Raw genomic sequence first — 115,343 nt, forward strand, 5'->3', positions numbered from 1 at the left:
ACTTTACAAGGAAACGGAGATATTATGCGAAGTAAACTTATGCTTTTAGCGGCCATCGTTCTTCTTGTCCTGACTGCATGTGGTCAGGATAAAGCCGAAGACCCTATTACCTTAAAAGATCAGAATAGCAATGAAGTAACTTTTCCGCAGGACAAGCCAGCCCTCTTCTTCTTTATCACCACATACACCTGAGGACTCTGTCAACAGCAACTGGTCGAGTTGCATCAGAACATGGATAAATTAGAAGGCATGGACGTAAACATGTATATCGTCAGCAATGACCAGCCCGAGCAGCAGCTTGAGCTGTATAATGCACTTGAAGAAAAAATGGGGCATAGCCTCCCGTTCGTATCAGACCCTAATATGGAATTGATTGAACGAACTGACATGAAAAACGGTGATACAGCTTATAGAGGATACGCCTTAATGGATACAAAGGGCAATGTCGCGTTTAATACCGTCAATGACCACTGGGGTGAAGAAATCGATAAAACGGCCAAAGAAATAAAAGAAGAATATGATAAGTTATCCAATTAAATTTTGGGTACAAAAAAAACACGCTTAGCAGCGTGCTCAGGAATCCCTGTCTCTATCTTTAAATTGGAGCATGGCGATTACAAACATACCGAAACTGATCATCAGAGATAACACTTCAAAGGTACCCATTCATACATCGCCTCCTTACCTTCAGCTTTCCCGGAATCAAACTTGTCCTATACTCGGGAAAAGTTCCTAATTGGATATCCGTACAAAAGGCCTAAAGGAAAGGTAATGATCCGAATCAAAACATTAGTCTTTGAAAATGGCATAGAAAAAGGGTTTGGAATTGCTCCAAACCCTTTTTTATTTTTGCTGTTTTCGTAAAGTTTGTTGCTTTTCACCGGCAAACTTAGTTAATCTAACTGAGTTGATTGCAGCGGAGGGCACTTGATCCTCGAAAATGCATCCGCATTTTCTTCGTGCGGTGTTTATTCGTGGATGATTATTCAATGTCCTGCGGGAAGTGAGGGAAGTTTGAGACCCCACAGGCGAAGCCGAGGAGGCTCGCATCGCTCCCCGCGGAAAGCAAGTGCCCCGTGCTGAAATCAACGGGCGAATTTATAAGCCAAAACAACAATCTACGAGAAAGAGCGTTTATTCTTCACGGCAATAGTCTATGGCAGCACAATTTGATAATCAGGAATATGAAGGTAAAAATTAAAGTTAAATCGCTTCGTTTTTAATCCCAGCCTGCTGTTCCGCCGGCAAAACAATTTCAATTTTTGTCCCCTCGTCCACTTTGCTGTCTATTGACAGCCGTCCATTATGGTTTTCGATAATTTTGTAGCAAATCATAAGGCCCAGCCCGGTGCCCTTCTCTTTTGTTGTATAAAAAGGCTCGCCAAGGCTTGGAATTCGATCTACAGGAATGCCAACTCCCTGGTCAATAAATTGAATGGAAACAGTCTTTTCTGTTTCATTCTTTACTTTTATTTCAATTTCGCCACCATCGGGCATTGCTTCAATTGCATTTTTAATAATGTTTAAAAACACTTGTTTTAACTGGTTTTTCTCGCAAATGATCAATGGCAATTCCGGATCATATTCTGCAAAGATTTGGACATTGTTCAAGATTGATTGGGTATTGCTCAGTGTAATTACTTCGTTAATTAATATTTTAATGTTTTGTGATGAATAGATATCTGCAGTCGGTTTGGCCAGCACAAGGAATTCACCGACAATTCCATTTATGCGGTCAAGTTCCGATAGCACAATATCGAAATATTCTTCTTTTTGGGTGCTGGACTTGAACAGCTGTACAAAGCCTTTTATGGAAGTAAGCGGGTTGCGGATTTCATGTGCAATGCCGGCAGCCATTTGCCCCAACAGTGCAAGTTTCTCTGATTTTTGAAGCAGCTGTTCTGTTTCCGCTTTTTTGTCTGAAATATCTGCCCCTATGGAAAGAATAGCCTGGCTTCCTTCAAAATCCACATATAATGAAGACACTTCAACATATCTCATTTTTCCATCTAACCGCTTGATCTTATATTCCGTATTATTCAGGAGAGTTTTTTCTATTTTTATATGCTGGGATCTTTCCTGGTAGCGGCCTAAATATTCAAGGTCAATAAAGTCCAAAATCGGCCTTCCGATTAATTCGTGCTTATCTTTAGCCCCTAGCATAGATACTGAAGATGAATTTGCATATAAGATTTTATTATCCTTATGTATAAGAACGGAAACTGGCATTGATTCCAATAATAATTTATAGCTGTTTTCACTTTCCCTGGCTTTTTTCCCATAGTATCTGCTTTTATCAAATTGCCATCCCACAAACCAGGCAATGACGGTAAAGATAAAAAAGTCGATTGTTATAAATGCTTCATTAGAAAAAATGGATTGATATGCAGTGAACATTATAGAAATAAGCACCAATAAAATTTGACCCAGTCGATTCTTCATAAAGTCCTCTATTATCTAAATTTATTTGTATATTATATTAGCATCAAATTAATCAGAAGAATATAATTTCTGAAAAAATTCTAATCCCTCCCTAAATCAAAAAGCCTGCCTACTATACAACTTGGGGGCAGGCTGTTTTTTTACATGGATGAATTGTTTTCTTTCTGGATTTGAAAAGGGGCTTGATCATGGCTTTTCTTAAAGAAGTGCAAACTCAGGAACAGCTCTATTAGGAAAAGAGCAAGGATAATCCATATCCCCAGATATAATACAGCTTCCTGAATACTTAATAATGTATTACTCTCTATAAGGCAAGAGTCTTGACCAGATAGCTATCCCCAAATTGCTTAAAAACAATGATTCCGCAAATCGAGGTCCCTGCCACCCAAGTTCCTATGCCAAATCGATTAATGGGATTTGCATAGTGGATATTTTTAAATTCTCCTTTAAAAATCGTCATAATAAAAGAAAACAAAAAGGATAGCCACAAGGCCAAATCCAGCATGCTAAGCAGTTTGCCAAAAAGACTTTATATCATTATATCACTTAAGTATACAAATACACGAACCGCCAATATGTACATTAAAACCCATCCGATAGGGATGGGTTTTTAAAATAGGCTAATTAATTCTTAGGAGCAAGTTCCACTGCCTGGCGCATTGCTTCCATTAAACTTTTTTCGTCTGCAATTCCTTTTCCAGCAATATCAAAGGCTGTACCGTGGTCTACACTTGTACGGATAATCGGTAAACCGACTGTAATATTAACACCTGCATCCAATCCTAACACTTTAACAGGTCCATGGCCTTGATCGTGGTACATGGCTACGACTATGTCAAAGTCTCCTCGGACAGCTCTGAAAAACAATGTATCCGCAGGAAGCGGTCCAATTGCATTAATGCCTTCTGCCTGTGCTTTTTCGACACCAGGAACGACTTTTTCTTCCTCTTCTCCATATCCGAAAAGGCCATTTTCACCTGCATGAGGATTGATTCCGCACACAGCAATTTTGGGTGATTCAATCCCCGCTTTTTGAAGTGTATTATGCGCAAGCTTCAGCACGTGATAAACTCTCTCAGGGTTAATCATTTTTACGGCATCAATGATCCCAACATGTGTAGTGACATGAATAACCCTTAAGTTTGGCGCAGAAAGCATCATGGAATAATCTTTTGTATTGGTCAAATCAGCTAAAATTTCTGTATGGCCAGGATACATGTGGCCTCCTTTTTGCAGGGCCTCCTTATTTAATGGTGCCGTACAGATGGCATCAATGCGTTTTTCCTTTGCCATATTAATCGCTGCAGCCAAATATTCAAAAGCAGCATGTCCTGCTTCAGGAGATACCTGCCCGATAGGAAGATCTGCAGGCAAAAGGTTCAAGTCAAGACAATGAACGACTCCATGCTTATAAGAAATCTCGTTCAGCTGTTCTGCTTTTACAGGCTTAATAGAAAGCTTGCTGTTAACAAATGACTTAGCCCGCTCAAGAATTTTACTATCACCAATGACAAGCGGGTTGCTGATTTCATACATTTCAGCGTTTGCAAGGCTTTTTAAAATAATTTCTGGCCCAACACCTGCTGCATCCCCCATTGTTATGCCTACTACTGGTTTAGTTTGACTCATAGTACTCAACCTTTCTTGTCATATAATGTATAGCATTCACCAGGGATTGTTCGTTTCCAAATCCGCCGGCTTTTGTTACTGCCCAATAATTTTTTTCTTTACTGCTCAACCGTCCAAAAGGCAGTCCCGCCTCTACTTCTGAATGAAGCTCCATTTCTTGTATACCCAATGCTAAACAAGCTGCCTTAGCTATGTCTCCGCCTGTTAAAATCAGGCCGTTCATCTCCGGGAAGTCAGTTACAAGTTCGTTTGCAATTTGCCCGAGTCCCTTTGCAATTCTTTCGCCAACCTGCTTTATAGACAAACCAAGTGCTTCACCAGCTTGCCTGGCTGCCTGGCGGTTCTGATCGGACGAATCCACATAGACAACGATATGCTTTTTATCATCATTTTTACGAATCCCCGAAATGATTGTTTCTATATCAATTGTATTATTCACCAATTGAACAGAATCGATTTCTGCAAAATAGGATTGTTCAAGTGACCTTATTTGTAAAAGCTGTTTTTTTGTCACCTGAGATAAACTTCCGGAGATTGTCAGTGTTTTTTCCACGTTAAATCCATCATGTCGTCCCTCGCTCTGGGAAGTCAGTTTCAGCGCATCAGGCAAATATTCAACCAATGCACCAGACCCTGTCCAGATAATCCTCTTCTGCAAGCTTGTGAAAATCTCAGCTATTAACTGCAGATCCTCTTCCCTTTCACCATCGCAAACAATCCAGCTCTTACCCGCAGAAAGGGCATTTTCGATAAAATCAAGAATTGGCGCTTTTTCACCGCGGAGCAATTCCAGGTCAAGCAATGCCGGATCTTGTCCAGCGTGCTTTTTTAACATATCAGGCAAATAACTTTCCGTTACCGGTGTCTTCGGATCCTTTCCGAATTCTGTTTCGGTAATCAGTTCGCCATTTACATAATGATGGCCTGAAACTGTCGTGCGTTTCATCTTTGGAAATGCAGGCGCAATCACGATTATGTCCGGATTATACACCTTTTCAAGCGCCGCAAGCTCAGCCGGGATATTTCCTCTTAATGTTGAATCCACCTTTTTATATACATGGCCATAGCCCTGTTCAAAAAGAAGAGAAGCAGCTTCTTCCACTGCTTCATATGCTTCTTCTTGTGTCTTAGCGCGGCTATCGGTATCAACAATTAAGACGTCAGGATTAGATTGAATATTTCTCTTTGTAAAATCTAACATAACGGTTGCAGTCAGCCCTTTTTTCGCCAGCTGTACTCCTGAATCATTTGCACCTGTAAAATCATCTGCAATGATTCCAATTTTTTTCAACACAAGAACCACATCCTTAGCCATTAACTTTCATGATGTTTCCCTCTTTGAATTCGTAGCCTTTTCTCTCTAGACGTTTAACTAGGAACGCTATATAGAGAGGAAGCAGGATTGCTGTTGTAACAGTGGATGCCGCTACTTGGACCGTCGCCAATTCCGCATACTGGGCAAAGCCAGCACTTGCAGCTGCGATGGCAGCAGGAGTTGCTACAGCATTTCCGGCAGTTGACCCTTCAGCTGCACCTACGATTGGATTCCACTTAAGCGCTTTAAACACTAGATACCCGGCTGTACCAGTTACGAATACTGTTAATAGCCCAAGAATGATACCTGATAATCCGCCTTCAACAATCGCACCAAAGTCGATTCCCATACCAAGGGCGAAAGCAAAGAATGGAATTAACATAGAGCTTCCTTTATCCAGAAACACTCGCATTTCTTCATCTAAGTTACCTAAAACCATCCCAACTAAAATTGGAAGCAGCACAGCGATAAATGATTGCAACGAGAACATGCCGTCAACGAAGCCCATTGCCCCAAAGATTGATAGAGCTACCATTGTTAAGAAAGGTCCGTCATTCAAAGCAAGCAATGAATAGGCTGCACGGTCTTCTTTGCTGCCGTACTGGCCGACAAGCGCTACGAATAAACCGCCATTACTGTTTGTCATGGCTGCAATGATCGCAATTGGAGCCAAGCCAAGCCATAATCCATTTTCGCCTGCAAACATGTAAGCGATTAACCCAAAGGCCGCTCCAACTACCCATTTAGTTGCTAATAGAGTTGCCCCTTTTCCTACAGAAACCCCAAAAGATTTCACGTTAATTTGAGCACCCGTGCATAATAGGAATAAAGCAATTAATGTAGAGGCACCGTTTACAAACAATGCTTCTGTAAAATTCCCTATGCGAAGCAAATTAGGCGCAAACGTATTTAGTATTGCTGCAATTAGCAACGGCACAACCATCATACCGCCAGGAATTCGCTCAAGAGTTGCTTTAATCTTCATAATTTTAACATCCCCTTTATTTATGTTTCAATATTAAACAGTTACTGAAAACGATTACAGTTTTATATTAAACGCTTTCAATGCAAAATACAACACTTTTTTAAGAATATTAGATTGGTATTTTTTATAACTCGTTCAACTGCTGCATTTTAAAACAGATCATTTTACTTTAACTTCCGTCAAAAAAAGATTTATAAATCCACAAAAAAAGAAGCTGAATTTTATTGTTTCAGCTTCCTCCATAATGTGGAACGGTTGATGCCCAGCCGTTTGGACACCTTTGTTTGATTTTGGTTTTCCTCTTCCATAACTGCTTCAATTATACGTTTTTCGATTTGGTCCAGGGTTCCTGTTAACAGGCCTTCATCAATTTGAACTGGACGCTGCTTCTTTCGTTCAAGCTGTTTGGCAACTGTTTCTTTTCTAATGGTATATCCCTTTTCTGCAGTCACTACGTCATACAGAAAGGTTTTTAATTCTGCAGCGTTCCCAGGCCAGTGATATTGCTCCAAAAGTTCAATGGCTTCTTCCTTAATCTTTACCGCAGAAGTTCCCAATTGCTGATGGAAACTTGCGATAAAATAAGCAGTCATTGGCCTGATATCCTCCTTGCGTTCAGTTAATAAAGGTATATAGACACGATTGGCTTGGTCATCAAAAATGGCGGAATAAAAATCTTCTGTTTCAGCGTACAGAGAAAGGATGACATCTTTGCCAGCCTGATTCCATTGTTTACAATGCTTTACCAATTCGGCTCTTTCCTTAGAAGAGGTTTCTTCGGCCCCATAAATAAAAATGGTACGGGTGTCTTTATCAAATCCATCAGACATCTTCCTATGTTCCTTCGCATGGAAAGACGCAAATAGCCCGTTTCCCTGGTATCTTAAGTAATGGATATACCGTGCTATTAAACCCTTTCCTGTACCAGCTGCTCCGATCAAAACCCAAAAATTGCGGTTATTGTTTCCAGAAACAGACGCCAGACAATCCTTCATAGCCTCGCTCTCTTGTATAATCATGGGCAGCTGAGGAACTGCCTCGATCTTCACATAAGAAGAGGCATGTTTCTCACTTTCAAGCTCTGAAATAACAAACTGGGTAAAGCTCTCATCCCCAATTTGCAGATTGGAAATCCGAATTTTAAGCACTTCTTCTTTTATACCCTTCATTGTCACCACAGAGTTAGGGCTTTCAATCCGATGAACCAGAGTTAACAATTGGCTTGTTTGGATCGGGGGGGAAGAGAACGTATTCCATTGCTCAAATACTATATCTCCCTTGCTGTCAGCAACAAGAATGTTTTCCGTGTTCACCTTAAGAATTGCCTTAAGCAGCTCGTTTTCCATTTGTTTTTTCCTAAAAGAATGATATACCGATTTCACTTTGTAAAATGAATCGAAAATCGCTTCTCTGCCCGACTGAATGAGAATTCCCTCAAGCCCAAATTTAGCTGCGGCTTCTACTGTAACCACATCACCCATTATTAGTTCAAAGCCATTGGATTTCAGATCAAAGACCAGCGCTTCAACTTCCTCTTCCTTTGCTACCGTGAAAACCTCAATCCCTATATCCAGAATATCTGTTATCGTCTTCGCACCGAGAGTAATGTTCGAAAACCCAACAATAGCCTTTTTGCCTGGAAAGTCATTGGCCAAGGTTAAAACCCGCAGCATATCATACCCCGATACCTGAACATCAATAACAGGAATGCTCGTCTCCTGTTCAATTAGTTTTGCAGTACCCCCGCGGCTGATAATCATTTCAGTTCCATCAGCTTCCGCGTTTTTCACATAAGGAAGAGCATGTCCTAAGTTTCCACTTTCAATCTTAATATCCAAATCCTCTTCTATTCCCCTGCACTCCTCTATTAGAGGAATCATTGCAGGATAAGGAGCAATAAATAACGTTTTTATTTTCATCACATTCACCTGAATTTATCTTACCATTCATTAATAGGACACACCAATAAAATAGGAAAGACTTCTTAAAGCTTTTATTGCAAAATGAAAAGCCCAGAAGAGAAATCAATCTGGGCATAATGTTAATGTATATAAAAAATCCTTTTAAATGAAAATAAATATAATCATTTTTAATAGCGATTTTTCTATACTTGATAAAAATTTTAAGATACGGATAAATAAATTTTTAACGCAGACATATAGACTCAAGTTCTTCTATTTGCCAGAATTAGTACCTTTTTATGAATAGCAGCCCGGGATTTTATTTTACTTGCCCATTCCCCTTGATGATGTACTTGGTCGAAGTTAAGGCCTGCAGCCCCATTGGTCCGCGGGCGTGAAGCTTTTGGGTGCTGATGCCGATTTCCGCGCCGAATCCGAACTCGAATCCGTCGGTAAAGCGGGTTGATGCATTGTGATAAACCGCGGCTGCATCTACTTCATTGAGAAATTTTTCAACATTCTCCAGGTTAGCAGAAACGATTGCTTCAGAGTGTTTGGTACCGTACAGGTTAATATGCGAAATTGCCTCATCTAGACTGTTTACCACTTTCAAAGCGACTTCCAAGCCAAGATATTCCGTCGCCCAGTCTTCTTCGGTGGCCGGAATGATCCGCTCTCCCTGAACTCTCTCATCCCCATGAATGGATACTCCTTTTTCCTGCAGTGCAGCCACAAGCTCAGACAATGCTCCCCACTCTTTTTGAACCAGAATCGTCTCGCATGCATTGCACACAGACGGACGCTGAGTTTTGGCATTTAGCGCAATGTTAATCGCCATCTCCTTATCAGCACTTTCATCAATAAAAACATGGCAATTGCCTGCTCCTGTTTCCAAAACAGGCACGATCGAATTTTCTACAACCGTTTTAATCAGCTTTGCACCGCCGCGTGGGATCAGCACATCAAGATATTTATTCAGCTTGAACATTTGAGAAGCCGTTTCCCGGCTGGTATCCTCAATCAGCTGGACTGCATCAACAGGGAGGACGCTTTTTTCTAATGCATGATGAATGACCTCGACAATCGCCTTATTGGAATGAATCGCCGTCGAACTTCCGCGCAGCAATACAGCATTGCCTGTTTTCAAACACAGACTTGATGCATCGACCGTCACATTAGGACGCGCTTCATAAATCATGCCGATTACGCCAAGCGGAACACGGACTTGCGAAATCGAAAGTCCATTCGGGCGCTCCCATTCGGCCAAACTCTCTCCCACTGGATCATTCAGCACTGTCAACTGAATCAATGCATCAGCCATATCCTGCAGACGTGCTTCATTCAACCTTAGCCGATCCAGCAAGGAATCATTCATGCCGCTTGCTCTTCCAGCAGCAAGATCCTTTTCATTTTCCAATAAAATAAAATCCTTCTCCTGCATCAGCTGGCTGGATATCAACTCAAGTGCATGATTCTTCTCCGCGGTTGTCATTTTCGCCAATAAAGCTGCTGCTTTCCGTGCTTTTTCCCCTTTTTGAATTAATTCCATTATCTCGTCCCCCTCCTTTGTTGGCTTACCCATTGGTCGCGGTGGATGACCACACTGCGGTCACTATTGGCAATCAGCATGGCTTCAGCACTCGGCAACCCTTTAATTTCACTTAATTCATCAGATGAAAAATTAACTTGGCCTCTCCCGATGATATCTCCTTTCGGACCAACAACCTCCACCACATCATTAACCAAAAAGTGGCCAGTAATGTTGGTGACACCTGCAGGCAGAAGGCTTTTTCCCTGTCTTAAAATCGCTTGAGCAGCACCCTGGTCGACTTCAATTTTTCCGTTTGGAACTGAATGCAGCGCCAGCCACTGCTTCGATGTCTTCACACTCGCCTGAGCGGCATTGCCGATATAGGTTCCATCCCCTTTGCCATCGAGAATTTCAATTAGCTTAGCCGGTCCGCTTCCCACACCGATAAACACCTGCACACCCAAAGCCAATGCTGTGCGGGCTGCCTCCAGCTTCGTCACCATCCCGCCGGTTCCCACCTTAGAGCCGGATCCTGAAGCAGCCTTCATCATATCCTCCGAAATTTCACCAATAAAGTTGTATTTTTTAGCCTGAGAATTTGTTCTCGGATTTGAATCATAGATGCCGTTGATATCGGTCAGGATAATTAAATGCCGTGCCTGAACCAGTCCGCTGACCAATGCCGACAGCATATCATTGTCCCCGAACGCCAACTCTTCGACAGAAACAGAATCATTTTCATTGATAATCGGCAGGATATTACGCTTTAAAAGCTCCGACAAGGTAGCGTTGGCATTTTGATATTGTTCTTTATGAAGGAAATTCTGTCTTGTCAGCAATAACTGAGCGGCAACAATGTCATGTTTTTTTAATTCCTCCGTATAGCCCTGCAGCAAAAGCCCCTGACCAACTGCGGCAGCTGCCTGTTTTCCGGCAATGGTTACCGGACGCGAAGGATAGCCAAGATCCGCAAAGCCTGCCGCTACCGCACCTGATGAGATTAATATCACTTCATGCCCAAGTTTCTTCAGCCGCGCAAGTGCTGCCACATGCTCCTGAAGCTTCTCAATGCAAAGACCGCCATTCGTATTTGTCAGCGAACTGCTGCCTATTTTTACTACGATTCTCTTCTTCTTCATTTCTTGCCACCCCCTAATCTCCAGCCCTTTTTTAAAATAGGCTATGTTAAACCTTTGATGTTGATTTCCGCTGCAGGCGCTCAGCGAACACCGGCTGTCCGGGTGCCTCTTAAGCCTGCGGGCTGCACTGCGCAGGACATTGAATAAGCTCCGCACACGAAGGAAATTTCAAATGCATTTTCGAGATTACGCCCGTTCCGCTCCAAACAAAGCTTAAAATAAAAAAAGCCCTCCTGTCCCTGTAAAAAAGGACGGAAGAGCTTTGTCTTTCGCGGTACCACCTTCATTGGCACTTAACATACAAGTGCCCGCTTTGGAACTCCCCTAACGCAGGAGTACGGCCAGGTTTGCCTGGCAGTTCAAGGGATAGGTTCAATAGCTTTGCAGGCTGCGGAATCTTTCAGCCGGTGAATCCCGCTCTCTTCTTGCCTGAGTTCCATTTACTGGTTCCCTGTCATGACTTTTATACAATAGAGTTCATTTAATTAGAATTATTATGCACGCTGATGAATTTTATGTCAATGAATAAAATGCGAACTATGATAGTTTTTTTCAAAAGGAAACTAAAATATGCCATTTAAATACTCGAAGATAACTTTTTGCATGGGTATTTTATTTTCATGCTAACATTCTAATGAAGGGTTTAAATGGTCATGGTTTCCTGTCTAATGTCGTGCAATGCATTGCGCACCTTTCCAAATTCTGATGCATGCGGCCGGTCATCGCCATCTCCGTATCCATAGTCAACCATACGGTTCCGGTTCAGACATAACTTAGTCAGTTCCGCCTTGAAGAAGTCGAACAGTTTGAATCGCTCTTCAAGATGCGGAAACTTTTCCTGGTATGCCTGAATTGCTTCCGCAAGGTGTGACCAGAAGTCTTTTTCCTCCATCAAGTCGTTAGTAACCAGAACGTTTGCCATGTATCGCAGGTGGCAGATGAACAATCCTGTAAAAATAAATTGAGTCAGACCCTCTGGCGGTTCACTGCGCAATACGGACTTCATGTTTTCGTCGAGACCGGCGAGCTCCGGGAACGGCTGGTCTGATATGTTGACATCATCCACATAATCCTTCACTGCCAGTCTAGCAGGCTTATAATCTTTTAATATTAGAATCGTGTTTTGCCCATGCGGGGAGAACACAGTCCCGTATTGATAAAGAAAATGCAATAGCGGCGGCATGATGGTGCCAAAGAATTGTTTGATCCACTCATCAGCATTTAACCCTGATTTTTCAATTAAACTCTGCACAAATGGTTTGCCGTCTGGATCAACATGATGCAGGGCTGCTAAAGTAATAGGCTTTTCCCCTTCTTTTAGATAACCGTAAATACTTTCCCGCCAGATCGTTCCAAGCATTTCAAGGTATTGATAAGGAGCTCCTTTTAATTCACTGTAGTGAGGATGACTTACATTGATGCTTGCCACTTCACCAGGCAGTACTACTTCGCACTCCTCCTTTAAAAAGCTGTCATTTTCAAAAATGTCTTTCACAAATGCGGTAACCTGAGGGGCTATAACCGTTCTCTCTGAAGGCAGCCCGCGATAGACAAGTGTATTGAGTATGCTCATCGGCAGCTTCACATGGTGTTTGTACCTGTTTGTAAGGTTTACAAACGTTCTGATCGATTGCTGAGGCAAATAATGATCTGTCCCTTCGTCAAGCGGGATTATCTTTTGATTGGCCAAATCTTCCGGAAAATTTTGTACAAGTACATTCAGCCATTGCCATTCATGAACCGGCATGAAATAGTACTCCTGAGGGGATTTTCCATACTTTTGGATGACCTCCCGAAAATTTTGGACCATCTCTTCACCCAGTTCATTCGCAATCAGTTTATCATAATGCAGTTCACTGACCGATTGGAATTGAGCAAGGCCACGATGAACGGCAATCCAGAAAAGCTTTGTTTCTCGCTGCATTTCAGGTGCATACTTCAAATAATCATCAAATCCGAATCCTATCCGGCCTTTATTATATGTAATCCATGGATGCCCGGACATTTCTCCTTCAAGTTCGGCATAATCCAGTTCTGTTAATTGATCAGATGTTTTTACGTGATGTGCCAGCAGATACGCATCGGCAATAAGCGTGTGATTTAGTTCTTTAATTAAATGCCCCGCTGTTTCAGATGACATTCCAATGTTCTCCTGAATGTCAGTTAAAAAGCGGATCGCATTTACCTCAGGCCTCCAAACATTCTTTTCCATTACTTCGATTGTTTCCTCCTTGACATCATAGCTGTCAAAGTAGCGTTTTTCCGCTTTAAAACGGTATTTTCGTTCATTCTGGGTCGTGAGAACATAGTACTCATTAACTTTTTCCGGATGGATCATATCCTCATACATATATTCCGCAAGCATTTTAGCCAGCAAGCTTCTATTAACTTTCTCCCACGCTTCTTTTTGTAAAATAGCTTCTGTTTCATTCAGATATAACATGCTATTCCTCCTAATCTATAATATGAATATCAGTTTTTTTCTCTTATTTGGATTAGCCCCGTCTGATTTCACTGAACAGCAGCTTTCTTCAAAGCTGGCTGTACTTCAAATGCTTGGAAAACATTCTTTTGACTTAGATGATAAATCTCGCGCCCATACAATTTATTCACGATCATTGCATTGCGGTATGCGCCAAGGCCAAGGTCCGGGGCACCCACTCCATGGGTATGAAGCTCGCCATTTTGAATGAAGATATCATTCTCCTGGAGCCCTTTGGTCTGCAGCCGATAATCGCGTGTCACTTTATACCTGTTTTTTTCATCCCACTCAATATGATTCTGCATGTTTAGCAAAAAGTGCGGAATAGACGGAGAATAGCCTGTTCCTAGGATGACGATGTCAGACAAAAGCTCGAAAACTTCTCCCGTAACATCCTGTTTCAGTGTCAGAAGATTTGTTCCATCTTTCTCTTTTAGATCCAGCAATTCTGTCATCGCCTGCAGGTGAATTTCGGGGTTCTCCCTGCCTACTGTTTTTTCATAGAGTAAGTCATAGATGTCTGCTATCGTGTCCATGCTGATGCCTTTATAAAGCAGATCCTGCTTTGGCAGAAGCTCATCCTTTGCCGTTTGCGGCAGCTTATAAAAGAAATTCACATAGTCCGGTGAAAAATACTCCAGTCCCAGCTTTGAATATTCCATGGGGAAAAATCCTTTCGATCTCGTAAACCAGTTTAAAGAATACTTACCTGTAGCCTGATCTTGCAGAAGGTTATGAAAAACCTCTGCAGCGCTTTGACCGGAGCCAATGACCGTGACTGATTTTGACTTTTGGAATTCTTCCTTCCGTTCCATGTATTGAGAGGAGTGAATGACGTTCTGTCCAAGACTTTTCTCCAGATGAGCCGGCACAGCTGGACTTGTTCCAATGCCAACCGCCAAATGTTTACTGTAAAAACTCCGGATCTCTCCGGTCTCCACTTTTTTTACAATCACCTCATAAAGCTGGCCCTTCTCACTTTTTACAGGATTGATTTCCTCCACCTGGTTCCCAAACCTGCAATGGGGAAGCTGACTGGCCACCCAGCGGCAATAATCGTTATACTCTTTCCTTGGAATATGGAATTTTTCAAGAAAATAAAAGTGATACAGCCTGTTATGCTCCTGAAGGTAATTTAAAAAGGTAAATTTACTTTTAACATTTGCCATACTGACCAAATCTGCGAAAAATGGTACCTGTAGCGTCGTCCCATCAATCAGCATTCCCTTATGCCAATTGAATTCTGTTTTTTGTTCAAAGAACAGGGCATGTTTTCCTCCGGTTTCTTGAATCATGGCGGCAAGTCCAAGGTTGAAGGGCCCAATGCCGACTCCGATTATGTCATACACTTTCTCAGGATGTGGCTTTTGCAAAAACATTTCCCCATCTCCTCTCAAACGTTTCTCTCCTGCAGTACATCAGCAAGCCCGTTTTGTCCGGGAGCGTAATTGGCTTTACCCTTTCAAAGCCGCATTTCTCAAAAACATGAATCATCTTTTCATTCCTGATATCCGGCTCGGCAATTACTTTTTCAGTATCCTTCGATAAAAATTGGAAGTGTACCATGGCTCGCAATAGTGGCAGGGCATAACCTTTACCAAGATAGTTTTTATTGCCGATCAGGAGATGGATTCCTTGATCGGATTGGTGTGCTTCATAGCAATTTTCTACCACATCCCCTTTAACCCAATATGCTTCCCAATAGCTCACCGGGATTCCATCCATTAAGCCCAGATACAAAGTCTGATGCGAATCTTCCAAAAATTTTTGCAGATGTGCTCTGTATTCTTCAAACGGCATATCCAGGTTCCAATACGGAATGACATATGGCTGCTTCTGCCATGTATGCAAAAGTTTCACATCCCGGTCAAAGTCAACTTTTACAAAAGAAATGGTCTTCTTAGTTGAAGCATCATAATAACTAAAGTCTGGCTGCATCGGGAATCATCACCTTTTTTAACGGATTTGGGATATTTGTGTAAACAGACTGACTCTCCAGTGAGCCGACAAGCTCATCCATATCATGGAATCGGGTTAGGAGATTGGCTTTGCATGGCAGGTATTCCATTTCAAGCAAGCTTCTTAGCAAGTCGGAATTTCTGCACGCTTTTTCGTTATGGTGAGTCAGACGCTTTTTCAGGATCATCAGCAATTCCGATTCATCAATAAGGCCTGAGGCTCCAAATCCATTAATTAATCCAAACAAATGATTCATGAAAAAATAGTACCGGAATCGTTCAATTGCCACTTCATCACTGCAAATCGTGACACTTTTACGGTTTAGTCCAGGAACCTGCTCAGCAAGAAGAGCTGCTTTTGATTCGCTATAATAATAGCCTTGATTATCCCGATAATAGAATTGGTTCGGGTACCCTTTTTCCAGCTGAATAATGGCGTTCTGCTGATGGGCTTCCAATGCGATGCCATAAGTCTCATAGAGCCAAATTAAAGGATCTAATGTCATGGATAAGTATTTCTCAAACCAATCCCTGCTTACTTCCTGATTAGTCCGGCCCTCCCTTTCTGCAATTTCTTTGATAACAGCTTCAATACGTGTCTTGCCGCCGAAAGGATGGTCCTGAACAAAGCCTGCTATTAAACTGGCATTCTGTCCGTTTTGATAAAAAGGATTCTCCCGGATCACCACTTCAAAGCCAGAGGTTTCTTTTTCCGACGGAATGTTCAGGTAAGCCGGATCGCGTATAATGCGGAAAGACGGATAAAGCTCCCCAAGCTGTTCTCCAATTTCCGATTGCATTAGCCGTGTCACTTCCACACCCCTGTGAAGTTCTTTTTCCAAATTCACGCGCAGTGAATTCGTGATTTTAACCGGAACCGAGAACTTAAACATATACCTGTAATTATGGCTATACACGGAGCGCATCGAAGACGTTGCTGAGAAAGGCTCAGCATATGGCCCGATATAGCTCAGCTTTCCTGACAGAATTAAGTCCTGTACGTATTCGTCCTTTAACAGGATGGGCACTTGGAGAGGATGAACAGGAATATATACGGATTGCTCATCCTGACCGTATTTCTCTAAAAATCGCTCATCTTTTTTTAGAAGTGTGAAAGTCATTTCCTCAGCAGTTAGCTTATCAGCAGAGTCCTGATCGACTAGGGACCGGTCCGCTTTAAAAAAGTGCAGCTGGAATGATCCTTTTAATTCAGGTGAATAAAGGGACTCTTCTTCAAAAGTCATGCCCTGCTTGCTTTTCGGTGTCGGATGAAGCAGGTGGCCCAGTAAAAGCGATTGTTCTGCCTCGATAAACGTGAAATCACTGTTCTCCAGATTCCCGGCATCCTCTTCCCGTTCCCGCAGATACCGCTGAATATTCCGGCAGCTTAAGATGGTCCGCAGCATTAGCTCGTCTTCCGCATCTTCACGGTTTTGTGATAGCAATAATTCCTTGCTGATAACTGACACCATGGTGACATAGTCAAGCGGGGCTGCCTTTCCATTACTTTCAATTGATATAGGAAAGTGAAATAAATGTCTCCCGGTCAGTGACCAATGCTTAACTGCCGCATGAATCACCGAACCCTGATTGGTCAGGTTGATTTTCAGCCACATAGCTGGAGCCTCACCAATCCACTCCATATGGGTATTCTCATTTTCATCTAGTATAAAATTCTGCGTTTCCCGCAAGTAGCAGTTCAGGAAACCTTGCATGCTTGCCTTCTCTGCTTGAAGTTTATAGTATTTCATTTGGCAACCCCCTCGAAATTGTACTCTTCAGCAAACTGTATAAGAGAATGAAAAAGAACCTCCATGTCCTTAATGGTGGTGCGCGGGTTAAGCAGTGTAAATTTTAGAAACACCTGCCCGTTTACTTTTGTCTTCGCCATTAAGGCTAACCCGCTATGTAAAACCTTTTTATAGATGTACATATTCAGTTCATCTGGATCGCGTCCTTCTTTAAACCGGAACACCACAGCGTTCAGTTCAGGATTGGAATTGCTTAATTCAATACCCGGTATTTGTTTCATAAATTCAGCCGTTTGTTCTGCCAGCCTAATCGTATGATCGATCATATCGGAAAAATTCTTTTCCCCTACAAGCCTCAGAGACATGTAAAGCTTGAGAGCGTCAAAGCGCCTCGTTGTCTGGACAGATTTGTTCACAAGATGGGGAAGGTCTTCCTTCTCTGGATTTAAGTAATCAGCATGATGTGTCAGATGCCTGAAGCATCGTTTGTCTTTTACAAAAAAAGCTCCGCAGCTGATAGGCTGGTAAAATAGCTTGTGAAAATCCACAGTAATAGAATCTGCTTTTTCAATTCCCTGCAGCTTTCCCCGATGCTTCTCACTTAGCATCACGGCCCCTCCATATGCTGCATCCATATGAAGCCAAAGCCCATGCTCTGCAGCTGTTTCAGAAATCTTATCCACCGGATCAATACTTCCGAAGTCAGTCGTTCCACAAGTAACTACTACACAAATTGGTATGAATCCGCTTGATTTCAGCCTCTTGATCTCTTCTTTTAGAGAAGAAATATCCATTCGCTTCCTTTTATCAGTTTTCACCTTTACAACTGCCTGTTCTCCAAGCCCTAACTGAGAAGCTGATTTTTCCACAGTGAAATGGGCGTTTTCTGAACAAAGAATCCGCAGCTTATGACTCTCTGGAGGAAGTCCCTGTATTTTCGTGTTCCAATTCCAGTGTTTTTCACAAAAGTGATCTCTCGCCAGCAGCAATCCCATATAATTTGATTGCGTTCCACCGCTTGTAAAGGTGCCATCCGCCTGATCGGATAGCGATAGCTTTTGGCACAGCCAGCGGATCATCTTTTCCTCCAAGTAGGTAGCCGCAGAACTTTGGTCCCAGGAATCCATTGATTGGTTCAAAACAGCAATCATCAACTCAGCTGCGATTGCCGGAACTAGCGGCGGACAGTGCAAGTGTGCCATACTGGCTGGATGTGAAACATGTATGCTGTTGTTTACAACCTTCTGCATGATCTCATTCAGAACAACTGAGGGATCTTCACCTCTTAGAGAACTGTCCGGTAAAGCGGCTATGTCGTTTTCAATTTCTTCCGGTGTTTTGCCATTGAATACCTGTGTTTGCTGTTTATAATAATCGCTCAATAAATGCCCTGATTCAGAGATAAGCCGCTGAAAGCTTTGAAGGCCTTCAGCGGTGTTATTTAAAAAGAATTGGTCAAAATTTGTTTTCGTCATGTTCCACCTCTAGAGCGGCAAGAACCGCTTCCTTGAAAATCGCGATTACTTCTTCAAGCTGTACATCCGTAATGATCAGCGGCGGCAAGAACCGGATTACACTGCCATGTCTCCCGCCGACTTCAAGAATTAAGCCCCTGTTGAAGCATTCCCTCTGTATACGGCTTGCAAGCTGAGGATTTGCCTTAAAACAGTTTGTTCCACCAGCAGGCTCTGAAGGGTTCACCATCTCTACTCCCACCATCAGTCCGCGCCCTCGTACATCACCCATCTCAGGTACAAGATTCTGCAGTTCAGAAAGCTCCTGAATTAACTTATTTCCTAAAGCTGCTGCATGTTCAGCCAAATGATTTTCTTTCACAAAACGCAATGTTGCCGTTCCGGCCGCCATTGCCATCTGGTTACCCCGGAACGTTCCGATGTGGGCGCCGGGTGACCATTTATCAAGTTTTTTATCATATATGACAACCGATAGAGGCAGGCTCCCGCCAATTGCTTTCGACAGAACCACAACATCTGGAACAATGTCTGCATGCTCAAACGCAAAAAGCTTTCCCGTACGTCCTATGCCTGTTTGCACTTCATCAATGATTAACGGAATGTCACGCTCTTTCGTGATTCTCCGTATTTCCCGCAGCCATTCCACAGGCGCCGGAATGGAACCCCCTTCACCCTGTACGACTTCCAGAATCATAGCTGCCGGCGGCAATATCCCGCTTTCCGGATCATCCAGAAGATTTTCTATGTAGCGGCTGCTGATTTTATGTGACTCCTCTCCGCCTACTCCGAAAGGACAGCGGTAAGCATACGGGTATGGCATGAAATGGACATCCGGCATGAGACCTTGAACCTTTGCCTTTGGCCCGAGATTCCCGGAAAGGGCCATCGTCCCATGGGTGGCTCCGTGATACCCGCCCTGGAAGGAAAGAATACTCCTTCTCCCTGTTGCGGTTTTGACCAGTTTGATCGCCGCTTCAATGGCATCGCCGCCTGTCGGTCCACAAAACTGGATCTTTGCGTTGTTTGCAAGCTCTTCGGGCAGGCTCCTGAACACTTCACTCACAAACTCTTCCTTCACAGGTGTCGTTATATCCAATGTATGTAAAGGCCGCTTGTCATGAAGAACTTTCTCAATGGCTTTGATTACGGCTGGATGGTTATGTCCCAGTGCAAGGGTTCCCGCTCCCGCTAAACAGTCAATATACTTTCTGCCATCTGCATCTTTAACATAAATGCCTTCTGCTTCTTCAATGGCAATGGGAATGCGTCTTGGATATGATCTTGCATTTGATTCACGTTTTTCCTGCTGTTTTAAATAAAGCTCATTTGTTTTGTCTATTTGAAAGATACTCATCATAACCCTCCTGTTTTGTGTTGAAAATGATTCTCATTATTGATTACTCCATTACTTTAATTGATAATGATTATCATCGTCAATAGGAATTTTTCCCTAATACCTCTTCTTTTTTTTAAAACCACTAAATTCGCACAGGTCTTAAGAAGTGATTCTACTTGCCTTCCTATTAAGCTGGGATTTACTGCCATGGAAGGGTTTATCAGGAGGTTCAAGATAAATAAGCCACTATTGGATCTTCCCTCTTTCCTCTTCAAAATGGCTCAGGAATAGAGCATATAAATTTAAGTCTTTAGTCACCTTTATTTCTAAAAATTTTCCCGAGAATTATATTTCTCTTCTGATTTCATTTTTCAATAGCTTTTTCCATGGCTAAAAAAATCCATTCTTTTATAATCCTTCCCTATTCGGGAATGCTAAGAAAAATCACTTTAGTGGGAGGATATACATATGGAGTCAAACGGAAAACAATTATCCATATTTTCTCTGGGCGGCATAAATGAGATTGGGAAGAACATGTATGTAATTCAATATGGCGACGATATCATTGTGATTGATGCCGGGGGAAAATTTCCGGATGAGAGCTTGCTTGGAATCGATTTAATCATCCCTGACATTACCTATCTGGAGGAAAACAGGGACAAAATCCGTGCATTGATTGTGACGCATGGACATGAAGACCATATCGGCGGAGTTCCATATTTACTAAAAAAAATTAACATGCCGATTTATGCGACCCGTTTTACGCTTGGATTGATTGAATTAAAGCTTACAGAGCACCGGCTGATTGGGGATTCAGAACTTGTCAGCATCGACTCTGAATCCAGTCTTACTTTTGGTGAAATCGGTGTGAGCTTTTTTAAAGTAAATCATAGTATACCCGACTGCCTTGGAATTGTTTTTCAAACACCTGAAGGCAATGTCGTTCACACCGGTGACTTTAAATTTGATTTAACACCGGTGAATCAGGAGCATTCGGATATTCATAAAATGGCGGAAATTGGACGAAACGGTGTCTTGGCTCTTTTATCAGAAAGTACAAATGCGGAGCGGAAAGGCTCCACGCCAACTGAACAGATTGTCGGAGAAAATATTGAAGAGGCCTTTATAAAGGCTCCCCGTAAAATCATTATCTCCACTTTCGCTTCCAACGTAAGCCGTGTCCAGCAGGTAGTTGAAGCGGCGATTAAAACAAAGCGCAAACTGGTGCTGCTTGGCCGCAGTATGGTGAATGTGGTGGATGTGGCAATTAAGCGCGGGTACCTCAATGTTCCCGAAGGAATGCTTGCTGATCCGAAAGAAGCGATGAACTTGCCTCCGGAAAAAGTATGTATTCTTTGTACAGGAAGCCAGGGAGAGCCGATGGCGGCTCTATCGCGTCTATCAACCGGAAATTATCGCGATGCAGAGATTCATCCTGAAGATACTGTGATTTTGGCCGCATCTCCTATTCCAGGAAATGAGCGGGATGTTTCTAAAATCATCGATAACCTCTTCCAGCTTGGCGCAAGAGTGATTTACGGAACCGGAAGCTCTACAGGCATGCATGTTTCCGGTCATGGGTACCAGGAGGATTTAAAGCTCATGCTTACATTGATGATGCCAAAATATTTTATCCCAATTCACGGTGAATACAGAATGCTTCATCACCACCGTTTGCTGGCGGAATCTGTAGGCGTGGAAAAAGGCCATACTTTTATCATAAAAAATGGCGATGTAGTTGATATTGAGAACGGCGCTGCCCGGCAAACCCGGAGGATTGCTGCAGGAGATACGTATGTAGACGGTGTGGGTGTTGGGGATATTGGAAGCATTGTACTTCGCGACCGCAAGCAGCTTTCCGAGGACGGCATGATTGTCATTGTCCTAACGATGAGTAAAAGTGATCGGAAAATGATTTCGCGGCCTGATACGATTTCACGCGGATTTATATATGCCAGGGAATCTGAGGACCTTTTAAGGGAAATCAACCGGCTTGTCGAAAAAACGGTGAACGACCTGCCGGAACAGGATAAAAGCCAGTGGAATGTCATCAAACAAAGCATTAAAAAATCATTGGGGCAGTATTTGTTTACGCAAACAAAACGCAAGCCAATGATCCTGCCTATCATCATTGAAATCTAAACGACAAAGAAGGCAAGCCTGTAACCGGGCTTGCCTTTATCTAAAGGGAGCTGATTAGCCGCGTCTTCCGCCTCGGCCGCCCCGCTTTGATTCAGTGTTGCGCTTCAATGAAGAAATATTTTCTTCACTCGACTTTAAAAATTTAGCCATCTTATCTTCAAAGCTTTCTTTCGGTTTAAAGTTTCCTTTCGAACGGAAATCTCTAGAACCGCCACGGCGATCATCTCTTCCCTGGCGCGGTGGGCGCTGTGAATAAGATGAAGTTTGTCCTTCAGGTCTGTCCACTGCTTTTTTGATGGAAAGAGCAATTTTGCCTTCCTTCTCACTAAGCACCTTTACAGTAACCTCGTCGCCTACTTTCAAATGGTCATTCACATCTTTGACATAGCTGTCCGCTACTTCACTGATGTGAACGAGACCTGTTGTTCCTCCAGGCAATTCAACAAAAGCTCCAAAATTTGTAATGCCTGTTACTTTTCCTTGTACTTTACTACCTATTTCGATTGACAAAAAACTTCCCCCTCAGTAATGTTAACAACGACTTATTATAACTTTTTTTAAAAATAATTTCAAATTCGGAAAATCAGCATATATGCTTCATTATAGTCCATATCTCCTCGATATTCTACCCGCTTAAATTAAAGATAAATCATGTTTTTGCCTCAATTTTATTCAAAATAACGAAAAAAAGCATATTTATTTCTATTTATGCATACAAAATAGCAGCTTAGAGTGAATTTTTTACGGGAAATTGTGATTTATGTGCGGATAAAATTTTTTCTGTGCGGATAGCACGGATATATGTGCGCATAAAAAAATTTATGTGCTTATAGCATTTTTAAGTGGAGAATATCAAATTCTCTATCCTGAACGTTATTTTTCACATATGAAAAAAGCCAGGTTGCCTGGCTCCTCCCAATAGATCCTATGATTTTACATTTTAAAAGAATGAATTGGATTTTTTAAATATTTACCGGCCAATTTCGTATATTTACCGGCCTTATATTATGATTTACCGGCCGAATCAATAGTAATACCGGCCAACCCAAAATGGATCGGCTTCATTTATTTATCGTAAAAATCCATTATATCCTGCTAACTCTATGATAGACTTTTCCCTCCTCGCCAGCAGTGCAACAATAAACATAACTAAAAAGGCAAACCCGGTTGGAAATAAACGACCAGAATGTCGATTTGATGCTTTTCGTTTCCTTAAAATATTTAAATATTAATTTGCCAATCTTCCTAAAAAAAGCCCCAGTAATAGGAGCTGATAGCAGGTTGCTAATTAAACTGAATGGCCTTCCTGAAGCACTTCCCTGCTGAAATGCCTCTTAATAATGACGCCAAAAAGGGAGGCCAATACTTGTTGAAAAAGCATTCCGAGGACAACCGGAACGGCAACTGCTGGCGGAAAATACGTGACAGCCACTACAGCACCTATACTGATATTCCTCATTCCTCCATTAAAGGTGATTGCCACTGTGGTTTCCCGGTCATACTTCAACATATTGGCAATAATAAAGGATAGCAAGTAACCCATGAAAGCGATAAAAAAGACAGTAACTGCAATTCCAATTAATTTCAAGTTCACCTCTTTTAGATAGGGGGAAACGACAGCTCCGTTCAGTATGACTACAATGGCCATCCCGAGCTTCGAAAAAGGGGCTAGGCGGCTGCTTAAAATCACAGCACTCTTTCCTTTCGTAACCTGGTTTAAAATCATACCCAGGAAAGAAGGCAGCACCACCATCCAGAAGAGTCCTGTCACCATCGGTAAAACATCAATGTCTACTGTGGTCTGAAAAAATACGGATAGTGCCAAGGGCACAATAAACGGAGATAGAAAGGTGTCAACCAATATAATCGACAAAGTAAGAGGGATGTTCCCTCGATAAATCGATACCCAGATAAAGCTTGATATGCCTGTTGGTATAGCCATCGCCAATACTAACCCCGTAATCGTGTAAGCATCATCCCCAAAGACCAAGTGGCCGGAACTCCATGCAAAAAGCGGCATCACTATATGTAACATGAGCAAAATGAAAAATAACGGTTTTGGATGATGCAAAATTTGTTTTAGAGAACTAAAATTTGAATTAAGACTGCCGGAAAACGTCATAAAAGCAAAAACCCATGGAATGATAGAGGAATAGTCTATAAGGTAACCGGCCAGCAAAACACCAAGAACCAGACTTGCTGGAGTTATCAATGGCATGATTGTTTCCAGTTGTTTATTTAATTTATATAGCACAATGATGACTCCCTTCTTCTTGCCGATATCTTTAATTACCTAACTAATTATTTTACCATAAAAATACTATATTCAAATACCTGATTGGTAAAAAAAAGAGCCAGGATCACTGGCGCTTTCATACTTTCATAGCTTTACCTCCGCTTTTCCGGCATATACTTGAGCCATTTTTCCAGCTTGAAGCTTGTTAAACAGTAGCCGGCAAGCGCAATCCCTGACAAACCAGCGGATAGCTGCCAAATCAGCCTTTCGGCTAAACAGTAACCTGTACCCACTCCGATTATACCAATTAATAACAGCTGAAAAAGCTGCTTCTTTCTATTCTCAAAAATCGCAAATTGAAATTCCCTTCTTTGCTCCGATTCCTTTAATTGCTCCAATTTACTCGGTGTCTCCAGGAACTCAACGGCAGAATGGAAGATTTTAAATAAAGGCTGGGACTGAATAACTCTCCAAATGAATGACCATTTATTGCCGTGAGAATTCAGCCATTCGGTGAAAACTGGTTTCCCTAAGTCGAGCAGTTCTTCATCTGGTGTCAGGTTTCGAATGATCCCTTCAATCGTCATAAAAGAACGTCCCAGAAAAACGAATCGGGTTGGCACCTGGATGGGGAGCGCAGCAATCAGGTCATTTAATTCCAGTTTTAGGGCAATAAAATCCATTTCTTTTAACTGGGCAGGATCAAATGTTACCCACTCCGCAATCAGTCTTTCAATCGTTCCTGGATCTGCTTCAGGAAGCAAAAACCCTAACCGGGACAAGCACTCGACTGCTTTAGAATAATTTTTGGCCAGAAAGCTTTCAATTAAACTTTGAAAAGCAGCAGCATCCTTTTTCGAGATTTCCCCTGCCATCCCGAAGTCAAGCAGGATGATATGTCCCTCCCGAGATACCAGGACATTGCCGGGGTGAGGATCTGCATGAAACATGCCGGGTTCAAGCCATTGCGGGATAAAAATCTTCATTAGCCGACGGGCCAAATCCGGGCGGGAAATATTCAATTGTTCCACCGCACCAATATCCGTGAGCCTCCTTCCTTCCACCCATTCCATCACAAGAACTTTAGATGTGCATAGGTCAGGATAAACGGCAGGAATCCGTACATCATCACTTTCTTTATAGCGGTTCTTAAAATAAAGAAGCGTTTCTTTTTCTTTTGTAAAATCAAGCTCCCGCTCAATCACCTGCTTCAATTCCTGAAACAGCACCTTCAGATTAATAAAGCCTTTTGGAATTGGAACAAAATGATCCGCAAACCAAATCAGAATGCTTAACGTCCTGAAGTCAGTCTGTACAATGGATTGAATTTCAGGACGCTGCACCTTGATGGCAACGGATGATCCATCCTGCAAAACCCCTTTATAAACCTCGCCAATCGAAGCGGATGCAATGGCATCCCTTTCGATCGCCAGCACCTTCTTGGACAGCTCAAATCCCCATTCTTCGATCAATATCTCGTGAATCTTGCTCCATTCTGATGGCGGAACATTGTCGGTAAGATCCTGAATTTCCCTAATAAAAGCATCCGGCAGCAGGTCAGAGCGTATACTGATGAATTGTCCAACCTTAATCAGCAGACCTTCCAATTCAAAAAGCGTTTTCCGAAGCCTTTTTCCGATGCTTGACCACAACTTTTCCCATTCCGCCTCTGGTTTGCGGGTCCACTTATACCAATAAATTTGTACAAAAATGCTAAACGCCAAAGAAAGCACTTTATACATCCGAAACAATTTATTTTTCGTTTTCATCCGATCAGCTCATCTCTAGTTAAATATTGATTGTTTTATTCTGTAAAAACGCAATTTACTCCTTTTTACGATGATCACTCCCTATAAGTTTCAATATCTTCTAAACTATACACATTTTTCTAAATAAAAGATTATCTATCTTATAAATCAATTTAACCCTCTTATAAAATTAATATCTGCCTTATAAATCTATTTATCCCTTAATGAAAATTTTATCTTCTCAAAAAAAGCCTGCCCTTCTCAATAAGGGCAAGCTGTAATCTTAAAACCCGGAAACTACATAATCTACGGTAAATATAAAAAGGATGATCCCAAATAAACCGCCTATCACAATGCCTATAAGATTCGATTTCAAGGTAAATCCCTTAAGATCGGATTTGGTCTTAGCACCGTCCACTTTACGGCTATGCAAAATGAAGCTAATGTTCATGACCACTAATATGCCAATGGCAAGAAAAAATATAAAAGAAAGATCAAAATTTACAAACTCACCTGAAGAACATCAATTGCCTGATTCTCAATTTCCTTATTTCTGCAGCCACCACTTTCAGCTCTCCCCCTTTCTGATGTAAAAGATAACCGGGCTAGCAACACTCAAACCAGCAATCGCAAGAAATATCAAGGTCGAGGCTCCGTCACCGCCTAACCCAAGCTCATCGGCAATGATCGAATCAAAAAACAGTACCTGGCCAGATATAATAATAGATATGATGGAAATGCTGATAATAGTAAAACCATTCATAAATCTCTGGAAGGCTTTAGGAAGCAGAACAATAATGAAAATGGCCACAGCGATCAATAGGAAACTATAGACTACTGGCCTTAATAAGGTAAAAACTCCATCTGTTACAAATGATTCGTATGTACATAATTCCCCCTAAAAAATCCTGGAATAGTATTATTTTACAATTAATAGAGGAATGAATGCCAGTCTTAAAAAACGGCTGCACTTTTATCGTGCAGCCGCAGAAGCAAATTTAAATATCTTTCCAGTAATTCAATAATCACTTTAAATGTGGAGGTTGTGTCCATATAGGCATATCTGCCTTTACCATTGAAGCAGTTGCCAGTTTGTATGACTGGAAAACCCATTTCCTTAAGCAGCCTGATTTTTCCATCAAAATTTTCTACAACAAACGAAATATGGTGTACACCTTCCCCATATGATTGCCGGCCAAAGGGTTTTATCGGTTGGGCTTTTTGTCATTAAAACCCTAAACTATTATCTCCCCTTCAAGAAAGTCCCCGTACAGCCAATCCTCCATCACTAGATATCACTTCGCCTGTGATGGCACGGGATTGATCAGAAGCCAGCAAAAGATAAGCCGCGACATGATCTTCACTTGCCATGGCAATTCGAAGAGGATTCCGAGATTTAATACTTTTTGCTTTTGTATCCTGATCCACTGAATTTACAAATGACTTGAGAGGCTCAATGACATGAAGCGCTGTCAGTGTGCCGCCAGGGGCAACCGCATTTACCCGGATATCCGGAGCTAATTCAAAGGCAAGCTGGCGCATTAAGCCGATCTGCGCGTGCTTGCTTGCTGTATACCAGACACCGCCACCATCTGGATAAAAGCCTGCTCCGGAAACAGTGAAAATCATATTTCCCTTTGTTTTTTTCAATTCTTCCGCAGAAGCTTTGGCACAATTAAAATACCCTTTTACATTAATATTGAATAAAAAGTCATAGGCATCTGACATTGCCTCTGGTGTAACTTGATTAAATTTAGCAAATCCGTCGAATACACCTGCATTCGCCACAAGTACATCAAGTTTTCCTGCAAATTCTACAGCTGCTCCTACAGCATGTACATGATCCTGGTATTCAGTGACGTCTCCTTCAATACATTGAACATGATCCCCGAATTCCTGTTTCAATTCTTCAAGGCCGGCTGCTGATTTATCGAGTACAGTAACCAAGGCCCCTTCATTGATAAAAGTTTCTGTAACTGCCTTTCCGATGCCAGAGGCACCTCCGGTCAGATAGACTGATTTCCCACTAAGCTGAGCCATACTAGATGTTCCTCCTTGTGTTTGCATTATACAAAGATAGCCAGGTTTCTTGTATTGATGGTTGTTTGATCGACAATAAATACCCGCTTGGATAATTTCCAGACACCATCATCATAGATAAACTCATCCCGGCGCTCTCCGGAGATTAAATCATGATGGATGTCTGTGCTGCGGCTGCGATAGATAAGCAGATAACTATTAACCGATGCTTTTGCGTTCGGAACATAATCGGTCAGTTTCACATTGCTTACATAGCGGCGAGTGCGGGAAGGCGGAATTTCCGCCCATGCATAATCTGTCTTTAACCGTTCTACTCTTAGGCTCAGCAATTCGATATCATCATTAAACGAAAACATATCTTCCGCATAATCGGGACGTTCGGTTCCTTCCTTATTGACGCGTACAGGCATTTGATAACTTAGTGATGAATGCATAAGGCTAAACCAGCCATCAAAATCAATATCATCAAGCAGCTGGGCTTCCCGGTAGAGCCATTGTTCAAATTCATAGGTTGCTAACATTTTTTCTAAACTCATAAAGTACTCCCCCATTCCGGCATCGTTCTATCGTTAATAAACAAAAGCAAATTGTTACGCATTCATAAGATCAAGCCAGTAACGATAGAAGTTTCTTTGGTTTGCTTCAGAGAATTTGTCATCATAGACCACACCTGGACCGGAAAAATTCTGCACCGGCTCACGGTGGATGCCCATCGTATAATTGTAGACAAGTTCTTTCATGACAGGCATTGGTCCTGAAGCTGCCGCTGTAATGTCGGTAAATACTTCTGTATCGTCCTGCTCAAAAATACCTGAAGGGCTGAACGTTAAAATAAAGGAGTCTCTTGAACGTTTTTTCCAATCCTCGGTAGCATTTTTCTCAACCAAAAACCAGGCGATTACCTCCATTTTGCCAGGACCAATTGGTCTCCACATCCGAACGGTTGTATTTGAAATCAGCTGTCCTTTTACCTTTGTATGGGAAATGAGGAAGCTAAGATTTGGAAAGATGTTTCCAATCATATTTTTAAGATTGGCCAATACATCATACTGTTCTTCTGAAAGATTGGATTTGTACTCAGATTTGAGCTCTTCTGGGAAAGCGAAGTCAGGATTAGGTGTACCAAGATTTAAGCCATGTCCGTTAATGGTATGGATTTGGTATCCCTTTTTGGAATAAGTAGCACTAGGCACCATCCCTAATTTTGCTATGGATCCATGAGTGACCATCGTGTGGTAGGAATCTCCCACAAAATTATCGGCACCCACTTTCCAGTTTGAGTGGATAATAAATCTTTGCGGAGGACCGACGACTTCCATTTCTGCACGGCCGGCTAAAATATCCAAATACCATTTGAAATCGCCGAGGAAATTGGAAAGGGATTCAGCTTCATCGTTCCACGTTCCAAAAATAAGGCCATTATACGTTTCAATCCTTACTTTTTGCAGTCCCAATTTAGATTTATCCAGTTCGTTCCCATAAATGTCTTTCTGCAGAGGCACTCCTATGAGATCACCATTGTTCTTAAAATTAAAACCATGATAAGGACATACAAAGGACGATTTATTTCCTTTGTCAGCTCGGCACAATTTCATCCCCCGGTGTGTGCACATATTGTAAAAACCGCGGATTTCATTCTCTGAATCTCTTGTAATAATAATCGAATACCCTGCTAAATCCCTTAATATATAATCATTTTTATTTGGAATTTCTGATTCATGGCCAATAAAAAGCCAGGTTTTCATAAACAACTTTTTATGCTCAATATCGTAAATCTTAGGATCTGCGAGGATAAAGGCAGGAATGGATCCAGCCTCAGGCCGGACTTTTTCGTTTAAGTAGTCGATTGTTTCTTTTTGGGTCATTTCTTCTAAATTCTTAGTTGTCGTTTTAATCATATGTAAATTCCCCCTTTGTCTTAAAATAGGCTTCTCCAAGTAGCAAGGAAAAGAATAAAATATTCTCTTCCTGATTTAGCACCAAGCTCTCTTCTCATCCAACCTGGATCATTGCATCCCTATTCTTCAATGAAGCCAGGACACTTAGAGCTGCCAGGTAGCTTGTCTTTGGATTATTAGGCATCGGGTCATTTTCAACTTGAAGCAATAGTTTCCCAAAAGAACCTGCTGCCTCGATCGTATGGCTATTTTTATTTACAGCTGGATCAGAAATGATTTTGACTCCGGTTTTTTCGGCACCTAATCCTGCCAAAGACAAGATGATAGAAACATTGATATTCTTAGGGAATAATTCAATAGCCTCAGCCGCTGATCCCTCAAATAACACATGCATTTTATCAAGCGGGGCACCAGGCAAAGCCTGCGGAGGTTTCCTTGTAATCAGGGAGACAGAATCAAGCTCACCAATCGATTTTGCCGCTTTCAAAACATCCAGTCCGCCGATTGCCCCTGATGGCAAGTGGATTTTAGTATCATTTAAAGAGCATATTTCTTCGAGACACTTATAAAATCCCTGGTCTGCCAATGCTCCAACACTGCTTACTACCAGATCTTTGCCGGCCAGCAAAATGGAAGCAGCATACTCTTCTACAGCCTCAACGGTTGCTGCTTCAATGACCATGTCGGCATCGGATTTCAGAAGAGATTCCACGTCAGCATAGATTTCTGCCTCGAATTCCCGGGACAACTCCTGTGCGTTTTCCTGGCAGCGTGTATGAATGCCAATAATTTTCGCATTTGGAATGAGCCCGTCTTTATTAATGCTTTGAAGCAGGAACCTGCCAATGTTCCCGCCTCCTATTAATGCTAATTTCATATCGGTATCCCCCTAGTTGGCAAAACCGTAGGAATCTGCAAAAAACTCCAGGCCGCAATGCCGCGTTTCACGTGAAAGACCACTTTCCTTGAGGCCCGGGAAGTCCAGATGGAGATCCTGGAATACGGTATGGTTATTATGGAAAACGGCGCCCGCCTCTAACCGGTCTGCAAATTCAATCGCCTTGGATTCATCTTCTGTCCAAACAGAAGCTCTTAGCCCAAATTCACTGTCATTTGCAACCCTGATAACCTCTTCATTGTCTTTAAATGAGAGGATGGGAATGACTGGGCCAAATTGCTCAGCACGAACAATTTCACTTTTTTGATCAACACCTGTGATGATTGTCGGCATAATGTAATAGCCATTATCCCAGGATTCAGGATCAAGCTGAATCCCCCCTGTAATGACTGAAGCACCTGAATTCTTGGCACGTTCAATCAAGCTTTTCACATATTCATACTGTGTTCTATTATTTAAAGGCCCCATGTCTGCATCAGGCTGAATGCCATTTCCAACCTTAATATGCTGAAATTCTTTCTTAAGCTTATCCATGAGTTCCTCATATCTTGATTCATGTACATAAATCCTTTTAATGGCCGAGCACACCTGGCCTGCTGCACGAAGCACACCGGAACGCAGGCGCTTGATGGCATCCCCGTCGAGATTTGCATCTTCCAGGACCATAGCTGCATCATTTCCGCCAAGCTCCATATATACATTTTTCACTGTGCCCGAAGCAGCCCTCATGATTTCTTTACCTGTTTCGGTACTTCCGACAAATGCAATCGTACGGATACGAGGGTCTGAGCAAAGCTTATTGCCGATAACGTTTCCTGAACCGGTAACGACATTAATAACACCTTCCGGGAAATATGATGCAACTACCTTCAGGAAAGTCATGATCGTTAGCGGACAGCTCGTCGCCGGCTTTACAACGACTGTGTTTCCAGCAAGTACAGCTGGTATAACCCGTTTAAAAGTAAGGATCATCGGTGAATTCCATGGAGAAATTACAGCCGCAACCCCGCGCGGACGCTTGCGAATTTGAACCTTCTGGGAACCCGAAAGGGATTCAGGCTTCCACCATTTCAGCAATTCTTCCGCCGCTTCCACCATAATATCGACACACCGCAGAAGATCTTTTTTAGCCTCAACTAAAACCTTCCCATTCTCGCGGATCAGCAAGGTTACGTTCTCCTCGACGCTTGCTTTGATCTCGTCAGCAGCCAGTTTCATCCGGTTTGCTCTATCCTCAATATCACTTCTTGACCAAGCCTCGAAAGCTTTTGCTGCAACAGAGATAGCCTGCTCTACCTGCTCTTCTGTACATAATGCGACTCCTCCAACTACATCCTGATGGTCAGCCGGATTTCGGACATCTGCCGTTTTTTCCGCCTGAATCCACTCACCGCCAATTAAGTACTTACCTGATACAAATGGATATGTTGATATCACCCTAATCCCTCCTTATAACTTTTTCGGTTTGAAAGCTTCTGCTGCACCAGGAGGTCCTGCAAATGGTTTCGCCATAGGTCCAACTGCTTCCATATCCACCACGATCATGGTTGGTTTTTGCCTATCTATTGCCTTTTCCAGCTCGAATATGAATTCATCCGGGGAACCGATTCGTGCAGAAACAAATCCCATAGACTGTGCCAGCAGTACAAAATCAGGGCTTACTAAATCGACCGCTACCTGGCGTCCATAAGCGGCATCCTGAATATTTCGGAGGACACCATATCCTGCATCATCAAACAAGATAACGATTAAAGGAAGATTTTCCTGAACAGCCGTTGCCATTTCCCCAACATTGACCATGAAGCCGCCATCACCAGCTAACAAGACAACTTGTCGACCCCTGGATCCCATTTGGGCACCGATCGCTGTTGGCAAACCTTGCCCAATTCCTCCTCCAGATGCATGAATGGAAGTACGCGGTTCATAAATTTCAAACAAACGGCTGCCCCAGACATTTGCCTGAACAGTGACATCACGAACCAGTACAGTATCACGTGGAAGCAAATTCCGCATGCCATCAGCTATTTTTTCATATGGTCCAAGAGTTGCTCTCAACTGGAGACGCAGTTCCTTCCTTACTGAAAGCACTTCTTCCAAATAGACCTCAGAAGGCACAATTGGCTGCTTAGACAAATCTTCATTTAATTTTCTTAAAATCTGCTTGGCATCCCCTACCAGTCCAAGGGTGGCAGCATAATTTCGGTTCATCGCCTCCCAGTCGGCATCAATGCTGATATGCTCTTCAGGGACTTCTACTTTCCAGTTAGAGGTCTCATTCCCTCTAAACCTGACCCCAATGCTGATCAGGAGATCCGATTTCTTTACTAATTCTTTTGTTAATTCAAAAGAAGCGAAGTGGCCAATACATTGAGGGTGGTCCTCCGGAATGCTGCCCTTTCCAGATTGGCTTGTTATAACGGCTGCACCGATCATTTCCGCAAGCTCTTGCACTTCCCTGGATGCACCGGAGGAAATCACTCCCCCTCCAGCCCAGATGACCGGGCGGCGAGCTTTGCTGATTTTTGTTAACGCCTCTTCAGGAAGATACTTGAATACGCTGCTTTCCTGAGCTTCTATGTTTATTTCTTCTAATGAATAATCAGGAATAATGGCAGATTGGAAGTCAATCGGAATCTCTAATGAAACCGGTCCTGATGGTGCTGCAAAAGATTCTTTTATCGCTTGTCTAATAACAGCTGCTGCCTGTTCAGGCCTTCTTAGGCGCATTGCTTTTTTGCATGCACCTTTCATAATGGATAGCTGGTCTTTACATTCGTGAATATAACCCCTGCCAGTTCCAAGGTATGGAGATGCAACCTCACCTGTTAAATGCAGGACCGGTACACCTGCTGCCCATGACTCAATGAGAGAACCTGCTGCATTTCCTGCGCCAGTTCCTGTGCTGGTTAGGACCACTCCCAATTTTCCTGTTGCCCGGGCATACCCATCTGCCATATTTGCCGCACCGCTCTCACCGCGGGAACAAACTAAACGAATGCTTCCTTCGCGAAGAATGGCATCATAGATTGGCATGTTATGTATGCTGACGATCCCAAATGCCACTTCTACACCAGCACGGACAAGTTCCTTCACAACTGCATCTGCTGCTGTAAATTCCATTTGCGCACTTTTCTTTGACTGTGCATGTTCCAATTGTTCTTGTTGGCTCATCTCTACATTCCTGCCTTTGCTTAATATTAAAGCGCTTTCCCCAGCGCTCCAGCTGTTTCAATAGTTGATCCTGAAACATAACTAGCCTGCTTTGAGGCTAAAAATAGAATGACACTGGCTACTTCTTCTGCTTCTCCAACCCTTCCCAACGGAATCATCCTCTTGGCAGCGAGATCTTTGTAATATTCCTCCGGATCCATATCTGGTGCGTTTTGCATTCTTCTGCGTTCCCACTGGTCGGTGCGAATTAATCCAAGACTTACAGAGTTGACCAGGATATTGTCTGATGCAAGCTCTTGGGAAAGCGTTTTACTTAAATTTAAAAGTCCTGCTCTTGTTGCGGCCGTGGCAACCATATGTCTTTCAGGTTCCTTTGCAAGAGTGGCATTGATATTGATAATTCTACCGCCTCCACGCTTCACTAAATAAGGATGAACGGCACGTACCGCATGGATAATGGCAAAATATTTTAATTGAATCTGCTCCTGCCATTGCTCATCTGTAATATCGAAGAAATAGCCCATTACACTTTGTCCGGCTGCATTAACTAAAATATCAATTCCTTCGAATCGGGATGCTGCTGTATCGATAAAATGATTAACTTCCTCTTTATTTGTTACATCACAAGTGGCAGCAAAGATCGAATCTTGAGATCCGAATTGCAATAAATGGTCAAATGCTTTATTTTTCCTCTCTCCATTTCTGCCGCATAAAGCAATTTTTGCACCTTCCTGAAGGAACATTTCTGCCGTTTTGAGGCCTACTCCTGAAGTCCCGCCCATAATGACCGCTGTTTTTCCTTTTAAACCAAAGTCCATTACGATACCCCTTTCATATATTCCTTAGGTTAATGCATTCACGCTGACCCAGCCCGGATCCGGCTTTCCGCCCATCGCAGCACGTGCTTCAGGTTTGGGAGGTCCGGCTATTCCCCATTGATCCATCAGATGTGGAACCCTCTTCCATACTCGAGTCACCCACTCTTCCTCATCTTCAATGGTTTCAAGATAACAGGTGTATTCCATGACAAATTTGGCAGGATCCTGGAAGTAACAGAAGATGTTATTTCCTGGTCCATGACGTCCCGGTCCCCAAAGCTCCTGATAGCCTGCTTTTCTGACGTTTGAAATCCCGCGCATGACTTCATCCACAGTGTCTACCTCATAGGCGATATGATTGACAGATGCATGCTGGTCCTGATTGAAGGCCAGCGAATGATGCTTTCTGTTGCAGCGAAGGAAAGACATTTGGTGTTCGCTCCAATCAGTAACCTTGAATCCTAATATATTTGTATAAAAATCTGTAATCATATCAAGGTCTGCCGTATTCATGACAACATGATTCAGCTTCACCGGATCAACATTTTTCTTATTCCAGATTGTCGTGTGCATTTCCACCCATGCTGAAAGCTCAATGCATCGATTTTCCGGATCAACAAATCGAAGTCCGTACCCTTTGCCTTCTTCATCTAAATAGCCGGGAGGCGAAATGACCGGTACACCTTTGGATGCAAGAATTTCAGCAGCACGATCAACTGCGTTCTTGTCAACCATTCCAAATGCTATGTGGTGCAGCCCCGCTTGTTCTCCCCGCTTAAGGTTTAAAATATGGTTTTCTGAACCGGCACCCCTAAAATAAACGGAGTTCTCATCTTCGGATACCTTATCCAACCCCCAAATCTTTTCATAAAACGCAGCCTGTTCCTCAAGTACTGGCGTAATCAGACTAATGTGCCGCAAGTGTGTAATTCCTAACATCCCTGCACCTCCAATTGATAGTTTTTTCCAAATCTACTAAGAATCTTTTAATAATTCACTGATAATGTGCTACATGATACCTGTCAGTTAAATCAGCCGGGATGACCCTGCGAATTTACTTGGCGAACCATCCCGATGAGGAAATCATTTTCTAGGACATTCTTTTAATCTATTACTTCCCGTTAATAATAGCTTCTCTTTCTTTAGCACGCTGAATGCGAAGCTCTTCAAGAGCGCTGCCCTTCGGATATGTCGGAAGATTTGGTTTTACTGCTCCAAGCATAACCAGCATTAACGCTTCTTCATCGCCATCGTTGTGAATGCCGCGATACACTCCTGGAGGAGAACTGATGCAGTCGCGCTCATTTAAACGAATTTCGTGCACTTCTTCTTTGCCTTCTTCCTGTATAAGAGCCTTTACACTCCCCTTGAGAATAAAGAATACTTCTTCTACATCATCATGCAGGTGAAGAGGACCTACACATCCAGCTGGCAATACCATTGTACTTAACGTAAAATGTTCAGCCGCAATAACATTTGAATCGTTATTTGCCGTTGCGCCGCGGCCAATATATCTCATTTGTGCTCTTTTATACTTTGGATCAATATCTTCCTGAAACTTTAGAACATTCCAGTCAAGTGTACGATCCTGAAGTCTTGCCACGTATTTTTTTTCAAAAGCTTGCACGTCAAATTTTTCTGCTGACATGAAAAACACTTCCTTTTTTTTTATTTTTGTTTTATATACAAAACAGTGTTTTACTTACACGATAATAATAAATCCCAATATTTTAGATGTCAATTAAAAATATTGAGAAAATTAAATTTATTAAACTATGTTTTAAATATAAAACCATCAAACAATTACTTTTCTGTTTGGCGTAAGCTGCTCAATTCGAAGCTCCGCAGCCTCTCTCTTAAGGGTAAATAAATAAGCAAGAAATCCAAGGCTTGCCGCAATGATCAGCATGACGATGGACGGTCCAAAATCCCCTCCGGAAAGGTCTCGCATCCAGCCCATAATGTAACTGGAAAAACCGCCAAGAATATTGGTGAATCCCATAAGGCCTGCAGCCCGGCCAGCTGTTTCAGGAGTAGAGAATTTAACGATGAATAAATTACTTAAGTGGAAAACCCCGCCTTGCGTTCCCATTGCAAGACCCATGCAGATGCCAGCAATGACTGGATGCGGCGCAAAAATAGCTGCTGTTAAGAAAATGGCAGTCAAGCTGAACAAAATAGTCGCCAGAATGCTCGGACGTCTTGTTTTGTCCGCCAAAAATCCGCAAGACAATACAAATCCAAGAGCAAACAGCCAAGATAAAGAGGTAATCCCAGTCATGGCTTCTCTAGAGAAATTTTTAGCTTCAACAAGATAGGTAGGCAGCCAAATGCTGATGCCAAAAAACAAGAAGGACGCCATTAGCATGCCAAACCAAACAATCCAATAACGGTAGTCCAGAGCAAAGCTTTTCTTGGATTGTTCAATACCATCAGACTGTCGAATATAGGCAAGCTCTTCTTTATCAATCGCAAAATGTTCTTCAGGGGTATCACGTGTAAGGAAAATAAACATTGGAATAACAATAAACAGATTAAAACCAGCCAAAAAGAAAAATGCTGCTTCCCAATGGAAAGTGGCAAGAACCAAAGTTAAAATGACTGCACCGCAAGCAGGTCCGAAATAGTTTCCTGCAAGCCAGGTAGATTGCGCTCGCCCAAGTTCCCGCTGATTAAACCAATTCGAAATGAACTTTCCGCATACCGGAATCATCATCCCTTCACCAAAGCCAAGAACAACCCTGCTCACGAGGAACATTTCATACGAAGTGGCCAGGCCGCCAGCAATCATTGTGGCCGTCCAAACTAATAATCCAAAAATAGCCGTTTTACGGGGACCTGCTTTATCAATAACAAAACCCCAGAAAAGGTTAGAAACCGCGTAGGAAATCGTAAATATGAAAGTAATTAATCCTATTTTTGCATTCCTATCAGGTCCTGTTAACCCAAGATCCTCCAAAAAACCTGGATCTGTTTGAATAACCGAAATGCCTAATTTATCGACTTGTCCAAAAAACCAGAAAAAGAAAATAGGCACAGCAATGTACAGCCATCTTTTATTTCCTTTCAGCATGTTAAAGCCCCTTTCACATAATTCATTTTTGTAACCGCTTCCAATAATTCCGAGTTTAAACCTATTATACTTTAACCTTAATAGTTGTTTAGGTGGTATTTTCTGCCCTCCTTATACCAGAATATGTTTTATATACAAAACAATGTTTACCACTTATTAATAGTGTAAATTTTTTTGAAAATTGAGTCAACAGTATTTTATAAATTCGTTTTAATTATTAAATAATGTTTTATATATAAAACGAATATAAAAAGCCTGCAGCATTTGCAGGCTTTTTAAGTTCTAATTTTTAGGCTGATAGCCCATAAAACCGGATAATTTTTTGGAAATCTCGAGGACTTTGGGCAAAGCCACTTTCTCAATAAACTCATCATGGAAAGTGGTTTCTGTAGCAACGACGTTGATCGCAGCCATAATGCTCCCGCTTTTATCAAATATAGGCGCAGCTACTGACTGGATGCCATATTGAAGCTCTCCCCTTGTAATCGAGAATCCATTTTTTCTAATGGTTTCAATTTCATTTTGAAAGTCGGCCATGGATGTTTTCGTTCGATCCGTATATGGTTTTAATTGAGATCCATAAAACAATTGATTCAATTTATCCAGCGGCTGATAGGCAAGAAGCAGCTTCCCGTTCGCTGTGGCATGGGCAGGAAGCCGCAGTCCGATATTGACATTTATAGCAGACACGCCTCTTACCGGTGCACTTCCTACATAGACCACTTCATTCCCATCCAGGATGGATAAATGGCAGGAAGCACCCGTTTCATCTCTTAACGTTTCCAAATAAGGCTGGGCAATTTCCGGAAGTTTTAGGGTACTTAAGTATGAAAAGCCCAGTTCTAAAACCTTCGGAGTTAAACTATATCTCTTAGAATTTTCATCTTGATCAAGATATCCGAGAGATTGCAGTGTATACAATAATCGATATGGAACTGTTCGGCTAACATTCAGTTCTTTTGAGATTTCAACCAATGATAGAGTAGGACGATCTTCATTAAAAAGCTTTAATATTTCCAAGCCCCGGACCAAAGCATTGGCATTATACCGTTCTTTCACCTCTTTAGCCATCTAAATCACCCCCCTGCTTTCTTTTTTACTAACATATTAACAAAACGGAGATCCAATATGAAATATTCAAAAACATTACTTTTCTACTAGCTTTTCTTTTTGGTAGGCCCCCTGTAAAAAATTCAAGACAAGGGCATTAAAATACTTTGGATCCTCCTGATAGCATAGGTGTCCTGTTTTTGGTATGGTTTTCAAAATAGAATTAGGGATATACTGATGAAAAATTTCCGATTCGCTGACAGGTGTCACTTTATCCATAACTCCGCAAATAATGAGAACTGGAGCAGAAATGGAAGGTAAAATGTCCATTTGATTTAAATTGGACAGCGAATAGGCTACAGAACGATAGCCCATCGGCCTTACCTGAGACATAATATTTTCTGCTTCCTTCTTTACCTCCGGATCCGGATTTGGGGCCAGCAGTTCTTTTACCCTTAATTCTGCCAACTCCTTTGGATCCAGTGTATTTATATTATGTAGCCGGTTCTGCAGCTTTTTTTCGTTTACTTCTTTACTTTGCCCTGCGGCACCGCGAGTGGCATCTGCAATGATCAGCCGGTCCACCATTTCCGGAAAGCGGCTGCAGAAATCAAGAGCAATTGCTGAACCCATTGAATGACCTAAAAGATTAACAGATTTATATTGCAAACCGTCAATAAACCCCTTCAGAACATCAGCAAATTGGCTAAACTGTGTAAATTCTACTTTAGGATCAGAGCTCTCTCCATATCCGGGCGCATCCCATGCAATAACAGTAAAATCATTACTCAAGTCTTCCAGCTGCCTTTTCCATGATTGCGAATTATTCCCCAACCCATGCAGAATAACAAGAGGCTCTCCATTCCCCTTAACATCATAATGAATATTCAAACCTTTTACATCTACAAATGGCATCTTATAACCTCCACACATGTTTGTTTTGTAAGTAAAACACCGTTTCGGTTATCCTTATCATAAATCATATTGAGAAATAGTCAACTGAATGTTCAAAAAATAACACTTGGATGCGAAATACGATTTTTTACATTCTACCCTATCTTGAAAAGTAAATAATATCATATATTTCAGATCTCATACCCTCTGCAATTTCCGAATAATCTAGCTTAAAAAAATTTTATCTGCATTATGATTTCATTTATAACCATTATAAAAACTTTTTATTTATGTTATAAATCGTTTTATCCCTATTATAAAAAAATTTATCTGCATTATAAATTTTCACCCGCAAAAAAGCTTGCCCTAAAGAGGACAAGCCAGGTATTTTAAGAAAAAACTTCTATTCGCATTTTCTGAATATATTTGTGCGTTTTTTCAATAATTATCTCTTTATCATAATCCATTGAAGCAACATGGTAGGAGTTGTATAGCGGTACAACTTCCTTCTGATCAGACCCAATATGCTCTGCAATGTAATCAGTGCATTCGGCAGGAACTACATGATCCTCTATGGACTTAAAGCAAAGAACCGGATTTTTAATAGCTGGCAAAATGGCAGGGGTTTTCTCCATTACCTCCTGCAGTTCATGGATCGAGCGAATGGAAACTTTCCCATATGTTACTTCCTCAACCCCTGCACATTTAATATCAGGTGTCCCCTCAGTTAAATACCGTGGACTTGTTTTCCCAATGAGGTAATCATAGGAAGGTACCCTTAAGGCAGCATTTATTAAAACCAGCCCTTTAATTTCAGGATATTTATTTGCCAGCCAAAGTGCCAGCGCACCGCCCATAGATTGTCCCACTACATAAACAGCTGAGCACTGTTCTTTTAAGAATAGATAACCCTTTTCCATTTCGGCAAACCAGTCCTGATGGGTCGTCTTTTCCATATCTTTATAATGTGTGCCATGGCCTTTAAGCCTTGGGGCAAAAACCGAATACCCAAGCTTTGCAAATGCTTCTCCTAAAAAACGGACACTCTGGGGAGTCCCAAGAAAGCCATGTGTGAGTAAGAGACCGACCTCATTGCCTTCCAAATAAAATGATTCCGCACCGTCCATAACAGGGTAAAATTCTCTCATCACACTGTTCCTCCCTCAAAAGTTGTTATTCACATTATATTACCTACTATTCCGACCTGTCAACTCGTATTTATATCTAAAATTGTACCGCCAATCACTATTTTGGCGGTACAAAAAGTCCAATACTGTTTTTGCAAATTCACCAACTAAAAGGTTACTGACCTTGTGCTCCATTAGAGGTAACTCTTCGTACATGATCCTCTTCAAAGTTGTGTTTTCTGGCAGCATCAACTTTGTCGTTTAATAATTTCTTCTGATCCACTTGACCTGATGGCGTATTATTTTTCTTTGACACGTAAAAACCCCTTTATCGTTATTTTATTACCCACTTATTTTGATTTATTTTGTTTAAAATAAACATAAATTTATTAAAAAACCTGCCCCAAACAGGACAGGTTTTCAAGTCGCCTTCACTCCCTTAATAAAAGATCCCTTATAATCCCTCGGCAAAACCAGCAAACTAACCAGCGGCCCAAGAGCCAGGACAGCAAATCCCACTCCCCATCCGATCGTCTCATTCGGCATGATGCTCAGAATGAAACCAAACACACCTGGAGAGAGAATGGTAATGCTATAGCCAATGACCTGCTGCATTCCTAAGGCGAGACCAATTGTATTGGCAGTACTTAGTTCACTGATTGCTACAGAATAAATCGGGGAATCCCCGACCACTGTGATTCCATATAAAACGCCGATCAAAATAACAACAGTAAATGGAATAGACGAGATCCATCCAAACAGGAGAGAACAAAACAGGCCAATCAGCAGCAACGGCTTCAAAGCTCTTACTCTGCCAATCCTGTCGGACAGTTCTCCCCCCATCCAAGTTCCGAGAGCCCCAATCACAATAAAGAGACCCGCCCATAGATTGCCGATTTGCTGAGCGTTACCTGGAGAATAGCCATGGATCATGGCAGTGTAAACCATGAACGGCCCTACCCAGCCCCAGAAGGCGTACAGCTCCCACATATGACCTGCATAGGCAAGGTTCATGGCAACCAGTTTTTTGTTTGAGAACAGTGATTTAAAAAGAGCAAACGACATCATAGGCGGGTACTCGGGCATTTTTGGATTTACTCTATAAATAAGCATCATGAATCCAGCAATAAATGCTCCAATGGAAGTAATGACCACTACGCCTCTCCAGCCGAAAAAGGAAATCAAAGGAGCAGAAAACAGCAATGCACTGCCCGAACCAACAACTAGTGCACCCACGTAAATCCCGAACGTCTTCCCTCTTGTTTCCGGCGGATAAATTCCCGAAAGATATTTAAGCCCGGGGACATATATGCCGCCCAAACCAATCCCGGCAATGATTCTTAAGGCTAACCCGCTCCAAAATCCTTCAGCAGCAACCCCAAAAAGCAGTCCGCTGACTCCAGCTATTAATGATGCAGAAATAAAAATATATCTCGGATTGACACGGTCAGACAGGTAACCAAACAAGAAAACAGAAATCACATAACCAAACTGAAAGGAAGAGAGAATAATTCCGGCTTCACCGGATGTGAGTCCCCATTCTTTCTTGACGATTGGCAGGATTGCTGAATAATTAAACCAGATTAACATCGTTAAAAACTGTGCAAATGAAACGAGTAACAATGGGAATAAAGAGATTTTTTTCATTTTGCCCCCTCATAATTTTAAACAGTTAATCTCATTCTATCTGTCCTTATTAACTGAACTGGCTGCCTTAACGACTAGAGCTGGATTGACTCAACTCGATAGAAAGGTATTATTCGTAAACCCTCCATTCAATCTTTCGATAATAAAATCGTCGTAAATTTCTTTAAGCTCTTTTTCTATTATTTTTCAATAAACATACCCCACCCAATTACATCTATTCATAAAATACAGATTCACTGATTTCCAAAAAGCCTTCGATTGTTTCTAAAACCTCTATAAGCTCTATCCAGGTTAGCCCAGTCCCAAGTTCATTTGCATGAGCAAGTTCATCTCGCAAGCGGCGGATTTCTTTCGCGATACTTCTTCCGGCAGTCTTGGAAGGGACCCTAAAAATCGTTCTTAACTTCTCATCCTCCACGAACACCAAATCAAGCTTATCGCTTATTTGCAGGCATTCTACCAGATTTAAATCCTCATTTCGATCAACTTTGTCCTTATAAAGCTCCACGGCTTTCTCCAATCTGCCCGGGCTTATATGCTTTTTCCAGCTTTGGTCAGGAAAGTGAATATTAATGATTTCACCAAGCTTCATTTCCAGAAGAGTAATATAGCCAAAAATGATCATTCTAACGGGTGCTTTCTGCAAATCGGAATAGGTAACGAGCTTCGTTACCATTGCTTTTTCCAGAATAAAAACCCGCCTGCTATCCTTTAAAATGTGAAGCAGATGAATGAGAGGGGTAGAGTCAGAAATCAAATCCTTTGCTGTAAAACTCTTCATATAATCCTTTACACGGCCAGCTGACAAGTGATCACGTTCAATATAGCCGGCAATCTCATCATCTTTTTTTACACCGAGTACATCAAAATGATTCCTTGCCATCTCCTCTTTAATCAAACGCGCATCATCTTCCTCATGGCAAAACTGGATTGATTCGGCAATGCTGGTTACCGTAATGTTCGTCTCAAATAAATCCTTAAGACTTTTGTATGAACTGAATTGAGAAGCTTGGAATAGGTTCTTCATCTTACCCCTGCCTTTTTAAAAGTTTGTCTGTTATGGGCTATATAACTTTAATTAACTGCTTCTTCAATAATTGAACTTCCTTCAGTAGAGTTTGCATCCTGCCATTGCCATTTCTCGTACAATCTTATCCTTCCATCTGGTAAAATTTCAGGTGCGGAAATGCATTTTCCGCCTCTTATTTCATTTTTGTTGTTCACGTGGTTGTATCTAAACTCAAGACACCCATCTTCTTTGACTATACCAATCAATATTCCTTGTATTATTTCGCCCCCGCTATAAGTTGCTGAAATAATATGTCCTTCTTGTTTATATGTAAAGAAAGTTTTTGAAGACACTTCTCCGTTAGCTGTATTTTCTATAGAGACAAATTTTCGGCCATTATAATTTATCATTTGGTTTCCTCTTCTCCTATAAATTTGTCTAAATTATATCATTTTCTTGTTAATATATTCTGCCCATTTTGTATATTCAAAAAATATATCCAGAACCTTTGATAGAAGACAAAATAAACCCATCTCTATTGTAAACTCTTTTTTTATTAAGTTGACATTTAATTATGTTAACCCTAAAATAAAAACAGTTAACCTACTATTATGAATGGGAGAGGTAATATGAAAGTTAAAGAGATTACATATGTAGCTTTATTTGCAGCTGTGATGGGAGCCCTTGGTTTGGTTCCGCCGATTATGCTATCATTTACACCTGTACCGATTACATTGCAAACACTGGGAGTACTTTTAGCCGGAGGCATTTTAGGCGCCAGACTCGGCGGGATCAGCATGGCCGTTTTCCTTTTGCTTGTGGCTGTTGGGGCTCCGTTATTATCAGGTGGCCGCGGCGGAATTGGTGTTTTCTTCGGTCCGAGTGCCGGCTATTTGATCGCCTATCCGCTAACTGCATACTGTGTAGGCTATTTGCTAATGCGCTTCCGTACGTTAAAATTGAAGAATGTATTGCTTGTTAACCTGACTGTTGGAATTTTCCTTATCTACGTTATCGGAATTCCTGTCCAAGCCTTCATGATGAATATTCCAGTGCTTGATGCTATAAAATTAAGCCTGGTCTATATTCCTGGTGATGTTTTAAAAGCGGCACTAGCGTCTTTCTTAGTGTATAGACTGCAAAAGCATCCGGTTATTAACAAGCAAATTTCAAAATCTCTGGAGACACTTTAAGGTGTCTCTTTTTCATAAGGAGAGGAAAAACCTTTGACAAACATCACATCTTCTATTAAAGAATTTGCCCAGCAATTCCCTGAAAAAACGGCAATCAACACGAAAGACCAAACACTCACCTATAAGAATTGGGATATACTAGTATCCAAAACTGCTAACTGGCTTCGCTCCTTTTCCTTTGCAAATAAAACAATCAGCTTTCTTATGCCAAATGGCATCCCGTTCTTGCAGTTATTCACTGGTGCTTCCATGGCTGGCTGGACAGCGGTACCTTTCGATACAAAATGGAAGGCTGCAGAACTGGACAAACGATTGGCGATTTCCTGCCCTTCCATAGTGGTAACAACAAAAGATCTTTACCACCATGTCGCACACCTGCACCCATTAGTTCTTATTTGGGAGGATTGCAGGGAGGAACTCAGCAAAAAAGATCCGGTTTTTCATATGGAGATGGATAATAACATTCCTTTTTATATGGGCTTTACTTCAGGAACCACGGGAAAACCAAAAGCGTTTATCCGCTCCCATAAATCCTGGGCTGCCAGCTTCCTTGTGAATCAGCATGATTTTGATATGGATGAAAACGAACACGTCCTGATTCCTGGATCCCTCATACACTCTCATTTTTTATATGGGGCAATCAGCACGCTTTGTACAGGCGGAACCGTTCACCTGCTGGAAAAATTCAGTGCACCACAGACACTATCACTGACTGAAGAGCGGGACATCACAACTCTTTATGTGGTTCCAACGATGATTGCTGCCATTTTAAAAGAAGATAGAGTAATAGAAAGGCCAATTAAAATTATTTCCTCCGGTGCAAAGTGGGATAAACATTCAAAGCAAGCCATCCGCAATATATTTTCTCATTTGACGATGATTGAATTTTACGGTGCAAGTGAACTCAGTTATGTAACGTATTTAACAGACGACCATAAAACGGATTCAGTCGGCAAGCCTTGCCACGGAGTCGAAATCGAAATAAGAGGTTCCCGCAGCGAAAAGCTGGAAGCCAATGCTATTGGCAAAATATTTGTAAGGAGTGACCTGATTTTCGATGGGTACCTCCATCCGGAAACAAAGAAGATCCAAACCATAAAGGATGAAGATGGCTGGGCAACGGTTCATGATATGGGTTATGTGGATGATGAAGGCTATTTAAATATAAGCGGCCGGGAAAAAAATATGATCTTATACGGAGCCATTAATATTTTCCCAGAGGAAATAGAAAAAGTGCTTTCACTAAACCCGGCAGTAGAAGAAGTCGCAGTCATTGGATTGCACGACCCCTATTGGGGACAAATTGCAGCAGCTGTCGTTAAAGGAAAAGCATCCATACTCGATTTAAAACGCCTTTGTAAAAAGCATTTGGCAGCCTATAAAGTGCCGCGAAAATGGTTCTTTCTTGATGAAATGCCCTATACCACGAGCGGAAAGATTGCGCGTGCCCAGCTTAAGGATTCCATTGAAAGCAAGGTGACCAGCCATTAAGAGAGCTGTAATTGTGAACGCAAAAAGAACCCCGATTGGAAAAGTCAACGGAATGCTCAAGACAAATGAACCGCATGACCTGGCTGCCCCTCTTCTAAAACATTTGGCACAAGGAGTAGAAGAAAAGATTAATGACGTCATTTTAGGAAATGTGGTTGGCCCGGGGGGAAATATAGCCCGATTATCCGCATTGGAAGCAGAACTGCCGCTCTCCGTTCCGGGCCTAACGCTGGATCGCCAATGCAGTGCTGGGCTGGAAGCCATTCGAATGGCCTGCTATTACATACAGGGAGGCGCCGGCACGTGCTACATCGCTGGCGGAACAGAAAGCACAAGCACCTCCCCATATCCTTCAAGAGCCCGCTTCTCACCGGACAAAATCGGAGATCCCGAAATGGGGCTGGCTGCAGAATACGTGGCAGAAAAATATGGAGTATCCAGAGAATCGCAGGATGAGTATGCCAGCTTGAGCTATGAACGGAGCTGGAATGCTTACGAACAGGGGCTGCTGGAGAGAGAGATTATCACGATTGAGAATAACAGAGTGGATGAGGAGTTTTTTAAAAGAAGAAAAATGGAAGCCCTTTTAAAGCGTGCAAAGCCCATTTTCAAGCAAGCCGGTACCGTTACGGCCGCCAATAGCTGCGGAATCCATGATGGTGCATCTGCCGTACTCGTCATGGAGGAAGAAGCTGCACGAAACCATGGATTAAAACCTATTTTACGGTTTGCAGATAGTGAAGTTGCAGGTGTACATCCCCATTACCCGGGATTTGCCCCTGTTCCCGCTATACAGGCTATCTTAGAAAGAAATTACTTAACCATCGAAGATATTGATTTAATAGAAATCAACGAAGCCTTCTCATCAAAAATCGTTGCATGTGCTAATGAGCTTTCCATTCCATATGAAAAACTAAATATAAATGGCGGTGCTTTAACAATTGGCCACCCTTATGGCGCATCAGGTGCCATTATGGTTACTAGATTATTCTATGAGGTTCAAAGAAGAAAGTCAGCCAAATATGTACTTGCTGCAATCGGCAGCGGGGGCGGAGTTGGTGTTGCTGTGCTGTTTGAAGTGGCAGCTTAAAAATAAGTGTCCCTGCATTTATCAAGAAACCGCATTAGCCTAAAACCTGGAATAAGAGCTTAAATTTTTAATAGTTTAAGGTTCTTATTCCAGATTTTTTATTGTAAAAGCTCTGTTTCTTTTTAAAGATACGCTGTTTAAATCCTCCTTTTCAGTGGATAATCAACGCGTGATATGACAAAATAGCACAATATTATCACCTGCTAGCACTTAGATATTTGACAGATATCACCTAACATCAACAAGATATCACTTCTTCTTGCTTTATCCCACAAACTTAATAATGCGTCATTCGCTAGATTTAAACATATACTATTTTTCAAACCCCGCTTCATCAGGTGCGGCAAAACTCCACTTATGGTTCCCTTTAACATTCCGCTACCAGTTAAATGATTCATTCTTCCACTCAGTCCCGTTACTGGACCAAAAAAAAGCGGCTCTTCTTTTGGAAGAACCGCACCTTTCTCCTGTTTTGCAGCAAAGTAAACTGCTCTTAATTAGCTATAAAGGAATTTATGCACCTCTTTATTCTGTGCTCTGTACTTTGAAAATTAATCAGGCTCCAGGAATTAATGTTCCGGATAAGGGATGCCTGAGAAAATCATGAGGGAAAATGTTAGAATGTCTTTTTCTTTTACTTATTTAATTTTCTCGCCATAAAAGATGTCTTTTGTTCATTTTACTCTTAATGTATATTTGATATTAAAATTCAATTCCCTTAACAGCTGGAATGCCCTCATCATAATAGTGTTTAATTGGCTTCATTTCGGTTACAAGATCAGCTAATTCAATGATTTCCTTCTTTGCGGAGCGTCCAGTTATCACAATATACGTATCTTTCCGATATTTTTGTATAAAATCAATAACCTCTTGCAAAGGGAGAACATCCTCCGTTGGAAACCTGTCAATAGCAAGCGCATTGTTTAATTCATCAAGAATTAAAACATCATAGACTTCCTGCTCCAGCTTCTCCTTAACGAATCCCCATGCGCTTCTTAAAGCTTTCCGATGCTCCTCTGGTGTTTTAGTCCATGTGAAACCAATACCTGTCTGGTACATTTCAATCCCTAACTTATCAAATATCATTTTTTCTCCATAAGTTCTTTGGGGAGATTTAATGAATTGAACGACTAGCGCTTTCATCCCTCTTCCTGTTGCACGGATTGCTACTCCCAGTGCCGCTGTAGTCTTCCCTTTTCCATCACCCGTATAAACCAGCACTAGTCCCTTTGAATGACTCATCCAACATTCCTCCCTCTTAAGATAGCCAACTTGTTTTTTCTGAGTAGGAGGTACGCTTTTTTTCCTTAATTTTTCCGGCGTCCTCTTCAGCTGGATATCCTATAAACACGCTGCCTATAACCTTTTTACTATCAGGCAAGGATAAAAACTGCCTTAATCGATTATCACGGACTAATCCAACTCCCCGGGTTCTCCATACAAACCCCAATCCTAACTCCTCCGCTGCCAGCCACATTGAATGAATGGCACAGCAAGTAGCATACTCGTTATCGGCAGAAGCTTCTTCATCTCCGATTACCATATCTGCTGTTACGGCAATAATGACAGGCGTGTTTTTAACAACCCTTACCGAGCTTTCTATTAAGTTAGGCTTAGTCGGAAACCTTTCTTTCAAATAATCCAGTGCAAGCTCCTCAAATTGGAGCTTTTTTTCACCTTGAATTACATAAAAGCCCCATGGCTCTCTCATACGGTCGTTTGGAGCAAGAGTTGCAGCATGCAGTAAATACTCAATTTTTTCTCGTTCAATATTTGAAGATTGATAATTTCTGATAGCTCTTCTGCTTTGTAGAATATCTATTACAGACATCAGGAACACTCCTTTCCGGCAATTAATAAATCAGCTCTTTATTTACATTTATGTAAGAATTTCTTTAGCTTCTCCCTTGTACCACTTGATCTTTTCCCGTAATTTAACAACCTCTCCTACTAAAATAATGGCAGGATGTTCAATACCGGATTCCCTTACAGCATCTTCTATGGTGGCAAGATTGCCTGTCACTGTTTTTTGGCGTTCAGTCGTGCCCCACTGAATCACCGCAACTGGAGTAGTGGAACGCTTGCCATGACGCATCAGCTCTTTCGTAATATGCGGCAAATTGCCAACTCCCATGTAAAAAGCAATGGTATCACTGCCTTGGGCTAAAGCCGGCCAGTTAATCCCATCCATCTCTTTTTCCTTTCTCCCATGGCCCGTTACAATCGTAAAGGAAGTAGCATGGTCCCTATGTGTGACAGGAATTCCAGCATACGCTGGTGCTGCAATGCCTGATGTGACACCAGGAACAATTTCAAAAGGAATATTATTCTCAGCCAGCACTTCAGCTTCTTCCCCAGCACGGCCAAAAACGCATGGGTCTCCCCCTTTTAAACGAGTGACCGTTTTGCCTTGAAGTGCTTTCTCTACTAATATTTGATGAATTTCCTCCTGGATTAACGCATGCCTTCCTGGTGATTTTCCAACATATATTAGCTCTGCCCCGTCTTTCGCGTAATGCAGCAGATCCTGATTAATTAAACGGTCGTAAGCAATGACATCCGCCTTTTTGATGCACTCCATGCCGTATAAAGTGATGAGCTTAATATCCCCAGGTCCTGCTCCAACAAGATATACTATTCCTGCCTTCATTGTTATCCCCTTCCTGAAATGACAATCTCTTTTTCAAATCACTGCTTTTTCGTTTGATAAAGAGGTCATTTAGTAATCTCACTCTTTTGGAACTCTTTCATCTTTTCATTAATATATTCCAGGTTAACATGCTGTCTAACGTGATCTGCCACCTGATCAAAGGCTTTCTCTCGAACCTCGTTAAACGATATTCTTCCTGTAATGTCCTTCAGTCCTTTATGCCGGCGCACAGTATTAATGAAGTGCTCACGGAATAAATCATTATGGAAAATTCCATGAAAATACGTTCCTATTACTCTCCCATCCTCACTTACACAGCCATCAAAGCTGTCTTTCGTTCTGATGAAAGGTGTATAGGTCCCTTCATATTTGGATCGGCCCATATGAATTTCATATCCTGTAACCATCACAGGACTATCAGGCGAGCATAGGAGCCCTTCAGAAAGGGTGGTCTTTTTATCTTCTGTAATAGTCGTATGGATAGGCAGCAGCTGGAATCCGGCTTGAGTTGAAGTGGAGGACTCTATATGGAACGGATCATTGACTGAATGGCCCAGCATTTGAAGTCCTCCGCAGATGCCAAATACACGTGTATGACCCCGGTCGTGTAAAGAAATGATTCTATCCATTAAACCGGTCTTTTTTAAAAACTGAAGATCATCAATTGTATTTTTACTCCCTGGCAATATAACAACGTCAGGCTCTTTCAGCTGATCCGCATTCGAAACAAAGCGAATATGGCAATCAGGTTCGACCAGAAAAGGGTCAATATCTGTAAAGTTAGAGATTTTAGGATAGCGAATAACAGCTATATCCACCTCCTTTGTTTCATCCTGTTTATGGGTATACTGATCTAAAATGACAGAGTCCTCAGCATCTATATTTAAATTAGAAAGGTGAGGAATAACTCCTAATACAGGGATACCTGTATATTCTTCAAACCACGTTAACCCTGGTGTTAACAGTGAAATATCTCCATGAAACTTGTTTATGATCACTCCAATGATTCGTTTCTTTTCCTCCTCGGTCAAAAGCTGTAAAGTACCGACAAGACTTGCGAACACGCCTCCCTTTTCGATGTCGCCAACTAAAATAACAGGCGCATTGGCTATATTGGCCACACGCATGTTTACGAGCTCACGGTCATTTAAGTTCACTTCAGCAGGACTGCCCGCACCTTCAATCACAATTCTTTCAAATGAATTAGAAAGTGAAGATAGCGCGTCTTGTATTAAGCCCAATCCTTTTTCAAAAAAATCCCGCCGATATTCGCCCGCCTTCATGTTTTTATAGGGCTTCCCATGGACAACAATTTGTGATTCATTTTCCCTTGTAGGTTTAATCAAGATGGGATTCATATCGGTTGTTGCTAGCACACCCGCTGCCTCTGCCTGTACACCCTGGGCCCTCCCAATTTCCTTCCCATCAATTGTAATATAGGAATTCAGAGCCATATTTTGGGACTTAAAAGGGGCTGTAGAGTGCCCATCCTGCTTAAAGATCCTGCAAAAAGCAGTCACAAGAACACTTTTTCCTACATCGGAATTTGTGCCTTGTATCATAAGGGGAAGCGCCTTATACATAAACATTCTCCTTACATTTTGCGATCCAATTTTGAACAAGCTCTGGACAAGAAGCAAAATGAATATGTGTATAACCCGCAACCAGATTGTATTTCATAAATCCCTCTTTTTTCTGACCGCGCATACCTTTGCTGGAGTATGCATGGTTCTCCGTCTCGTTCGTTTCGAAAGTGGAATAATGGAACTCATGTCCTCTAGCCTGTATATTCTCAGCCAATAAGAAGTTACCGGGCTCACCGGTTACTTCTCGATAACCAAGAGCTGCCAGTTTGGGCTGCATCTTGACTTTTCCTGGTATGATCCCGACCATGCTGTACTCGTGCTGTTCAGTTGTTGTGATTGCTTCTGTTAAGTACATATATCCGCCGCATTCTGCAAGAGTTGGCAAACCGCTTTCAACAGCTTCCTTGATAGAGATTTTGACTTCCATGTTTACACTTAGCCGATGAGCATATTCTTCAGGGAAGCCTCCGCCGATATAAAGCCCATCCACATTAGGCGGCAGGTCCTCTCCTGCTAAGGGTGAAAAATAAACAAGTTCCGCTCCGGCAGCTTGTAACATTTCAAGATTTTCAGGATAATAAAAATTAAAGGCTGCATCTTTGGCTACAGCAATTCGAACTGATTTTTCGCTATTTTCCTTCTCAAATAGGGAAGCAGAATCTCCTTGTAAAACGTTAGCTTTTGAAAGCTTGATAATCTCGTCAATGTCTATTGTTTTTTCTGCCAGTTCGCCAAGCTGCTGAAAGAATGGCTGAAGCTCGCCCCGTTCTATGGACGGAATTAAGCCCAGATGTCTTTCAGGAATTTCAATATCAAGCTCCCGCTGTAAATACCCAATAACCGGGATGCTGCATTCCTGTTCAATTGCCGTTTTGACAATCCTGTAATGTCCCTCGCTTCCCACTTTGTTCGCGATAACCCCCACAATATTTGGACCCTCGGCAAGCATTTGAAAGCCCTTCACGATCGCTGCTGCACTTCTTGCCATGCTTGCACAATTCACAACTAAAATAACCGGACTTTCTGTTATCATGCTGATCTCAGCGGTACTGCCTGCATTTGTACGGGGGTTCTTTCCATCAAAAAAACCCATCACTCCTTCTATAATGGAGATATCAGCTCCCTTGCTGCCGCGAACATAAATATCCCTCACTGTTTCCTCACGCAGCATCCAGCTATCCAGATTGCGTGCAGGCCTTCCTGTTACCGCTGTATGATAACTTGGATCAATATAATCAGGTCCGCATTTAAAGCCTTGAACTTCTAACCCGCGAGATTTCAGCGCGCTCATCAGGCCAATGGTTAAGGTCGTTTTCCCAACCCCGCTGCCGGTCCCGGCAATTACCAATCTTCTGTCCATTATGTCCACCCCGGTTTCATCAAAATGCTGTTACACAAAAGGAATGACTGCAACAGAGATCGTCACATTCCCTGATTTCTTTTTTACAAGCTCTAATTCTTTTGCTCCGCTGTATAATAGAGCAGCAGGTTCGCTGACACCATATGATCCGGTAAACTTAAAAACGGTATCAGAAGGCTGCTGTATGGGAATGGTGTTCAATTCCTCAGGTGTAAAGCAATGAAAGTCCCAGCCAAATTTTTTAACAGCCTCCAAAAGGCCGTCTTCATCCTTTTTTAAATCAATCGTACAGATCGCTTTTACGCTTTTTATTGAGAAATTCAATTCAGTCAGGGTGTTTTCAATAACCGATTCAATTTCTGAGCTCTCTGTACCCCGATTGCATCCAATACCTAACACAATCACCTTCGGACGATACAGAACACCATTTTCAAGAATCATTTCCTCATACGGCTGCAAGTTCCGGTGAGTCACGATCAATGCCGCGCTGGGCTTTGCTTCCAGCGCATGTTTGATGCTGGGATAGGTTTTTATATTGTCCGGCAATGGCCTGTCATAAGTCCACCACCCCTTTTCACCGGATTCCTGAACGACAGCTACATGTTCTTCATTTACAACAGATGCACTGACCGGGGTCAGTTTGTCTGCTGATTCCCACACCCAGCCAAACCGTTTTCCAAACAGGTCGACTGGAATGGTCTTTTGAACGTCTGAAGCAGTCGTAATAACGGGTTTGGCCCCAATGAGCGCGGCAATTTCTCTAGTAAGCTCATTCGCCCCGCCCAAATGTCCGGAAAGCACACTAATGGCATGCTCTCCCTTATCATCAATCACAACAACACCAGGGTCGGTTTTTTTATCCTTAAGAAGCGGCGCAATCATTCTGACAACAGCACCGAGGGAAATGATTAAAATGATTCCTTTATAATTCTGAAAAAGGGAAGGCAATAGTAGACGAACACTGCCATCGAACATGTTAATTCCGGCATTCTCCTCATCCCCTTTTTCAAACTTGGACATATAATATACATCACCTGTTTGCAATGCGGAGTGAAGCTTTCGGGCAAGTTCCACACCATGCTTGGTAATCGCCACGATTGCATAGGGGCTGGCTGCATTAATTTCAGCGTTCTTTCCCTCTTCTAAAAGAAGTGTCATGACGTTACCCCTTTTCTAAACCCATGTGTAAATTCTTTATCGTAAAGTTTAGAGCGATAATTTTTTTCGTGAATTCTTTCATCAAGTGCCCATCCGGCTAAAATCATTGCCTGCTTGCGTACACCGTTCATCTTCATATCCTCGTCAAGATGCTCAAGGGTTGAACGCACGATTTTTTGGTCTGGCCACGTCGCTTTATATACGACGGCCACCGGGGTTTCAGGACTCCACCCTGCATCCAGAAATTCCTTCACCACTTTTTTTGTTAGAGTGGCACTTAAGAAAAGAGCGATCGTACAATGGTGCTTTGCTAAGTCCTTAAGCTTTTCTGCTTCAGGGACAGGGGTTCTTCCTTCTGCGCGGGTAAGGATGACAGTTTGAGTAAGATCCGGAATCGTTAATTCCGCCCCAAGTACAGCTGCCGATGCAAAGACCGAGCTGACGCCAGGAATGATTTCTGCCTCGATCCCTTTTTCTTTTAAAAGCACCATTTGCTCCAAAATAGCACCATAAACAGCTGGGTCGCCTGTATGAACACGAACAACTTTTTTCCCCAGTTTGACTCGGTCAGCCATTACTTCAACCATTTCTTCCAGATGCATCCCGGCCGTTTTTAATACTTCGGCATCCCCTCTTGCCTGCTGGATGAGTTCCTCACTGACGAGGGAGTCTGCATAAAGAACGACATCGGCTTCCTTTAACGTATTTAGTCCTCTTACTGTAATTAAATCAGGGGCACCTGGTCCCGCTCCGATGATTTTAACCTTCATTATTTTCTCACCACCATTAGTGTTAAATATTCTAATTCCGCCCGGTCCAGCTCACGGACATCCCAAATGATTTCTTCCTTTGATGTAACCTTCGTCACGACAGAAGCCTTATGTAATAAATCAAGATCACGAAGAACCTCTAGCATCAAATCAATTACTTTAGCTACTTTAATAAAAATCACACAATCATTTTCCACTAATACTTTTTTCATTGCGTCATAGTCTTCCCGTGCAGGAACAATTGCCACATGGTCGTCGCCTTCCGCAAGAGGCAGGCCAAGTCTGGAAGCTGCCCCATTTATAGAAGAAATGCCTGGCACTGTCTGAATCTCCACCTCAGGATGCCGCTCCTTCATCAGCTTCATCATATGGATAAATGTACTGTATAAAAGAGGGTCCCCTTCTGTAACAAAAGCGACATTCTTTCCTTCCCGAAGTTTCTCCCACACTGCTTCTACCGTATTGGTCCATTCTCTTTCTAAAATTGCGGGATCTTTTGTCATTGGGAATACCAATCCAAGCATTTCTTTTTCACCTGGGTTTACATATACATCGATAATTTGATGGGCATAGCTTTTGCTTCCTTTACGCTTTTTCGGGTAGGCAATAACAGGAGATTCCTTTAGTGTGCGGAAGGCTTTAACAGTGATGAGCTCGGGATCACCGGGCCCTACACCTAGCCCATATAAAGTACCAGTCATTCGTTTTCTTCCTTTCTTTTTGCCGTAATGATGTAAATAGGATTTAATGCATCAAATCTTGTTAACTTCAAGATTGGCTTACTTCTTGATATTTGCGCCAGTGTAATAGATACATCAAAGCCTCTGGCTTTAAAAGCCTCAGCCCCCTTGGATAGAGATTCAATGGTAACTGCATTTAAAACAATTCTTCCTTCTGGCTTCAGCCGGCTGCAGCAAACATCGAGAATTTCATCCATACCGCCTGCTGTGCCGCCAATAAATACCGAATCTGGATCTGAAAAGTCCTCCAGCCCATCTGGAGCAAGGCCATGCCGGACAACAAAATCCGTTCTGAATTTTTTCATATTTTCATAGCAGTTTGCTAAATCATGTTCATTTTTTTCAATGGCATAGACAGCCCCCTCACGGGCAATTCTTGCTGCTTCAATGGCCATGGAACCCGTACAGGTCCCAATATCCCAAACGATGCTGTCTTTTTTTAAGTTCATTTCACATAAACTCAGCACACGAACCTCTTTTTTAGTAATGAGTCCCTTATCTGGCTTTCGCTGTGAAAATTGATCATCCGCTATACCCATTGCCCATTCTGGTGAAGGCTTTACCCTCTTTAAAATGACAACATTAAGCGGCGAAAAGTCGATTTCCTCCATTTCCTGAAGCTCGTACCAGCCGCTGCGTTCGTTTATTCCGCCTAAATTTTCTGCAACGAACGCTTTATACTCGTTCATTTGAAACGAGCGCAAATATTGAGCAATACGCGGAGGGCTATTTTTTTCATCTGTTAATATCGCTATTAAAGCCCTGCCATCAATCCGCTGTGCAAGCCCTGTCATGCTCCTGCCATGGACACTTGTAAAATATGCATTTTGCCAGCTTTCCTTCATTCTTGCAAAGGCAAGCTGGATGGAGCTTAAATAAGGATAGATTTCAACCTGCATTTTTTTGGATAAGTAGCTCCCGATCCCGTAAAAAAGCGGATCTCCCGAAGCTAATACAACCACACGCCTAATTTCGTTTTGAAGCCTTTCTGCCAGGGAGCTTAGACTGCCCTTAATAGCGATTTTCTCGCCAATATAATCCGGAAAGAAGCTCAGCTGGCGTTCCCCTCCTATTAATACTTCACTTTCATCTATCCATTTTTTATATAAAGGAAGAAGACTTGCTTGCCCCTCGTCACCAATTCCAATGATCTTTATATTCTTCGCCATCTCTTACCGCCTTTCCCAGCAGCATTCCTTTCATGGTGTATATGCTTGTCTCCATTGAAATGCCGCCTTTAACTTCCTTTAATCCTTCTATGCAGCATGAATCACAAAGGCTATTAAAAAATTCTTCAAAGCCGTACGCATGCATAAGCTCTCCTGCTTGTGACGCTGTGTTTGACCCGCGAACCTGTTCGATTATTTCAAGGTTGGCCCCGGCACTCTCAGCCAGATCAGCTAAAAACCCAAAGTCCACGGGTGCGCTCTTGGAATGCACCATCATCACACCTTGAGCTATTTTGGAAAACTTCCCCATCATCCCCACCATAGATACCCGTTTAATACCTGCCCGCTTACATTGCTTCAATGTAAAGCCAACAAAGTCTCCCATTTCAATGAATGCATCTTCCGGGAGGGATGGATATTGTTTCATGGCAAATTTTTCACTTCTGCCGCCGGTTGTAATCACTACATGATGACAGCCATTTACCTTGGCCACGTTAATGGCTGAGACGATGCTTGCCTTATAAGCAGAGGTGGAAAACGGAATAACCGTTCCCCTAGTCCCCAGAATGGAGATGCCTCCTATTATCCCAAGCCTGCCATTCAGCGTTTTTTTGGCTATTTCCTCTCCTTCTGGAACAGAAATAATAATGCTGATTCCTCTTGAAACCTGAAATTCATCAAGCACCTCTTGTGCGGATTCCAAAATCATTTTTCGCGGGACAGGATTGATAGCCGCTTCCCCAACAGGCACAGGGAGACCCTCTTTTGTCACACGGCCTACGCCAATCCCGCCATCCAGCGTAATCCCGGGAGTATCAGACCAGGACACCTTCGACTGTATGAATGCCTTATGGGTTGCATCCGGATCATCTCCAGCATCTTTAATTGTCCCGGTTATGACTGAATCACTTTTAATTAGACATTCTTCCATTTGAAAAGTAACATATTTCCCAATCGGCAGATGGATGGTCGCTTCAAGCTGCTCTTCCTGTGTAATTAAGGCAGTTAAAGCAGCCTTTGTTGCAGCTGTTGCGCAAGCGCCTGTTGTGTAGCCTTGCCGTAATGGCTTTTCTGGTTTTGCTTCCATTTCTTACTCCTGTTCAGCTAAGAGGGTAATCGCATTTAAAGCGGCAACAGTCACCGTGCTTCCGCCTTTTCTGCCGATATTTGTAATAAAAGGAATATCCAGTTTGGCCAGTTCTTCTTTTGATTCAGGCGCTGAGACGAACCCGACAGGAAGGCCGATGACAAGGCCTGGTCTTGCTTCGCCTTCTTTAATTAGTCGAATGAGTTCTAACAAAGCTGTTGGAGCATTTCCAATTGCGAAAATGCCGCCGTCTGCTTCTTTAATGGCTTTTCTCATGGAAATAATGGCTCTTGTTGTATTTAAACGCTTTGCTTCCTCCATTACATCAGGGTCAGAAATATACACTCTTACATCTCCGCCATACTTCTCAATCCGCTGTTTGCTTACCCCCGATTGAATCATTTGCACATCTGCCACTACCGGCTTTCCGCTGCGAACGGCCTCTATGCCTGAACGGATCGCATCACGGTGAAAAATCATGCTTTTTCCCAGTTCGAAATCAGCTGAAGCATGGATCACACGGCGGACAACCGGATATTGATCCTCAGTGAATGAATGCTCCCCAATCTCCTCATCGATCATTTCAAAGCTTTTTACTTCAATCATTTGGGGCTGAACGGTTATGGGTTTGAATGCTGTTTTAAAATCCATTATTGTACCTCCTCAGGGTTCTTATCTTCATTTCTTTAAATATTTAATTGATAAACTCACATGCTCGTATCCTATTAGCATTTTGTAAATGTTAGAATGTTGAAATGACGCGAAGTGACCGATATATCGGAAAAGTGACCGATAAAAATTGAATTTGACCGATATATTAGAAATATGGCCGATAAAATTAAATTCTGACCGATAAAGTGAGCAAATTAACCGATATATCTAAATCAGACAAAATATAAAGGGCGATCAAGCAAGGAAAATCGGTCAAATCCCGGTTGCCAAAAGATAGTATGTTCATTTTTAACTTTAGATGGCCATCTGCAGCTGTTTATTTACGGAAAATCAACCCGCTCGCTTCTTTTCCCGGCATTGTTCACCCTCAAAGCATTTATTACTTCTTGAAAGCTGGAGAACTTTGTTCCATATTCAATCGATGGCCGTTTTATGATAATCGTATCGATACCAAGCTTTTTTGCAGCTTCTATTTTTTCTTCTACGGACCCGGCTTTCCCGCTTTCTTTTGTTATCATTAGAGTGACACCGTATTGTTTGTAAAGCGCTTCATCAAATTCCTTTGAGAAAGGGCCCTGAATAGCAATAATATTCTTCTGTGGGAACCCCAGCTCCTCACATTTTTCCATGTTATCCTTTCGGGGCAGCATTCTGGCAAGAACACGTATATCCGGTAAATGCAGCAATTTTTTTGAAAAGATTTGCAGTGTTTTGCTGCCTGTCGTTAGCATGATTACACCCTTATGTTCTGCAGCCAAGTCTGCAGCTGCTTCATAACTGTCAACCATTGTCAGCCCTGAGCTCTCAAAAGTTTGGGATTCCCGCTCATAGCGAACATAAGGAACCCCAGCTTGCCTGGCGGCTTCGATTGCATTTTTGCTTGCTTCCTCTGCAAACGGGTGACTCGCATCCACAACAGCTTGTACATGATGCAGGATGATTAGCTCAGCGAATTCTTTGCTCGTTAGACGGCCTGTACGGACTTGCAGCCCCTGCCGTTTTAATTCAGCTGCAGCATTATCGGTTACGACTGTGGTAAGGACGTCATATCCATCCTTCATCATTTCAATTGCTAATTCCCTCGCATCGCTGGTGCCGGCCAAACATAGAATCATGCTTTTATTACCCCTTCTTTTTCGGACTTGACGTGATGACCATGATGATCATGCGAATGATGGTGATCATGATGATGGCCATGTTCATGATCATGATGGTGGTGATGATCAATATGCTCCATGGCAGCTAATCGATATTGGCATGTATCACAATTCATTTTCACTTCGCCTTCCAGCGCCTCATTGATGCGGTCTTCAATGATTGTTTTTAATCGATCATGAAAACCGAAATAACCGGCAAGTTTAAATTCATGTTCGGGATAGAGAATCCGGAATTCCTCGATCAACACTTCCAATCGCTTGATCAAGATTCCCGTAAACAGGAAGTAGGGAAGAATAATCATTTTTTTGGCCCCAAGCTTTATGCATCGCTCTGCTCCTTGCTTAATGAGAGGATCCGTGACTCCCATAAAGGCTGGCTCTACCAATGGATAATTGACTTTTTCATAGAATAGCCGTGCAATTTTATAAAGCTCACTATTGGCATCCGGGTCACTTCCCCCTCGCCCTAAAAATAGGACAGCTGTATCTCTATTTTCTCCATGAACATCTTCTCCAAGCTCTTCCAAACGTGACTTGCAAATCTCCAATGCCTCTTCATGAACCCCGATTGGCCTGCCATAGGTAAATTGAACAGCGGGGTACTTCTCTTTTGCCTCATCAATGGAGGCAGGAATATGTATCTTAGAATGACCAGCAGGCAAGAGCATGATGGGAATGACCATAACATGGCTGGCTCCCTTTATTACACATGTTTCAATTCCCTGGCTGATCGTCGGCATTTCAAACTCCAAAAAACATGTCTCAATTAACAAAGATTGATCGAGGCGGGGCTTTAACTGATCAATAAACTGTCTAACCTGTTCATTTCCTTCCGGATCTCGGCTTCCATGTCCAACTAGTAAAATAGCTTTCATTTATTCGTCCTCCTAATTCTTATTCTCCGCATGGTGCTGGCTCCAGCTCAATGACCGGGGTGATGTCTTTATGCTTAAAGCCCTGGACCTGTTGAACACGCTTGAAATATTTATAAAACCGCTCGTTCGGATGGCCTTTTTCTTCATATTCTTTTACGATGCTCTCAATCATATCGACTAGCCTATCCGGGTGAATTCCCTCAGCAACAGGCTGCCCGGGATGTGCAGTCCGGCCGACTGTCTTCCCTCCTAAAAACAAATCAAATTTTCCTTTACGGAATACAATTCCGATATCCTCGTTCACTGCTCCATAGCATGCCATCCCACAGCCATTGAACCCAAGCTTCATTTCTTTCGGCAGACCTATACCGCCAAGCCTTCTTTGAATTTCCTCTGCATGCGGGATGGAGTCCTTTTTTTCCCCATCGCAAAAATCGCATGCCTTAATTTGAAACACATCACCAATAGGAGATAATAAAAATCCTGCATCAGCCAGCTTGTTCGTAATCATATCCGGGTCGGATGTTGGAATTTTTAATAAAATCTGATGATGCGGTGTGTATTCCATTGTTCCGTTTTCACCTGCTGCTTCTGCTAAAACAAGAAGCTGCTTTGGAGTAAATTTTTTATTGGCAACTCCTGGGCTAACAGCCAGCTCAAAAATGGACTCAACTGCCTGCTGTTCTATAGATGGATAATCGATGGAAAGGTTGTCCTTATTTTCTTCCCCATCCAGTTTTTGAAGAGCTTCCATTGCCAAAGCTAAGGGTGTGCTGTCTGCAGCAGCTGAGTCTGACGGATTCTGGTTTTCCTTTTTCCCTTCATGGAGAGCCCACGGTTCATTCTCAGGCCGCAAGCGTTCGTGCGGACGTAAGCGCTGTTCCTCCGTGTTAAGGGTGTACTTTCGCTGATAGCCTCTTGGCGTAATCATTTTATTGTCATAAAAGAAGGTGGAACTGTTTCCGATCACAACCGTAGTCAGCATTCCGATATCAAAATCAAGCATATGCTGCAAAGTCGTCATGACGACATGCTGACTATCCCTGTATGCACTTTTCACAAGACCGACAGGAGTATCAGGAGAACGATATTTTAATAGAATCTGTTGAGCTTCCACAATTTGCCTGGTTCTTTTGCCGCTCTTCGGGTTATAGAGCGCAATGACAAAATCACCAAATCCGGCAGCTTCAATTCTCTTTTTAATGATCTCCCAAGGTGTTAAATGATCACTCAAGCTAATCGTACACGCGTCATGCATGACAGGAGCGCCGAGTAAGGAAGAGCATGAATTAATGGCAGAAATACCGGGAATGATTTCTACCTCAACTCCTGTTGCTTCCTTCCAGCCCTTTTCAACAAGCACTTCATACACAAGCCCGGCCATTCCATAAACTCCGGCGTCCCCACTGGATATGACGGCTACTTTTTTCCCTTTTTCGGCATATTTAACTGCTGCTTGTGCACGGCTAACTTCTTCTGACATACCTGTACTAATAATCTCCTGGTCTGTTAATAAATCTTTAATAAGCTCGACATATGTTTTATAGCCAATCACGTAATCACTTTCCTGAATGGCTTCCTGAGCTCTTTTGGTAATATGTTCAAAGCTGCCTGGTCCAAAGCCTACAACTAGCAGTTTCCCTCTCATCCTAAACCGCCCCCTTTTACTAGCTCATATAACATGGAAACGCCCAATCCAATACTGTAAATTCCTGTTACAGAACCGAGAATCAGAAATAGCTTTCGGCGCAGCTTTGATTTTAAAAAGCCCCACGAAATAACCAATGTAATACAAATGGTGGATAATAATAGACCTGTTACGAATAAAACGAGCTGTGCAGTTGCAGCGGAAAGATTATTAAAACCAACAGCACTTGTAATTGCTGCGACTTGAGTAGGACTCTCTACTCCTATCCCATGAATAATCCCGATCAAGAACGCCCCAATCAGCCCTAAACTTATTGGTGATGCTTTGACTTCACTGAAGCCAAGTTTTTCATTTATCCTGGATAAAAACTCAAATACAATCGTTATTCGGCTTTTGAATTCGTACTCATGTTTATTTTTAAAGATGCTATATAAAATGACTCCGCCCAAAATAAGCAAAGTAATACTAACTAACACTTCAAGTGATAATTGAGCCTCTTCAGGAAGCCGGGTACCAATAAATAAAGTGATAAGACCAATTACCAGCACAATTGCCCCGTGTCCGATTGCATACATCACCCCTAATGAAAGCTGCTTATTGCGCTGTCCTTCACTTCCTATCATGTCAGCTATTGCAGCTACGTGATCACTATCTAAACCATGGCGAATTCCAATAAGTACTGATAATAATGCAAATGTCACAAGTTCCATTTCTTAACCTCCGATTTTAACAGGCTTCTCTATTCCTTGAATTGAAGAATCACTAATCTTTACAAAGCCTTCCGCATCATACTCATATAGAACCGAATCTTTTAAACCATTATTCTTCTGCATGTGATTTTGTACCAATTTACGGCCAAGCTGCGGTGTTATCTCTTTAAACCAGTTTCCTTCCGGATACACAATAACAACGCAAGCATCCTTGCATCGCCCATTACATCTTGTCCTTGTTGTATGGATATCAGCGTCAATGTTCAATCGGTTAATTTCATCCCGAATTGCCTGTGTAACCTCCTCTCCGCCTTTTCTCATACAGCTTGAACCATTACAAATGAGCACATGCCTTTTCGTTCCATTTAAATTCCAAGTAGTCATAAATTTTTTCTCTCCTAATCATATTTGCATAACAAAAGAAAAAGGCACCCCTTAAAAGTGTAGAGGTGCCAGCTTATCTCCATAGTCTAATATGCAGAATAATAAATGTTTAACACTTCTCTCACCTATTACCCGTAGGTATTTGCAGAAGATAACAAAAGGCAGGTCTCCTGACTTGGGTTCATCGTTTCTTTACGTCTTCCCGATTTGCATCAGTGACATTTTATAAAGAAACTACCCCTTACAGTGGCGGGACCGTGCCGGACTTGCACCGGCTTCCCTTTTAAGTATTGGCTGAGCAGCCATACACCTTTGTTATGTATTCAATTTTCATAGATCAATACTGAAATTAATGCTCACATGGGTTTATCATTTTTTTTAAAGTAAGACCCTGTTAAATTTGCCTGTTGATTTCCGCTCCAGGCGCTCAGCGAACCGCGGGCGGTCCGGGAGCCTCCTCGGCGCATTCGCGCCTGTGGGGTCTCCCTTTGACACGCTCCTCCCGCAGGACGTTGAATAAACATCCTAGAATAAACACCGCACGAAGGAAATGCGAATGCATTTTCGAGGATCTCGGGCCTTCCGCTCCAATCAACAGGGTACTAAAATCAACAATGCGTTTTAACACAACCTAAAATAAAAAAGCCTTAATTTGTTGTCCAAATTAAGGCTTGAGCTAGTCCAATTAGATAAAAGGTATGATGGTTTATAGCTTTACCATCATTCATTGGCTATACTCATTCCTCCCTCCGAAGAACAAATAAAACGCATTTAAAAGCAGGTTTTCTGGCTTGTGCCTCAAACTTACTCTTGTCACCTTCCCGGTTATCCCAGTGGTATTTGACAATTTCATCAGCACTTACAGTAGCGGGGGCTGCATCGGAATTTCACCGATTTCCCTATTATCCCAGGATGGTTCCCTAGGCACTTTTAAATGATCTATTCAGTTTTCTTACTTCACACTATATTTAACAGAATATTTTTATGCCAAACAAGTATTGATTTTAAAAAATTTATGTGATATTTAGTAACATTTAACAGTAAAACAATCAACTTTCAAATAATATTCAACTATTTAAGGTACATGTACCTATCTTTTAGAACACGCTATTCATTATCCATTTCGACAATCATATCATCTACTTCAGGGGATGATTCTATTAAACCCGCATCATGCATCCAGTCTCTGACTTCCTTCCAGGATTCTTTATCCTGAGAGCCAAATACCGCACCCTCCTCTTCCATTTTAGGCAGTAAGATTTCCAAGCTTTGCTTTTCAACTTCCTCTACCAATGGGAAATTGGCTTCATCTTGGTTGCTTATTAAAATAGCCAAGGCATCTTCCGGGTTTTCTTTCATATATTCATAGCCCTTTTTAGCACCCTGCCAAAACGCCTGAATGGTTTCCCTATCCCTTTCCCATGTTTCATCACTCGTTATAAGGACTATTTCATTATATGCCGGGACACCATGATCAACCGGATTAAAATAGCGTGTTTCATACCCTTTATGCTTTAAAACAGGGACTTCATGGTTAATATAGGCACCTATGACAGCATCTGTTTTTTCCGAAACAACGGACGTGCCTAATTCAAATCCGACATCTATCATCTCAACCTTGCTGAAGTCGCCGCCATCATGTTCAATCATTGTTTTCAGCAATGCTTCATTCAGCGGAATACCAGGGTAGCCAACCTTTTTTCCTTCCAGATCCTTCGGAGTTTGGATTGGGCTATCTTCCAAAAAAACGGTATGGTTTAAAGGAGAGCGAACAATTGATGCTACTGATTTTATCGGAATATTCTCGTTTGCACGCGCCATGATGACATCCGGCTGATAATATAATCCCAAGGTAACCTTCCCTGCAGCCGTTAGATTCAATGGGTCTGTTGGGTTTGCAGGGAACTGAATATCAACCTTAACACCTTCTTCTTCAAAAAAGCCTTTTTCCTGCGCAACATATAAATAGCTATGTACTGCATTAGGGTACCAATCCAGCATAATACTAACCTCTTGCAATTCTTTGCCTTCCCCTCCCGCGGATGTTTTTGAGTCGTTTTCCTTAGAAGTATTGCCTCCACAGGCGGCTAGAACTAGCACTAAATATATACTTGATAAAATTCCCAGAAACTTTTTCATGATGTTTTCCTCCATTTCAAAAGTGCTTTTTCAATTAATGTTATAAATAAAAATAATGAAATTCCCACTGCTGACAGCAATACAATAGGTGCGAAAACACCTGCTCCATCAAACTGGGTCATCATCCGGCGGCTGAAATATCCCAGGCCTGCCTGGGCACCCAGCCATTCGCCTATAGCGGCCCCGATTACACTTAATGTTACGGCTACTTTTAATCCTGAGAAAAAGGATGGCAATGATGAGGGAATATCCAGCTTGAAAAAAATGTCTTTTTTTGAGGCTCCCATTGTTAGCATCAATTCCTTTAAATCCTTATTTGACGATCGCAGCCCATCAAAAGCACTGACAGTGATAGGGAAAAAAGTGATTAAGACCGTCACTGCCACTTTACTCCAGATTGTATAGCCGAACCAAAGGACAAAGATTGGAGCCAGTGCAATAATCGGGATAGTCTGAGAAGCTATAATGATAGGATAAAATGTTTTTTCAGCTGTCTTGCTTGCGCTCATCCAAATAGCCAATCCAGCCCCGATTATCACTGAGATAGCAAGTCCAATAGCTATTACCAAAAATGTTGGAGGGAGATGCTTTAAAAATAGAACAGACCTTAGCTCCCATAAAGTAAAGGCAATTTCTGCGGGAGACGGCAAAATAAAGCTTTTATTATAAGCCCTCGCACCAAACTCCCATACCATTAGCAGCACTATCACCATTAAACTTGAAGATAAGTAGGAGTTGAACTTTTTCATAATTCCACCCTCGGCCGCAGCTGATCAATTAGATCTTCCTTTAGTCTAACAACATCCGGATGGCTTAAATCCCGTATAGATCGGGGGCGTCCCAGAGGCACTTTTACTTTATGGATGGATTTCGAATTCTCTGACATGATAAAGATTCGGTCGGATAAAAATAAAGCTTCATCTACATCATGGGTTATGAAAAGGATCGTTTTTTTCAAGTTTTTCCATTGATGAAGCAGCCATTCCTGCATGGTTAACCGTGTAATGGCATCAAGAGCGCTAAATGGTTCGTCGAGCAATAAAACATTGGATCCGCTCAGGATTGTTCGTAAAAAGGATACCCGCTGTCTCATGCCGCCTGATAAATCACCGGGATGTGAATTTTCCGTACCTTCTAGGCCAAAATCTTTTAATAAGGTTAGAACCTCTTCCTCTGCCTGATCCCGTTTTACACCTTTTACCTCTAAAGGCAGCATTGCATTTTCCAATATCGTTCTCCAGGGCATCAGCAAATCCTGCTGAGGCATGTAGCCAACAAGTCCCAATCTATTTTTAACCTGTTTGCCATTTAGGAGTATTAGTCCTGCTGAAGGCTGCTCGAGTCCGGTCACCAGCCGGAATATCGTACTTTTGCCGGCGCCGCTTGGACCGATAATAGATATAAATTCACCATTATTTACAGTGAAATGAACGTCGGTTAAGATGGGGGCATTGACTTTCTTTTTTTCAGATAAGTATTGAAAAGAAACTGATCTGAACTCCAGTGCCGGATTATTCATCAGTTGGCCACATTTCCTTGTTATAGGCCGCATCCCAAAACATATATTCAAATCTGGTGGTATTTAAAAAGATATTCTCAAGCTTGAGGAGCTCTTCTTCGGATTTACCGTTCGCCGCTTTATCCATTAATCTGATGCACCATGTGGCCAGCTCGCCAAATTCTTCAGAGCTGTACATTTTGATCCAATCGCCATATAGCTCATGTTCGGAAGCCCCTGGGATTTCATTCAGCTCCTTGCCTATTTCCCAATAACTCCACATGCAAGGAAGGAGCGCAGCTACAAGTTCAGCCAGTGTCCCATTTTGTGCGGAATAAAGCATATAGTGTGTATAAGCTAATGTAATAGGGGATGGTTCTGCTGCTTCCAGCTCCTCGGCTGATATTCCAAAACGGGATGCATACTGGCGGTGCAAGGACATTTCTTCATTGATAGTAGAATCCAATAAGGAAGAAAAAGTCCCCATATCCTCTAAATTGGTTGCTTTAACAGCTCCTAAAGCAAATAGCTTTGAATAATCAATTAAATATAAATAATCCTGAACCATATAGAATCTGAATTTATCCGGATCCAATGTTCCATCCCCCATTTCCTTAACAAAGGGATGGGAATGATTTTTCCGCCAGATTGGCTGGAGTTTATGGTATAAATGCTCTGAAAACTTCATTCTGATTTACACTCCTTTTCTATCAAGCTATAAAACCCTTATTTTCTTGTATGGCACCATTTATAAATAAAGGACAAAATCACCTTTGTATACTGAATCAATTGTTCAATTGAAACCTGTTCATTTACTGCATGGGCATGGAGCAGACTTCCCGGTCCATAAATAGCAGCGGGAATGCCTGCATCCCCAAACCAGCCTCCATCAGTGACAGTCGGCGATACATCGACTACAGCCTTTTCTTTAATGATCTTTTCGTGAACGTTCATTAATGCATGTACTGCAGGATGGCCATCATCCACTTCCAATGAAGGAAAAATCTCACCGCGATCCTCTATCATCGATGAACCGCCCCACTTAAAGATAGGCGGGTTTTCCCTCAGCCAAATATCTCCCTGTGCAGCCAAATGAATGTGCTCCTCTATCTCTTTTGCCACTTGTTCATGGGTTTCATTTGGGTAAAAATGAACAGTAATCCAAAGCCTGCATTCATCCGCAATAAATGCAGCATGCCGCCCCCCTTCAATCACAGCAGGGTTAATCGTATTTGTTCCAGGTGGGTATCCCGGATAGCTTTTCATGACTGCCCAATTCCGTTCAAGCTCTTGAAGCGCCTGTATAATTTTCATCATTTTTTCAATGGCACTTGCCCCAAACAGTTTTCCTCCGGCATGGATCATATCCTTGCGTGTAGCATCGTGAAAGGTATTTTTGCTTTTTACAGTGATCCAGCCTGTAATCACACCGCCTTGGCCTTGAATATGCAGGTCACTTGTATCAGCCACCAGAGCAAAATCGGCTTTATAGCCCCTTTTGCAGCACTCCAATGTTCCCGCTTCCCCTACTTCTTCGCCAATGACAGACTGAAAAGTTAAATCTCCCGGAAGCCTGATTCCGTGTTCGTGGAGAAGCTGAATGGCAAATAATGCTCCTGCCAACCCTCCTTTCATATCTGCTGCTCCCCTGCCAATTACAGAACCATCCTGAACAGTTGGTACAAATGGATCTGAAAGCCAATCCTCATCCTCATTGACTTCTGCAACATCTACATGCCCATTGATAATAAGGCTTTTAAACTGGCTGGAATAAGTCCCGTTCAGCACCCCTACTACATTGGGGTCTCCAGGATAGACATCCCATTTATCAATAACAAAACCTTTTTCCTTTAGGAATGATGCGATAAACTGCTGGGCTTCTTCCGTATTTCTGGCAGGCGGTGCAGGTGTTTTGTAGCCAATCAGTTTGTTCAGGAGCTGGATTAGCTCATCCTGCCGCTTATCAACTTCACCTATCAATTGATCCAATTTTTCTTCCATTAAAATTCACCCCACAAAAAAAGCCCCTTCTCTGCAAAAGAAGTGGCTTTTCATTTAATTACATATTTTGGCAAAACCAGATAAAGGCATCCCATTACTTATGTACCACTTTCCTTCGCTAGCATTACCTAGTGCAGGTTCAAGGGTTAAGACAAACTGTCTCTCTCAGCTTATAAAGCACCCCTAGTGTTCGTTTATGAAATTTTCTATTTACATAGTCACATAATTTCCGATTTAAATCAATATATTATTTCTAAAAAACGACAGTTTGTTATTTAACGATAATTATTTTTTTCAACGATTCTGCGGAATTTATGAATTCAAGAGGTGCAATTAGGGTCAACAGGAATCTATTTTATTAAGCAGCATCTCTCTTGATTATAGCATAAGCCCCAATTGATGCCCCAATAAATTCTAACCAGCCTCCCGTCGCAAGGAGCAGTCTTTTTTGGATGCTCATTTCATCTTTTATAAGAATTCCCGCCGAGTCAAGCATGGCTGCAACCGAAATAAGACTGCTACCAACCACCTCAAGATTATTTAAATGATCGCCTTCCCTGTTTGCTATTCCTGCTGCCTCCAATGCTGCTCCCATTGATTGTACAGAACTCCCCACAGAATTAAATCTTGCTATCGAAGGAGAAGGATTTTCGATCTCTATATTTGATGCAGTACTGTTAATCGTATTCCCGCCTGCTTGCATAAAAGAGCCAATGATACCATAAAGATGTGAACCCTCTTCTATATTCTCAGTTAATCTGATTCTTCCAAAACCTTGAAGGGTATTCCCGAGAGCTTGGACTGCATTCCCATTACGGATTAATTTTTTATTGGTATTTTCTATGTCTGATCCTTGCATCGTTTCTCCTATTGCTGAAATGAGTGTACCTAAAACCAAAAAATAAGAGCCAATCGAAAGGTACTCTTCTCCCCTTAAATACATTTAACTCTCCTTTCTAACCATTCATTCATTACGGCTCTGATAGCAAATTTATATCATGTCTACAGTAAATAGATTTACTCTTTATCTTTTTTTATCAGAAGCTTCTTGATTTTCTTCCTGAAGTTGGCCAATGACTGATAAAACGGACCCTACAGCCTGAATCCAGCTCCCAATGAAGATAACTTTATCACCGCTATTACCTGAATCGGCCCCCTTTTCCTTAAGGTTAATTGTGCCTCCAATTGCTTGAAGTGAATTTCCGATGGATTGAAGTAAATTACCATAAATATTATAGAGCTGCCCAGCGGCAGTCGGATCTTCAAATTCATCCCCCAAGGCGGCAGCTCCACCCAAGGCTTGCAGCCAATTACCAGTAATGACTAACATCTCTTCATTCTCTTCTTCTAGATCTAAAACTAATCCAGCAATAACTGTACTGTTTCCTATAGCCTGTATTTCATTACCAAGTTTTTCAAGAGAGGGCCCCCTTTGTCCATCTGCCTCAAGTGCGTTTCCTGCAGCCTGCAGAGTATTCCCGACAATATCCAGACCCTTAAATAGGTCCACGATTCTTGCCGATTGAGATGGAATGCTTGAAACAGCTGAAAGTATGGTCCCTAATGCTGCTATAACTGCTCCAACTATCTCTTGTACCTGATTGTCCATAACATACTCCTTAGTTGTTGTATGTTAAATTATATTCAAGACCTTTAAGCTCGGTACGAAAGGAGAAAACTATAAGTGGCAAATCAACACATTAATTTAATTCGTTATCATACCCAACATAAAAAACAATAAGATAATAGCCTGGGACCAATAATCTTTATTAATTAAATATTTAATAATAAAATGAATCTCGAAAACGTTAAGGACTTAATATTAAAATGAATTTTTATTCCATGGAGGAGCAGAAGTCAACCGAAAGAAATGAGTTAATGGTATATCCATCGATAAGGAGCGCCAGAGTGTATTTGGCAATTAAAAAATGTTGTTTACGGCAGTATTTATTTGAATAGAAATCAAGGCTTTAATATACAAGTTATGCATAAAATCTTGTATATAAAGCCTTATAAAAAAAATACTTATTAAATTAAATCGCCCTTTAATTTAATAAGAAACTCTTGAAGTGTTAGACATTTTTTCACTCTTTCTATAGTTTTGTTTTCACATCTCATGCTTTTTAAACCTAATCTTTTTTATGAACTTGGTTCGCTTATGTAAAAGTGGGTAATAAAAAGGATTTATCATTCTAAACTTTATAAGGATCTATCAGACCCATTCAACTTAGAAATTATATTAATAATAAAAGATGACTGTTTTAATGCTCGCCTTCAGTATAAATTTGAAAATTCACACCAAACTTATCAATTATACTGCCATATGCAGGGCTGAAGAAGGTTTCTTGGAGAGGCATGGTCACTTGACCGTCTTGCTGTAACGAGTTAAAAAATTTCTGAGATTTTTCTGGATCCTTTGTGGAAATACAAATTGTAACTTGATTACCTTTTTGATGCGGCTGGCCTGGAAAGGTATCACTAAACATTAGTTCAGTTTCGCCAACTTTTACAGTCGCGTGCATGATCCGATTCTTAGCCTCTTCCGGCACGGGATATTGAGGGTCTTCTGGTCCTTCACCAAATGTTTGTGAATATAGAACTTCCGCATCTAATGCTTCTCTGTAAAATTGAATGGCTTCACTTGCATTTCCATCCATCACTAAGTATGGAATTAACCGTACAGTCATTATTTTCAGCTCCTAAGGTTTTATTTTTTGAGTTACCATTAATTATCAGACTCCCTAATATTACCCACTTTTACATTATAATATAAAAGAACATTTGTTCGCAAGATTTTTAGATTTACTTTAAGGTTTTAAACATAAAAAACTACATTCTCAATCCAAACGGAGCATTGTGGTTACATAAAATAGAAATGGATTGTATAAGATACCATTATCTAAAGGAATGCTGCTCTAGGAGTTGATTAGAAGAATGTCGTTTGAAGAAGGAATACAGCAATCGGAAAAAGCTTATCAAAAATTTGTTGAAGTGAGTTCTATGTTCTCTGATACAGTTAATCATGCATTTATATTTACCTGGCAATGGTGGCTTGGGGTAACACTATTTATTATTCCTTGGGTTTTATGGTTTACTTTAAGGAAAAAGGAAAGCACAGGACGCCTGCTGTTAGGTGGGTTTATAACCATAATATTATCAATTACGATCGATTTGGTTGCATTGTCCCTTGGTTTGTGGTCTTACCCGATGGTCATAACAACAATATCACCATTGTTATTTCTGCCTTACCACTTCTCTTTGGCTCCTGTTGCCATTATGTTCACTCTCCAAATAAAGCCAGGAACAAATCCATTAATCAAAGGAATTGTATTTTCTGCAATTGCAGCTTTTGTGGGAATGAATATTTTTGATTTGATCGATTTTTATAATCCGAAAGGGTGGTCAACATTTTATGACTTCTTCATCTTTTTAACCCTTTACTATGTAGCATATATGGTCAGCAATCTAAATAGTTTCGAATCATTAAAATGATCCTTTAAAGAGTACCCATTAGTTAAAACATGTCCTGACGATAGAAACCCATTTGTTGAGTAATCCATATCTTTAAGCTAGCTTTATTATTAAACCATCTGTTTTACAATAGCTTCATGTTTCAAACATCCGTTTGATCATAATTTGTTCTGCTCATTATGTTTTGCACCTGTATTCTTTCAGAATGTTCAGATAGTTAAACTATGCCATTTTTTTAAGAAAGGGCGTCTCTAACTATCTGTATAAAAAATTAATTAGGTCTAATTTCAGCCTCCAGAATATATTTTATAGGAAGGATACATTTACCTGTATCACATTCCATATGAAATAGGTGAGACCAGCATGTTTATCGTTTATTATATTGAAGGCAGAAATATCTTATTAAATCAACTGTGTAAAAATGTTCCAAAAGATGGTGAAGAAATAAAAATTAAAGGCCGCAAAGGAAAAGTGTTAAGCGTTCAACAGATCGATGAAAATAAAGTCCATGTGCAAGTAACCTTGGAAAGGGTTGATAAAAATAAAGTTGTGCTGGACAACTCGAAAAAGAAAAAGAGGTAACGAAAAAACCCGCACTCGGCTGCGGGTTTTTCCATTAACGCAATGCCGCTCTGATTTCTTGCATTTTTTGTTTAACTAAGGGATAAAAATTATTTTTAGCACTCGCGGTAGAGTTTCCACCGAAAAATGCAGTGCCTGGACAGGTTTTAACTGCATGTCCGTGACTTTTATCCAATACTCTTTCACCAGAATTAATATCCCACCAATGATGGTATGTGATACTGTCAATGGAAGGTGTTAATCCATATTTCAGCATAAGCAAGGCTGTGACAGTTAAAATGGTTTCTCTTTGTTCCGCAGTCATATGGTTATCATCAAAGTTGCCGAGATTTTCAATGGCTAACGCATCCGCTTCAATGGCATGCATAGCCTCCTTATTTTGCAAACCAAAAGATCCTTCTGGAGCTATGTTAAAAGGCCTGCCCACTGCCACTTTTCCATCCGGGAATGTGGTTAGCTGCTGGCTGATCATACTCCAGCCCATGCCTTCAACATGATATTCTTCCATTCCCTTCATCAAAACGAAATGATTGGAACCATTAAATTGCTGATATGATGGCTGATACGTATGGTGCTGCTGTATTTTAGCCACTTTCCTCGTGAATTTTTGGTTAAAAATCCAGTCTTTGAATTCCTCTCTGGTCATAAGCACATATTTCCCTTGCATGGCAAGCTTTTTAGGTGGAATCTTTAATTTTTGCCCGACATACAAATGATTCGAAGTAAGCTTATTCGCTGATTTGATTAACTGGATCGTAGAACTAAATGATTCGGCAAGCTTCCAAAGCGTATCTCCAGGAACAACTTGATACATGATCGGAACCCTTAATTTCTGGCCAACTAAGAGTAGATCAGATTGCAGCCCGTTTATTAATTTAAGATCATTTGCCGTTGTTCCATAGGTATTGGCAATTTTCCATAAATAATCCCCTGATTTCACTTCATATAAATTCCGGGGATTATTTTGTGCATGAACAGGCGGCAAATTCATTTGAAATAATAACGTCAAAATAAATAAAAGAATCAGGAATCTTTTCATGTTTCAAATCCTTTCATTGGCATCATACAGTTTAGTCACCATTTTCTTTCTATTCCAACATTATTATTTTTTTAAAATGAATTGAAAATATCCTAGTTATTAATTGTCAATAGATAGTTGCACAAAATGAATCTGCAGTCGGAAAGAGCTTTGCTTTTCCAAGCAAAGCTCTTTTACTTAACAACATTTTTAAGAATGCCTTTCCGGATAAACCTGTAATGCCAGCGCATCAAGGAGGAATTTGTACATGAAGGAAACTCAGCTATATCAACCTCATAAAAAATTGGTGAAACAGTACATTCAGCTTTATTCTATAGTAGAGGCTTGGAGTATTTCTCCAAGCCTCTGTGTTAATAGTATTCAACCAGTAAATTAAACTTTGCTCCCATTAGCACTCAAAGCCCCAAACATTGCCTGATTTTCAAGCAATAATTAAAATCCAAAAGCATTACCCCGAGGTACCAAATTCTTTAATGTTAATTTTCACATCGAAGTTGACGGGAACCTCACTGAATGTTTGATCCCAATCCTCTTTTACCTTTTTCCATAATTTTGGATGCTCTATTCTTAGCTTATTTCCGAAGCCAAAGACATCCATTTGGTATTCTTCTTGCGCTTTAGCCAATGCACTCTTTATCAAGTACTCTACCTCTTTTTCAGTCATTCTTTCAGCCTTTTTCAGAAATTTGTTATCAAAAGGTTCCCCTGACACATCCCAATGTTCGCCAATACGTCCTTCAGACTCGACTTTTACTTCAAAAGAAATAGCTCCTCCTTTTACATTTGGTTTAATTTTGCTTTCCATGGATATAATTTCGTATATAATCGGCTGGCCAGTATATTCATCAAAGCTTCTCACCAATCCCCCTTTTCCCTCTCCGGTTAACCAGGCTACTCCTTCTGTTTCGGTATCATCCAGGAAACCACGCAGTCTCTTTGTTTTTCCATCAATAATTGCTGCTCCTGATAGGATTCTTTCACCTTTTGCCGGTTTAACACTTTGTAATAAAAAGCTGGTTCCCGACTGTAAATGCCCTTCAAATCTGGTGATCGACATAGGAAGCAATATCTTCGTGGTTCTTTCCTGGCCTTGTGTCATTTCAACGAGCTGAATCGCCGGAATGACAGTTGGTTCATTTGTTTCCAGTGTTTTTCTTGCATTTTCCTTTGCGATAACAATGAGGGCACTTGGCCTCATTTCCTGTTCTCTTTTGAAAAAATCCAGTACTTGGTTAAGATTGTAATGACGTGCCAGATCCTCGCCTATAACAATCACCTTTGAATGTTCACCAAAAGCGCGTTTGTCAATTCGCAGGATCATTTTGCGCAAAGCAGGAAGAAGAGCATCCCCTGTTTCAGTAATATTTTTATATGCCTGGTGCTGGGTTGTACCCTCTTTAGTTCCGGAATCAGTCGTTTCTGCTGTGACAAGCTGATTGGTTATCGTGAACATATCCCGCTTAGGAAATCTGCCCTCCTGGTCCTCGTCTATCCCCTCTTTTTCCAGGTCCAGTGCAGTACCAATAATCAGTCCCATTTCTTCAATTTCTTCACTGCTCCAGCATCCAGATAGAGGAAATATGAGAATAAGCAGCAGCAAACTTAGGAGGAATATTTGAAATAGCTTCATGCTTTGCCACCCTTCAATTTAGAAATAATCAGCAAGGGCAGCGGAAGCACGCCAAATAAAAACAAAGCTGAAAAACCAATTAAATCTCCAAGCTTAAATAGGTCATTAATATTTTGCGGAATCATCCCAATTAGATAAATGATAGGGAGCAAGCCGAATATAAAGGGGCTGATATTCTTTTTTAAAATTTGAGAAAGACCTAATGCAGCTGCATAGTACGATATGGTAAAAGTGGTGAATATTTGCATAATCCATATTGTCAGCAAAAAAGATTCAAACCTCTCAAATATTAATCCTTCAATTTCAAAGCTTCGGATCAAGTCAATGGTTGGCCATGTTTTTGTTACTACACCATCAACAGACAAAGCCCCAATCACCATTACAACGGTTATTATATAAAAGCTTAAGGGAATCCCCGTTCCAATCAAAACGACTTTTATTGCTTGGTTTGGCTTTTCCATAAATGCGACAATGACCAGCATAATTTCAATTCCTAAAAACGCAAGTATGGTTGTCTTAACCCCTTTTAGAATAGGAATGATTCCAGAACCCAAAACGGGCCTGATGTTATCCAGCTCAAAAATTCCAAAGCTCATACTGATTACCAGCAAAAAAATGACGACCGTAATAGGCAATATCAATTCAAACAGGCGGGCAATCGGATTTATTCCGCCAACAATCAGATATAGGCCTATCCACATAAATGGCATGATTATGGCCCAAATAGGTGTTCCTTCCAGCAAAAAAAGACTGGTTACTTCTGCAAGAACTCTAACTTCATATGCAGACATAGTAAAAAAGTAACCTATGACAGAAAAACCAAGGAGCCAGCCGATCCATTTTCCTGCGATATCCTGGCTGTATTGATAAAAGGTTTTTTCGGGAAATTTCTGGCTTAACTTTACCATAATGATTCCGGCCATTATGGCAATTACCCCTCCCAGAATAACAGTCAGCCACACATCTGGTGTTTTGATTTTTTCTACAGAAGTTCTTGGCAGAGTGAGAATGCCCGCAGCAAGAATATAGTTGATAAGAATAACAGTTGCCTGAGGAGTGGAAATTTTATCCTTGGGACTAGCGATCAAACTGATGACCTCCATTCGTAGTGAACTATCCTTTGCGAATCCGATCTTTTGTATGCAGCATACTTGGCCGGCGTTTCATGATCATCAGCGGCATACGAATAAAAAAGTCTTTCCAGTCACTCAAACGATATGGAACAGCAAGATTTACGTATGATACACCAAAGCTTTTTAGTTTCACTAAATGACTGCAGAGCAAAAGGAAAAACAAAATAACTCCATATAGTCCAAACACTGCTGCTGAAAACATGGCTGCAAAGCGAAGGTAGCGCAGGGATATCCCTAAGCTATATTGAGGAATGGCAAAGGAAGAGATAGCCGTTACGGCAACGACAATAACCATAATAGGGCTGACAATCCCTGCCTGTACGGCAGCTTCTCCAATAATCAGAGCTCCGACAATTCCGATTGCAGGTCCAATTGGCTTCGGCAATCGCAGCCCGGCTTCTCGCAGGATTTCGATGGCTATTTCCATAATAAGGGCTTCAATAATAGATGGGAACGGAACGCCATCCCTTGTCCCCATAATGGACATCGCTAATTTGGTTGGTATCAGCCCCTGATGAAAGGAAACAAAGGAAATATATAAAGCTGGCCCAAATAGCGAAATAAAGGTTGCAAGGAAACGCAGCAAGCGAATAAGCGCACCTGGAATCCACCGTTCATAGTAATCTTCAGAAGCCTGAAGCATCATGCTGAATGTTACAGGAACAATCAAAGCAAACGGGGTTCCATCCAGCAGTATGGCTACCCGTCCTTCCATCAAGGCACTCATCACACGATCAGGGCGTTCTGTATTTTGAGCTTGCGGAAAAGGACTAAGATAATTATCTTCGATGAGCTGTTCTACATAACCTGATTCCATGACATTATCAATGTCAATTTTTTTAATCCTGGATTTTACCTCTTCTACTATTGCCGGATCGGCTATATCTTCAATATAGGCAACAATAAGGTCTTTTGTCGTTCGTTTTCCAACCTGGAACTTTGATAGGGTTAGGTTCTCATTTTTGCCATTTCTCCGCAAAAGAGCGCTATTATCACTTAAGCTTTCATTAAAACCAGCACGCGGTCCACGAACTGATTGTTCGGAAACCGGTTCTTCTATATTTCTTGTCTTTCCTTTCGTTGTACCCAGTATTAATACCTCAGGTGAACCGTCCATTAGTAAGACAGTCGAACCGATTAAAATTTCAGGCAGGGTGTCTTTTATGGTTTTTGCTTCTTTTAATTCACTAATGGAAAGAACATTATTTTTGATAAAATCTATTGTTAATTTCTCTCTTATGTAATGGGATGACCGCTTTTGGTCTTCGGCAAAATCCTGCATTAAAGATCTCATGATATGTTTGTCGATTAGTTCTTTGTCTGACAGTCCGTCAATAAAAATAACTGCACCGCGGACACTTGATTGCCCTATATTAAACTCCCGTAAGCGCACATCGGAATTATGGCCTATTTCCCGCTTTAAATATTCCAAATCCGCTGTTAAATCTCCTGTAAAATAAACGGGGGACTTCTGAGAACTTTCCCCAAGGACATTATTTTTATTTTCCGAATTTCTGCTTTTTAATGGTTTGATTTTTGATTTTCGCCTTTGCATATTCGTGAATCATCCTTTGAGGTACGAATAAGATTAAACAATCTTGAAATCCCAAACGGAACTAAAAATACGATAAACCCCTGTATCAACACTTTCCAATCAGGAAGGTAGGAAACAACGGCTTTCCACATATACATCACCCTTTACCAAGCAAATATGCAGTATTATGTAAAAGGAAACTCCGAACCATCACATTTCTTTGATTAGCGTTCCACTATTTTCTTGTAATAATCCATTTAAACCATCTTAACTTTTATATAATTTGCTAAACAGCTGTGATTCAAATATCTGCTAAATTGCAAAGTGGCCAAAATTCGATGCGAGATAGATACAAACGATTTTTTACCTATTTCCACGCTGGAAGTGCTGAAAAGTTGATAGGATGCAAACTGACCGATATATTGAAAATCTGACCGATATCTTAGGAAAAGTGACCGATAAAATTGAATCTTGACCGATATCTTAGGAAAAGTGACCGATAAAATTGAATCCTGACCGATATCTTAGGAAAAGTGACCGATATATTGAAAAATTGACCGATAAATCTGATCAAGAGCGCCTTTCTACTACACTTGAGCCTTTCGCAAGGGGTTGGCGATCATCTTTTTTTCCTTTTAACTCGTTTTTCGCCACAAACAGCCAATTTCCGACCTCCAAACGCAATAAAAGTCTAATCCTGCGCTTTCCCGAGAAATGATGGACCAAAAAAAAGAGTGAGGACTGTTCATCCCCACTCTCCTTTCTTATTTTCCATCTACAATTTCTTTCAAAATATCATATGAACGCTTTTGCTTATCTTCGTCATAAATATAGGATACAGCCATGATTTCATCGACGTTGTACATATCCTGGAACTGCTTCAATTGTCCCTTGACTGTTTCCTTGCTTCCCATTAGGGTTACACTGGACATCCCTTCGGCCGCTTCTTTTTCCATCGGGTTCCAAAGAGAATCCAGGTCTTCTACCGGAGGACTTAGCTTCATCTGTGTCCCTCTCACTACATTCAAGAAGAATTGCTTCATCGTTGTTGATAAAAATTCTGCTTCTTCATCGGTTTCCGCTGCAATAACATTCAAGCATATCATCATATATGGCTTATCCAAATACTGCGATGGCTTGAATCGTGCGCGGTAAATGTGGATGGCATCTTCCATATACCTTGGTGCAAAGTGTGAAGCAAATACATATGGAAGTCCCAGCTCTGCTGCCAAATAAGCAGAATCGGTTGATGATCCAAGAATATAAATCGGAATGTTTGTTTCCACACCAGGATAGGCTTTCACATAACTTTGGTCCTCTAATGGACCAAAGTACGTAAGCAATTGCCGGACATCCTCCGGAAACGTATACACCGAATCATTTTTCGAACGACGAAGCGCACTGGCCGTCATCATATCGGTACCAGGTGCCCTTCCAAGGCCAAGATCCACTCGATCCGGATAAATGGTAGACATTGTGCCAAACTGCTCGGCAACCACCAGCGGCGCATGGTTCGGCAGCATGATTCCACCTGAGCCCACACGGATTGTATTCGTATGTTCCAATGTATGTTTGATTAAAAGAGACGTAGCAGAACTGACAAGCGTAGGCGTATTATGATGCTCTGCAATCCAATAACGCTTATAGCCCATTTCCTCCGTTGCCTTAGCAAGATCCACAAGGTCTTCGATCGCCTGTTTACTTTCCTTCCCCTCGCGAATCGGGGCAAGGTTTAAAACCGAAACAGGAATTTGTATATTAGTCATTTAAATTTCCCCTTCGTGAAGAATTGATTTTATTTTAACAACCGAAATAAATAAAAGAAAATATAATGCTTAGTATGTGCAAGTTGCTTGGGTGCTTTTGTGCTAATAGGCAGAAATAAGAATATTTAGTCGTAATTTCGATTTTATAAGCGGAAAATAAAATTATGAGCAAAAAGCAAAAAAAAGCAGCCTCCAATAAATGGAGACTGGCTCACTAACTGACTTTTAAGGGTTCTCCATTTTCAATTGGATCACTGCTTTTCGCAGGTTTCTTTTTATTCAAAGCCAATAGTAAAATCATGGAAAATATACAAGCAGTACCAATCCATTGAAAGCTGCCGAAAGGTTCTTTCAGCCAAATCACGGTTGTCAAAACAGCTGCCATCGGCTCCAGACTGCTTAAAAGGCTCGTTTCGGTTGGTGTAAGGTTTTGCAGGCTTTCGATATAAAACCAGAAAGCAAGCATGGTTCCGAATACAATGACAAACACCAAATAAAGATACGCTTCAATCGTTAAGCTGGCAAAGTCCATTTTCCAGGGCGGATGGAAAAAGCTTAATGAGAGTCCGCCGATCACCATCGCCCATCCCACAACCACCAGTGAATCGAACTGCTTTAGTAAAGGAACGGCATATAAAGTATAAAATGCCAATGCCACACCAGATAAGATTCCCCACACGATTGCAGGCGCCGGTACCGATAGCTGAGACACGGATCCGTTTGTCAACAGAAAAAGAGAACCCGTCAAAGCAAGTGAAACTGTCACAAAATCCTGCCGTGTAAACACGGTTTGCCTTCGCAATACCAAGTAAATGATGATCATGACCGGCGCAAGATATTGCAGCAGCGTGGCAACTGCCGCATTCCCGTGATGAATGGATGCCATATACGTGTATTGTACCCCAAGCATGCCGAGCAGCCCGAAAATCACCAGCTGTGCAGCTACCCTTCTATTTTTCCACACACCCAATACCTGAGAACGGTCTTTAAGTAAAAATTGAACGGCTAATAGTAAAATGCCAGCGCTTAGCAGCCGTACCGTAACAAGCCAGTTGACATCGATGCCATATTGCTGGAAAAGCTTCTGTGACACAGTGCCGCCAACACCCCAAAAAGTAGCTCCTGCTATAACAAGAAATAACCCAGTTTCTCTGGATCGTCCTTTCATGTCCATACCACCTTAAATAGATTACTAATGTTATGATAATTGAAAACTTCTTTTAAGAATAGCTAATTTGAATGAATAATTTTTGATTGGGCTGCCACCAGACTCAAACGCATCTCTCGATTGAACCTTCCCCTTGCCTAGTCTTCACCACTCCTATTAGGTTTTACTCTATTACGCTTCCGACAAAGACCTTTATCGAGTACCAGCCTTGGCCATACCGATATTTTTGGATTTAATTGTGAATCTAGCTTTTATAATAACAGAGCAATGACAAACAAGGAGGTAGAATAATGAAGGATCCTAAAATAAAAAATAGACTGTTGAAAAATCACTTTCTCAACAGCCTAAGTTATAAAACTTCATTTGAGTACTAGTTTACCAAGGACATCTTTTTCTCCGTCTATTATCACGATCAAAAATGCCTAATACATCGTCATCGTCTCTTCTTCGTCTTCTTCTATCATCCTCGATAACTATTACCTTATCTGCACGGATAATCACTTTATCCACATCCAGAACTCTTCTTCTGTCATCACGATCGAAAATACCTGCTACATCGTTGTCATCGAATCTTCTTCTGCACGACATTCAAACCACCTCCTTTTCCTTTTATACTTTAATATATGCTAGTTATAAAATAGTGAGTGGACAAGAACACTAATGAATTGGTTTGTTTATAAAATCCATGAGAACCTTCATTTTGATTAAGAGAATGTTTTATGTAATAGTGATAAACCCAATATCTCCTAGTAAATCCCAGAATACTACGTCGAAAATAAGTCTTTAAAATAAGAGGTGCTCCCAATAATCGGAGCACCCTGCTTTCTATTTGATTTCTGCCATTTTTTCTGCAAATTTAGCATCTGCTTCCTGGAGTTTCTTAAATTTCTTTTCGATCTTTTCAAAAGACTTCTGGATATTTTTCATGATGGCTTGCTGAGCTTGAGGATTTTCAACCTTTTCTAAAACAGCCAGCACAGAATCAATATTATTGGCAAGCTTGCTTTCTACTAACCCTTCCCCATCTTCTGTTTCTGCTGTTTTTCCTTCTGCAATTAGAAAATGTGTAGGTAGTTTACATTTTTTTAGTAAACCTTGGATTTTACTCAAAATAATGGGTAGATTTAATTTTACGTATTAAGCCGGCAAACCAAAGCAAAGCGGTCCCAGCAATCAGCTGGAACCACCTTGAAAAATTAATATTTTTACAATTTACATATAAATGTGTATTTTCACTTACTGGTTCCACGAACGGTAAGCCACATAATCGGCTTTTGGCCGTTAAATCATTTGATTTGGCCGATAAATCTTCATTTTGGCCGTTAAACTCGTGGTTTCGGCCGTTAAACCTTAAATTTGGCCGTTAAACGAAATCTAAATCTAACATCAAGGCTGCTTTCTTGCTAGTCCAAAGATTGGAAGGCAGAGAAATCAATGTTTGACTGGTAATTTCTAATTCTCTTCAGAAAATTTCATATATTGGGCCACTAAAATAACGTTTCTCTCTAAAGCATCGAAAACGAGAAATTGGTGCTTTAAAATTTTCTTTCCCACATCCAGCAGCTCCAAGAATCCATGTCCAGCCCTTCTCACGTCTGAATTAAGCCCATTTAAAGTTCTCAGTCAATTATAAAAAGCAACTTTTTTTGTGTTGACATTGTTTATCAATTGCATATAATTTGCATTAAGGCAAAACTTTTTTATTAATCTATAAATCTTGTCCAAAGGACGTTTACTTGATTATACGCAATTAAAATGACCAGCTGAAAAAATGGAAAAATAAAGGAGAGAACAAAAATGAAGGGTTCAGCTATCTCCATACAAGATTTGCATGTTTCCTATTATGGAAATGAAGCTGTAAAAGGAGTAAGCCTATCTGTTGATACTGGTAATTTGGTGGGCATTATCGGGCCAAACGGCGCAGGAAAATCAACTTTTTTAAAAGCCATGCTGAATCTCATACCAAAGGATAAAGGCGATGTAAAAGTGATGGGTGGAACGATCAAAGAAGTACGCAAAAGAATCGCCTATGTTCCACAGCGAAATGACATAGATTGGGATTTTCCGATCACGGTACTTGATGCGGTTCTCATAGGAACTTATCCACATTTAAAGCTGTTCCGCCGTCCAAAGAAAAAAGATAAAGAATGGGCAATGCAATGTCTTCAGCGTGTTGGGATGCAAGCTTTTAGCAAGAGGCAAATTGGTGAATTATCAGGCGGGCAGCAGCAGCGTGTCTTTCTGGCAAGAGCCCTCGCCCAGCAAGCAGATCTGTTTTTTCTTGATGAACCGTTTGTAGGAGTTGATGTATCCAGTGAAGAAACCATTGTAAAAATTTTGAAAGAACTTTGCAGGCAAGGAAAAACGGTTATTGTTGTACACCACGACCTAAGCAAAGCGAATGATTATTTCAATCAGCTAATCCTATTAAATAAAGAATTAATAGGTTTTGGGACAGTTGAAGAGGTGTTTAAGCCTGAGGTCATTCAAAAAGCTTACAAGGGGCAATTTGCGTTTATGAATGAGATTGGGGTGTCATTATAATGGCCTTTATTGAAGCGGTAATGCAATATGGTTTTCTGCAAAAAGCGTTATTAACATCGGTTATGGTTGGGATTATCTGCGGAGTCATTGGCTGTTTCATCATCCTCAGAGGAATGGCTCTCATGGGAGATGCCATTTCACATGCGGTACTTCCAGGAGTCGCCATCTCCTATATCCTGGGTGTGAACTTCTTCATAGGGGCAGTATTCAGCGGAGTAATCACGGCCATTGCCATTGGATTTATATCACAGAACAGCCGGATTAAACATGATACATCAATTGGAATTATGTTTACAGCGGCATTTGCCTCAGGGATTATTATTATCACCATGCTAAAAAGCAGTACAGATTTATATCATATTTTATTTGGAAATGTTTTGGCAGTGAGATCATCCGATATGTGGATCACTCTGGGCATCAGCCTAATTGTATTAGCAGCTGTTTATCTCTTTTACAAAGAACTATTAGTTACATCGTTTGATGAAACAATGGCCGCAGCCTATGGCTTGCCAGTTCGCTTCATTCACTATTTCCTAATGACTCTTTTGACAATGGTTACCGTTGCATCCCTCCAGACAGTAGGAATTGTGTTGGTTGTTGCCATGTTGATTACTCCTGCTGCGGCGGCTTATCTGTTAACCGAGCGGCTGTGGGTAATGATATTCCTTGCAGCAGGCATCGGGGTGGTTTCATCTATTGTTGGACTTTACTTTAGTTTCACCTACAACCTAGCTTCAGGCGCAACGATTGTCATGGCCGCTACTTCTATATTCGTACTCGTTTTCTTATTCTCACCTAAGCATGGATTAGTTTGGAAAACGCTGAGAGTAAAGAAGAAAAGAGCTTCATTAGTTTAATTTTAATATAGCTGTTTTTAATCTATGAGAAAACAGCCAAAAGAGCCTTTAAAAAAATTTAAAAATAACTAGGGGGAAAACCGAATGTTTAAAAAAGGATTTCTTTTATTTGCCGCATCCTTTCTGGCCGTGTTAATACTTGCAGCTTGCAGCAATGAAAAAAGCAGCACACCTGCCAGCGAAGATGGAAAAGTTCAAGTTGTTACTACCTACTCGATTGTATATGACATCGTAAAAAATGTAGGCGGAGATCTGGTTGAAATTCATAGTTTAGCTCCAATCGGCTCAAATCCGCACGAATATGACCCGCTTCCTGTCGATGTCCAAAAAACAACGGATGCAGATGCTGTGTTTTACAATGGCTTAAATTTGGAGGCCGGCAACTCTTGGTTCGATAACCTTATGGAAACAGCCGGAAAAGATGGTGAGGATGCTCCTGTCTTCCTTATGAGCAAGGGTGTCGAAGCCATGCATTTAACGACCGAAGGCAACGAAGGCGAAGAAGATCCTCATGCATGGCTGGATATTCGAAATGGAATCAAATACGCAGAAAATGCGAGAGATGGATTAATAAATGTGGATCCTGACAATAAAGAGGTTTATGAGAAAAATGCAGAAGCCTATATCGCTGAACTTCAAGAACTGCATGACAAAGCGGTCAAACAATTTAAAGAGATTCCGGAAAAAGAACGTGTGCTTGTAACGAGTGAAGGTGCTTTTAAATATTTTAGCGAAGCCTATGGATTCCAGGCGGAATATATCTGGGAGATCAACCAGGAAAACCAGGGAACACCAGAACAAATTACAAGAATTGTAGATATTATCAATGAAAAAGGAATTACCGGACTATTCCTGGAAACAAGCATTGATGCTCGAAGCATGGAAGCTGTATCTGATGAAACCAATGTTCCTATCATGGGTAAAGTTTTTACAGACTCATTGGCAAAGCCAGGTGAAGACGGCGATACGTATATCTCCATGATGGAGTGGAATATTAAAACCATTAAAGAAGGCTTGACTAAGTAACCAATAGCAAAACAAACTGGATAAAACCAAAGACACCTCTTCCTTTTGGAGAGGTGTCAACTTTCATAATAAAAAGGTTATACCAGAAGTACCAAGCCATTTATCTGAACCATTCAGTTAAAATCACCATTGAGAGAAACCCAATAATAAAAGCCAATGTAGACGCTCTTTCATTCCCATCCCCATGGCTTTCAGGGATTAATTCTTTATAAACTACAAAGAGCATTGAGCCTGCCGCAAAAGCAAGTCCATAAGGAATAATATGTTCAAAGGATCCGCCAAATAACACCCCTATTAATCCAGCACATAATTCAATCATTCCTGTCAGGGCTGCGAAAAGAATGGCTTTTACCCTGCTGACATTCTGTGTAACTAAAAATAATGCAACCAAAAATCCGTCTGGGACATTTTGAAGCCCTATAGCAAAAGCTACGAGCGGGCCAAGATCCTGGCTGCTGCTTACATTGCTTATTCCGACTGACAGACCTTCTGGCAAATTATGCAGTGACATCGCTATTAAAAACAATATGACAACACTTGAATGCCCCGCTGAACGTTTGGAATTGTCCAAATCCACATGTGGGATAAAACTTTCCAGCAAGGTCAAAACAAGGGTTCCCATTAAAATTCCAATCACCAGAACAGTAAGATTCGATAGCTTAATAGCAGATGGAATTAATCCGTAAGCCGACGCTGCAACCATAATCCCTGCCGTATAGGCCAGCAAAACGTCCTTCCCTTTATGGGAAACATTTTTTATTAACAAAATAGGCAGGGCCCCTAAGCCTGTACAAAGTGATGAAAAAAGAATAGGCAACAATGACATGAAAATCCTCCAGGATCTTATTAGTTCATCATATGTTTGAATTCATTGAACATGCATCCAGTTCCCCAAACTTCTCTGTAAAATCCTTAAAACTAATACTAGTTAAAGATGCTCATCCATGCCACTCTTTTAATAAATGAAATGAAGGTGAATGTATTGGAGCCAAAGAGTATAAAAAAATATATTATTGAGATCTATAATTTAGAAAGAAAATATGGACATGCGACCATATCAGATATTGCTGAATTACTTAATGTGACCGTTTCGTCTGCTTCAAAAATGGTTGCAAAACTTAAAAAACAAGGTTTTGTAAACTTCCAGCCATACAGAACTGTGACTTTGACAAAAAAAGGTTTAGAAATTGGAAATCAGCTAGAATATACCAATAAAACATTAGTTGAATTTTATAAATATATTGGGATCGAAGAAAAAAAGATTACACAAGAAGTGAAAGAAATTGAGGTTTATATTAATCCTGAAGTAGTGACAAAGATTAAAAGTTTCCTGGAGACAAAAGTAAAAAACGCTTGAAAGGAACCTTTTTCCAGCCACGAACCGTTGTGGCAACACACAAAAAGATAAAACTTTTTTCTCCTATAGCAATAGTGAATGCCGTTCCACTGAAAAGACAGACAAACCCTGCAACAAAAGAAAATTGCTGCCATTGATTCAGCGTTTTTGCATCCATCCCCCGCAGCATACCTCCACTTGAGATGATTACAAAGCTGATTAAAGGAACCCATTAAACTGCAAAGAATGCCCCTAAGGAGAGGAAATACCTCCATTGGGACATTCTTTCACTTTTGGTTTAAGTCATCATCATCCCCCTACTTATAAAAAATCTGTTCAAGCTTCACTCACAACAAAAAGCCCTTAAAGGAATAAACCTAAAAATGCTTCATTCTGTTGTTTTTTTGACCTCAAAGAAGGATACATCATGAATGCGTCGTATTTTAAAAATAACAAAGGAAGGAGAATGGGTATGGGGAAGAAAGAAAAATTGTATTACAAACGGGGTACGGAGGAACTGAAAAAGAAAAACATCCGTGCCCACAAACTGGTTCATGAATTCAATCATTCCCCAATAGAAGATTCAGCTAAAAAAGAGGAAATAATTAATGAGTTGTTTGGAAGTGCAGGATTAAATCCGGGTATTGAACATAATTTCCATTGTGATTTGGGCTACGACATTCATGTGGGCGACCATTTTTATGCAGGTTATAACTGTACAATACTAGATATGGCAGAAGTAAGGATTGGGAACAAATGTATGATTGGCCCGAATGTTGGTCTATACACGGGTGGCCATTCCATTGAGCCGAAAGATCGAAACAAAAGTGGTTATGCGGTTCCCATTAACATAGGAAATGATGTATGGATTAGCGGCAGCTCAGTGATCTTGCCAGGCATCACCATTGGAGATAACTCCATTGTGGCCGCTGGTTCCGTTGTGAAGAAAGATGTGCCTGCCAATACGATTGTGGCGGGGAATCCAGCGAAGATACTAAAAAGCATTTAACTTATAGACGCTTTTATCCAATAAAAAAACGCATGGAAGCTGGATAATCCATGCGTTTTTTCTGCTAAATTTAATTCCGATAAGCATTTTATCTGGAGCTGTCCCTCTGTGATATTAGATCAACTATCAAACGTTGTTACCCCACAGCTAAATCACTTAAATGACTTTCCCGTCCAGCCATAAGTTTAAGTGATTCGTTTAACAAATTAGAGTGGATGGCAAATGATGTTTCATCTCCTCTTTCAAGGTCCTGATCGATCTTAAATTGCAAATAGTTTATCCTCAAGTCAATGTCAATTAAAGATATTATTTGTTCGTTCATTAAATACAGCTCTAAATCTTCCGTAGCCATAAAAAAGGCATGTTGTTCATTTATCACCACGAAAACATACCAGCCTTTCGCCATCGTAAATTTACGTTCAGGAGTGACTTCGATTAGATCTCCTTTTTGGATTGTGATCGAGAATGCATGATAAGCATCAGGACAAAAACAATCAATATCATGTTGAAATGCTTTCATAGCAATATAATGTTCATTCATATTCTTCTCTCCTCTAATTTACTTTAAAAAGTATGTATTCTTTAACTTCCAGCAGAATCGATATCCTCTAATCCGCAACAAGGGCACTGGGAGGAGCAGCTTTCATCCTCTGCCTCTACAATAAAGCCACACCATTCACAAACATAGATTTTAGACGTCTTATACCCCTCCCAAAGATGTTTTTTATATGTAACCTTATAAGTGTAAATTATTATCATAACTTAAAATTAGTTTAATTGAAAATGATTATCATTGTCAAGGGTGTTAAGAAGAATGCTGCTACTCTTTTGGCGTTAGCTTAAATCCTATAACATCCTCAGTTCTCTTTTTATAAATGCCGTCCTGAATTTGGTGACATTTGTTTGTTTTACAGTTTCATAAAGACCTTTTTCATTGCACTGATTCTATTTTCCAGCTTTATGAACCTCTGATGGCGACCTTTTCTCCCGCTCCAATTCATGTTCCAGCTTCATAAACCTCTCATAGCAACCTTTTTCTTCGTTCCGCTCCATTTTAAGTTCAAAGAAACTCTTCTCCTGTAAAATAGATCCCTCTACCCACTCGTTCACCATTTCGACACAATCCCGCGTAAACCACCCTGACCTTTCCCTTCCCTCAACTGTATATAGAAGGTGAAAGGGTGGTGCATTTTAATGAATTTAAAATCAGGCAGTGTTGACCAGTTTGAACAATGTTCCCAGTTTAATAACCTACAGGAATTTAATGTCCATTTAGAGATGTGGCTTGCGGTGAATAAGGAGAAGTTTTCGAAGGGTGAGCTTGTTGGCCTAAAGCGGCTGGCGCGTTTTGCAGCCAAAGTTCCCGGTGTATCCAATGCAAAGATTGGAACAGTGTTAAAAGCAATCCACGAAGAATACAGCGGAAACGGAATTTCCCGCTCCACTTTTAAAAGGATGATCGTAAAAGCATCCGAGTTAGGCATATTCACAGTTCATGAAACAGAAAGAAAGAACGGATCCCAGTCCAGCAACTTATACATATTCAATCGCTTTCCCAAGAGTGAACCACCTAAGGAGAAAAAAATGGACCACCATAATAAAACTATTAATCTTTCTAAAACTAATAAAAATCAAAAGAATAATAAACGTAACGAAACCGGCCTCGACTACACATATACTAGCGATCGTGTTCCGAATGCTTTCGTTGATGCTGTGAAGTACTTTTTCCCTGAAGCAAAGTCAATCGAGGAATTTTGGAGAATGACAACTATTGCAGCTTACCGCAATAATCGCGAACAAAATAAGCTCCAGGTACTTGACACAGCCATTCATTCCTTTAAGCAGCTAATCGGGAAAATGAAATCAAGCATAATAGCTAAGCCAATCGCCTACTTTTATGGAATTCTGAATCAAAAATTTGAAGAACTTTACTTTGAAGATCTATTAGATATGGGCTTTTCATTGAATAACGATCAATCCTATATGGGCTTTTTCTACAAATAATAAAAAAAGTGAATTTTTCTTAAAAATCGGCGAGTTAGACCCTTCTTTCGGGGAGTTTGGTACCCAAACTCGGGCGTTTAAGGGGTAAACACAACGAAACTCGACTTTTTTTCGATTCGCAAAAAAATCGTTTTCCCGCTATGTTAAAGCTACCCGGGAATACTTAGAGCGCGCGCTTTCCTGAAGGGACACAAACATGGAAAGCTTTGAACAGACAGCAGCACAATTTGATCCAATGATACACAAAATCATGAACAGTCTGAACATTTATAAAAACAGAGATGAATTCTATCAGCTGGGGGTAATTACACTCTGGAACGTTTGGAAAGACCATGATCCAAAGAAAGGTCCGTTCATTTCATATGCCTATGGTTTTGTAAAAGGGAAAATGATGAACGAATTAACAAAACAAGCAAACCATAAGGCTCGTTTTGTCTATCCTAAGGAAGAATTCTGGGAAGCCATCGAGGAAGTTGTTGAGGATTCGCAGGAATTTAGCACCACCGACCTGCTTGATGATTTGTTAAAAAGCTGCAGAACTTTATCAGAAAATCAAAGAAAATGGCTGAAGTATACCTTGTGTGATCAACTGACAGTCAGGGAAATTGCAGATAAAGAACAAGTCTCCCTGTCAGCAGTCAAAAACTGGCGCCAGGGAGCCCGGGAGAAATTAAAATTAATCTATGATAATAGCGGCAAATTAAGCACACTCATTTCATAACAGCCGCTCTAATATCAAATACCAAACACCTTACATTTATCGTAAAATTTCGTTATTCCAATGCCAAGCAGTTTATTTCCGTGAATGCGTAAATTTCCGTTTTTTTCGGAAAAGTTCAGTCGCTATTATTCCGCATTTCCGGAAGATGGTGTCTCTTTTAAACATTTTCCTAACTTTTTAAATTCACCCTGTCCTTTTTGCCTAAAAAAACGTATATAGAGTGTGAAAGGAGGTGATCAGCATGGCACAAGCAAATATCATCGATACAAAACTTCGCCTTGTTTTTGAAACGGGCTTGGATGAACAAGGGAAACCTATTCACAAGTCCAAAACCTACAGCAGCCTGAAGCAATCAGCTACACCAGACCAGCTATATGCGGTTGGACAAGCTGTTGCTTCGCTATCCACCTACCCGTTGGCAGCACTAAATAGAAATGACAGCTTCGATATCGTAGGCTAATTCTTTCTATTAATATCCTAAACTGGCAGGGAGGTGAAACAGAATGGCGAAAACGTTAGAAATGACTTTCCTTTCCGATATGGGAAAGCCATCTAAATTAACAATTGACAATCCAAAGGAGCCAATTGACCCGATTGCTGTCAAAGCAGCTATGGACCAAATCATTGCTGCCAATGCCTTTGTCGGCAATGGCGGTGACTTTGTTCAAGCACAGGGAGCTAGATTGCTTGAGCGCAACGTAACTGACTATGATCTAGTTTAATTCGAAGAGGCCGGTTTCTTTCTGAACCGGCCTTTTTTATTAATCTGTTATTGAAAGGAGCAAACATCATGGAACAGATGGTCACATTGATCAGCGAACTCGGCTTTCCGATCGTTGTCACGCTATTTCTACTGAACAGAATCGAAGCCAAACTCGATGTCGTGGTGTCCTCAATCCAGGGACTGCCGGATCGGTTGAGGGAATAAAAGTATAATAATCTCCCTTGATTGAACTTATTTCAGGGGAGGTCTCTCCGGAAAGAAAACCGGTTTCAAAACGTAAATTCCTCTCCTCTCCCCTCACTAATCGCTTTTTTATAAACTGCAGATGCAACCATGGTATCGAGATAGCCGATACCAACCGACTTGTAGAGGGTAATTTCGCTTGGTTTCCCTCGCCCGTTTTTCTCTCCACAAATGATTTCACCGATTTCACCATAAATGGAATCCGTACTCCATAAGCCCTCTTTGTGTGGAACAAGGAGATCTCCTGCTTCATGCAAGGCCCCTTCCAACGTATCGACCACAATTTTATTGCTCCGTATAAGTGTTTGGACGTCAACCTCCTGCATATGCGGCTGATAGGAGCCAATTGCATTTATGTGAGTCCCTTCTTTTAGAAAAGAACCATCAAATAGTGGCGTTGAACTTTTAGTACTGCAAATCACAATGTCTGCTTTGCTCACAGCGATATTGGCATCCGCTTGAATAGAAATAGTTCCTTTCCATTCCGGATATGCAGAATGGAGCTCTTCTTTGAATACTGCAGCCCTCTCTATTGTCCGGTTATATAATAGGATATGTTCCAAATCGGCAACAGCCATTACTGCTTGTATTTGTCCGATGGCTTGCGCACCACAGCCCAAAACAGTACAAGCTTTGGAATCTTTCCGTGCTAAATATTTAGTGGCTACACCGCTGGAAGCACCTGTTCTTAGAACGGTTAAGTAGCTGGCATCCATTACAGCAACATGTTCCCCTGTCTTCGCATCCGTAAGTAAAATCACACCTTGGAGAACTGATCTGCCTTCGTTAGCATTGTGTGGAAAAATACTTACAACTTTAATAGCTGTATAGTTTTCCGGCTCGATATATGATGGCATATATAACGTTTCCGCATTGAATTTTTCATGTGGAACGGACATCCTAATGGGTGTCTGCGTTTTATCCGCATGACCATACCCAAACGCTTTCTCAACGTCTGCTATACATTCTTTCATTGAATATAGTTCTTTAATGGTTTCCCTATTTAACATCAGCAATGATTCCCACTCCAATACACACTTAGGATTTTGAGTAAATGCAATCTGTGTTTTAGCAGAAGTTTCTATATCAATCGTTCCGATTGGTGACCTATTATATGAATCTAAATCTTAATAAATATTTTTATATCCAATTCCTATACTGTAACTTTACGCTCCTTATTACTTGAACGCTGTGTTGTAAATCGGTCTGGTGCAAAAGGTGATAGATCGATAGTTGACTTACCGCTTGTAATTAAATCAGACATTGCACTGCCTGTTGAAAGAGCCATTGAAATTCCGCTCATAGCATGGCCGGATGCAATGAATAAATTCGCAAATGGAGGTACGATCCCCAGAACCGGCAAACCATCCGGCGTCATTGGTCTCATACCGCACCAAGCCTTCTCTTTTCCATGAATCGGAGACCTTAAATACTGGGAGGCAGAGCTTCTTAAACTGTCTATTCTTCTATGGTCAAGATCGGAATTTAACCCCGACAATTCCATTGTGCCTCCAATTCTGACAGAATGATTAAACGGACTGATGGTGACCATTGAATCTCCTAAGTATAGAGGCTGCTGAAACTGAATAGAAGGCGAAGAAATCGTAAGGCTGTAGCCTTTTCCTGCAGTCATCGGAACTTGGATTCCTGCTTTATTTAATAACTGGCCGGCCAATGCACCAGTGGTTACAAGAAAGTGGTCCCCTTCAATTGTTTTCTCTCCTATTTTTGCAGCTGTAATCTTTTCACCTTCACAAATGAAACCCGTTACTTCCGCTTGGGACCTCAGCTCTACCCCATTAGCAACAAGCCATTCTGTTAGATTGCTGGTTAACGATTCAGGGCGGACATGACGTTCAGCAGGGAGATATATTCCTCCTGCGACAGAATCAGAAAGTGCTGGTTCCATTTCTATAACTTCTTTTTTTGTTTTTGCAGCCGGTGCCGGTAACCCAAACTCTTCAACAATGCGGTAGGTATCCAACTTTTCTTCTATGTAGCTTTTTTTTAAAAATACAAAAAGCAGGCCTTTACGATGCATCTCAAATTCCAGTCCGTTCTCTTGTTGAAGCTCATCGAATAATCTTAGCGTATTTCTGCTTAATTCCAATCCTGCTCTAAATCCATTTTGGTAGGCGTCTTCACTGCAGTACTTCCAAAACCGTAATAACCAAGGGGACAATGCCGGTATAACTGAAGGTTTAATATAAAGAGGGCTATCTCGTTTTAACATCCACTTAAGACTTGTTTTCACTAAACCAGGTGCTGGGACCGGATCGGATAAACTCGGACAAACCCACCCCATATTCCCGCTGGAACATTCAGCGCCAGGCTCCCCTTTGTCAATCAACACAATATCTAAGCCCTTTTTTCTAAGAAAATACGCACTAGCAAGGCCAATGATTCCACCGCCAATAATGATTGTTTTCGTCATTTCCTCTCCACCTTCTAAGGTAATTGAATAAACAGTTTCTCTTTGAATATATGCTCCTGTCCGGGGCTCCTTCTTGAGCAAGCAACCTAATTTTAAACGAGTATATATTAAAAATATTCAGAAATAAAGGTGTAAATTAAATGATAATGCCACGTTTTTGAAAAAGATTTTTGTGGATTTTCACAATTAGGCTCTCGTACGCTTGACATATAGTTCTTAAAAATCATTTGATTAATAGGGTAAAAATACTATAAACTCGCTTCGTTCAAACAAAATTTTCGTGAAAAATATACATAGATTAAGTGATTCGGAAAGATTATATTTAAAATACAGAATTTTTAAAAAATACCGAATAGTTATCAGCGATCGCTTTTAAAGGAGGGTGGATTCTTTTGTGTTCAATGTTCGGTATATTTCATCAGCACGAACTCTAGCTAAGCAGATAAGATCTTACGCTTTGAAGAGGCTTGATAACAAAGGGGGTTGGTTTTTTTGAAGGATAACCAAGTAATTTGGGGATCAAGAATTGGCTTTATATTAGCTGCAATGGGTATGGCTGTCGGAACTGGTAATATCTGGCGTTTCCCGCGGATGGTTGCTGAACATGGCGGCGGCTCTTTCTTGATTGGCTGGGCATTCTTTTTGTTTCTTTGGTCATTGCCGCTTATTATGGTTGAAGTGTTTATTGGAAGAAAAACCAGGATGGGAACAATGGGCTCTTTTGGGGAGTTTATCGGCAAAAAATTTGCCTGGTTCGGTCCAATTATCACCATTGTTTTAGCAGGAATTACTTTTTACTATTCTGTTGTAGTAGGTTGGACTTTTAAATATTTCATCTTGGCTTTACAAGGAACTTTCACAGAAAAAATTGATTCAGCTGCACAGTGGGAGAATTTCGTTGGTCATTCTGCTGAACCTGTCATCTTTCATTTTATTGCCGCCGTACTCTGTGGTGTTGTTGTATTTATTGGGGTTACAAAGGGTATTGAAAGAATGTCAAAACTTTTCCTTCCACTTTTATTCCTCTTGCTAATCTTTACTGCTTTCCGTTCCGTTACCTTACCAGGTGCAATGGAAGGGCTTTCTTATATGTTTACACCACAGTGGGAATATTTAGGGAAAGCTTCAACTTGGCTTCAGGCATTGTCACAGTCTGCCTGGTCGGTTGGCGCTGGATGGGGGTTGTATGCAACCTATGCCATTTACACAAAGAAACGTGATGATATTGCTCAAAATTCATTAACTGCTGGACTTGGTAATAACTCTGTAGAATTGCTTGCTGGTTTAACGATTATTCCGGCTATCTTTGCTCTGGCACCTTCACAAGAATATATTACTCAGGCAACAAGTTCAGGGAATACTGGTTTAACCTTTATCTATATGGTAGAACTGCTTAACGTCATGCCGCAGACTTATATCTTTGGAATTGCATTTTTTGGGGCTTTGGCATTTGCGGCCTTTACCTCATTAGTGGCAATGGTCGAATTAATTACAAGAAACCTATCAGATTATGGAATTCGCAGAAACAAAGCAATCGTGCTAACCGTTGCTTTAATATTTATTGGCGGTATCCCTTCAGCACTAAATATGAAGATATTCAATAATCAGGATTGGGTCTGGGGAGTAGGCTTACTGCTTTCTTGTTTCTTGTATTCATACGCTGCGATTAAGTACGGTGTGGAAAAGATGCGTGACGAAATAAATGAAGTCAGCTTCATTAAAGTGAACAAGTGGTGGGTTTATTCCATTAAATATTTTATCCCTGCCTTATTTGTAATCGTGACTGGATGGTGGCTATACCAAGGTGTGACATGGTATCCGGACACTTGGTGGAAGCCATTCGAAGAATTCAATGTCGGAACGATCGTGCTTCAACTTGGAGCAGCTTTCCTGCTTGCATTTGGACTGCTCCGCTTTAACAGCAAATTAAGAAGCTCTGTGAAGGAAGAAGGTCTAAGCGATCGAGAATCTTCAATGCCTTCAAACACAGACATCAAGGAGGAATTGTAATGACTGCTTCAGCAATTTTTATGATGGCCGTAACCTTAGGCTTATTCTGGGGCGGCTTTTCCTACATGGTATATAGGACCTTAACGACAGATTACGACGACAAATAAAATAGATAAAATTAGAAGGGGCAGGTCCTATTCAGTTTCTGGATGGAACCCGCCCCTTCTTTTATTTATTCTGCATTAACATATTCTTTATTTAGCAAATAATTATGCACTTTGCGGCTAACGGATATCCCGTTTTCAATTGCACCGTCAATGAAGCCCGCCCAGCCGTTTGCATAGGTGGTTCCTGCTAAAAATACGGAGTTTTCAGGGGTACTCCATTCCTCATGATAGGTGGTTAACTGCCCCGGCTTTAGCATCGGCCAGGTTTCTCTTGAATATTCGTCATTTACCCAGTCATGGCCTGTGCTTTCAATGACTTGTATGTCGGGAATCCAGCATTTCAAAGCCTCTTCTACAGCTGCCCTGTCATTAGGATTTAATTTTTCAGCACTTGGTCCAAAACCAACCAGGATACTATCGCCATTAACATAACGATCTAAATGCACAGAATTCAAGGGGTAGCTGCCAGGTGCTAAGGCATCAAACGGCTCCAATTCCCCTTTCACTTTAGCCCAAACTTTCACTCCTTTTGAAGTTTGCCCCCGTTTAGAAGATTCCCGCTTGGCTGCAGAAAGCGGAGGTTCGAAATGAATGTTATTAAGAGTTGTCAATGGCACGGTTACCATTACCGCCTTTGCCGTAAAATATTCACCTTCTGCTGTAAAAACTTTTGCAGCCCCCTCTTCATGCTCAATCCGTCCCACAATGGCCGAAAGCTTAATGTCTGCACCGCTGTCCTCAGCAATAGCTTCTATTAATTTTCTGGTCCCCTGTTTTAATCGGTAGCTCGAAACCATCGCACTATGGGTATCCCACTTTCCTTGTGAGAAAGCCCACCAGCGAAAGATTTGGGTTACGGCCCCTTCAGCTGGATCACCGCAATAATCCGATGCAATCCAGCCATGTAAAATGTCATATTCCTCTTTTGTTAAAGCGAAATCGTGCAAAAATTGTTCTGCGGAAACGTTGTCCAAATCGCGAAAACTTTGGGTTTTCAACGGTTCAAACGGTATGGGCATATGTTTATTGCTTTCTCTCATCAATCTTTCAACCGTATTTCTCAGTTTCTCTTTAAATTCCGCTGCTGGGGCAGAATATGGTTTTCCATCAACAATCCAATAAACCGTTTCTGTTTTTGGTCCGGAAGCAAGCTCAAGGCCATATCGGGTAATTTCCGTCCACACATGCGGCTGATGCCAATGGACATAGGTTCCTCCCATTTCAAGATCTGTATCTAAACGGTGATCCACCCAGGTGCGGCCTCCAATCCGGTCACGAGCCTCCAAAACTAATACTTTATTACCTAAAAGCCTTAATTCCCTCGCAGCAGTCAATCCTGAAAAACCCGCTCCCACAATAATTACATCATAATTCTGGGTATTTGCCATTGTAAGTCTCCTTTCTTTTCAAGAAATAAACTGCAGCACCCTTATAGGAACTGCAGTTCTGGCTATTTTATATTTCATCCCCTACAGCTGGATTTGTACCACTCTCTGTGTTAATAGGCAGTGTGATGTTTTTGCGTGTATACATAAAGTAATAATACAAATAGCATAAACCTATGAAACCAAAGCCCCAATACAGCGAAGACCGCTGCGTCGGATCAAAAGCCATAACTGCGAATATAAGCAGGCACATAGCAATACATAAAATCGGGATAAAAGGATATAGTGGAACCTTGTATTTTAAATCCTCCACTTTCCCGCCATTTTTTATATATTGTCTGCGGAATCCGATTTGAGCTGCAGCAATTGCTAACCATGTAAGTGTTCCGCCAATTCCGCTTACCGCCAGCAGTACTACAAATAGTGTATCTGCTGCTATATAACTGGTTAATAGAGATAACAAGGCAAATCCGAGTGTCACTAAAAGGGCATAAGCAGGTACGCCACGTTTGTTCAGCTTTCCAAAGATTTTTGGAGCCATTCCCGTCTCAGAAAGTGAATACATAATCCGTGTACAGGCGTATAGCCCAGTGTTGCCAACCGAGAGGATTGCCGTCAAAATAACAAAGTTCATTATATCGGCTGCATATGGAATACCTACCATATCAAAAACAGTTACAAACGGACTTTCCAGAACTCCCGCTTCCTTCCAAGGAACAATCGCTGATAAGACAAAGATAGCTAAAACGTAAAATAACAGGATTCGGAAAACGATGGTGCGAATCGCTTTTGGGATATTCTTTTCCGGTTCTTCCGTTTCTCCTGCGGCTACACCCATAATTTCGGATCCTTGAAACGCGTAGATGACGGACATCATCGATATGAAAACACCAACGATCCCAGCGGGAAAAATACCGTCACCAAAGAAATTGGATACATAAGGAGCAGGTGTGTTGTCCATCGATATAACTCCAAAAATGGCTGCTAACCCGATAATAATGAAAAGGATGACAGTAAGAACTTTAATTCCTGCAAACCAATACTCCGTTTCAGCAAAAGCTTTCGTAGTGAGTGAATTAATCGAAAACAGAAGAACTATGAAGATTGCACACCAAATCCATGTTTGAACATCGGGAAACCACCTCTTCATTAGCAAACCTGCTGCAACAAACTCAAGCCCAACATACATGGCCCAGCTTAGCCAATAGACCCACCCGATTACAAAACCGGTGGCGGGGCCAATAAACTTGGTGGCATGAGCCTGGAAGGATCCCGAAACAGGCATAACAACGGATAATTCCCCTAAACAAACCATTGCTAAATACATGAGCAAGCCGCCAACAAGATAAGCCAGAATTGCTCCTGCTGGCCCAGCCTCTCCGATTGCATAACCCGATCCAACAAATAGCCCTGTCCCAATAATTCCGCCTAGGGACATCATAAATAAATGACGACTCTTCATTTGCCTTTTTAATTTTGTTTGACTCATCGATTTTCACCCTGCCTTCAGTTTATAATTAAACAGATATTAGTAAGCGCTTACACTCCGGCTTAATCGATGGCTGTAAAAGTTCCCTGAGGCAGCGGAAGCACTTTTTCAAGATCCCGCTGAATAAGTAAATGAAAATGATGAACGAGATTTTCTGTCATTGAGAATCTTCCTTGTGAATAAGCCCCTGTCTCAATCCCCTTTTGAACCATTTCACAAATATCGAGGTCCTCTTTTCTAACAAGCTCATCCATCGCCATAAGCTCTTGTTCTTCTTCCGTAATCTCCCCGGTCAGGAAAAACGTTGTATAAACATATTTCGTGGTCTTATGGTCAATTGGTATTGATTGGTGAATAGAAAGATTGGCTGGCCCTGGATCGAATGAAAACCATGTGTTTGGATAAAGCCAATAATATCTTCCTCCTTGTCCAAGTCCGAAGTTCATTTTCTTTCCCTTCAAAGGAGTCCCTTGATAAGAATAGTAATCGTACATGGACATCTCGTACTGCTTCATATCAAGCTTCGAAACGAGTGTTTTATGTACGATTGAACAATGATCGCACTCAAGATAATTATCAATTCCTATCTTCCAATTTGATTTGCAAATTGTTTCTTTAACACGAACTTTTTTTAAGCTGCTGAGGTCATATTTCGAAACATGCTGGAAAAGATCAGGATACTGTGTCTTCATCGAAACAGCGTCCGGATCAAGATTTACAAAAATGAAGGAATGAATGATTTCCAGTTTAATTGTTTTTAAGCAGAAATCCTGGTAGTCGAAATGGTCACATCCATTCATATTGGGCGCTCTTAGCAGTGAACCATCTGTACGGTAAGTCCAGGCATGGTAAGGACAGGTAAAGACCGATTTATTGCCCTCTCCCTCTGCAAGCTTTGATGCCCGATGAGAACAGACATTATAAAACGCCCTAATATCTTCGTCCTGTCCGCGGCTGATGATGATTGGACGATCAGCCACTTCCGTTGTAAAATAGTCGCCTGGGTTGCTTACTTGGCTTAAATGCCCGACATATTGCCATGTCCTGCGAAAAATCTCTCTCTTCTCCGCTTCAAGAACTTTTGGATCGGTATAAAGCCAAGCCGGTAAAGTATGGGCTTCACTTAACGTATTGCTGACTCTCACTTCCTTCAAAGATTTTCCCCTCCTTCTCTTCCATTCCACATACCAAACATTATGATCAAAGTGTTAATAAAGTAATTTTAAATTAAAAATATTCTGAATTATATGTTTAAATTAAACAAAAACATGTAATCTATAAAATTAATTTTTAGTTTTTTTATCTAAAAAACTGCAGGCTTAACAAAGCATGCAGTTCTTTTTACTCAATATTTTAATGATAGATTGGTTAATCATTTACTTGCATTAAAAACCTTTTGGTTCGTTCTTCCTTGGGGCTATTAAAGATTACCTCAGAGGTCCCTTCTTCTATAATCACTCCACTATCCATAAAGATGACCCGATCAGCAACCTCTTTTGCAAATTTCATTTCGTGTGTTACTACCACCATTGTCATGCCTTCCTGTGCTAAATCCTTCATAACCTGTAGAACCTCTCTGACAAGTTCTGGATCTAATGCTGAAGTGGGCTCATCGTAAAGCATGACTGCAGGGTTCATGGACAGTGCACGTGCTATCGCAACTCTCTGCTGCTGTCCTCCTGATAATTGGGATGGGTAATGGTGACAGCGTTCTCCGAGTCCTACCTTTTCAAGGAGAGAGTGAGCGAATTCTTTCGCCCTTTCCTTCTCCATCCCCTGCACGACAATTGGCCCTTCCATCACATTCTCTATTGCTGTTTTATGGGGAAACAAGTTAAATTGTTGAAAAACAAACCCCGTTCTTTTTCGCAGCTCTCTTATTTCATTTTTGCGAATTCGATTCGATTTTCCTCCGGCAACTATTTTTTGAGACCCGATTTTAATGGTTCCTTCTGTTGGTTCCTCTAAAAATGTTAAGCAGCGGAGGAGTGTTGACTTCCCGGAACCGCTGGGTCCCATTAATACCACTACTTCACTTTTATTAACAGAAAGGTTTATTCCGTGAAGTACCTCTATCTCCCCAAACCTCTTTTTAAGGTTTTGCAATTGTATGATACTCATGATTCCCCCCCCCGATCACTGAGATTTGCTGTAAATGCTAGAACAAATTTTGTGGAGTATCTTTTTATCAATAGATGAGATAGACCCTGCTATCTCAGGACTGCTGCCTGCGGTGAAAAACTTAATGTCTCTAACTGATCATAGACATGCTTTTTATATGGCAATATGCTTGGAAGCCCGTTTTTCTAAGCGATCCAAAATGGCTGTGAAGCACGCAATCATAACCCAATATAGTCCAGCAGCTACTAAATAGATCGTTAATGGTTCGAACGTTTTTGCGATAATTAACGAAGACATTTGCAGCAATTCAGTTACTGTAATGACAGAAACCAAAGAAGTATCCTTGATTAAAATGATAAAGGTATTTGACATGGTTGGTATGGCTACACGAAGGCTCTGTGGCAAGATGGTATGTCTCATTGCCTGGCTATAGGTCATTCCCAGTGAGACAGCCGCCTCCATCTGGCCCTTGTCAATCGATAGTATGGAAGCTCGAAATGATTCAGATAAATAGGCGCCAGCGTTTAAGCTCAGTGCTAGAATTCCTGATGGAATAGGATCAAGTTCAATATTGATTTGCGGCAACCCATAATAAATAACAAAAATTTGCACCAGCAATGGTGTCCCGCGAAAGATCGATACATACGCTTCAGCCAATCTTACCAATATGGTCATTTTTGATATTCGCGCCAATGCTGTAAAAAATCCAAGAAAAAGTGCAATCACTATGGATATTACAGCTAAAAATATGGTCATTAACGTTGCATATAATAAAGGCGGCAAGGCTTCAATCACAATTAAAAAATCCATAAGCACTCCTCCACTTTAACTATCTTTCAGCCTGGTTTAGGGCATAAAATTTCAAACAAGAACTTCTTCCTTAAATTCAATCCTGATTCCTAAATCATTTAATTGCTCCATAAACGGGGCAAACCGGTCTTTAATAATGAGTTCTTCTACCGCTACAATTCCCTTTTCTTTTATTTTTCCTTCAGCAATCCAATTGGCCAATAGCATTGCAGGGAGTGCCGTCGTTTTGGCCATAGAGGTAATATTGCGCTCGTGGTCGTAGAAATCGACCATTTCCCAAGTATACTTAGTTTGAGTGCCGCCCTTTCGCCCGTTTACTTCAACACGCAATACCGTGATGTCTTCCTTCGATTTTCCTTGAAGTTTTGGAGCTAATATTTTTTCAGACAATGCACGCGGACGAATTAGCGCTCCATTTATTTCAACTGGTTCATCATCAAAAAAGCCAAGTTGGCTTAGGAAGTTCATTCTTTCCCAATGCCCTTCGTAGCGTACTGTTTTTTCATATAGTCTTTTTACTTTATCCTTCAATGTATAGGCAGTACTATGGGCATCTGTTACAACGGCTTCACACATTCCGACCGGTTCAGGAAATGTCATTTTTTCTAATCCTGATAACGGCGGAAGTTCAACCAATGCTCCATCTTCAGCTGCCAGAGCAGGCCTTGTATACAGGCCTAATACGCTTTCGAGCCGGAACACAACCTGGTACCATAAAGGAGGCTCTGGAAACCTCGGAATGCCTCCGCATGTCATGACCGCTTCATCTGCTTCATCTAGTAATTCTATCCCTTGGGCTGCCAGGAAGTTGGTCATTCCCGGAGCAACCCCGCAGCCAGGTACGATAATGACACCAGCGTCTTTTGCTTTTTGATCAAGCTTTATTTTTTCCTCAAAGTTTGAACCAACTAAATCTACTAAGTTGCATTTTTCCTGGATCGCAGCTTGAATGGCTGCTAGGCTTAAAGAATGCGGCAAGCAAGCTACAGCGATATCTGCTCCTTTTAGGACGCTTTTAATATCTTCCACTGTTTCCAGCGAAGCCTTTTTACCTGTGACCTTTGGATTGCCGGCTATTTTCAGGCATTTTTCCACACTATTTTGATTTACGTCAACCGCAGCAACCGCTTTAATCCCAGGAAACTTTGCCAATTCACTCACAACCGTCGTGCCTATCATTCCAGTTCCTAAAACAACAGCGCGCATATATACGCCTCCCTTTAGCCCTTTTGTTTTTCCTAAAAACTAATAAATGAATTACACGATTTTTTACAATCATAGGAGTATGGAAATTTCTGTACTTTGTGGACATTTTAGTTTTCTAATGGCTCAGTTCCAAACCATTTCTTATAAATTTCGGAATAGGTTCCATCTTCCTTCATATCTCCTAAAATCTGATTGACTTCCTTAACAAAGTCTTCATTATCTTTCTGGATGGCCATCCCGATTTCATCTTTATTTACAATATCGCTGCTAACCTTAAGCGGCAGATCATTTTCTTTAATGTTGTAGCTCATTAATAACTGATCGTTAATAATGACGTCCAGCCGTTTGTTCATCAAATCAGCAATGTAATCATTTACAGCCTTGTATGTCTTAACATTGGCCCCGTCAACACTGTTTGCGACTTCTTCAAAGGTGGTTCCTCCACCAACACCAACATTCTTCCCTTTGATATCTTCTAATTTTGTAATTCCATCAGTATCCTCTCGAGTAATTAAAACAGAGCCTGTCACAACGTATGGGTCAGTAAAATCTACGCTCTTTTTCCGTTCCTCAGTTACGGTCATTTGTGCAATGATAATATCAAACTTATCCGATTTTAAGCCTCCAATAAGGCTCTCCCACTTTGTAGCAACAAACTCAGTCTTTGCACCTAGCCGCTTAGCAATTTCTTTAGAAATATCAACGTCAAAGCCATCATACTTTTGATCATCATTTAAAAAATTGAATGGAGGATATGTACCCTCAAAGCCTACTCTTAATACTTTAGAGTCCTTAACCCGATCTAACCCGCTTTCTGATTTGCTTCCCCCGGTTTTTTCACTGCCCCCGCAGCCAGCCAGCATTCCCACAATGATTAGAAAAACCAATGAAAGTAAAAAGCGCTTCCTCATCTTTTTTCCCCCTCGTTTTCAATATTTCAGAATGCAATCACAGATGGCTATAAAAACTCAAAGTCTATTTTTTTCAACACTCCAAAATATTGTTGTTCAAAATTGTAGAACAATCTACATAAGTAGTGTAAACTTATAACTAAATAATTGTCAATATTTTTTGAATATTTTAATTATTGTTATTTTAAGATAAAATTAATTCTATCTAGTCTGAAATAGGATTAAAACGAGGAGGAATGTTGAATGAAAAGAGTTTCCATGGAAGAAACCGTTTATAACAATATTAAAACTGCCATCCTTTCAAGAAAACTGGCACCCGGAAAGCAGTTAGTGGAACATAATCTTTCTAACTCTTTAGGAGTAAGCCGCACTCCTATTAGAAACGCAATGAAGAAATTATCACTTGAGGGATTAGTAGATATTATCCCAAATAGAGGTGCATTTGTAACAAATCCCCCTAAAGAAGAAATGATTCAGGCTTATGAATTGCGTGCTAAATTGGAATACCTTGCCGTTATCCAAGCTATGAATTCTTTAACAGAAACTGATTTTAGAATTATTCAGCAAAACCTTGAAAAAGAAAGAATAGCACTACATAAAAGAAACTCGGAGGAATATGTACATTACAATAAAGAATTTCATATCAGCATAACACAAAAGTGCAGGAATAAGTTTTTAAATGAGTTTATCTTGAGGCTTATTAATCAAACGAATATATATCTTATCCTTTTCGATGATTTTTTCTCAAATCCCGAACAAGAACCCTACAGTCCGGATGAACACTCCACCATACTTATGCTCATTCAAAATAAGGATGCGGAAAACTTAAAAACAGCATTAGAAAACCATTTTAAACGCGCAATAACAAGCTTGGAAACTCACTATTATCGATATAAAGAAATAGACGAAATCTTTTGATCCGACTCAACAAGTTTTTTCATATTCTGAAAGATAGCATTGAATAGTGAAAGGAAATCGAAAATGAAAATCCTTAAAAATATTGCACAGGACATTGTTGAAAAAACAAGTGAAATTTTACAATACCCGATTAGCATTACCGATAATGAAGGATATATCATCGGCTCTACCGATCAAAGCAGAATCGGTATTTTTCATCGCCCCTCCCTTGAGGTCATTAAGAAAAACACAATGGTCTATTGCAAAAATAAAGTGGATAAGAAAATCCTCCCTGGAGTGTCTGCTCCATTAAAGTTTAATAACAAAGTCATCGGTGTTCTGGGTATTGTCGGCAATCCTGCTGAGGTAGAAAAATATGTGCAGCTTGTCAAAAATCAGGTCGAAATGATGTGCCAGGATGCCTTTCGAAAAGAAATGGCGGAACTTAAGGAGAAAATGGCTGAAATGCTTGTACATCAGCTTATTCACTATAAAGAGTCTGCACAGGAAGAGAAAGACCATATATTTCAATATTCAAAATGGCTAGAATTCGATATGCGGACTGATCGCGTGTGTATCATTATAGATATTGCCAATCCGGCACCAGGAGAGCGGAACTTTTTTGGGGACCTCTCATTTCAAAAAGAGGTTTTAAGTTTCCTAAAGTTAATTTTCCAGGACAATGATAATGATATCGTTTCTTTTCTTGATTTTAAACGATTTATTATTTTTAAATCCATGCCCTTCCCACATTCTTTCCCTGCTATGCTGGAAAAACTGGATGAGAATCTTTCGAAAATCAATTCATTCCTGGAGGCTAAATACAGTGTTTCGGCAAAAATGAGTGTGGGTGACGTGCAAAATGGCCCAAGCGGATATTCTGATTCCTATCAAAACGCCATTAAAGCCATGAGCATAGGGCTGGGATTTCAGGACCAATCCAATATCCATTTATATAATGAGCGGGAAGCAATGCTAAGTCTTTTGCCAAGAGAACTTGCTCGAGACTATAAGAATAAACTGTTAAAAATGGTATCGCCCCTAATGGAGCAGGACAATTATGAGGTTTTAGCTTCAACCTTTCTCGGCTTTTGCAAGTACAATATGAATTTGAGCGAAGCATCAAGGAATATGTTCATCCATCGAAATACGATCATTTACAGGCTTGAAAAAATAAGTGAAATTACGTCCTTGAACACTAGCAGTTTCGAACATTGCATGCTCCTGTATACTGCCATCCAATGTTTCGAAGAAATGAAATCATAAAGGCTAAACCCTCTGTTTCTTCAAACGACACCTTCGTTAAGAGCCCAGCCCTTTACGAAGGTGTTTTTTTAGTAAATGGCGTCTTCAATAATAAGTTCATTCTCTGCAAAACGCTCAACTCTTAAGGGCGTTAAATCAAGTGTATCGTATTTCCCGGTCCGGATCAGTTCAGAAAGGCATTTCCCGACCGCCGGAGCCTGCTGCATTCCGTGGCCGCTGAATCCAAAGGCCACATAATATCCTTTCATTCCAGGATATTTGCCAAGAATAGCATTATGGTCTTTTGTATTAAAATCATACAAACCTGACCAGCCTCTTTCAATTTTCGCGTGTTCGAAGTTTTTAATCCGATTGGCAAGCACAGGCCAAATATGTTCCTCAAAAGCTGACCTTCGCCATTTGAAATTCATTCCCGGCTCAATTTCTTCTGCATATCCGGAGATGAATTTTTCCCCTTCATGACGGAAATAGACCCCCGTTGGATCCATTGTTAATGGAAGATAATTTTTTAAAGGTTCCTTTATATCAAATTGAAAAATTTGTCTTGGGAGTGGTACAACAGGAAGCGGCAAACCTGCTTTTTCCCCCAATATAGATGCCCAGGCACCGGCACAATTCACCACAACCGGAGCATGATATTCCCTTCCGTCCGCAAGCTTGATGCCCTTCACTTGTCCCTGATCTGTAATGAGGCTGTCCACCTCATCATATATATACTCCGCTCCTAGATTTTTTGCGTTCTTCACATATCCCAGCATTACAGAGTAAGGATCTAAATAGCCGCTTTCACTGCAGAATAATCCCCCGGCAATATCTTCAATATTCAACTCGGGGATGATGCCTAATAGTTTCTCTCCTTCAAGGAGCTGTGAATGAATGCCGTTTTCATTTTGAAGCCTTAAATGTTTTTCAAATCGGGGCATCATTTCATCAGTAGCTAGAAAGAGGTACCCTCTTTGCTTAAAATCGATTTCAGCTTTTTCACCGTCGACTGCCATGTCCCTGGAGAAATTTTTGTATATTTGCAGACTGTATTTGCTTAATTGCATATTGATGACAGTTGTATATAGCTGCCTGAATCCTCCTGCACTTCTCGGTGTTGAAGCATATTCGTACAGCCCATCTTTTTCAAAAACAAGAATCTTACCCGTAAATCCATCGTTTAACAAATGATAAGCAATACTTGAACCGATGACTCCGCCGCCAATAATGATAATATCCGCCTTGCTTGGCATTCGCTTCCCCGCCTTTCATTGTAGCTTTTTATAGTAATAATGTTACTCATTTGAATGGCAGGTGGCTATGTGCATATTATACGGAAAAATAATATTTTGAATATTTCTAATTGTCTATTTTAACAAGGGATTTTGCGATGGAAGGAGAATCTATTAATATACGAAATATTCAGGTAAAGGAGCGGGCAATTTGGGCTTTCTAAAAGAAATCTCTCAGCTTATCGTCGAGAATACCTCAAAGATAATTGAGTATCCAATTAGTATTAGTGACAATAAAGGCAATATTATTGGCTCGAGTGATGTCGGACGATTAGGAAGTTTTCATCAGGCCTCGCTCGACGTGGTCGAAAGAAAGAAAACGATTTCCTATGAACCGGATGAAGTGAAAGATCTGAATAATGTTCTGCCTGGAGTGGCATCCCCAATTATGATCAACAATGAACCGATTGGGGTCCTGGGGATTGTCGGGGAGCCGGCAGAGGTAAAAAAGTATGCCCAGCTTGTTAAAAGCCATGTAGAACTTATGTGCCATGAATACTTGAAAAAGGAAATGAGTGCCCTTGAATCAAAGACCCTTGACAATTTGATTCGCTATCTTCTAAATTCACAAAAACCCGAGGATTTGGAATACAGTGTAAGATATGGGAAAATGCTCGGATATCATCTGGATTCCTCACACAGCAGGATCTGCTTTTTAATTGCAATCGACATTGGAATGGATTCCAGCCAGTCATCGAAACAGGAAACCCAGTTGCCTGATAAGTATTCATGGCATATCCTGCAAAATAATGTCTCGGAAATATTGCGATACTATTTAGTTGATAATCAGGAAGATATCCTTTCCCCCTTAACACTGGATCAATTTATCCTGATCAAAGCCATTAATAAAGAAGAAACACATGATCTCTTCATCAAAAGGATGGAGCATAAGATCCATAGGCTGTTCAAATATTTAGAGGCAGAAAATAGCTACCAAGCTAGTATTTCAATTGGAAGTGTCAAAAGTGGAGTACATGGAATAAAGGATTCCTATCAAGCTGCATTAAAAGCATTAATAGCCGGGAAAAGAACTAACAGCTCACCAAGGCTATTCTATTATAATGATTGGAATATCATTTTTGAACTTGTAGGCAATGGATTAAATCAATATGTAAAAGCAAGGCTTAAGGAAAAATTGCAGGATTTCATTGACCATGTGAATTATCCGACACTGGCTAATACCTTTATGGCTTACTGCAAGTGCAACATGAACATGAGTGAAACCGCACGGATCTTGTTTCTTCACCGAAACTCCCTCGTATACCGAATGGAAAAAATCAATGAGCTTACCGGGTTGGATATTTCCCGTTTTGACCACTGCATGCTTTTATACTTTGCTATTAAAAATTCAGGGATAAGCGGAATCCAAGAGTCACTGGAAATGAACGAAACAGAAGAAAGCTTCTCAACATATTAACTTAGCAGCGTTTAGTAATGTAATAAAAAAAGGCTGTTTTCTTATAGATTATTGTTTAGCTTGTAAATGATGCCCGTTGATTTCCGTTGCGGGCACGCAGCGAACCCGCGGGGAGGAATGAGAGCCTCCTCGGCTTCGCCTGTGGGGTCTCTCACCCCCTCTCCTCCCGCAGGAGTCAAGTGCCCTCCGCTCCAATCAACAGGGTGCTTTAACAGAGCCTTAAGATTAAATTATAAATATAGTGCGTTTTTTACAAGCTGTGCATTCCTTTAACCAGGAATGCTGTTTTTTTATCGAACAAACTTAGTGGTTTAGGTCCATAACTGTTTAAATCTCCATCTAGAGTCGTATGGAAAATTCAGCCTTTAATTGTATTAATGGATTTTAATTAAATTGTTATATTTTAATTAGTTATAAAAATATTGAAAAAAATAAAAGAAAGTGGAGATTAAAATGTATATTCTAAAAATTGTACCTAAAATGTTTTTAATATGCTTTATATGTATTTTGTTTCTACCAACAGTTCAAGTTTCAGCAGAACTAGAAATTGAGAATAAGCTCAACAACTATATAGAAAACTATTTAGAAGAATATCAGGTGCCTGGTGCATCGGTCGCAATTGTTAATAATGGTGAGATTTATTATTCAAAATCATGGGGTGTTACGGGAGAATCTGAGGAAAAAGTAACTACTGAAACTCCTTTTACCATAGGATCAATAAGTAAACCATTAACAGGTTTAGCTATAATGAATTTAATAAATGAAAATACTGTTGAGCTAGATGATCCCGTACAGAAGCATATTCCATGGTTTACTTTAGAAGATAAAAAAGCAGCATCACAAATTACGATCAAACATTTACTTACCCAATCAAGCGGGATAAGTACTTATACAGGGTTAACAATATCAGATAAAGAATCTAAAGATTTTCATGCAATAGAGAATAATGTGGAAAGCTTATCAAACGTTAAACTTACCGCATCACTTGGAGAAAAACATCAATATAGTAATGCAAATTTTTTAATTCTTGGTGCTCTCATTGAAGAAGTTACCAATCAAACATATTCAAAATACATGGAAAAAAACGTGTTTCAGCCATTAGGGATGAAGAATGCAGCAGCTGATCATGAATCAGCATATAATAAGGGATATTTAAGTGGATATCAGTCTTGGTTCGGTATCCCTCAAAAAAGTTCTGTCACATATGATAATGGTGGTGCTCCTTATGGATACATAACGGCAAGTGTAAAAGATATGGTTCAATACATTAAATTTCTAAGTCAACAAGATTTCAACAATTTTTTAAATGAAGAGAACATGAATCTATATTTAACTCCACATATTCAAACAGGAGATAACCGTTATTATGGTTTAGGAATACGAATCTCAAATTTAGACAACAAAGACAAAATGCTATGGCATTCAGGTTCAACACCTGATTCGCATGCAGAACTGTTTTATATTCCCGAAACAGATTGGGGTGGAGTGATTCTTACAAATAAAAATAATTCTTTAGAAGAAGAAGGACTATACTACCTGAAATTTGGTATTATTAACATTCTAGACGGAAATGAACCAGTTGAAATTCCAGAAAATACTCCGACAATTCAATTAGTTACTCTTTTATTTATTTGTTTACTTTTAGGATTGTTCATTTATTTATTAATAATAATTAAGTCAAAAAATATTCTTAAAAGATTCATATGGCGAATATTTGGAGTTATTTGCTTAAGTTTATCTATTGTTCTCATTCCGCTACTTATCTTTAGTGTAGGGGCCCCATGGCATGCTATCAGAATGTTTTCCCCTGATTTAGCACTTTTAACAATAGTGACAGTAACCTTATTAGCGTTAAACGGCTTATTATCGGTAAAAATATCATCCAAGAAGTTAAAGAATAACTTTTAATAGTGTCCAAGTAGCGTATCTATCCGGTATAAAGTTTCTTTATCATTCGATAAAATGTATAGAACTGATTATGTGTAAAAAATTTTTTCTGGATTATCTATTCAGTTCTCTATCTGGCTTCTTCAACGATCGCGTGCTTTAGTTGAATAAAGACATAGAAAAAATAAAAAAGCAAAACTCGCCAAATCTGCAGCGAATCTTGCTTTTTATATACCAATTGCTAAGTCAATATGTCTTTCGAAACCCCTTTAAAAATTCCTGCTGCTTTTATCCACTATTATTTTTAATAGGCCAACCTGTTCACGGAAAAGTTTGGCCTGACTTAACCTAAAAACAAAGGTTATTACAAAAAAGTGGCATAAAACGCTATGCCTGCAGGGTCAGGTGTCAGCACTATTTTTCTTATAATCTGCTTGAAAACGTTATTAATAGTTATCAATTTGCGCTCTCTGCAATTTTCCGCTGTAATCCACATAAATGGATTTCCATTCTGTATAAACATCCAATGACGCTACTCCGGAATCTCGGTGGCCATTGCCCGTTCCTTTTGTTCCGCCAAAAGGCAGGTGGATTTCTGCTCCAGTTGTACCTGCATTAACGTAGACTATTCCAGTATCCAGATCCCTCATAGCTTCGAAGGCCTGATTGACATTTTGTGTATAGATGGCACTGGAAAGGCCAAATTCTACTTTGTTATTAATTTCAACGGCTTCTTCCAGACTCTGAATCGGAATGATCGAAACAACTGGCCCAAAAATTTCTTCCATGGCAATTCTCATATCGGGTTTTACGTCTGTAAAAATGGTAGGCAAGTAGAAATTCCCGTTCTCTAAGCCTTCACCATCAGCGATTTTACCGCCTGCAAGCAGTTTTGCTCCTTCTTCCTGGCCAATTTTCACATACTCATCAATTCTCTCAAGTGAGGAACGATTGATGACAGGGCCTACTTTTACGGTTTCATCCAAGCCATTGCCCAGCTTTAATTCTCCTATACGTTCGAGAAGCTTTCCTTCCAATTCTTCCTTTACATCCACATGAACAAGGACACGGCTTGTTGCCGTACATCTTTGCCCGCTCGTTCCAAATGCCCCCCAAAGAATCCCTTCAGCCGCAAGATCAAGATCTCCATCCTCCAATACGGTGATGGCATTTTTACCGCCCATTTCAAGTGAGGTTCTCTTTAGAAGAGCGCCTGCTTTCCCGTTAATATCTTTTCCTACTTCATTGGATCCTGTGAATGAGATTAAATCAATACCCGGATGCTCAACCATCGCATTTCCGACAACGCTTCCCGAACCGTGTACAAGATTAATAAGACCTTTCGGAAGTCCTGCTTCTTCATAAATCTTTACAAACTCAGCAGCAAGGATTGGCGTTTCTGTTGCAGGCTTCCACACGATGGCATTCCCGGTAACCAGGGCAGGAAGGGACTTCCACGATGCAATCGCAATCGGAAAGTTCCAAGGGGTGATCAATCCTGCCACTCCCACTGGAACCCGGACGCTCATAGCAAATTTATTGCGGAGCTCTGACGGCACAGTATCACCAAACATTCTGCGTCCTTCCCCTGCCATGTAATAAGCCATATCTATGGCTTCCTGCACTTCTCCTCTGCCTTCATCAATGACTTTTCCCATTTCACTTGTAAGGATTTGTGCCAATTCTTCTTTTCTTTGCTTTAAAAGAAAAGCAACCTGATAGAGTATTTCAGCCCGTTCTGGTGCAGGGACTAACCGCCAGGATTTCTGCGCTGTCTTTGCTGCTTCAACTGCTCTGTCAACCTCTTCTTTAGCGGATTGGGTTACTTCGGCAAGGACTTCGCCAGTTGCTGGATTTAGAACAGGAACAAATTTTCCAGTTGATGATTCGCACCATTCACCATTAATAAAATTTAACACTCTTTTCATTTAAAAGCCCTCCATTAATAGGTTTATTTAACCTATAACTATTTTTAGTTTTTCTTTTATTCTATTTACAGCTTCATATAATCTCTCATTCGGAACTGATAGAGACACCCGGAAATATCCTTCTCCTGAAGGCCCGAAAGCATTCCCGGGGGTAAGAATTACACCAGTCTGTTCCATGACGCTTGTTACAAATTCTGTGGAAGTGTATCCGCTTGGTACAGGTGCCCATATGAAAAAACTCCCTTTCGGCGGGTCGACTTCAACTCCAATTTTTCTTAGGCCGTCCAGCATCGCAGTCATACGCTGCTTATAGATTTCGTTATGCCTTGCAATACAGCTTTGGTCACTGTTTAAGGCAAACGCTGCAGCTTTTTGAATCGGGGTGAACTGTCCCGTATCCGTATTGCTTTTATAAACTGAAAGCGCTTTAATAATACTCTTGTTGCCAACCACATATCCAATTCTGAATCCAGTCATGTTATAGGTTTTGGAAAGCGATCCGAATTCTACGGCGATTTCCTTGGCCCCATCGACTTCAAGAATGCTGGGTGCTTTATAGGAATCAAATGTAACCATATTATAGGCGGAATCATGAGCAATCGGAATTTGGTGTTTTTGGGCAAATGCCACAGCATCTATGAAAAAATCAATATCAACGGCAGCTGAAGTTGGATTGCCAGGGTAATTCAAAAACATAAGCTTTGACTGCCTAAGAATTTCTCCCGGTATAGCATGTAAGTCTGGCTTGAAATCATTCTCTTTTGTCATTGGCATATTATAATAGCGCCCATTCGCCAAAAGCGCGGCCATCCGGTAAACCGGGTAGCTTGGATCTGGGATCAGCACATATTCACCAGGATCAATGAGGGTCGGCACAATATGAGCAATCCCCTCTTTAGAACCAATTAAGGCCAGCACCTCCGTATCAGGATCGAGTTTGACTTGATACTGCCGCCAGTAAAAATCTGCCACAGCCTGTTTAAATTCCATACATCCTACAAAACTGGGATACTTTAAATTTCCGGGATTTTGTGATTCCTCAACAAACTTTTCAATAATATGACCGGGTGTCGGCAAATCAGGATCACCAATCCCCAAATCAATAATATCTACTCCTGCTTTCTTGAGTTTTTCCTTTTTCTTATTAATCTCTGCGAATAAATAGGGAGGTATTTGGCCTATTCTATCCGATTGAAAATTCACGAAGTCACCGCCTAACTCTATTAATTTTCATATATTCAGAAAATTATAATTCCATATTTATAATTTACTGGTTTTGCCGGTGAATCACTATGGTTGATTTGAACAAAAATATATGGCTTTTTCTAATACATTCCGTATGATTTTTACAAATTGAGGTCTTTTCAGTTTGGAATGGCTATCTGCCAATGAAAAAATGCTATTTATGGCAGTATATTTTTTAAATGCAGGACTCTATTAAACTTGCCTTGATTTCTCCTCAAAAAGCTCAGCGGATACGGGCTGTCCGAGAGCCTCCTCAACGCCTTGTGTCTGCGGGGTCTCCCTTTGTGATCCGCTTTCCCGCAGGACGTTAAATAAGCATCCGGGAATTGCCTCTGTACAAAGGAATTGCGAAAGCAGTTTCGAAGAGCTCGCACCTTCCGCGTCAATCAATAAAGTGCCAAAATCAACATTTACCTTTAACAAAACCAAATGTAAAAAATCCAAAAAAAAATGCAAGTTATGAAAATTAACTTGCATTTTTTTGCCTCATTGCTTATGTTGGTTATCGAACAAAAGCGCCCCTTTGAACAAGAATTCTTCTTTTCGAAAAGCAGATCCCTCATGAGGACAATTGAAATAGTGCTACAATTTCATACCAATGGAAACTTGTTTCGGATTCATTTTCAGTTCTATTATAGTTGGACGTACATTTTCATGAAGAGCTTCCTTGAAAACAGAACGGAAATTCTCCGCAGAATCTGCAGTAACGCCAATTGCGCCCATGGCTTCTGCCATCATCGTATAGTTAACATCTGTAAGTTTGGTTCCTATCACACGATCAGGATAGACTCTTTCCTGATGCATCCGAATGGTTCCATAAGAGGAATTATTAAATAAAAGGACAATGACGGGTATATGATTTCGTGCTGCCGTTTCAATTTCCTGAAGGGTCATCATAAACCCGCCATCTCCTGCAAAGACAACCACCGGCCGTTCAGGATTCGCGATCTTCGCTCCAACACCTGCGGGAAATCCATAGCCCATTGCTCCCGATGTTGGAGCTGCGTAAGATTTTTTGCCTGTAAAGCTATGAAAATTCTGCAGCCAGGTAGCAAAGTTCCCTGCATCATTCGTAATAATAGCCTCTTTTGGACAA

Annotated in this window: 108 protein-coding genes, 1 pseudogene, 3 riboswitches and 1 other annotated feature (1 of these 113 running past the window's edge); of the genes and pseudogenes, 24 read left to right on the plus strand and 85 right to left on the minus strand. The window is 41.0% G+C overall.

The genetic code is table 11. The features are described 5' to 3' along the window. Positions 1–24: 24 nt before the first annotated feature. Both DFO73_RS28395 and DFO73_RS01435 read left to right on the plus strand, forming a co-directional pair. Positions 25–192, plus strand: coding sequence for a hypothetical protein (locus DFO73_RS28395; RefSeq protein ID WP_181395879.1), 168 nt, complete (start codon positions 25–27; stop codon positions 190–192). 15 nt (positions 193–207) lie between these two features. Further along, positions 208–537, plus strand: a pseudogene (locus tag DFO73_RS01435) (redoxin domain-containing protein); the annotation flags it as partial. A gap of 36 nt (positions 538–573) precedes the next feature. On the opposite strand, the gene DFO73_RS28960 reads toward DFO73_RS01435, so the two are convergent. The 14 genes from DFO73_RS28960 to DFO73_RS01510 all read right to left on the minus strand — a co-directional run bounded on the left by DFO73_RS28960 (position 574) and on the right by DFO73_RS01510 (position 19,962). Beyond that, complete coding sequence (locus DFO73_RS28960; RefSeq protein ID WP_219993412.1) at positions 574–666, minus strand: putative holin-like toxin; 93 nt, start codon at positions 664–666, stop codon at positions 574–576. A gap of 537 nt (positions 667–1,203) precedes the next feature. Further along, on the minus strand, positions 1,204–2,442 hold the full coding sequence (locus DFO73_RS01440) for an ATP-binding protein (RefSeq protein ID WP_110063008.1): 1,239 nt from the start codon (positions 2,440–2,442) through the stop codon (positions 1,204–1,206). 624 nt (positions 2,443–3,066) lie between these two features. Continuing rightward, positions 3,067–4,071 (minus strand): 4-hydroxythreonine-4-phosphate dehydrogenase PdxA, encoded by a 1,005-nt coding sequence (pdxA, locus tag DFO73_RS01450; RefSeq protein ID WP_110063009.1) that lies wholly within the window; start codon positions 4,069–4,071, stop codon positions 3,067–3,069. Next, complete coding sequence (locus tag DFO73_RS01455; protein WP_110063523.1) at positions 4,058–5,365, minus strand: four-carbon acid sugar kinase family protein; 1,308 nt, start codon at positions 5,363–5,365, stop codon at positions 4,058–4,060. The genes pdxA and DFO73_RS01455 overlap by 14 nt, the downstream gene beginning before the upstream one ends. A gap of 13 nt (positions 5,366–5,378) precedes the next feature. Continuing rightward, positions 5,379–6,371, minus strand: coding sequence for a 2-keto-3-deoxygluconate permease (locus DFO73_RS01460; protein WP_110063010.1), 993 nt, complete (start codon positions 6,369–6,371; stop codon positions 5,379–5,381). A 221-nt stretch (positions 6,372–6,592) separates the two neighbouring features. Beyond that, positions 6,593–8,290 (minus strand): sigma-54-dependent Fis family transcriptional regulator, encoded by a 1,698-nt coding sequence (locus tag DFO73_RS01465; protein ID WP_110063011.1) that lies wholly within the window; start codon positions 8,288–8,290, stop codon positions 6,593–6,595. 301 nt (positions 8,291–8,591) lie between these two features. Beyond that, the gene (locus DFO73_RS01470; RefSeq protein WP_110063012.1) at positions 8,592–9,821 is read right to left on the minus strand and encodes a glutamate-5-semialdehyde dehydrogenase; all 1,230 of its coding nucleotides are present in this window, start codon (positions 9,819–9,821) and stop codon (positions 8,592–8,594) included. Next, complete coding sequence (gene proB / locus DFO73_RS01475) at positions 9,821–10,942, minus strand: glutamate 5-kinase (RefSeq protein WP_110063013.1); 1,122 nt, start codon at positions 10,940–10,942, stop codon at positions 9,821–9,823. Before proB ends, DFO73_RS01470 begins: the two co-directional genes overlap by 1 nt. Before the next feature lie 244 nt (positions 10,943–11,186). Continuing rightward, positions 11,187–11,409: a binding site (T-box leader), on the minus strand. 176 nt (positions 11,410–11,585) lie between these two features. Continuing rightward, positions 11,586–13,385, minus strand: coding sequence for an IucA/IucC family protein (locus DFO73_RS01485; protein ID WP_110063015.1), 1,800 nt, complete (start codon positions 13,383–13,385; stop codon positions 11,586–11,588). 68 nt (positions 13,386–13,453) lie between these two features. After that, positions 13,454–14,803 carry a lysine N(6)-hydroxylase/L-ornithine N(5)-oxygenase family protein gene (locus tag DFO73_RS01490; RefSeq protein WP_110063016.1) on the minus strand — a complete coding sequence of 450 codons (1,350 nt, stop codon included), beginning with the start codon at positions 14,801–14,803 and terminating at the stop codon, positions 13,454–13,456. Further along, on the minus strand, positions 14,778–15,362 hold the full coding sequence (locus tag DFO73_RS01495; protein WP_110063017.1) for a GNAT family N-acetyltransferase: 585 nt from the start codon (positions 15,360–15,362) through the stop codon (positions 14,778–14,780). The genes DFO73_RS01490 and DFO73_RS01495 overlap by 26 nt, the downstream gene beginning before the upstream one ends. Next, complete coding sequence (locus DFO73_RS01500; RefSeq protein WP_110063018.1) at positions 15,346–17,133, minus strand: IucA/IucC family protein; 1,788 nt, start codon at positions 17,131–17,133, stop codon at positions 15,346–15,348. The genes DFO73_RS01495 and DFO73_RS01500 overlap by 17 nt, the downstream gene beginning before the upstream one ends. Then, positions 17,130–18,608: a pyridoxal phosphate-dependent decarboxylase family protein gene (locus DFO73_RS01505; protein ID WP_110063019.1), complete on the minus strand. Its 1,479-nt coding sequence runs from the start codon at positions 18,606–18,608 to the stop codon at positions 17,130–17,132. Before DFO73_RS01505 ends, DFO73_RS01500 begins: the two co-directional genes overlap by 4 nt. Further along, positions 18,589–19,962 carry an aspartate aminotransferase family protein gene (locus DFO73_RS01510; RefSeq protein WP_110063020.1) on the minus strand — a complete coding sequence of 458 codons (1,374 nt, stop codon included), beginning with the start codon at positions 19,960–19,962 and terminating at the stop codon, positions 18,589–18,591. The genes DFO73_RS01505 and DFO73_RS01510 overlap by 20 nt, the downstream gene beginning before the upstream one ends. Positions 19,963–20,412: 450 nt before the next feature. Between DFO73_RS01510 and DFO73_RS01515 the strand changes: the two genes are divergently transcribed. Beyond that, positions 20,413–22,086: a ribonuclease J gene (locus DFO73_RS01515; protein WP_110063021.1), complete on the plus strand. Its 1,674-nt coding sequence runs from the start codon at positions 20,413–20,415 to the stop codon at positions 22,084–22,086. Positions 22,087–22,140: 54 nt separating this feature from the next. Here DFO73_RS01515 and DFO73_RS01520 read toward each other — a convergent pair whose 3' ends face one another. The 21 genes from DFO73_RS01520 to DFO73_RS01620 form a co-directional block, all read right to left on the minus strand. Then, positions 22,141–22,596, minus strand: coding sequence for a S1 domain-containing RNA-binding protein (locus DFO73_RS01520; RefSeq protein WP_110063022.1), 456 nt, complete (start codon positions 22,594–22,596; stop codon positions 22,141–22,143). Between the two features lie 778 nt (positions 22,597–23,374). Beyond that, the gene (locus tag DFO73_RS01525; RefSeq protein ID WP_110063023.1) at positions 23,375–24,340 is read right to left on the minus strand and encodes a bile acid:sodium symporter family protein; all 966 of its coding nucleotides are present in this window, start codon (positions 24,338–24,340) and stop codon (positions 23,375–23,377) included. Between the two features lie 134 nt (positions 24,341–24,474). Further along, a complete protein-coding gene (locus DFO73_RS01530) occupies positions 24,475–26,091 on the minus strand; it encodes an ABC1 kinase family protein (RefSeq protein WP_110063024.1) in 1,617 nt (538 codons plus the stop codon). 547 nt (positions 26,092–26,638) lie between these two features. Next, a complete protein-coding gene (locus DFO73_RS01535) occupies positions 26,639–26,833 on the minus strand; it encodes a hypothetical protein (RefSeq protein ID WP_258309140.1) in 195 nt (64 codons plus the stop codon). 491 nt (positions 26,834–27,324) lie between these two features. After that, positions 27,325–28,110, minus strand: coding sequence for an SDR family NAD(P)-dependent oxidoreductase (locus tag DFO73_RS01545; RefSeq protein ID WP_110063026.1), 786 nt, complete (start codon positions 28,108–28,110; stop codon positions 27,325–27,327). 26 nt (positions 28,111–28,136) lie between these two features. After that, positions 28,137–28,646: an aromatic-ring-hydroxylating dioxygenase subunit beta gene (locus DFO73_RS01550; RefSeq protein ID WP_110063027.1), complete on the minus strand. Its 510-nt coding sequence runs from the start codon at positions 28,644–28,646 to the stop codon at positions 28,137–28,139. Positions 28,647–28,700: 54 nt separating this feature from the next. Further along, on the minus strand, positions 28,701–30,008 hold the full coding sequence (locus DFO73_RS01555; RefSeq protein ID WP_110063028.1) for an aromatic ring-hydroxylating dioxygenase subunit alpha: 1,308 nt from the start codon (positions 30,006–30,008) through the stop codon (positions 28,701–28,703). Between the two features lie 94 nt (positions 30,009–30,102). Further along, a complete protein-coding gene (nadX, locus tag DFO73_RS01560) occupies positions 30,103–30,885 on the minus strand; it encodes an aspartate dehydrogenase (RefSeq protein ID WP_110063029.1) in 783 nt (260 codons plus the stop codon). Positions 30,886–30,897: 12 nt separating this feature from the next. Then, the gene (locus DFO73_RS01565; RefSeq protein ID WP_110063030.1) at positions 30,898–32,343 is read right to left on the minus strand and encodes an aldehyde dehydrogenase family protein; all 1,446 of its coding nucleotides are present in this window, start codon (positions 32,341–32,343) and stop codon (positions 30,898–30,900) included. A gap of 12 nt (positions 32,344–32,355) precedes the next feature. Continuing rightward, the gene (locus DFO73_RS01570) at positions 32,356–34,077 is read right to left on the minus strand and encodes a thiamine pyrophosphate-binding protein (RefSeq protein ID WP_110063031.1); all 1,722 of its coding nucleotides are present in this window, start codon (positions 34,075–34,077) and stop codon (positions 32,356–32,358) included. Positions 34,078–34,103: 26 nt separating this feature from the next. Beyond that, positions 34,104–34,895, minus strand: a complete 792-nt coding sequence (locus DFO73_RS01575; protein WP_110063032.1) for an SDR family oxidoreductase — start codon at positions 34,893–34,895, stop codon at positions 34,104–34,106. Positions 34,896–34,919: 24 nt separating this feature from the next. Then, positions 34,920–35,834: a VOC family protein gene (locus DFO73_RS01580; RefSeq protein WP_110063033.1), complete on the minus strand. Its 915-nt coding sequence runs from the start codon at positions 35,832–35,834 to the stop codon at positions 34,920–34,922. A 172-nt stretch (positions 35,835–36,006) separates the two neighbouring features. Continuing rightward, a complete protein-coding gene (locus tag DFO73_RS01585) occupies positions 36,007–36,543 on the minus strand; it encodes a cupin domain-containing protein (protein ID WP_110063034.1) in 537 nt (178 codons plus the stop codon). Between the two features lie 147 nt (positions 36,544–36,690). Continuing rightward, a complete protein-coding gene (locus DFO73_RS01590; protein WP_110063035.1) occupies positions 36,691–37,968 on the minus strand; it encodes an MFS transporter in 1,278 nt (425 codons plus the stop codon). Between the two features lie 282 nt (positions 37,969–38,250). After that, entirely contained in the window at positions 38,251–39,039 is a 789-nt protein-coding gene (locus DFO73_RS01595) for an IclR family transcriptional regulator (RefSeq protein ID WP_110063036.1), read from the minus strand. A 75-nt stretch (positions 39,040–39,114) separates the two neighbouring features. Continuing rightward, positions 39,115–39,933 carry an alpha/beta fold hydrolase gene (locus DFO73_RS01600; protein ID WP_110063037.1) on the minus strand — a complete coding sequence of 273 codons (819 nt, stop codon included), beginning with the start codon at positions 39,931–39,933 and terminating at the stop codon, positions 39,115–39,117. Between the two features lie 368 nt (positions 39,934–40,301). Next, positions 40,302–41,060, minus strand: a complete 759-nt coding sequence (locus DFO73_RS01605; protein ID WP_110063038.1) for an alpha/beta hydrolase — start codon at positions 41,058–41,060, stop codon at positions 40,302–40,304. 154 nt (positions 41,061–41,214) lie between these two features. Continuing rightward, positions 41,215–41,355, minus strand: coding sequence for a hypothetical protein (locus DFO73_RS28400; RefSeq protein ID WP_181395880.1), 141 nt, complete (start codon positions 41,353–41,355; stop codon positions 41,215–41,217). Between the two features lie 104 nt (positions 41,356–41,459). Further along, the gene (locus DFO73_RS01610) at positions 41,460–42,686 is read right to left on the minus strand and encodes an MFS transporter (RefSeq protein ID WP_110063039.1); all 1,227 of its coding nucleotides are present in this window, start codon (positions 42,684–42,686) and stop codon (positions 41,460–41,462) included. Positions 42,687–42,900: 214 nt separating this feature from the next. Further along, on the minus strand, positions 42,901–43,713 hold the full coding sequence (locus tag DFO73_RS01615) for a hypothetical protein (RefSeq protein ID WP_110063040.1): 813 nt from the start codon (positions 43,711–43,713) through the stop codon (positions 42,901–42,903). A gap of 47 nt (positions 43,714–43,760) precedes the next feature. Continuing rightward, on the minus strand, positions 43,761–44,105 hold the full coding sequence (locus tag DFO73_RS01620; protein ID WP_181395881.1) for a n-acetylglutamate synthase: 345 nt from the start codon (positions 44,103–44,105) through the stop codon (positions 43,761–43,763). Between the two features lie 219 nt (positions 44,106–44,324). Here DFO73_RS01620 and DFO73_RS01625 point away from each other — a divergent pair, with 219 nt between their 5' ends. The 3 genes from DFO73_RS01625 to DFO73_RS01635 are packed head-to-tail and all read left to right on the plus strand — an operon-like array spanning position 44,325 to position 47,469. Continuing rightward, complete coding sequence (locus tag DFO73_RS01625; RefSeq protein WP_110063041.1) at positions 44,325–44,888, plus strand: biotin transporter BioY; 564 nt, start codon at positions 44,325–44,327, stop codon at positions 44,886–44,888. Between the two features lie 33 nt (positions 44,889–44,921). Next, positions 44,922–46,379 carry an AMP-binding protein gene (locus tag DFO73_RS01630; protein ID WP_110063042.1) on the plus strand — a complete coding sequence of 486 codons (1,458 nt, stop codon included), beginning with the start codon at positions 44,922–44,924 and terminating at the stop codon, positions 46,377–46,379. Continuing rightward, positions 46,375–47,469, plus strand: coding sequence for an acetyl-CoA C-acyltransferase (locus tag DFO73_RS01635; protein ID WP_110063043.1), 1,095 nt, complete (start codon positions 46,375–46,377; stop codon positions 47,467–47,469). Before DFO73_RS01630 ends, DFO73_RS01635 begins: the two co-directional genes overlap by 5 nt. Before the next feature lie 702 nt (positions 47,470–48,171). Here the strand turns inward: DFO73_RS01635 and cobO are convergent. From cobO to DFO73_RS01760, 24 genes are all read right to left on the minus strand, one after another. After that, on the minus strand, positions 48,172–48,711 hold the full coding sequence (cobO, locus tag DFO73_RS01645) for a cob(I)yrinic acid a,c-diamide adenosyltransferase (protein ID WP_110063045.1): 540 nt from the start codon (positions 48,709–48,711) through the stop codon (positions 48,172–48,174). 16 nt (positions 48,712–48,727) lie between these two features. Next, complete coding sequence (locus tag DFO73_RS01650; protein WP_110063046.1) at positions 48,728–49,300, minus strand: nitroreductase family protein; 573 nt, start codon at positions 49,298–49,300, stop codon at positions 48,728–48,730. 48 nt (positions 49,301–49,348) lie between these two features. Further along, on the minus strand, positions 49,349–50,119 hold the full coding sequence (gene cobA / locus DFO73_RS01655; RefSeq protein WP_110063047.1) for a uroporphyrinogen-III C-methyltransferase: 771 nt from the start codon (positions 50,117–50,119) through the stop codon (positions 49,349–49,351). Positions 50,120–50,184: 65 nt separating this feature from the next. Then, positions 50,185–51,702, minus strand: coding sequence for a cobyric acid synthase (locus tag DFO73_RS01660; protein WP_110063048.1), 1,518 nt, complete (start codon positions 51,700–51,702; stop codon positions 50,185–50,187). Beyond that, positions 51,695–53,068, minus strand: coding sequence for a cobyrinate a,c-diamide synthase (locus DFO73_RS01665; RefSeq protein ID WP_375137299.1), 1,374 nt, complete (start codon positions 53,066–53,068; stop codon positions 51,695–51,697). Before DFO73_RS01665 ends, DFO73_RS01660 begins: the two co-directional genes overlap by 8 nt. 27 nt (positions 53,069–53,095) lie before the next feature. Next, positions 53,096–54,223 carry a cobalt-precorrin 5A hydrolase gene (locus DFO73_RS01670; RefSeq protein WP_110063050.1) on the minus strand — a complete coding sequence of 376 codons (1,128 nt, stop codon included), beginning with the start codon at positions 54,221–54,223 and terminating at the stop codon, positions 53,096–53,098. After that, on the minus strand, positions 54,220–54,993 hold the full coding sequence (cobM, locus tag DFO73_RS01675; RefSeq protein WP_110063051.1) for a precorrin-4 C(11)-methyltransferase: 774 nt from the start codon (positions 54,991–54,993) through the stop codon (positions 54,220–54,222). The genes DFO73_RS01670 and cobM overlap by 4 nt, the downstream gene beginning before the upstream one ends. Further along, the gene (gene cobI / locus DFO73_RS01680; protein ID WP_110063052.1) at positions 54,993–55,694 is read right to left on the minus strand and encodes a precorrin-2 C(20)-methyltransferase; all 702 of its coding nucleotides are present in this window, start codon (positions 55,692–55,694) and stop codon (positions 54,993–54,995) included. Before cobI ends, cobM begins: the two co-directional genes overlap by 1 nt. Next, positions 55,691–56,902, minus strand: a complete 1,212-nt coding sequence (gene cbiE / locus DFO73_RS01685) for a precorrin-6y C5,15-methyltransferase (decarboxylating) subunit CbiE (RefSeq protein WP_110063053.1) — start codon at positions 56,900–56,902, stop codon at positions 55,691–55,693. The genes cobI and cbiE overlap by 4 nt, the downstream gene beginning before the upstream one ends. Then, positions 56,868–57,989 carry a cobalt-precorrin-5B (C(1))-methyltransferase gene (locus DFO73_RS01690; RefSeq protein WP_110063054.1) on the minus strand — a complete coding sequence of 374 codons (1,122 nt, stop codon included), beginning with the start codon at positions 57,987–57,989 and terminating at the stop codon, positions 56,868–56,870. Before DFO73_RS01690 ends, cbiE begins: the two co-directional genes overlap by 35 nt. Positions 57,990–57,992: 3 nt before the next feature. Further along, positions 57,993–58,640: a precorrin-8X methylmutase gene (locus DFO73_RS01695; protein WP_110063055.1), complete on the minus strand. Its 648-nt coding sequence runs from the start codon at positions 58,638–58,640 to the stop codon at positions 57,993–57,995. A gap of 341 nt (positions 58,641–58,981) precedes the next feature. Continuing rightward, complete coding sequence (cobK, locus tag DFO73_RS01700; RefSeq protein ID WP_110063056.1) at positions 58,982–59,776, minus strand: precorrin-6A reductase; 795 nt, start codon at positions 59,774–59,776, stop codon at positions 58,982–58,984. Next, on the minus strand, positions 59,773–60,693 hold the full coding sequence (locus DFO73_RS01705; protein ID WP_110063057.1) for a sirohydrochlorin chelatase: 921 nt from the start codon (positions 60,691–60,693) through the stop codon (positions 59,773–59,775). Before DFO73_RS01705 ends, cobK begins: the two co-directional genes overlap by 4 nt. A 19-nt stretch (positions 60,694–60,712) precedes the next feature. Further along, on the minus strand, positions 60,713–62,341 hold the full coding sequence (cobJ, locus tag DFO73_RS01710; RefSeq protein ID WP_110063058.1) for a precorrin-3B C(17)-methyltransferase: 1,629 nt from the start codon (positions 62,339–62,341) through the stop codon (positions 60,713–60,715). Further along, positions 62,338–63,051, minus strand: a complete 714-nt coding sequence (locus tag DFO73_RS01715; protein WP_110063059.1) for a High-affinity nickel-transporter — start codon at positions 63,049–63,051, stop codon at positions 62,338–62,340. The genes cobJ and DFO73_RS01715 overlap by 4 nt, the downstream gene beginning before the upstream one ends. Before the next feature lie 3 nt (positions 63,052–63,054). Beyond that, positions 63,055–63,435, minus strand: coding sequence for a (2Fe-2S) ferredoxin domain-containing protein (locus DFO73_RS01720; RefSeq protein ID WP_110063060.1), 381 nt, complete (start codon positions 63,433–63,435; stop codon positions 63,055–63,057). 142 nt (positions 63,436–63,577) lie between these two features. Then, a riboswitch (cobalamin riboswitch) is annotated at positions 63,578–63,764 on the minus strand. 430 nt (positions 63,765–64,194) lie between these two features. Then, positions 64,195–64,382: riboswitch (cobalamin riboswitch) on the minus strand. A gap of 160 nt (positions 64,383–64,542) precedes the next feature. Beyond that, positions 64,543–65,574: an ABC transporter substrate-binding protein gene (locus DFO73_RS01725; protein ID WP_110063061.1), complete on the minus strand. Its 1,032-nt coding sequence runs from the start codon at positions 65,572–65,574 to the stop codon at positions 64,543–64,545. Further along, positions 65,571–66,323, minus strand: coding sequence for an ABC transporter permease (locus tag DFO73_RS01730; RefSeq protein WP_110063062.1), 753 nt, complete (start codon positions 66,321–66,323; stop codon positions 65,571–65,573). Before DFO73_RS01730 ends, DFO73_RS01725 begins: the two co-directional genes overlap by 4 nt. After that, a complete protein-coding gene (locus DFO73_RS01735; RefSeq protein WP_110063063.1) occupies positions 66,320–67,093 on the minus strand; it encodes an ABC transporter ATP-binding protein in 774 nt (257 codons plus the stop codon). The genes DFO73_RS01730 and DFO73_RS01735 overlap by 4 nt, the downstream gene beginning before the upstream one ends. Continuing rightward, positions 67,086–67,760 carry a thiaminase II gene (tenA, locus tag DFO73_RS01740; protein ID WP_110063064.1) on the minus strand — a complete coding sequence of 225 codons (675 nt, stop codon included), beginning with the start codon at positions 67,758–67,760 and terminating at the stop codon, positions 67,086–67,088. The genes DFO73_RS01735 and tenA overlap by 8 nt, the downstream gene beginning before the upstream one ends. Positions 67,761–67,798: 38 nt before the next feature. Continuing rightward, positions 67,799–69,073, minus strand: coding sequence for an acetylornithine deacetylase (locus DFO73_RS01745; protein ID WP_110063065.1), 1,275 nt, complete (start codon positions 69,071–69,073; stop codon positions 67,799–67,801). Between the two features lie 93 nt (positions 69,074–69,166). Further along, positions 69,167–69,268, minus strand: a riboswitch (TPP riboswitch). A 163-nt stretch (positions 69,269–69,431) separates the two neighbouring features. After that, positions 69,432–70,016 carry a DUF6944 family repetitive protein gene (locus DFO73_RS01750; protein ID WP_110063066.1) on the minus strand — a complete coding sequence of 195 codons (585 nt, stop codon included), beginning with the start codon at positions 70,014–70,016 and terminating at the stop codon, positions 69,432–69,434. Positions 70,017–70,097: 81 nt separating this feature from the next. Beyond that, positions 70,098–70,682: a DUF6944 family repetitive protein gene (locus tag DFO73_RS01755; protein WP_110063067.1), complete on the minus strand. Its 585-nt coding sequence runs from the start codon at positions 70,680–70,682 to the stop codon at positions 70,098–70,100. Between the two features lie 652 nt (positions 70,683–71,334). Next, positions 71,335–71,760, minus strand: coding sequence for a VOC family protein (locus tag DFO73_RS01760; RefSeq protein WP_110063068.1), 426 nt, complete (start codon positions 71,758–71,760; stop codon positions 71,335–71,337). 247 nt (positions 71,761–72,007) lie between these two features. On the opposite strand from DFO73_RS01760, the gene DFO73_RS01765 reads away from it, so the two are divergent. Beyond that, positions 72,008–72,565, plus strand: coding sequence for a CBO0543 family protein (locus tag DFO73_RS01765; RefSeq protein ID WP_110063069.1), 558 nt, complete (start codon positions 72,008–72,010; stop codon positions 72,563–72,565). Between the two features lie 342 nt (positions 72,566–72,907). Then, positions 72,908–73,126 carry a hypothetical protein gene (locus tag DFO73_RS01770; protein ID WP_110063070.1) on the plus strand — a complete coding sequence of 73 codons (219 nt, stop codon included), beginning with the start codon at positions 72,908–72,910 and terminating at the stop codon, positions 73,124–73,126. Positions 73,127–73,160: 34 nt separating this feature from the next. On the opposite strand, the gene DFO73_RS01775 is transcribed toward DFO73_RS01770, so the two are convergent. The 8 genes from DFO73_RS01775 to DFO73_RS01810 form a co-directional block, all read right to left on the minus strand. After that, on the minus strand, positions 73,161–74,165 hold the full coding sequence (locus DFO73_RS01775; RefSeq protein WP_181395882.1) for a LysM peptidoglycan-binding domain-containing protein: 1,005 nt from the start codon (positions 74,163–74,165) through the stop codon (positions 73,161–73,163). Positions 74,166–74,613: 448 nt separating this feature from the next. Next, positions 74,614–75,795 (minus strand): Ger(x)C family spore germination protein, encoded by a 1,182-nt coding sequence (locus tag DFO73_RS01780; protein WP_110063071.1) that lies wholly within the window; start codon positions 75,793–75,795, stop codon positions 74,614–74,616. After that, a complete protein-coding gene (locus DFO73_RS01785) occupies positions 75,792–76,883 on the minus strand; it encodes a spore germination protein (RefSeq protein ID WP_181395883.1) in 1,092 nt (363 codons plus the stop codon). Before DFO73_RS01785 ends, DFO73_RS01780 begins: the two co-directional genes overlap by 4 nt. A 25-nt stretch (positions 76,884–76,908) precedes the next feature. Further along, the gene (locus DFO73_RS01790) at positions 76,909–78,483 is read right to left on the minus strand and encodes a spore germination protein (RefSeq protein WP_110063073.1); all 1,575 of its coding nucleotides are present in this window, start codon (positions 78,481–78,483) and stop codon (positions 76,909–76,911) included. 743 nt (positions 78,484–79,226) lie between these two features. Continuing rightward, positions 79,227–80,228 (minus strand): LLM class flavin-dependent oxidoreductase, encoded by a 1,002-nt coding sequence (locus DFO73_RS01795; RefSeq protein ID WP_110063074.1) that lies wholly within the window; start codon positions 80,226–80,228, stop codon positions 79,227–79,229. 214 nt (positions 80,229–80,442) lie between these two features. Further along, complete coding sequence (locus DFO73_RS01800; RefSeq protein WP_110063075.1) at positions 80,443–81,396, minus strand: DMT family transporter; 954 nt, start codon at positions 81,394–81,396, stop codon at positions 80,443–80,445. A gap of 375 nt (positions 81,397–81,771) precedes the next feature. Beyond that, positions 81,772–81,984 (minus strand): hypothetical protein, encoded by a 213-nt coding sequence (locus DFO73_RS01805; RefSeq protein WP_110063076.1) that lies wholly within the window; start codon positions 81,982–81,984, stop codon positions 81,772–81,774. A gap of 237 nt (positions 81,985–82,221) precedes the next feature. Continuing rightward, positions 82,222–82,506, minus strand: a complete 285-nt coding sequence (locus DFO73_RS01810) for a hypothetical protein (protein WP_110063077.1) — start codon at positions 82,504–82,506, stop codon at positions 82,222–82,224. Positions 82,507–83,193: 687 nt separating this feature from the next. Between DFO73_RS01810 and DFO73_RS01815 the strand changes: the two genes are divergently transcribed. From DFO73_RS01815 to DFO73_RS01825, 3 genes are all read left to right on the plus strand, one after another. Further along, entirely contained in the window at positions 83,194–83,940 is a 747-nt protein-coding gene (locus tag DFO73_RS01815) for a metal ABC transporter ATP-binding protein (protein WP_110063078.1), read from the plus strand. Then, a complete protein-coding gene (locus DFO73_RS01820) occupies positions 83,940–84,797 on the plus strand; it encodes a metal ABC transporter permease (RefSeq protein WP_110063079.1) in 858 nt (285 codons plus the stop codon). The genes DFO73_RS01815 and DFO73_RS01820 overlap by 1 nt, the downstream gene beginning before the upstream one ends. Before the next feature lie 84 nt (positions 84,798–84,881). Then, positions 84,882–85,823: a metal ABC transporter solute-binding protein, Zn/Mn family gene (locus tag DFO73_RS01825; protein ID WP_110063080.1), complete on the plus strand. Its 942-nt coding sequence runs from the start codon at positions 84,882–84,884 to the stop codon at positions 85,821–85,823. Positions 85,824–85,923: 100 nt separating this feature from the next. Here DFO73_RS01825 and DFO73_RS01830 read toward each other — a convergent pair whose 3' ends face one another. Beyond that, on the minus strand, positions 85,924–86,649 hold the full coding sequence (locus tag DFO73_RS01830) for a ZIP family metal transporter (RefSeq protein ID WP_110063081.1): 726 nt from the start codon (positions 86,647–86,649) through the stop codon (positions 85,924–85,926). 156 nt (positions 86,650–86,805) lie between these two features. Here DFO73_RS01830 and DFO73_RS01835 point away from each other — a divergent pair, with 156 nt between their 5' ends. Continuing rightward, entirely contained in the window at positions 86,806–87,180 is a 375-nt protein-coding gene (locus DFO73_RS01835; protein ID WP_110063082.1) for a metal-dependent transcriptional regulator, read from the plus strand. Here DFO73_RS01835 and DFO73_RS28275 read toward each other — a convergent pair. Next, positions 87,143–87,337: a hypothetical protein gene (locus DFO73_RS28275; RefSeq protein WP_142669499.1), complete on the minus strand. Its 195-nt coding sequence runs from the start codon at positions 87,335–87,337 to the stop codon at positions 87,143–87,145. The two genes, DFO73_RS01835 and DFO73_RS28275, sit on opposite strands and share 38 nt — an antisense overlap. 294 nt (positions 87,338–87,631) lie before the next feature. On the opposite strand from DFO73_RS28275, the gene DFO73_RS01840 reads away from it, so the two are divergent. Further along, positions 87,632–88,168 (plus strand): sugar O-acetyltransferase, encoded by a 537-nt coding sequence (locus tag DFO73_RS01840; protein ID WP_258309142.1) that lies wholly within the window; start codon positions 87,632–87,634, stop codon positions 88,166–88,168. A 136-nt stretch (positions 88,169–88,304) separates the two neighbouring features. Here DFO73_RS01840 and DFO73_RS01845 read toward each other — a convergent pair whose 3' ends face one another. Both DFO73_RS01845 and DFO73_RS28405 read right to left on the minus strand, forming a co-directional pair. After that, positions 88,305–88,709 carry a hypothetical protein gene (locus DFO73_RS01845; RefSeq protein ID WP_110063083.1) on the minus strand — a complete coding sequence of 135 codons (405 nt, stop codon included), beginning with the start codon at positions 88,707–88,709 and terminating at the stop codon, positions 88,305–88,307. 404 nt (positions 88,710–89,113) lie between these two features. Then, positions 89,114–89,281: a hypothetical protein gene (locus DFO73_RS28405; RefSeq protein ID WP_181395884.1), complete on the minus strand. Its 168-nt coding sequence runs from the start codon at positions 89,279–89,281 to the stop codon at positions 89,114–89,116. 81 nt (positions 89,282–89,362) lie between these two features. Here DFO73_RS28405 and DFO73_RS01850 point away from each other — a divergent pair, with 81 nt between their 5' ends. From DFO73_RS01850 to DFO73_RS01870, 5 genes are all read left to right on the plus strand, one after another. Beyond that, entirely contained in the window at positions 89,363–90,172 is an 810-nt protein-coding gene (locus tag DFO73_RS01850; RefSeq protein ID WP_110063084.1) for a hypothetical protein, read from the plus strand. Between the two features lie 196 nt (positions 90,173–90,368). After that, positions 90,369–90,893, plus strand: a complete 525-nt coding sequence (locus DFO73_RS01855) for a sigma-70 family RNA polymerase sigma factor (RefSeq protein ID WP_110063085.1) — start codon at positions 90,369–90,371, stop codon at positions 90,891–90,893. Positions 90,894–91,134: 241 nt separating this feature from the next. Beyond that, positions 91,135–91,353: a DUF1659 domain-containing protein gene (locus DFO73_RS01860; protein ID WP_110063086.1), complete on the plus strand. Its 219-nt coding sequence runs from the start codon at positions 91,135–91,137 to the stop codon at positions 91,351–91,353. A gap of 43 nt (positions 91,354–91,396) precedes the next feature. Beyond that, positions 91,397–91,615 carry a DUF2922 domain-containing protein gene (locus DFO73_RS01865; protein WP_110063087.1) on the plus strand — a complete coding sequence of 73 codons (219 nt, stop codon included), beginning with the start codon at positions 91,397–91,399 and terminating at the stop codon, positions 91,613–91,615. 68 nt (positions 91,616–91,683) lie between these two features. Next, the gene (locus DFO73_RS01870; RefSeq protein ID WP_048010265.1) at positions 91,684–91,821 is read left to right on the plus strand and encodes a YvrJ family protein; all 138 of its coding nucleotides are present in this window, start codon (positions 91,684–91,686) and stop codon (positions 91,819–91,821) included. 65 nt (positions 91,822–91,886) lie between these two features. Here DFO73_RS01870 and DFO73_RS01875 read toward each other — a convergent pair whose 3' ends face one another. Both DFO73_RS01875 and DFO73_RS01880 read right to left on the minus strand, forming a co-directional pair. Next, positions 91,887–92,876 carry an ornithine cyclodeaminase family protein gene (locus DFO73_RS01875; protein WP_110063088.1) on the minus strand — a complete coding sequence of 330 codons (990 nt, stop codon included), beginning with the start codon at positions 92,874–92,876 and terminating at the stop codon, positions 91,887–91,889. A 137-nt stretch (positions 92,877–93,013) separates the two neighbouring features. Beyond that, complete coding sequence (locus tag DFO73_RS01880) at positions 93,014–94,294, minus strand: NAD(P)/FAD-dependent oxidoreductase (RefSeq protein WP_110063089.1); 1,281 nt, start codon at positions 94,292–94,294, stop codon at positions 93,014–93,016. A gap of 492 nt (positions 94,295–94,786) precedes the next feature. Between DFO73_RS01880 and DFO73_RS01885 the strand changes: the two genes are divergently transcribed. Next, complete coding sequence (locus DFO73_RS01885; RefSeq protein WP_110063090.1) at positions 94,787–96,304, plus strand: sodium-dependent transporter; 1,518 nt, start codon at positions 94,787–94,789, stop codon at positions 96,302–96,304. After that, a complete protein-coding gene (locus DFO73_RS01890) occupies positions 96,304–96,411 on the plus strand; it encodes a MetS family NSS transporter small subunit (protein WP_110063091.1) in 108 nt (35 codons plus the stop codon). The genes DFO73_RS01885 and DFO73_RS01890 overlap by 1 nt, the downstream gene beginning before the upstream one ends. A gap of 65 nt (positions 96,412–96,476) precedes the next feature. Here the strand turns inward: DFO73_RS01890 and DFO73_RS01895 are convergent, their stop codons facing one another. From DFO73_RS01895 to DFO73_RS01925, 7 genes are all read right to left on the minus strand, one after another. Further along, positions 96,477–97,799 carry a flavin monoamine oxidase family protein gene (locus tag DFO73_RS01895; RefSeq protein ID WP_110063092.1) on the minus strand — a complete coding sequence of 441 codons (1,323 nt, stop codon included), beginning with the start codon at positions 97,797–97,799 and terminating at the stop codon, positions 96,477–96,479. A 67-nt stretch (positions 97,800–97,866) separates the two neighbouring features. Next, positions 97,867–99,285, minus strand: coding sequence for an amino acid permease (locus tag DFO73_RS01900; protein WP_110063093.1), 1,419 nt, complete (start codon positions 99,283–99,285; stop codon positions 97,867–97,869). A 62-nt stretch (positions 99,286–99,347) separates the two neighbouring features. Next, positions 99,348–100,430 (minus strand): aromatic ring-hydroxylating oxygenase subunit alpha, encoded by a 1,083-nt coding sequence (locus DFO73_RS01905; protein WP_258309226.1) that lies wholly within the window; start codon positions 100,428–100,430, stop codon positions 99,348–99,350. 223 nt (positions 100,431–100,653) lie between these two features. After that, entirely contained in the window at positions 100,654–101,406 is a 753-nt protein-coding gene (locus tag DFO73_RS01910; protein ID WP_309042965.1) for an amino acid ABC transporter ATP-binding protein, read from the minus strand. Between the two features lie 153 nt (positions 101,407–101,559). After that, positions 101,560–102,216 carry an amino acid ABC transporter permease gene (locus tag DFO73_RS01915; protein WP_110063095.1) on the minus strand — a complete coding sequence of 219 codons (657 nt, stop codon included), beginning with the start codon at positions 102,214–102,216 and terminating at the stop codon, positions 101,560–101,562. 51 nt (positions 102,217–102,267) lie between these two features. Continuing rightward, complete coding sequence (locus DFO73_RS01920; RefSeq protein ID WP_110063096.1) at positions 102,268–103,422, minus strand: saccharopine dehydrogenase family protein; 1,155 nt, start codon at positions 103,420–103,422, stop codon at positions 102,268–102,270. A gap of 107 nt (positions 103,423–103,529) precedes the next feature. Next, positions 103,530–104,333, minus strand: a complete 804-nt coding sequence (locus DFO73_RS01925) for a transporter substrate-binding domain-containing protein (RefSeq protein WP_110063097.1) — start codon at positions 104,331–104,333, stop codon at positions 103,530–103,532. A gap of 243 nt (positions 104,334–104,576) precedes the next feature. Here DFO73_RS01925 and DFO73_RS01930 point away from each other — a divergent pair, with 243 nt between their 5' ends. Beyond that, entirely contained in the window at positions 104,577–105,251 is a 675-nt protein-coding gene (locus DFO73_RS01930) for a GntR family transcriptional regulator (RefSeq protein WP_110063098.1), read from the plus strand. 63 nt (positions 105,252–105,314) lie between these two features. After that, entirely contained in the window at positions 105,315–106,496 is a 1,182-nt protein-coding gene (locus DFO73_RS01935) for a CdaR family transcriptional regulator (protein ID WP_110063099.1), read from the plus strand. A 68-nt stretch (positions 106,497–106,564) separates the two neighbouring features. Here the strand turns inward: DFO73_RS01935 and DFO73_RS01940 are convergent, their stop codons facing one another. Then, a complete protein-coding gene (locus tag DFO73_RS01940; RefSeq protein ID WP_110063100.1) occupies positions 106,565–107,731 on the minus strand; it encodes an NAD(P)/FAD-dependent oxidoreductase in 1,167 nt (388 codons plus the stop codon). A 190-nt stretch (positions 107,732–107,921) separates the two neighbouring features. Here DFO73_RS01940 and DFO73_RS01945 point away from each other — a divergent pair, with 190 nt between their 5' ends. Both DFO73_RS01945 and DFO73_RS01950 read left to right on the plus strand, forming a co-directional pair. Then, positions 107,922–109,187 (plus strand): CdaR family transcriptional regulator, encoded by a 1,266-nt coding sequence (locus DFO73_RS01945; protein WP_110063101.1) that lies wholly within the window; start codon positions 107,922–107,924, stop codon positions 109,185–109,187. A gap of 453 nt (positions 109,188–109,640) precedes the next feature. Further along, positions 109,641–111,095 (plus strand): serine hydrolase domain-containing protein, encoded by a 1,455-nt coding sequence (locus tag DFO73_RS01950; protein ID WP_110063102.1) that lies wholly within the window; start codon positions 109,641–109,643, stop codon positions 111,093–111,095. Positions 111,096–111,520: 425 nt separating this feature from the next. Here DFO73_RS01950 and DFO73_RS01955 read toward each other — a convergent pair whose 3' ends face one another. The 4 genes from DFO73_RS01955 to DFO73_RS01970 all read right to left on the minus strand — a co-directional run. After that, the gene (locus tag DFO73_RS01955) at positions 111,521–113,002 is read right to left on the minus strand and encodes an aldehyde dehydrogenase family protein (protein ID WP_110063103.1); all 1,482 of its coding nucleotides are present in this window, start codon (positions 113,000–113,002) and stop codon (positions 111,521–111,523) included. Between the two features lie 27 nt (positions 113,003–113,029). Next, the gene (locus DFO73_RS01960) at positions 113,030–114,205 is read right to left on the minus strand and encodes an LL-diaminopimelate aminotransferase (RefSeq protein ID WP_110063104.1); all 1,176 of its coding nucleotides are present in this window, start codon (positions 114,203–114,205) and stop codon (positions 113,030–113,032) included. 234 nt (positions 114,206–114,439) lie between these two features. Next, positions 114,440–114,724, minus strand: coding sequence for a hypothetical protein (locus DFO73_RS01965; protein WP_110063105.1), 285 nt, complete (start codon positions 114,722–114,724; stop codon positions 114,440–114,442). Positions 114,725–114,829: 105 nt separating this feature from the next. Then, positions 114,830–115,343 carry the 3' end of a thiamine pyrophosphate-dependent enzyme gene (locus DFO73_RS01970; RefSeq protein ID WP_110063106.1) on the minus strand. 1,127 nt of this gene lie beyond the right edge of the window, so 514 of the gene's 1,641 nt are visible here — the last part of the coding sequence; its start codon lies off the right edge, out of view — the gene reads right to left on this strand; its stop codon occupies positions 114,830–114,832.

It is taken from the genome of Cytobacillus oceanisediminis (assembly GCF_003182355.1).
Lineage (GTDB): Bacteria > Bacillota > Bacilli > Bacillales > Cytobacillaceae > Cytobacillus > Cytobacillus oceanisediminis_A.

Bases quoted from the DNA above. Each gene is read 5' to 3' on its own strand.
- DFO73_RS01570 (WP_110063031.1), bottom strand. From the start codon at position 34,077: ATGAGCCAACAAGAACAATTGGAACATGCACAGTCAAAGAAAAGTGCG.
- DFO73_RS01730 (WP_110063062.1), bottom strand. From the start codon at position 66,323: ATGAAAAAGTTCAACTCCTACTTATCTTCAAGTTTAATGGTGATAGTG.
- DFO73_RS01840 (WP_258309142.1), top strand. From the start codon at position 87,632: ATGGGGAAGAAAGAAAAATTGTATTACAAACGGGGTACGGAGGAACTG.
- DFO73_RS01720 (WP_110063060.1), bottom strand. From the start codon at position 63,435: ATGACTACTTGGAATTTAAATGGAACGAAAAGGCATGTGCTCATTTGT.
- DFO73_RS01530 (WP_110063024.1), bottom strand. From the start codon at position 26,091: ATGAAAACGAAAAATAAATTGTTTCGGATGTATAAAGTGCTTTCTTTG.
- proB (WP_110063013.1), bottom strand. From the start codon at position 10,942: ATGAAGAAGAAGAGAATCGTAGTAAAAATAGGCAGCAGTTCGCTGACA.
- DFO73_RS01690 (WP_110063054.1), bottom strand. From the start codon at position 57,989: ATGGAAGCAAAACCAGAAAAGCCATTACGGCAAGGCTACACAACAGGC.
- nadX (WP_110063029.1), bottom strand. From the start codon at position 30,885: ATGAAATTAGCATTAATAGGAGGCGGGAACATTGGCAGGTTCCTGCTT.
- DFO73_RS01440 (WP_110063008.1), bottom strand. From the start codon at position 2,442: ATGAAGAATCGACTGGGTCAAATTTTATTGGTGCTTATTTCTATAATG.
- DFO73_RS01830 (WP_110063081.1), bottom strand. From the start codon at position 86,649: ATGTCATTGTTGCCTATTCTTTTTTCATCACTTTGTACAGGCTTAGGG.
- DFO73_RS01595 (WP_110063036.1), bottom strand. From the start codon at position 39,039: ATGGCTAAAGAGGTGAAAGAACGGTATAATGCCAATGCTTTGGTCCGG.
- DFO73_RS01695 (WP_110063055.1), bottom strand. From the start codon at position 58,640: ATGGATTTTAAAACAGCATTCAAACCCATAACCGTTCAGCCCCAAATG.
- DFO73_RS01880 (WP_110063089.1), bottom strand. From the start codon at position 94,294: ATGACGAAAACAATCATTATTGGCGGTGGAATCATTGGCCTTGCTAGT.
- DFO73_RS01965 (WP_110063105.1), bottom strand. From the start codon at position 114,724: ATGCAAGTTAATTTTCATAACTTGCATTTTTTTTTGGATTTTTTACAT.
- DFO73_RS28405 (WP_181395884.1), bottom strand. From the start codon at position 89,281: ATGGTGAACGAGTGGGTAGAGGGATCTATTTTACAGGAGAAGAGTTTC.
- DFO73_RS01815 (WP_110063078.1), top strand. From the start codon at position 83,194: ATGAAGGGTTCAGCTATCTCCATACAAGATTTGCATGTTTCCTATTAT.
- DFO73_RS01545 (WP_110063026.1), bottom strand. From the start codon at position 28,110: ATGGCTCAGCTTAGTGGGAAATCAGTCTATCTGACCGGAGGTGCCTCT.
- DFO73_RS01750 (WP_110063066.1), bottom strand. From the start codon at position 70,016: ATGTATTTAAGGGGAGAAGAGTACCTTTCGATTGGCTCTTATTTTTTG.
- cobK (WP_110063056.1), bottom strand. From the start codon at position 59,776: ATGATTCTATGTTTGGCCGGCACCAGCGATGCGAGGGAATTAGCAATT.
- DFO73_RS01860 (WP_110063086.1), top strand. From the start codon at position 91,135: ATGGCACAAGCAAATATCATCGATACAAAACTTCGCCTTGTTTTTGAA.
- cobI (WP_110063052.1), bottom strand. From the start codon at position 55,694: ATGACTGGTACTTTATATGGGCTAGGTGTAGGGCCCGGTGATCCCGAG.
- DFO73_RS01795 (WP_110063074.1), bottom strand. From the start codon at position 80,228: ATGACTAATATACAAATTCCTGTTTCGGTTTTAAACCTTGCCCCGATT.
- DFO73_RS01605 (WP_110063038.1), bottom strand. From the start codon at position 41,060: ATGAGAGAATTTTACCCTGTTATGGACGGTGCGGAATCATTTTATTTG.
- DFO73_RS01725 (WP_110063061.1), bottom strand. From the start codon at position 65,574: ATGAAAAAGTTTCTGGGAATTTTATCAAGTATATATTTAGTGCTAGTT.
- DFO73_RS01660 (WP_110063048.1), bottom strand. From the start codon at position 51,702: ATGTATAAGGCGCTTCCCCTTATGATACAAGGCACAAATTCCGATGTA.
- DFO73_RS01550 (WP_110063027.1), bottom strand. From the start codon at position 28,646: ATGAGTTTAGAAAAAATGTTAGCAACCTATGAATTTGAACAATGGCTC.
- DFO73_RS01925 (WP_110063097.1), bottom strand. From the start codon at position 104,333: ATGAGGAAGCGCTTTTTACTTTCATTGGTTTTTCTAATCATTGTGGGA.
- DFO73_RS01890 (WP_110063091.1), top strand. From the start codon at position 96,304: ATGACTGCTTCAGCAATTTTTATGATGGCCGTAACCTTAGGCTTATTC.
- DFO73_RS01920 (WP_110063096.1), bottom strand. From the start codon at position 103,422: ATGCGCGCTGTTGTTTTAGGAACTGGAATGATAGGCACGACGGTTGTG.
- DFO73_RS01805 (WP_110063076.1), bottom strand. From the start codon at position 81,984: ATGTCGTGCAGAAGAAGATTCGATGACAACGATGTAGCAGGTATTTTC.
- DFO73_RS01760 (WP_110063068.1), bottom strand. From the start codon at position 71,760: ATGACTGTACGGTTAATTCCATACTTAGTGATGGATGGAAATGCAAGT.
- DFO73_RS01585 (WP_110063034.1), bottom strand. From the start codon at position 36,543: ATGTCAGCAGAAAAATTTGACGTGCAAGCTTTTGAAAAAAAATACGTG.
- DFO73_RS28960 (WP_219993412.1), bottom strand. From the start codon at position 666: ATGGGTACCTTTGAAGTGTTATCTCTGATGATCAGTTTCGGTATGTTT.
- DFO73_RS01555 (WP_110063028.1), bottom strand. From the start codon at position 30,008: ATGATTAAAACGACAACTAAGAATTTAGAAGAAATGACCCAAAAAGAA.
- DFO73_RS01910 (WP_309042965.1), bottom strand. From the start codon at position 101,406: ATGAGTATCATACAATTGCAAAACCTTAAAAAGAGGTTTGGGGAGATA.
- DFO73_RS01715 (WP_110063059.1), bottom strand. From the start codon at position 63,051: ATGGAACTTGTGACATTTGCATTATTATCAGTACTTATTGGAATTCGC.
- pdxA (WP_110063009.1), bottom strand. From the start codon at position 4,071: ATGAGTCAAACTAAACCAGTAGTAGGCATAACAATGGGGGATGCAGCA.
- DFO73_RS01745 (WP_110063065.1), bottom strand. From the start codon at position 69,073: ATGGAAGAAAAATTGGATCAATTGATAGGTGAAGTTGATAAGCGGCAG.
- DFO73_RS01465 (WP_110063011.1), bottom strand. From the start codon at position 8,290: ATGAAAATAAAAACGTTATTTATTGCTCCTTATCCTGCAATGATTCCT.
- DFO73_RS01505 (WP_110063019.1), bottom strand. From the start codon at position 18,608: ATGACGAAAACAAATTTTGACCAATTCTTTTTAAATAACACCGCTGAA.
- DFO73_RS01950 (WP_110063102.1), top strand. From the start codon at position 109,641: ATGTATATTCTAAAAATTGTACCTAAAATGTTTTTAATATGCTTTATA.
- DFO73_RS01820 (WP_110063079.1), top strand. From the start codon at position 83,940: ATGGCCTTTATTGAAGCGGTAATGCAATATGGTTTTCTGCAAAAAGCG.
- DFO73_RS01580 (WP_110063033.1), bottom strand. From the start codon at position 35,834: ATGTTAGGAATTACACACTTGCGGCACATTAGTCTGATTACGCCAGTA.
- DFO73_RS01825 (WP_110063080.1), top strand. From the start codon at position 84,882: ATGTTTAAAAAAGGATTTCTTTTATTTGCCGCATCCTTTCTGGCCGTG.
- DFO73_RS01515 (WP_110063021.1), top strand. From the start codon at position 20,413: ATGGAGTCAAACGGAAAACAATTATCCATATTTTCTCTGGGCGGCATA.
- DFO73_RS01705 (WP_110063057.1), bottom strand. From the start codon at position 60,693: ATGAAAGCTATTTTACTAGTTGGACATGGAAGCCGAGATCCGGAAGGA.
- DFO73_RS01800 (WP_110063075.1), bottom strand. From the start codon at position 81,396: ATGAAAGGACGATCCAGAGAAACTGGGTTATTTCTTGTTATAGCAGGA.
- DFO73_RS01600 (WP_110063037.1), bottom strand. From the start codon at position 39,933: ATGCCATTTGTAGATGTAAAAGGTTTGAATATTCATTATGATGTTAAG.
- DFO73_RS01615 (WP_110063040.1), bottom strand. From the start codon at position 43,713: ATGAAGAACCTATTCCAAGCTTCTCAATTCAGTTCATACAAAAGTCTT.
- DFO73_RS28275 (WP_142669499.1), bottom strand. From the start codon at position 87,337: ATGGATGCAAAAACGCTGAATCAATGGCAGCAATTTTCTTTTGTTGCA.
- cobM (WP_110063051.1), bottom strand. From the start codon at position 54,993: ATGAAGGTTAAAATCATCGGAGCGGGACCAGGTGCCCCTGATTTAATT.
- DFO73_RS01915 (WP_110063095.1), bottom strand. From the start codon at position 102,216: ATGGATTTTTTAATTGTGATTGAAGCCTTGCCGCCTTTATTATATGCA.
- DFO73_RS01780 (WP_110063071.1), bottom strand. From the start codon at position 75,795: ATGAAGCTATTTCAAATATTCCTCCTAAGTTTGCTGCTGCTTATTCTC.
- DFO73_RS01590 (WP_110063035.1), bottom strand. From the start codon at position 37,968: ATGCTGAAAGGAAATAAAAGATGGCTGTACATTGCTGTGCCTATTTTC.
- DFO73_RS01755 (WP_110063067.1), bottom strand. From the start codon at position 70,682: ATGGACAATCAGGTACAAGAGATAGTTGGAGCAGTTATAGCAGCATTA.
- DFO73_RS01490 (WP_110063016.1), bottom strand. From the start codon at position 14,803: ATGTTTTTGCAAAAGCCACATCCTGAGAAAGTGTATGACATAATCGGA.
- DFO73_RS01955 (WP_110063103.1), bottom strand. From the start codon at position 113,002: ATGAAAAGAGTGTTAAATTTTATTAATGGTGAATGGTGCGAATCATCA.
- cobO (WP_110063045.1), bottom strand. From the start codon at position 48,711: ATGAGTCATTCAAAGGGACTAGTGCTGGTTTATACGGGTGATGGAAAA.
- DFO73_RS01845 (WP_110063083.1), bottom strand. From the start codon at position 88,709: ATGAATGAACATTATATTGCTATGAAAGCATTTCAACATGATATTGAT.
- cobJ (WP_110063058.1), bottom strand. From the start codon at position 62,341: ATGAGAGGGAAACTGCTAGTTGTAGGCTTTGGACCAGGCAGCTTTGAA.
- DFO73_RS01620 (WP_181395881.1), bottom strand. From the start codon at position 44,105: ATGATAAATTATAATGGCCGAAAATTTGTCTCTATAGAAAATACAGCT.
- DFO73_RS01870 (WP_048010265.1), top strand. From the start codon at position 91,684: ATGGAACAGATGGTCACATTGATCAGCGAACTCGGCTTTCCGATCGTT.
- DFO73_RS01670 (WP_110063050.1), bottom strand. From the start codon at position 54,223: ATGACACTTCTTTTAGAAGAGGGAAAGAACGCTGAAATTAATGCAGCC.
- DFO73_RS01535 (WP_258309140.1), bottom strand. From the start codon at position 26,833: ATGAATGGTTTTACTATTATCAGCATTTCCATCATATCTATTATTATA.
- DFO73_RS28395 (WP_181395879.1), top strand. From the start codon at position 25: ATGCGAAGTAAACTTATGCTTTTAGCGGCCATCGTTCTTCTTGTCCTG.
- DFO73_RS01775 (WP_181395882.1), bottom strand. From the start codon at position 74,165: ATGAAAAGATTCCTGATTCTTTTATTTATTTTGACGTTATTATTTCAA.
- cbiE (WP_110063053.1), bottom strand. From the start codon at position 56,902: ATGGCGAAGAATATAAAGATCATTGGAATTGGTGACGAGGGGCAAGCA.
- DFO73_RS01575 (WP_110063032.1), bottom strand. From the start codon at position 34,895: ATGGACTTTGGTTTAAAAGGAAAAACAGCGGTCATTATGGGCGGGACT.
- DFO73_RS01510 (WP_110063020.1), bottom strand. From the start codon at position 19,962: ATGAGTATCTTTCAAATAGACAAAACAAATGAGCTTTATTTAAAACAG.
- DFO73_RS01855 (WP_110063085.1), top strand. From the start codon at position 90,369: ATGGAAAGCTTTGAACAGACAGCAGCACAATTTGATCCAATGATACAC.
- DFO73_RS01500 (WP_110063018.1), bottom strand. From the start codon at position 17,133: ATGAAATACTATAAACTTCAAGCAGAGAAGGCAAGCATGCAAGGTTTC.
- DFO73_RS01485 (WP_110063015.1), bottom strand. From the start codon at position 13,385: ATGTTATATCTGAATGAAACAGAAGCTATTTTACAAAAAGAAGCGTGG.
- DFO73_RS01495 (WP_110063017.1), bottom strand. From the start codon at position 15,362: ATGCAGCCAGACTTTAGTTATTATGATGCTTCAACTAAGAAGACCATT.
- DFO73_RS01625 (WP_110063041.1), top strand. From the start codon at position 44,325: ATGAAAGTTAAAGAGATTACATATGTAGCTTTATTTGCAGCTGTGATG.
- DFO73_RS01865 (WP_110063087.1), top strand. From the start codon at position 91,397: ATGGCGAAAACGTTAGAAATGACTTTCCTTTCCGATATGGGAAAGCCA.
- DFO73_RS01765 (WP_110063069.1), top strand. From the start codon at position 72,008: ATGTCGTTTGAAGAAGGAATACAGCAATCGGAAAAAGCTTATCAAAAA.
- DFO73_RS01470 (WP_110063012.1), bottom strand. From the start codon at position 9,821: ATGGAATTAATTCAAAAAGGGGAAAAAGCACGGAAAGCAGCAGCTTTA.
- tenA (WP_110063064.1), bottom strand. From the start codon at position 67,760: ATGAAGTTTTCAGAGCATTTATACCATAAACTCCAGCCAATCTGGCGG.
- cobA (WP_110063047.1), bottom strand. From the start codon at position 50,119: ATGAAGGCAGGAATAGTATATCTTGTTGGAGCAGGACCTGGGGATATT.
- DFO73_RS01790 (WP_110063073.1), bottom strand. From the start codon at position 78,483: ATGCAAAGGCGAAAATCAAAAATCAAACCATTAAAAAGCAGAAATTCG.
- DFO73_RS01735 (WP_110063063.1), bottom strand. From the start codon at position 67,093: ATGAATAATCCGGCACTGGAGTTCAGATCAGTTTCTTTTCAATACTTA.
- DFO73_RS01940 (WP_110063100.1), bottom strand. From the start codon at position 107,731: ATGCCAAGCAAGGCGGATATTATCATTATTGGCGGCGGAGTCATCGGT.
- DFO73_RS01935 (WP_110063099.1), top strand. From the start codon at position 105,315: ATGAAAATCCTTAAAAATATTGCACAGGACATTGTTGAAAAAACAAGT.
- DFO73_RS01930 (WP_110063098.1), top strand. From the start codon at position 104,577: ATGAAAAGAGTTTCCATGGAAGAAACCGTTTATAACAATATTAAAACT.
- DFO73_RS01850 (WP_110063084.1), top strand. From the start codon at position 89,363: ATGAATTTAAAATCAGGCAGTGTTGACCAGTTTGAACAATGTTCCCAG.
- DFO73_RS01610 (WP_110063039.1), bottom strand. From the start codon at position 42,686: ATGAAAAAAATCTCTTTATTCCCATTGTTACTCGTTTCATTTGCACAG.
- DFO73_RS01770 (WP_110063070.1), top strand. From the start codon at position 72,908: ATGTTTATCGTTTATTATATTGAAGGCAGAAATATCTTATTAAATCAA.
- DFO73_RS01650 (WP_110063046.1), bottom strand. From the start codon at position 49,300: ATGTCTGTAATAGATATTCTACAAAGCAGAAGAGCTATCAGAAATTAT.
- DFO73_RS01895 (WP_110063092.1), bottom strand. From the start codon at position 97,799: ATGGCAAATACCCAGAATTATGATGTAATTATTGTGGGAGCGGGTTTT.
- DFO73_RS01460 (WP_110063010.1), bottom strand. From the start codon at position 6,371: ATGAAGATTAAAGCAACTCTTGAGCGAATTCCTGGCGGTATGATGGTT.
- DFO73_RS01900 (WP_110063093.1), bottom strand. From the start codon at position 99,285: ATGAGTCAAACAAAATTAAAAAGGCAAATGAAGAGTCGTCATTTATTT.